The sequence below is a fragment of the Streptomyces sp. NPDC020192 genome, from assembly GCF_044388685.1.
Lineage (GTDB): Bacteria > Actinomycetota > Actinomycetes > Streptomycetales > Streptomycetaceae > Streptomyces.
Genome location: NZ_JBIRXG010000002.1, coordinates 168,439 through 281,504 on the forward strand (window position 1 = coordinate 168,439; position 113,066 = coordinate 281,504).

General features: G+C 72.8%; 102 protein-coding genes, 2 pseudogenes and 1 riboswitch (1 of these 105 running past the window's edge). Of the genes and pseudogenes, 52 read left to right on the forward strand and 52 right to left on the reverse strand.

From position 1 onward, the window contains the following. Both ACH47Z_RS05200 and ACH47Z_RS05205 read right to left on the reverse strand, forming a co-directional pair. Positions 1 to 545, reverse strand: partial view of an amidohydrolase family protein gene (locus ACH47Z_RS05200; protein ID WP_399070663.1) — the 5' end (the start) only. It extends 2,593 nt beyond the left edge of the window; 545 of the gene's 3,138 nt are visible here — the first part of the coding sequence; the start codon lies at positions 543 to 545; the stop codon falls past the left edge of the window. 94 nt (positions 546 to 639) lie between these two features. Beyond that, positions 640 to 1,998, reverse strand: coding sequence for a hypothetical protein (locus ACH47Z_RS05205; protein WP_399070665.1), 1,359 nt, complete (start codon positions 1,996 to 1,998; stop codon positions 640 to 642). Positions 1,999 to 2,111: 113 nt separating this feature from the next. Between ACH47Z_RS05205 and ACH47Z_RS05210 the strand changes: the two genes are divergently transcribed. Beyond that, complete coding sequence (locus ACH47Z_RS05210) at positions 2,112 to 3,344, forward strand: molybdopterin-dependent oxidoreductase (RefSeq protein ID WP_399070667.1); 1,233 nt, start codon at positions 2,112 to 2,114, stop codon at positions 3,342 to 3,344. A 328-nt stretch (positions 3,345 to 3,672) separates the two neighbouring features. On the opposite strand, the gene ACH47Z_RS05215 is transcribed toward ACH47Z_RS05210, so the two are convergent. The 3 genes from ACH47Z_RS05215 to ACH47Z_RS05225 are packed head-to-tail and all read right to left on the reverse strand — an operon-like array spanning position 3,673 to position 5,773. Then, positions 3,673 to 4,470, reverse strand: a complete 798-nt coding sequence (locus ACH47Z_RS05215; protein ID WP_399070669.1) for a class I SAM-dependent methyltransferase — start codon at positions 4,468 to 4,470, stop codon at positions 3,673 to 3,675. Beyond that, a complete protein-coding gene (locus ACH47Z_RS05220; RefSeq protein ID WP_399070671.1) occupies positions 4,467 to 5,084 on the reverse strand; it encodes a DUF2064 domain-containing protein in 618 nt (205 codons plus the stop codon). Before ACH47Z_RS05220 ends, ACH47Z_RS05215 begins: the two co-directional genes overlap by 4 nt. Further along, positions 5,081 to 5,773, reverse strand: a complete 693-nt coding sequence (locus ACH47Z_RS05225) for a glycosyltransferase family 2 protein (RefSeq protein WP_399070675.1) — start codon at positions 5,771 to 5,773, stop codon at positions 5,081 to 5,083. Before ACH47Z_RS05225 ends, ACH47Z_RS05220 begins: the two co-directional genes overlap by 4 nt. Positions 5,774 to 5,885: 112 nt before the next feature. On the opposite strand from ACH47Z_RS05225, the gene ACH47Z_RS05230 reads away from it, so the two are divergent. The 3 genes from ACH47Z_RS05230 to ACH47Z_RS05240 all read left to right on the forward strand — a co-directional run bounded on the left by ACH47Z_RS05230 (position 5,886) and on the right by ACH47Z_RS05240 (position 9,098). Continuing rightward, positions 5,886 to 6,620 carry a response regulator transcription factor gene (locus ACH47Z_RS05230; RefSeq protein ID WP_399070677.1) on the forward strand — a complete coding sequence of 245 codons (735 nt, stop codon included), beginning with the start codon at positions 5,886 to 5,888 and terminating at the stop codon, positions 6,618 to 6,620. Positions 6,621 to 6,622: 2 nt separating this feature from the next. Continuing rightward, positions 6,623 to 7,735, forward strand: coding sequence for a sensor histidine kinase (locus ACH47Z_RS05235; RefSeq protein WP_399070679.1), 1,113 nt, complete (start codon positions 6,623 to 6,625; stop codon positions 7,733 to 7,735). 115 nt (positions 7,736 to 7,850) lie between these two features. Next, positions 7,851 to 9,098, forward strand: coding sequence for an MFS transporter (locus ACH47Z_RS05240; RefSeq protein ID WP_399070681.1), 1,248 nt, complete (start codon positions 7,851 to 7,853; stop codon positions 9,096 to 9,098). Between the two features lie 30 nt (positions 9,099 to 9,128). Here ACH47Z_RS05240 and ACH47Z_RS05245 read toward each other — a convergent pair whose 3' ends face one another. Both ACH47Z_RS05245 and ACH47Z_RS05250 read right to left on the reverse strand, forming a co-directional pair. Next, positions 9,129 to 10,130 (reverse strand): NAD-dependent epimerase/dehydratase family protein, encoded by a 1,002-nt coding sequence (locus ACH47Z_RS05245; RefSeq protein ID WP_399070683.1) that lies wholly within the window; start codon positions 10,128 to 10,130, stop codon positions 9,129 to 9,131. 90 nt (positions 10,131 to 10,220) lie between these two features. Next, the gene (locus ACH47Z_RS05250) at positions 10,221 to 12,044 is read right to left on the reverse strand and encodes an AAA family ATPase (RefSeq protein ID WP_399070686.1); all 1,824 of its coding nucleotides are present in this window, start codon (positions 12,042 to 12,044) and stop codon (positions 10,221 to 10,223) included. 187 nt (positions 12,045 to 12,231) lie between these two features. On the opposite strand from ACH47Z_RS05250, the gene ACH47Z_RS05255 reads away from it, so the two are divergent. Further along, a complete protein-coding gene (locus ACH47Z_RS05255; protein WP_399070688.1) occupies positions 12,232 to 13,104 on the forward strand; it encodes an SGNH/GDSL hydrolase family protein in 873 nt (290 codons plus the stop codon). Between the two features lie 17 nt (positions 13,105 to 13,121). Here ACH47Z_RS05255 and ACH47Z_RS05260 read toward each other — a convergent pair whose 3' ends face one another. Further along, complete coding sequence (locus ACH47Z_RS05260) at positions 13,122 to 13,910, reverse strand: SDR family NAD(P)-dependent oxidoreductase (RefSeq protein ID WP_399070690.1); 789 nt, start codon at positions 13,908 to 13,910, stop codon at positions 13,122 to 13,124. Positions 13,911 to 13,997: 87 nt separating this feature from the next. Here ACH47Z_RS05260 and ACH47Z_RS05265 point away from each other — a divergent pair, with 87 nt between their 5' ends. Continuing rightward, positions 13,998 to 14,849, forward strand: coding sequence for a helix-turn-helix transcriptional regulator (locus ACH47Z_RS05265; protein ID WP_399070692.1), 852 nt, complete (start codon positions 13,998 to 14,000; stop codon positions 14,847 to 14,849). 12 nt (positions 14,850 to 14,861) lie between these two features. Here ACH47Z_RS05265 and ACH47Z_RS05270 read toward each other — a convergent pair whose 3' ends face one another. The 17 genes from ACH47Z_RS05270 to ACH47Z_RS05350 form a co-directional block, all read right to left on the reverse strand. After that, positions 14,862 to 15,974: an NADase-type glycan-binding domain-containing protein gene (locus ACH47Z_RS05270; RefSeq protein ID WP_399070694.1), complete on the reverse strand. Its 1,113-nt coding sequence runs from the start codon at positions 15,972 to 15,974 to the stop codon at positions 14,862 to 14,864. A gap of 4 nt (positions 15,975 to 15,978) precedes the next feature. Beyond that, the gene (locus ACH47Z_RS05275; protein ID WP_399070696.1) at positions 15,979 to 16,542 is read right to left on the reverse strand and encodes a phage tail protein; all 564 of its coding nucleotides are present in this window, start codon (positions 16,540 to 16,542) and stop codon (positions 15,979 to 15,981) included. Continuing rightward, entirely contained in the window at positions 16,539 to 18,497 is a 1,959-nt protein-coding gene (locus ACH47Z_RS05280) for a putative baseplate assembly protein (protein WP_399070698.1), read from the reverse strand. Before ACH47Z_RS05280 ends, ACH47Z_RS05275 begins: the two co-directional genes overlap by 4 nt. Beyond that, complete coding sequence (locus tag ACH47Z_RS05285) at positions 18,497 to 18,919, reverse strand: GPW/gp25 family protein (RefSeq protein ID WP_399070700.1); 423 nt, start codon at positions 18,917 to 18,919, stop codon at positions 18,497 to 18,499. The genes ACH47Z_RS05280 and ACH47Z_RS05285 overlap by 1 nt, the downstream gene beginning before the upstream one ends. Continuing rightward, positions 18,919 to 19,236, reverse strand: coding sequence for a PAAR domain-containing protein (locus ACH47Z_RS05290; protein WP_399071370.1), 318 nt, complete (start codon positions 19,234 to 19,236; stop codon positions 18,919 to 18,921). The genes ACH47Z_RS05285 and ACH47Z_RS05290 overlap by 1 nt, the downstream gene beginning before the upstream one ends. Before the next feature lie 49 nt (positions 19,237 to 19,285). Beyond that, positions 19,286 to 21,112, reverse strand: a complete 1,827-nt coding sequence (locus tag ACH47Z_RS05295) for a VgrG-related protein (protein WP_399070702.1) — start codon at positions 21,110 to 21,112, stop codon at positions 19,286 to 19,288. Beyond that, positions 21,109 to 21,828, reverse strand: a complete 720-nt coding sequence (locus tag ACH47Z_RS05300) for a LysM peptidoglycan-binding domain-containing protein (RefSeq protein ID WP_399070703.1) — start codon at positions 21,826 to 21,828, stop codon at positions 21,109 to 21,111. Before ACH47Z_RS05300 ends, ACH47Z_RS05295 begins: the two co-directional genes overlap by 4 nt. Next, positions 21,828 to 22,253 (reverse strand): phage tail protein, encoded by a 426-nt coding sequence (locus ACH47Z_RS05305; protein ID WP_399070704.1) that lies wholly within the window; start codon positions 22,251 to 22,253, stop codon positions 21,828 to 21,830. Before ACH47Z_RS05305 ends, ACH47Z_RS05300 begins: the two co-directional genes overlap by 1 nt. A 28-nt stretch (positions 22,254 to 22,281) precedes the next feature. Then, positions 22,282 to 24,819, reverse strand: a complete 2,538-nt coding sequence (locus ACH47Z_RS05310; RefSeq protein WP_399070705.1) for a hypothetical protein — start codon at positions 24,817 to 24,819, stop codon at positions 22,282 to 22,284. A 4-nt stretch (positions 24,820 to 24,823) separates the two neighbouring features. Then, the gene (locus ACH47Z_RS05315; protein ID WP_399070707.1) at positions 24,824 to 24,982 is read right to left on the reverse strand and encodes a DUF6760 family protein; all 159 of its coding nucleotides are present in this window, start codon (positions 24,980 to 24,982) and stop codon (positions 24,824 to 24,826) included. Continuing rightward, on the reverse strand, positions 24,979 to 25,479 hold the full coding sequence (locus ACH47Z_RS05320) for a hypothetical protein (RefSeq protein WP_399070709.1): 501 nt from the start codon (positions 25,477 to 25,479) through the stop codon (positions 24,979 to 24,981). Before ACH47Z_RS05320 ends, ACH47Z_RS05315 begins: the two co-directional genes overlap by 4 nt. Continuing rightward, the gene (locus ACH47Z_RS05325; RefSeq protein ID WP_399070711.1) at positions 25,476 to 25,919 is read right to left on the reverse strand and encodes a phage tail protein; all 444 of its coding nucleotides are present in this window, start codon (positions 25,917 to 25,919) and stop codon (positions 25,476 to 25,478) included. Before ACH47Z_RS05325 ends, ACH47Z_RS05320 begins: the two co-directional genes overlap by 4 nt. A gap of 35 nt (positions 25,920 to 25,954) precedes the next feature. Then, positions 25,955 to 27,502 (reverse strand): phage tail sheath family protein, encoded by a 1,548-nt coding sequence (locus ACH47Z_RS05330; RefSeq protein ID WP_399070713.1) that lies wholly within the window; start codon positions 27,500 to 27,502, stop codon positions 25,955 to 25,957. Between the two features lie 113 nt (positions 27,503 to 27,615). Then, entirely contained in the window at positions 27,616 to 29,991 is a 2,376-nt protein-coding gene (locus ACH47Z_RS05335) for an AAA family ATPase (protein WP_399070715.1), read from the reverse strand. Beyond that, entirely contained in the window at positions 29,988 to 30,695 is a 708-nt protein-coding gene (locus ACH47Z_RS05340) for a DUF4255 domain-containing protein (RefSeq protein WP_399070717.1), read from the reverse strand. Before ACH47Z_RS05340 ends, ACH47Z_RS05335 begins: the two co-directional genes overlap by 4 nt. Beyond that, entirely contained in the window at positions 30,692 to 33,862 is a 3,171-nt protein-coding gene (locus ACH47Z_RS05345) for a hypothetical protein (protein ID WP_399070719.1), read from the reverse strand. The genes ACH47Z_RS05340 and ACH47Z_RS05345 overlap by 4 nt, the downstream gene beginning before the upstream one ends. 315 nt (positions 33,863 to 34,177) lie before the next feature. Next, the gene (locus ACH47Z_RS05350; RefSeq protein WP_399070721.1) at positions 34,178 to 34,900 is read right to left on the reverse strand and encodes a response regulator transcription factor; all 723 of its coding nucleotides are present in this window, start codon (positions 34,898 to 34,900) and stop codon (positions 34,178 to 34,180) included. A 293-nt stretch (positions 34,901 to 35,193) separates the two neighbouring features. On the opposite strand from ACH47Z_RS05350, the gene ACH47Z_RS05355 reads away from it, so the two are divergent. Beyond that, positions 35,194 to 36,471: a hydrolytic protein gene (locus ACH47Z_RS05355; protein WP_399071372.1), complete on the forward strand. Its 1,278-nt coding sequence runs from the start codon at positions 35,194 to 35,196 to the stop codon at positions 36,469 to 36,471. 194 nt (positions 36,472 to 36,665) lie between these two features. On the opposite strand, the gene ACH47Z_RS05360 is transcribed toward ACH47Z_RS05355, so the two are convergent. Continuing rightward, positions 36,666 to 37,313, reverse strand: a complete 648-nt coding sequence (locus tag ACH47Z_RS05360; protein WP_399070723.1) for a TetR/AcrR family transcriptional regulator — start codon at positions 37,311 to 37,313, stop codon at positions 36,666 to 36,668. A 160-nt stretch (positions 37,314 to 37,473) separates the two neighbouring features. Between ACH47Z_RS05360 and ACH47Z_RS05365 the strand changes: the two genes are divergently transcribed. Further along, complete coding sequence (locus ACH47Z_RS05365; protein WP_399070725.1) at positions 37,474 to 39,690, forward strand: MMPL family transporter; 2,217 nt, start codon at positions 37,474 to 37,476, stop codon at positions 39,688 to 39,690. Between the two features lie 174 nt (positions 39,691 to 39,864). On the opposite strand, the gene ACH47Z_RS05370 is transcribed toward ACH47Z_RS05365, so the two are convergent. Further along, positions 39,865 to 40,248: a nuclear transport factor 2 family protein gene (locus ACH47Z_RS05370; RefSeq protein ID WP_399070727.1), complete on the reverse strand. Its 384-nt coding sequence runs from the start codon at positions 40,246 to 40,248 to the stop codon at positions 39,865 to 39,867. Between the two features lie 106 nt (positions 40,249 to 40,354). Between ACH47Z_RS05370 and ACH47Z_RS05375 the strand changes: the two genes are divergently transcribed. The 5 genes from ACH47Z_RS05375 (at position 40,355) to ACH47Z_RS05395 (ending at position 45,102) form a co-directional block, all read left to right on the forward strand. Further along, a complete protein-coding gene (locus tag ACH47Z_RS05375; protein ID WP_399070729.1) occupies positions 40,355 to 40,918 on the forward strand; it encodes a TetR/AcrR family transcriptional regulator in 564 nt (187 codons plus the stop codon). A 117-nt stretch (positions 40,919 to 41,035) separates the two neighbouring features. Then, a complete protein-coding gene (locus tag ACH47Z_RS05380) occupies positions 41,036 to 41,398 on the forward strand; it encodes a 5-carboxymethyl-2-hydroxymuconate Delta-isomerase (RefSeq protein WP_399070731.1) in 363 nt (120 codons plus the stop codon). A gap of 52 nt (positions 41,399 to 41,450) precedes the next feature. After that, positions 41,451 to 42,104 carry a maleylpyruvate isomerase N-terminal domain-containing protein gene (locus tag ACH47Z_RS05385; RefSeq protein WP_399070733.1) on the forward strand — a complete coding sequence of 218 codons (654 nt, stop codon included), beginning with the start codon at positions 41,451 to 41,453 and terminating at the stop codon, positions 42,102 to 42,104. Positions 42,105 to 42,297: 193 nt separating this feature from the next. Beyond that, a complete protein-coding gene (locus tag ACH47Z_RS05390) occupies positions 42,298 to 44,478 on the forward strand; it encodes an MMPL family transporter (RefSeq protein ID WP_399070735.1) in 2,181 nt (726 codons plus the stop codon). Positions 44,479 to 44,703: 225 nt separating this feature from the next. Then, positions 44,704 to 45,102 carry a GNAT family N-acetyltransferase gene (locus ACH47Z_RS05395; protein ID WP_399070737.1) on the forward strand — a complete coding sequence of 133 codons (399 nt, stop codon included), beginning with the start codon at positions 44,704 to 44,706 and terminating at the stop codon, positions 45,100 to 45,102. Positions 45,103 to 45,121: 19 nt separating this feature from the next. On the opposite strand, the gene ACH47Z_RS05400 is transcribed toward ACH47Z_RS05395, so the two are convergent. Beyond that, a complete protein-coding gene (locus ACH47Z_RS05400; protein WP_399070739.1) occupies positions 45,122 to 46,009 on the reverse strand; it encodes an MBL fold metallo-hydrolase in 888 nt (295 codons plus the stop codon). 284 nt (positions 46,010 to 46,293) lie between these two features. On the opposite strand from ACH47Z_RS05400, the gene ACH47Z_RS05405 reads away from it, so the two are divergent. From ACH47Z_RS05405 to ACH47Z_RS05420, 4 genes and pseudogenes are all read left to right on the forward strand, one after another. Further along, entirely contained in the window at positions 46,294 to 47,472 is a 1,179-nt protein-coding gene (locus ACH47Z_RS05405; RefSeq protein WP_399071374.1) for an MFS transporter, read from the forward strand. A gap of 64 nt (positions 47,473 to 47,536) precedes the next feature. Beyond that, positions 47,537 to 49,927: pseudogene (locus ACH47Z_RS05410) on the forward strand (beta-galactosidase). A 125-nt stretch (positions 49,928 to 50,052) separates the two neighbouring features. Beyond that, positions 50,053 to 51,117 carry a LacI family DNA-binding transcriptional regulator gene (locus ACH47Z_RS05415; RefSeq protein WP_399070741.1) on the forward strand — a complete coding sequence of 355 codons (1,065 nt, stop codon included), beginning with the start codon at positions 50,053 to 50,055 and terminating at the stop codon, positions 51,115 to 51,117. Between the two features lie 101 nt (positions 51,118 to 51,218). After that, a complete protein-coding gene (locus tag ACH47Z_RS05420; RefSeq protein WP_399070743.1) occupies positions 51,219 to 52,505 on the forward strand; it encodes a phosphodiester glycosidase family protein in 1,287 nt (428 codons plus the stop codon). Here ACH47Z_RS05420 and ACH47Z_RS05425 read toward each other — a convergent pair. After that, positions 52,489 to 52,764: a hypothetical protein gene (locus ACH47Z_RS05425; protein WP_399070745.1), complete on the reverse strand. Its 276-nt coding sequence runs from the start codon at positions 52,762 to 52,764 to the stop codon at positions 52,489 to 52,491. The two genes, ACH47Z_RS05420 and ACH47Z_RS05425, sit on opposite strands and share 17 nt — an antisense overlap. A gap of 779 nt (positions 52,765 to 53,543) precedes the next feature. Between ACH47Z_RS05425 and ACH47Z_RS05430 the strand changes: the two genes are divergently transcribed. From ACH47Z_RS05430 to ACH47Z_RS05445, 4 genes are all read left to right on the forward strand, one after another. After that, positions 53,544 to 54,491: an ATP-binding cassette domain-containing protein gene (locus ACH47Z_RS05430; RefSeq protein WP_399070747.1), complete on the forward strand. Its 948-nt coding sequence runs from the start codon at positions 53,544 to 53,546 to the stop codon at positions 54,489 to 54,491. Further along, on the forward strand, positions 54,488 to 55,336 hold the full coding sequence (locus ACH47Z_RS05435) for an ABC transporter permease (protein WP_399070749.1): 849 nt from the start codon (positions 54,488 to 54,490) through the stop codon (positions 55,334 to 55,336). Before ACH47Z_RS05430 ends, ACH47Z_RS05435 begins: the two co-directional genes overlap by 4 nt. A 65-nt stretch (positions 55,337 to 55,401) precedes the next feature. Next, entirely contained in the window at positions 55,402 to 56,664 is a 1,263-nt protein-coding gene (locus ACH47Z_RS05440) for a sensor histidine kinase (protein WP_399071376.1), read from the forward strand. After that, entirely contained in the window at positions 56,661 to 57,329 is a 669-nt protein-coding gene (locus ACH47Z_RS05445) for a response regulator (protein WP_399070751.1), read from the forward strand. The genes ACH47Z_RS05440 and ACH47Z_RS05445 overlap by 4 nt, the downstream gene beginning before the upstream one ends. Before the next feature lie 126 nt (positions 57,330 to 57,455). Here the strand turns inward: ACH47Z_RS05445 and ACH47Z_RS05450 are convergent, their stop codons facing one another. Further along, positions 57,456 to 57,656, reverse strand: a complete 201-nt coding sequence (locus tag ACH47Z_RS05450) for a hypothetical protein (RefSeq protein WP_399070754.1) — start codon at positions 57,654 to 57,656, stop codon at positions 57,456 to 57,458. 123 nt (positions 57,657 to 57,779) lie between these two features. Here ACH47Z_RS05450 and ACH47Z_RS05455 point away from each other — a divergent pair, with 123 nt between their 5' ends. From ACH47Z_RS05455 to ACH47Z_RS05480, 6 genes are all read left to right on the forward strand, one after another. Beyond that, the gene (locus ACH47Z_RS05455; RefSeq protein ID WP_399070755.1) at positions 57,780 to 58,874 is read left to right on the forward strand and encodes a hypothetical protein; all 1,095 of its coding nucleotides are present in this window, start codon (positions 57,780 to 57,782) and stop codon (positions 58,872 to 58,874) included. 230 nt (positions 58,875 to 59,104) lie between these two features. Beyond that, positions 59,105 to 59,800 (forward strand): lytic transglycosylase domain-containing protein, encoded by a 696-nt coding sequence (locus ACH47Z_RS05460; protein WP_399070757.1) that lies wholly within the window; start codon positions 59,105 to 59,107, stop codon positions 59,798 to 59,800. Between the two features lie 65 nt (positions 59,801 to 59,865). Beyond that, positions 59,866 to 60,156, forward strand: coding sequence for a Sec-independent protein translocase subunit TatA (gene tatA, locus ACH47Z_RS05465; RefSeq protein ID WP_399070759.1), 291 nt, complete (start codon positions 59,866 to 59,868; stop codon positions 60,154 to 60,156). Positions 60,157 to 60,257: 101 nt separating this feature from the next. Beyond that, entirely contained in the window at positions 60,258 to 60,833 is a 576-nt protein-coding gene (locus ACH47Z_RS05470) for a TerD family protein (protein WP_399070761.1), read from the forward strand. Positions 60,834 to 60,941: 108 nt separating this feature from the next. Continuing rightward, positions 60,942 to 64,046, forward strand: a complete 3,105-nt coding sequence (locus ACH47Z_RS05475; protein WP_399070763.1) for a hypothetical protein — start codon at positions 60,942 to 60,944, stop codon at positions 64,044 to 64,046. A 96-nt stretch (positions 64,047 to 64,142) separates the two neighbouring features. After that, entirely contained in the window at positions 64,143 to 65,414 is a 1,272-nt protein-coding gene (locus ACH47Z_RS05480) for a P-loop NTPase fold protein (RefSeq protein ID WP_399070765.1), read from the forward strand. Positions 65,415 to 65,430: 16 nt separating this feature from the next. Here ACH47Z_RS05480 and ACH47Z_RS05485 read toward each other — a convergent pair whose 3' ends face one another. From ACH47Z_RS05485 to ACH47Z_RS05515, 7 genes are all read right to left on the reverse strand, one after another. Next, positions 65,431 to 66,807, reverse strand: coding sequence for a sensor histidine kinase (locus tag ACH47Z_RS05485; RefSeq protein WP_399070767.1), 1,377 nt, complete (start codon positions 66,805 to 66,807; stop codon positions 65,431 to 65,433). Between the two features lie 3 nt (positions 66,808 to 66,810). Further along, a complete protein-coding gene (locus ACH47Z_RS05490; protein WP_399070768.1) occupies positions 66,811 to 67,488 on the reverse strand; it encodes a response regulator transcription factor in 678 nt (225 codons plus the stop codon). A 56-nt stretch (positions 67,489 to 67,544) separates the two neighbouring features. Next, on the reverse strand, positions 67,545 to 68,729 hold the full coding sequence (locus tag ACH47Z_RS05495) for a glycosyltransferase family 39 protein (protein WP_399070770.1): 1,185 nt from the start codon (positions 68,727 to 68,729) through the stop codon (positions 67,545 to 67,547). 83 nt (positions 68,730 to 68,812) lie between these two features. Beyond that, positions 68,813 to 69,529, reverse strand: coding sequence for a polysaccharide deacetylase family protein (locus tag ACH47Z_RS05500; protein ID WP_399070773.1), 717 nt, complete (start codon positions 69,527 to 69,529; stop codon positions 68,813 to 68,815). Between the two features lie 112 nt (positions 69,530 to 69,641). Further along, positions 69,642 to 70,310, reverse strand: a complete 669-nt coding sequence (locus ACH47Z_RS05505) for a DedA family protein (RefSeq protein ID WP_399070775.1) — start codon at positions 70,308 to 70,310, stop codon at positions 69,642 to 69,644. Positions 70,311 to 70,398: 88 nt separating this feature from the next. Continuing rightward, positions 70,399 to 71,196 (reverse strand): polysaccharide deacetylase family protein, encoded by a 798-nt coding sequence (locus ACH47Z_RS05510; protein WP_399070777.1) that lies wholly within the window; start codon positions 71,194 to 71,196, stop codon positions 70,399 to 70,401. Next, on the reverse strand, positions 71,193 to 72,575 hold the full coding sequence (locus tag ACH47Z_RS05515) for a glycosyltransferase (protein WP_399070779.1): 1,383 nt from the start codon (positions 72,573 to 72,575) through the stop codon (positions 71,193 to 71,195). Before ACH47Z_RS05515 ends, ACH47Z_RS05510 begins: the two co-directional genes overlap by 4 nt. Positions 72,576 to 72,716: 141 nt before the next feature. Here ACH47Z_RS05515 and ACH47Z_RS05520 point away from each other — a divergent pair, with 141 nt between their 5' ends. Together ACH47Z_RS05520 and ACH47Z_RS05525 are read left to right on the forward strand one after the other, a co-directional pair. Beyond that, complete coding sequence (locus ACH47Z_RS05520) at positions 72,717 to 73,127, forward strand: BlaI/MecI/CopY family transcriptional regulator (protein ID WP_399070781.1); 411 nt, start codon at positions 72,717 to 72,719, stop codon at positions 73,125 to 73,127. Between the two features lie 19 nt (positions 73,128 to 73,146). Then, positions 73,147 to 74,133, forward strand: a complete 987-nt coding sequence (locus ACH47Z_RS05525; RefSeq protein WP_399070783.1) for a M56 family metallopeptidase — start codon at positions 73,147 to 73,149, stop codon at positions 74,131 to 74,133. Between the two features lie 14 nt (positions 74,134 to 74,147). Here ACH47Z_RS05525 and ACH47Z_RS05530 read toward each other — a convergent pair whose 3' ends face one another. The 4 genes from ACH47Z_RS05530 to ACH47Z_RS05545 form a co-directional block, all read right to left on the reverse strand. Next, a complete protein-coding gene (locus ACH47Z_RS05530; protein WP_399070786.1) occupies positions 74,148 to 75,434 on the reverse strand; it encodes an FAD-dependent oxidoreductase in 1,287 nt (428 codons plus the stop codon). Positions 75,435 to 75,633: 199 nt separating this feature from the next. Beyond that, complete coding sequence (locus ACH47Z_RS05535; protein ID WP_399070788.1) at positions 75,634 to 76,221, reverse strand: rhodanese-like domain-containing protein; 588 nt, start codon at positions 76,219 to 76,221, stop codon at positions 75,634 to 75,636. Positions 76,222 to 76,314: 93 nt separating this feature from the next. Beyond that, complete coding sequence (locus ACH47Z_RS05540) at positions 76,315 to 76,716, reverse strand: rhodanese-like domain-containing protein (protein WP_399070790.1); 402 nt, start codon at positions 76,714 to 76,716, stop codon at positions 76,315 to 76,317. Further along, positions 76,713 to 77,981: a rhodanese-like domain-containing protein gene (locus ACH47Z_RS05545; RefSeq protein WP_399071378.1), complete on the reverse strand. Its 1,269-nt coding sequence runs from the start codon at positions 77,979 to 77,981 to the stop codon at positions 76,713 to 76,715. The genes ACH47Z_RS05540 and ACH47Z_RS05545 overlap by 4 nt, the downstream gene beginning before the upstream one ends. A 280-nt stretch (positions 77,982 to 78,261) precedes the next feature. Here ACH47Z_RS05545 and ACH47Z_RS05550 point away from each other — a divergent pair, with 280 nt between their 5' ends. Then, positions 78,262 to 79,455: an acyl-CoA dehydrogenase family protein gene (locus tag ACH47Z_RS05550; RefSeq protein ID WP_399070792.1), complete on the forward strand. Its 1,194-nt coding sequence runs from the start codon at positions 78,262 to 78,264 to the stop codon at positions 79,453 to 79,455. 61 nt (positions 79,456 to 79,516) lie between these two features. On the opposite strand, the gene ACH47Z_RS05555 is transcribed toward ACH47Z_RS05550, so the two are convergent. Both ACH47Z_RS05555 and ACH47Z_RS05560 read right to left on the reverse strand, forming a co-directional pair. After that, the gene (locus tag ACH47Z_RS05555; protein ID WP_399070794.1) at positions 79,517 to 80,338 is read right to left on the reverse strand and encodes an LLM class flavin-dependent oxidoreductase; all 822 of its coding nucleotides are present in this window, start codon (positions 80,336 to 80,338) and stop codon (positions 79,517 to 79,519) included. A 55-nt stretch (positions 80,339 to 80,393) separates the two neighbouring features. Further along, complete coding sequence (locus tag ACH47Z_RS05560) at positions 80,394 to 80,543, reverse strand: hypothetical protein (RefSeq protein ID WP_399070796.1); 150 nt, start codon at positions 80,541 to 80,543, stop codon at positions 80,394 to 80,396. Between the two features lie 104 nt (positions 80,544 to 80,647). Here ACH47Z_RS05560 and ACH47Z_RS05565 point away from each other — a divergent pair, with 104 nt between their 5' ends. From ACH47Z_RS05565 to ACH47Z_RS05575, 3 genes are all read left to right on the forward strand, one after another. Beyond that, entirely contained in the window at positions 80,648 to 81,403 is a 756-nt protein-coding gene (locus ACH47Z_RS05565) for a GntR family transcriptional regulator (protein WP_399070798.1), read from the forward strand. Between the two features lie 29 nt (positions 81,404 to 81,432). Further along, positions 81,433 to 82,650, forward strand: a complete 1,218-nt coding sequence (locus ACH47Z_RS05570) for an MFS transporter (protein ID WP_399070800.1) — start codon at positions 81,433 to 81,435, stop codon at positions 82,648 to 82,650. A gap of 145 nt (positions 82,651 to 82,795) precedes the next feature. Then, positions 82,796 to 83,416: a phosphatase PAP2 family protein gene (locus tag ACH47Z_RS05575; RefSeq protein ID WP_399070802.1), complete on the forward strand. Its 621-nt coding sequence runs from the start codon at positions 82,796 to 82,798 to the stop codon at positions 83,414 to 83,416. 37 nt (positions 83,417 to 83,453) lie between these two features. Here ACH47Z_RS05575 and pcp read toward each other — a convergent pair whose 3' ends face one another. The 3 genes from pcp to ACH47Z_RS05590 are packed head-to-tail and all read right to left on the reverse strand — an operon-like array spanning position 83,454 to position 85,835. Next, the gene (gene pcp, locus ACH47Z_RS05580; protein ID WP_399070804.1) at positions 83,454 to 84,104 is read right to left on the reverse strand and encodes a pyroglutamyl-peptidase I; all 651 of its coding nucleotides are present in this window, start codon (positions 84,102 to 84,104) and stop codon (positions 83,454 to 83,456) included. 40 nt (positions 84,105 to 84,144) lie between these two features. Beyond that, a complete protein-coding gene (locus ACH47Z_RS05585) occupies positions 84,145 to 85,119 on the reverse strand; it encodes a DUF979 domain-containing protein (RefSeq protein ID WP_399070807.1) in 975 nt (324 codons plus the stop codon). Further along, positions 85,116 to 85,835, reverse strand: coding sequence for a DUF969 domain-containing protein (locus ACH47Z_RS05590; RefSeq protein WP_399070809.1), 720 nt, complete (start codon positions 85,833 to 85,835; stop codon positions 85,116 to 85,118). The genes ACH47Z_RS05585 and ACH47Z_RS05590 overlap by 4 nt, the downstream gene beginning before the upstream one ends. Positions 85,836 to 85,960: 125 nt before the next feature. On the opposite strand from ACH47Z_RS05590, the gene ACH47Z_RS05595 reads away from it, so the two are divergent. The 5 genes from ACH47Z_RS05595 (at position 85,961) to ACH47Z_RS05615 (ending at position 92,507) form a co-directional block, all read left to right on the forward strand. Next, positions 85,961 to 86,713: a LamB/YcsF family protein gene (locus ACH47Z_RS05595; protein ID WP_399070810.1), complete on the forward strand. Its 753-nt coding sequence runs from the start codon at positions 85,961 to 85,963 to the stop codon at positions 86,711 to 86,713. Next, entirely contained in the window at positions 86,710 to 87,369 is a 660-nt protein-coding gene (locus ACH47Z_RS05600) for an allophanate hydrolase subunit 1 (protein WP_399070812.1), read from the forward strand. Before ACH47Z_RS05595 ends, ACH47Z_RS05600 begins: the two co-directional genes overlap by 4 nt. Continuing rightward, positions 87,366 to 88,223 carry a biotin-dependent carboxyltransferase family protein gene (locus tag ACH47Z_RS05605; RefSeq protein ID WP_399070814.1) on the forward strand — a complete coding sequence of 286 codons (858 nt, stop codon included), beginning with the start codon at positions 87,366 to 87,368 and terminating at the stop codon, positions 88,221 to 88,223. The genes ACH47Z_RS05600 and ACH47Z_RS05605 overlap by 4 nt, the downstream gene beginning before the upstream one ends. A 27-nt stretch (positions 88,224 to 88,250) precedes the next feature. Beyond that, positions 88,251 to 91,871: a hydantoinase B/oxoprolinase family protein gene (locus ACH47Z_RS05610; protein ID WP_399070817.1), complete on the forward strand. Its 3,621-nt coding sequence runs from the start codon at positions 88,251 to 88,253 to the stop codon at positions 91,869 to 91,871. 72 nt (positions 91,872 to 91,943) lie between these two features. Then, positions 91,944 to 92,507: a hypothetical protein gene (locus ACH47Z_RS05615; RefSeq protein WP_399070818.1), complete on the forward strand. Its 564-nt coding sequence runs from the start codon at positions 91,944 to 91,946 to the stop codon at positions 92,505 to 92,507. 48 nt (positions 92,508 to 92,555) lie between these two features. Here ACH47Z_RS05615 and ACH47Z_RS05620 read toward each other — a convergent pair whose 3' ends face one another. Continuing rightward, positions 92,556 to 93,467, reverse strand: coding sequence for a hypothetical protein (locus tag ACH47Z_RS05620; RefSeq protein ID WP_399070820.1), 912 nt, complete (start codon positions 93,465 to 93,467; stop codon positions 92,556 to 92,558). 128 nt (positions 93,468 to 93,595) lie between these two features. On the opposite strand from ACH47Z_RS05620, the gene ACH47Z_RS05625 reads away from it, so the two are divergent. From ACH47Z_RS05625 to ACH47Z_RS05640, 4 genes are all read left to right on the forward strand, one after another. Beyond that, positions 93,596 to 94,612, forward strand: coding sequence for an alpha/beta hydrolase (locus ACH47Z_RS05625; RefSeq protein WP_399070822.1), 1,017 nt, complete (start codon positions 93,596 to 93,598; stop codon positions 94,610 to 94,612). 72 nt (positions 94,613 to 94,684) lie between these two features. Next, positions 94,685 to 95,515: a M55 family metallopeptidase gene (locus tag ACH47Z_RS05630; protein ID WP_399070824.1), complete on the forward strand. Its 831-nt coding sequence runs from the start codon at positions 94,685 to 94,687 to the stop codon at positions 95,513 to 95,515. A gap of 66 nt (positions 95,516 to 95,581) precedes the next feature. Next, positions 95,582 to 97,279 carry a DUF885 domain-containing protein gene (locus ACH47Z_RS05635; RefSeq protein ID WP_399070827.1) on the forward strand — a complete coding sequence of 566 codons (1,698 nt, stop codon included), beginning with the start codon at positions 95,582 to 95,584 and terminating at the stop codon, positions 97,277 to 97,279. A gap of 137 nt (positions 97,280 to 97,416) precedes the next feature. Further along, complete coding sequence (locus tag ACH47Z_RS05640) at positions 97,417 to 98,952, forward strand: carboxylesterase/lipase family protein (protein ID WP_399070830.1); 1,536 nt, start codon at positions 97,417 to 97,419, stop codon at positions 98,950 to 98,952. A 6-nt stretch (positions 98,953 to 98,958) separates the two neighbouring features. Here the strand turns inward: ACH47Z_RS05640 and ACH47Z_RS05645 are convergent, their stop codons facing one another. Continuing rightward, on the reverse strand, positions 98,959 to 99,438 hold the full coding sequence (locus tag ACH47Z_RS05645; protein WP_399070833.1) for an HIT family protein: 480 nt from the start codon (positions 99,436 to 99,438) through the stop codon (positions 98,959 to 98,961). 404 nt (positions 99,439 to 99,842) lie between these two features. Here ACH47Z_RS05645 and ACH47Z_RS05650 point away from each other — a divergent pair, with 404 nt between their 5' ends. The 5 genes and pseudogenes from ACH47Z_RS05650 to ACH47Z_RS05670 all read left to right on the forward strand — a co-directional run bounded on the left by ACH47Z_RS05650 (position 99,843) and on the right by ACH47Z_RS05670 (position 103,269). Continuing rightward, positions 99,843 to 100,712, forward strand: coding sequence for a helix-turn-helix transcriptional regulator (locus ACH47Z_RS05650; protein WP_399070835.1), 870 nt, complete (start codon positions 99,843 to 99,845; stop codon positions 100,710 to 100,712). A 76-nt stretch (positions 100,713 to 100,788) separates the two neighbouring features. After that, positions 100,789 to 100,896: pseudogene (locus tag ACH47Z_RS05655) on the forward strand (acyl-CoA dehydrogenase family protein); the annotation flags it as partial. Next, the gene (locus tag ACH47Z_RS05660) at positions 100,893 to 101,996 is read left to right on the forward strand and encodes an enoyl-CoA hydratase/isomerase family protein (RefSeq protein ID WP_399070838.1); all 1,104 of its coding nucleotides are present in this window, start codon (positions 100,893 to 100,895) and stop codon (positions 101,994 to 101,996) included. The pseudogene ACH47Z_RS05655 and the gene ACH47Z_RS05660, both read left to right, overlap by 4 nt. Before the next feature lie 98 nt (positions 101,997 to 102,094). Next, positions 102,095 to 102,237: riboswitch (cobalamin riboswitch) on the forward strand. 36 nt (positions 102,238 to 102,273) lie between these two features. After that, entirely contained in the window at positions 102,274 to 102,495 is a 222-nt protein-coding gene (locus ACH47Z_RS05665; RefSeq protein WP_399070841.1) for a CbtB-domain containing protein, read from the forward strand. A 21-nt stretch (positions 102,496 to 102,516) separates the two neighbouring features. Continuing rightward, entirely contained in the window at positions 102,517 to 103,269 is a 753-nt protein-coding gene (locus ACH47Z_RS05670) for a CbtA family protein (RefSeq protein ID WP_399070843.1), read from the forward strand. A 132-nt stretch (positions 103,270 to 103,401) separates the two neighbouring features. On the opposite strand, the gene ACH47Z_RS05675 is transcribed toward ACH47Z_RS05670, so the two are convergent. Beyond that, positions 103,402 to 103,971: a histidine phosphatase family protein gene (locus ACH47Z_RS05675; RefSeq protein WP_399070845.1), complete on the reverse strand. Its 570-nt coding sequence runs from the start codon at positions 103,969 to 103,971 to the stop codon at positions 103,402 to 103,404. 245 nt (positions 103,972 to 104,216) lie between these two features. Between ACH47Z_RS05675 and ACH47Z_RS05680 the strand changes: the two genes are divergently transcribed. Then, on the forward strand, positions 104,217 to 104,492 hold the full coding sequence (locus ACH47Z_RS05680) for a hypothetical protein (protein WP_399070848.1): 276 nt from the start codon (positions 104,217 to 104,219) through the stop codon (positions 104,490 to 104,492). A gap of 49 nt (positions 104,493 to 104,541) precedes the next feature. Here the strand turns inward: ACH47Z_RS05680 and ACH47Z_RS05685 are convergent, their stop codons facing one another. Further along, the gene (locus tag ACH47Z_RS05685; RefSeq protein ID WP_399070849.1) at positions 104,542 to 104,733 is read right to left on the reverse strand and encodes a hypothetical protein; all 192 of its coding nucleotides are present in this window, start codon (positions 104,731 to 104,733) and stop codon (positions 104,542 to 104,544) included. Between the two features lie 174 nt (positions 104,734 to 104,907). On the opposite strand from ACH47Z_RS05685, the gene ACH47Z_RS05690 reads away from it, so the two are divergent. From ACH47Z_RS05690 to ACH47Z_RS05705, 4 genes are all read left to right on the forward strand, one after another. Then, the gene (locus ACH47Z_RS05690) at positions 104,908 to 105,696 is read left to right on the forward strand and encodes a hypothetical protein (protein WP_399070851.1); all 789 of its coding nucleotides are present in this window, start codon (positions 104,908 to 104,910) and stop codon (positions 105,694 to 105,696) included. 146 nt (positions 105,697 to 105,842) lie between these two features. Then, positions 105,843 to 106,772 (forward strand): ABC transporter ATP-binding protein, encoded by a 930-nt coding sequence (locus ACH47Z_RS05695; protein WP_399070853.1) that lies wholly within the window; start codon positions 105,843 to 105,845, stop codon positions 106,770 to 106,772. Further along, positions 106,769 to 108,133, forward strand: a complete 1,365-nt coding sequence (locus ACH47Z_RS05700; RefSeq protein ID WP_399070855.1) for an ABC transporter permease — start codon at positions 106,769 to 106,771, stop codon at positions 108,131 to 108,133. The genes ACH47Z_RS05695 and ACH47Z_RS05700 overlap by 4 nt, the downstream gene beginning before the upstream one ends. Before the next feature lie 4 nt (positions 108,134 to 108,137). Beyond that, positions 108,138 to 110,888, forward strand: coding sequence for an alkaline phosphatase family protein (locus ACH47Z_RS05705; RefSeq protein ID WP_399070857.1), 2,751 nt, complete (start codon positions 108,138 to 108,140; stop codon positions 110,886 to 110,888). A gap of 85 nt (positions 110,889 to 110,973) precedes the next feature. Here the strand turns inward: ACH47Z_RS05705 and ACH47Z_RS05710 are convergent, their stop codons facing one another. Both ACH47Z_RS05710 and ACH47Z_RS05715 read right to left on the reverse strand, forming a co-directional pair. After that, entirely contained in the window at positions 110,974 to 112,413 is a 1,440-nt protein-coding gene (locus ACH47Z_RS05710; protein WP_399070859.1) for a DUF4157 domain-containing protein, read from the reverse strand. Between the two features lie 149 nt (positions 112,414 to 112,562). Next, positions 112,563 to 113,039, reverse strand: coding sequence for a 4-oxalocrotonate tautomerase family protein (locus ACH47Z_RS05715; protein WP_399070861.1), 477 nt, complete (start codon positions 113,037 to 113,039; stop codon positions 112,563 to 112,565). Positions 113,040 to 113,066: the final 27 nt, after the last annotated feature.

Here is a 113,066-nt window from a genome sequence, read left to right on the forward strand (position 1 = left end):
AGCCGGCGCGGCCGGCCGTCGACCACGTCCAGGACCCACAGCCCGTAGGAGCCGCCGGCCGTGGCGTCGCCGCCGCGTTCGGAGGAGAAGGCCAGCCGGGTGCCGTCCGGCGACCAGGCCACCCCGCGGTCGTCCCAGGGCCCGTCGGTCAGCTGCCGCAGCCCGCCGCCGTCCGGCCGCAGCGTCCACAGATGGAAGCCGCCCCCGCGGTAGGCGCACACGGCCAGGGTCCCGCCGTCCGGGGCCAGGGCGGGGCGCGTCGCCTCCAGCGTCCAGTCCGACACCTGTACGGCCGCTCCGCCGTCGCGCGGAATCCGCCACAGCACTCCCTGCACCTCGGCGATCAGCGCGCCGCCCGCCCGGTCGGCGGTGACCGAACCCCCGGTCAGCCCGGTGTAGGTGACGACCAGTTCCGCCGGCCCGGTGTGGACACCGGACTCGTCCGCCGGTCCCGCTGCCGTCGCCGTCCCCGAGGACACGGCGGTGACCAGCCCGGCCGCCGCCGTCCCGAGGAACCCACGCCGATCGAACCCGCCGAAGTCCATCCCCTGTCCTTCCCACCGTTTCCTCACGCCCAGGCCAACGCCCAGCACGTACGACGGTCACGCGGAGTCACCCCACGATTCTACTGACGTGACGTCACCAACCCGTGAAAAGAAGGTGGTTGAGGAGCAGGGCGAGTACGGCCTGAGCGGTGAGCCAGGCGCGGGGGCGGGGGAGCAGGGCACAGGCCGGGAGCAGCCACAGGGCGAACGGCAGCCAGATGCGCTCCGTCTCCGCCTTGCTCATGCCGGACAGGTCGGCGATCAGCAGGGCGAGCAGGGCGGCCGTGACGAGGAGCGCGAGGCAGGTGTGTGCGCGATCTCGGGGGCTACGGCGGTGGAGCAGCACGGCGGTCGTACGGCGCAGGCCCGCCGCCGTGGCCGGGCCGGTGCTGATCGCCGTACAGGCGAGGTTGGCCCACACCCAGTAGCCGTACGGGCGGGTGCCGCCCACGCCCTGGTAGTAGCGCGTGACGAGCAGGTGATAGCCCTCCCACCAGTTGAACCCGGCGAGCGCGAACACCACCGGGAACACGGCCAGTCCGGCGAGCAGCGGCACCACCAGCAGGGGGCGTGCCCGCAGGCCGGCCCGGCCGAGCACCAGCACCGCCGCGCCGATCAGTGCGAAGAGCGTGAGGCCGTAGGAGAGGTAGCAGGTGAGGCCGAACAGCAGGCCCGAGGCAGTCGAGCACCACAGGGAGCGGCGCGTCACGGCGAGCGCGAGCAGCGCCACGGACCAGGCGGCGACGGCCGCGAAGTAGCCGTCGGCGGAGACGCCCTGCCACACCGCGGCCGGAGCCAGCACCAGGAACGGCGCGGCCCGGCGTGCGAGTGTCTCGTCGGCCAGCGCCCGCAGCGCGATCAGCACGGCGGCACACCCCGTCGCGCCTACGACGATGACCCACATCCCGGCCCAGCCGCCCCCGTGCAGCCCGATCCGGTCCAGCAGGACGAAGGTGAGCGTCGCGGCCGGCGGGTGGCCGGCGATGTGCGCGGGCCAGGGGGCGGGGGTGCCGTCGACGATGTGGTGGGTGAAGTCGCGCAGGGTGGCCGGGATGTCGTGGAAGCGGCCGATGACCCGCAGGTACTCGTTGGTCGTGGTCAGCCGGCCCGCGATGCCCCGCTGCCAGCCGTCGACCAGCGCGAGCGAGAGGATCCAGGCCAGCGCACTCGCCCAGGACGCCGCGAGCAGCGCCCGCCAGGGCAGCCGGGCGGCGAGGGCGGGTCCGTACGCCACGGTGGCCGCCGCCACCGCCAGGGCCGCCGGAGTGCCGGGGCCGAGGTGCGGGTCCCAGTCGGCGAACAGCGGCGGCCAGTGCACGAACAGGGTGTGGCGGGTGTCCTGGATGTGCCGGCCGACCAGGACGGCCGCCGTGACGAGCAGGGCGGCGGCGAGGACGGCGTACAGATCGCGGCGCCGGGAAGGGGGCACATCGCGGTGGAGGAAGCGGATCACACCGGAACGCTAGGCCGGGGGAGCGGCGCGTGGCCGCCGTCCGGGCCAGACGTCAGCGTTTCGTCATGGGTCGCGCACCCTTTTCCGGCCGGTCTCCGGCCTACGGTCGGGACATGCGCGACCATCCCCGGCTCCCCACCTCCCCAGGTTTCTGGCGCAGCCCGCTGCGCGGCACCTGGTTCACCTCCGTGCTCGGCCTCGTGCTCCTGGCCGGCGTCACCGTGCTGTTCGTGACCGGCCTGGTGTCGTACGCCGCCTACAACCCGGGCCTGTCCCGGGTGAACGACATGACACCGGACAAGGGCGTCCTGGGCTTCTACCTCTTCGCCTGGCCCACCGGCCCGGTGTGGCTGTACCGGTTCACCCAGGGCCTGCACGTCACGCTCGGCATCACCCTGGTCCCGGTGCTGCTGGCCAAGCTGTGGTCGGTGGTGCCGAGGCTGTTCGCGCTGCCGCCGGCCCGCTCCCTCGCGCACGCGCTGGAGCGGATCTCGTTGCTGCTGCTGGTCGGCGGCGGGCTGTTCGAGTTCACCACCGGGGTGCTCAACGTCCAGCTGGACTACGTCTTCCCCGGCTCCTTCTACCCGCTGCACTTCTACGGCGCCTGGGTCTTCTTCGCGGCCTTCGTGGCCCACGCCGTGCTGAAGACCCCGACCGCCCTGCGCGCCGTACGGCACCGCCTGCGCGAGGAGAGCGACCTGGTCTCCCCGCGTCCCGACGTGCCCACCGTGTCCCGGCGCGGTGCGCTCGGGCTGGTCGGCGGCGGCTCGCTGCTGCTGTTCCTGACCACGGTCGGGCAGAGCCTCGGCGGCCCCTTCCGCCGTACGGCCCTGCTCGCGCCGCACGGCACGGCCGATCCCGGCGGCGGCCCGAACGGCTTCCAGATCAACAAGACCGCCGCCTACGCCGGGATCACCGCGGCCGACACCCACGAGGACAACTGGCGCCTCGTCGTCACCGGCCGCACCGGCACCGTCCGCCTCAGCCGCGCTCAATTGCTCCAACTGCCCCAGCACAGCGCCTCGTTGCCCATCGCCTGCGTCGAGGGCTGGTCGACCGCGGACCAGTGGTGGCGCGGGGTGCGGCTGCGCGACCTCGCGGCGCTGGTCGGATACGACGGCGATCCGCCGGACGTGCTCGTGGAGTCGCTGCAACGCCACGGCGCGTTCCGCCGCGCGGCCCTGCGCGCCAACCAGGTGGCCGACGGGCGCTCCCTGCTCGCCCTGTTCGTCAACGGCGAGGAACTGTCCCCCGACCACGGCCACCCGGCGCGGATCATCGTGCCCGCGGCCCCCGGTGTGCTCAACACCAAGTGGGTGGCCCGGCTGACCTTCGGAGACCTGTGATGCCGCGACCTGTGATGCCTCGCCGCGTTCCGCTCGGCAGTCCGTTCCAAGTGCTGCTGCTCGCCTGCTCGTTCGCGCTCGCCGCGTACGCCGGTCTCCGGCTGTTCGCCGGTGACTGGCTCGGGGTCGCCCTGTGGATCGTCGGCGCCGCCCTGCTGCACGACCTCGTGCTGGTGCCGCTGTACGGGCTGGCGGACCGGGTGGTCGTGCGCGGGCTCGGTGCGGCCGGGCGGCGCGGCTGGACGTCGTACGTACGGGTCCCGGCCGCGCTGTCCCTGCTGCTCCTGCTCGTCTGGTTCCCGCTGATCAGCGGGATGACGGCCCAGGGCTACCGGCTGGCGACCGGGCTCTCCCCGGACGGCTTCCTGACCCGCTGGCTGCTGATCACGGCCGTCCTGTTCGGGGGTTCGGCGCTGCTGCTGGCGCTGCGGGTGCCGCGGGTGCGCAGGGCGGCGAAGCAGCGGCCGCCGGTCTCCCACTGAGCCAAGGGTCGCCAGCCGTCGCGGCGGGCGTACCGGAGCAGGGCCGGGGTGCCGAGGCGGGCCCAGGGAAAGGCGGAGCCGCCGGCCGTGGCGCGGACGGTGCCGACCACCTCGACCCGGGCGCGTTCGTCGACGTGTCCCGGTACGGTCTCGGCGATCAGCAGACCGCCCGGGCGCAGCAGCCCGGCCACCCGCCGCAGCAGGGCGGCCGGGTCGCCGCCGATGCCGATGTTGCCGTCCATGAGCAGCACGGTGTCCCAGCGGCCCTCGCCGGGCAGCGGCTCGAAGACCGAGCGGCGCAGCGCCGTCCCGCCGAGCCGTCCGGTGTGCTCGACAGCGGCCTCGCTGACGTCGACGCCGAGCACGGTACGGCCCCGGGCGGCGAGCTCCGCCACCAGCCGGCCCGGCCCGCAGCCGACGTCGAGGACCGCGCCCTCGCAGCGGTCCAGCACCTCCAGATCGACCGGATCGGCCCGGCCGCACCAGCGCTCCACCTCCAGCGGCAGCAGCCAGCCGTCGGCGCGACGCAGGAACAGCGGGCCCCGGCCGGTGCGCAGGGCGGTGGCGTAGGGATCGGCGGCGGCCCAGGCGATGGAGCCGGGGGAGCCGCTCATCGCCGGGTGACCGGCACGCGGGGCGCTCATCGCGGAGTGACCGGTGTGCAGCGGGCCAGCCGGGCGGCGAACCTGCCGTGCGGGGCCAGCGCGGCGACGGCGCGGGCGTCGGCGGCGGTGTCGACGTCCCGCAGCCGGGGCAGGTCGCGCACCCGCAGCCCGGCGGCCAGCAGCCGCTCCCGCTGCACGGCCCCGGTCGCCGGCGTCGACATGGGCACGCCCCGCAGTAGCGCGGGATCGGGCACAGCCAGGCCGAGAGCCCAGAAGCCACCGTCCTCCGCCGGGCCGAACCAGGCGTCGCAGCCCGCGAAGTCCACGGTGAGCAGCTCTGGCGTCACCTGCGGGGTGTCCATGCCGATCAGCAGCGCCGGGCCGCGGCAGTGCGCGAAGGCGTCCGCCAGCCGCTCGTCCAGGCCGCCCGCGCACTGCGGCCGCACCTCGAAGCCGGGCGGCAGCCAGTCGCCCGGCGCGCCGTCCAGGACGAGGACCCGCCGGGTCGCCGGAGTGGCGGCGACGGCGCGCAGGGTGTCGGCGAGGGCCGCCTCCGCGAGGCGGGCCGCCTGTTCAGGTGTGAACGGCGGGGTCAGCCGGGTCTTGACCCGCCCCGGGAGCGGTTCCTTGGCGATGACGAGCAGCGTGGTCACCGTACGAGCCCCTTCTCGGCCGGGGCCTCGGCCAGCACGCGGCTCATGTCCCGCACCGCCTGCCAGGTGCCGCGCCAGGTGCCGGTCACCTTGGAGGCGCCGGTGCGCGGCCGGTAGGGCACATCGCGCTCGGTGATCCGCCAGCCGGCGTCGGCCGCGCGGACGACCATCTGCAGCGGGTAGCCGCTGCGCCGGTCGGTGAGGTCCAGCGCGAGCAGTGCTTCACGGCGCGCCGCACGCAGCGGGCCCAGGTCGTGCAGGCGCAGCCCGGTGCGCCGGCGGAGCATCCGGGCGAGGGCGAGGTTGCCCGCCCGGGCGTGCGCGGGCCAGGCGCCCCGCCCCTCGGGCCGGCGCCGGCCGAGGACCAGGTCGGCTGCGCCCTCCTGCACCTCCCGGACGAAGGGTTCGAGCAGCGTGGGATCGAGGGAGGCGTCGCAGTCGCAGAAGCACACGATGTCGCCGGTGGCCGCGGTCAGTCCGGCGTGGCAGGCGGCACCGAAGCCGCGCCGCGGCTCGTGCACCACCGTCGCGCCGAGCGCGCGGGCGATGTCGGGGGAGCCGTCGGTGGAACCGTTGTCGACGACGAGGGCGCGCCAGCCGGCCGGGATCCGGCCGAGCACCCAGGGCAGGGCCTCGGCCTCGTCCAGACAGGGCAGCACCACGTCGACGTCCGTGGAAGTGGTCGTCACGGTCTCACCCTACGAACGCCAATCGGGCATTTCAGACTTCGGGACCTTACGAAACGCGGACGCCGGACCCCGCGCCCGGACGGCGCCGACCCGGCGGTGCGAGGCTGGAGCCATGCACTCCCTGTACGAGCCCCACGGGACCGAGGCCGCTGGCGGGGCGGCCCGGATCCTGGTCGTGGACGACGATCCGACCGTCGCCGAGGTCGTCACCGGATACCTGCACCGCGCCGGCTTCGACGTCGACCGCGCCGACGACGGCCCCACGGCCCTGACCCGCGCCGCCGCACACCGCCCCGACCTCGTGGTGCTCGACCTGATGCTGCCCGGCATGGACGGCCTGGAGGTGTGCCGGCGGATGCGGGACGACGGCCCCGTGCCGGTCATCATGCTCACCGCCCGCGGCGACGAGGACGACCGGATCCTGGGCCTGGAGGTCGGCGCCGACGACTACGTCACCAAGCCCTTCAGCCCCCGCGAACTCGTCTTGCGCGTGGAGTCGGTCCTGCGCCGCAGCCGCCCGGCCGGCACCGCACAGCACCGGCTGGCCGCGGCCGGACTCACCGTCGATCCGGACGCCCGCAGGGCCACCAAGAACGGCACCGAACTCGCCCTCACCCTGCGGGAGTTCGACCTGCTGGCCTTCTTCCTGCGGCACCCCGGCCGGGCCTACAGCCGGGAGGACCTGATGCGTGAGGTGTGGGGCTGGGACTTCGGCGACCTGTCGACCGTCACGGTCCACGTCCGCCGGCTGCGCGGCAAGGTCGAGGACGACCCGGCCCGCCCCCGCCTGATCGAGACGGTCTGGGGCGTGGGCTATCGCTTCGAGCCGGGCGAGGCGGTGTCCTGACCATGCGCGACACCCTCCTCATCGTCCTCTACGCCTTCGCCGGCGCCGCGGCCGCGGGGGTGACGGGAGCGGGCGCGCTGCGCCTGATCCGGCGCCGCTCGCTCACCGCCTCCCTCGCCGTGGTCGCGGCGGTCGGTGTCGTCGCGATGCTCGCCGGCACGCTGGCCGTGGCCTGGGCGATGTTCCTGTCCCCGCACGACCTCAAGGTGGTCACGACCGTCGTCGCGATGGCCGCCGTGGTGTCGTTCGCCACCGCGCTGCTCCTGGGCCGCTGGGTCGTCGCCCGCAGCCGCGAACTCGCCGACGCCGCCCGCTCGTTCGGCGACGCCGGCGCCTTCGCGGCCCCGCACGGCCCGGCCACCGCCGAACTGGACGCGCTCAGCCGCGAGTTGGCCGCGACAAGCGCGCGCCTCGCCGAATCCCGCGAGCGGGAGCGGGCGTTGGAGAAGTCACGGCGCGAACTGGTCGCCTGGATCTCTCACGACCTGCGCACCCCGCTGGCCGGTCTGCGCGCCATGTCGGAGGCGCTGGAGGACGGCGTGGCGACGGACCCCGACCGCTACCTCAAACAGATCCGCACCGAGGTCGAACGCCTCAACGACATGGTCGGCGACCTCTTCGAACTCTCCCGCATCCACGCGGGCACCCTCCCCCTCAGCCCCAGCCGCATCTCCCTGTACGACCTCGTCGGCGACGCTCTGGCCGGCGCCGACCCGCTCGCCCGGGAACACGGCGTACGCCTGGTCGGCGACGGCGTCGAGCCGGTCCCGGTGGAGGTGGACGCCAAGGAGATGACCCGCGTCCTCGGCAACCTCCTGGTCAACGCCATCCGCCGCACCCCACCGGACGGCACGGTCGCGATCGCCGCTGAGCGAACGGACGAAGGCGTGGTGCTGTCGGTCACCGACAGCTGCGGAGGCATCCCCGAGGAGGACCTCCCCCGCGTCTTCGACACCGGCTGGCGCGGCACCGACGCCCGCACACCCCCGGCGGGCGCGGGTCTCGGGCTGGCGATCGTCCGGGGCATCGTGGAGGCTCACCAGGGCCGGGCGAGTGTCCGCAACATTCCCGGAGGGTGCCGTTTCGAGGTGACTCTGCCCATTCCAACGGCGTAAGCCGGAGGAATCGTTCCCGATGTCACTGTGACTCTTCCCCCGCAGGTCAGACCTGTTCCGACCCCTCCTGACCGCCGCATACTCCCTCGGCGATCAGAAAAGGGATGGGGGATTGATGTCAGTCGGACACCGGAGCTCTCGGCTCGTCACGCGCGGCATTCTTCTGGAGCCGGGGCCCAGGCGGACACTCGCGACCGCCAGCTTCGTCAACATGCTCGGCAGTGGTGTCTTCACCTTGACCGCCGCTGTCTTCTTCACCCGTTCCGTCGGGCTCTCCGTGGCACACGTCGGCCTCGGCATGGGCGTGGGCGCCGTGGTGGGTCTGCTGTCCGGGGTTCCCGTCGGGCGGATCGCCGACCGGCGCGGGCCTCGTGAGGTCTACATGGTCACCCTGACCGTTCAGGCCATCGCCATGGCGATGCTCGTCCTGGTCCACTCCTTCTGGCTGTTCACGGCGGTGATCTGCCTCACCGAACTCGCCGGCTCCGCCAGTCAGGCGGCCCGTGGGCCCATCGTGCGCGGTCTCGCTGGCGCTCAACCCGCCCGGTTCCGCGCCTACTTGCGCGCCACCGTCAACCTGGCCTACAGCATCGGCGCGCTGCTGGCCGCGCTCGTCGTCCAGCTGGACACCCGCGCCGGATACCTCTGCCTCGTCCTCGGCAACGCCCTCAGCTTCGTCGCGACCGCCGTCATCGTCACCCGGCTGCCGTCGCTGCCACCCGTCCCGGCTCCACGAGCCGGCGGACGCCGGTCGGCGCTGAAGGATCACCGCTACATGGTGATCACCGCGCTCGACGGCATCATGTCGATGCACGGCTCCGTCCTGATGTTCGCCCTGCCGCTGTGGATCGTCGGACACACCCACGCCCCGCGCTGGTTCATCGGGACGAGCGTCCTGGTCAACACCGTCATGGTGATCTTCCTCCAGGTCAGGGCCAGTCGCGGCATCGACACCGACACCACCGCCGCACGCGCCTGGCGCCGGGCGGGCTGGGCCTTTCTCGTCGGGATGGCCCTCATCGGCCTCGCCTCCGGGATGCCCGCATGGGGTGCCGTCCTGCTGGTCCTGCTCGGAGTGGGCGTGCACACGCTGGGCGAACTCCTGCACGCGGCGGGCTCGTTCGAGCTGCGCTACAGCCTCGCTCCCGCCCACGCGCAGGGCGAGTACTCGGGCGTCTTCCGCTTCGGCAGCGGTCTGTCGGGCGTCGTGGCACCCTCGGTCCTGGCGTTGCTCTGCCTGAACGGCGGCACGCTCGGCTGGCTGCTGATGGGCGGGGTCTTCCTGAGCGTGGGGTGTGTGGCGCCGGCGGCGGTCCGGTGGGCGGGGCAGCCCCACCCGCACGAGGCAGCCACACCCGCCTGACATCCCAAGTGGCCGCATTTCCGGCCCGGTTCACCCCTCGCGCAGTTCCGCCCGCGCGAACTCCCGCATTCCCTCCGCGAACCCGACCCGCGGCTTCCAGTCCAGTGCGGCGCGCAGCCGGGAGGAGTCCGCGGTGATGTGCCGTACGTCGCCCAGGCGGTACTCCCCGGTGATCACGGGCCGGGGACCGCCGTGCGCGTCGGCCAGCGCCCGGGCCATCTCGCCGACGGTACGGGGTTCCCCGCTGCCGGTGTTGTAGGCCGTGAGGACGCCCGGGGCGGCCTCCGCCTCCAGCGCCGCCACGTTCGCCTCCGCCACGTCCCGTACATGGACGAAGTCCCGCCGTTGCCGCCCGTCCTCGAACACCCGCGGCGCCTCGCCGCGGGCGAGCGCCGAGCGGAAGAAGGAGGCGACCCCGGCGTACGGGGTGTCGCGCGGCATCCGGGGGCCGTACACGTTGTGGTAGCGCAGGGACACGGCCGACCCGCCCGTGCTGCGGGCCCACGCGGCGGCCAGGTGCTCCTGGGCCAGCTTGGTCGCCGCGTACACGTTCCGGGGGTCGGCGGGGGCGTCCTCGCCGACCAGCCCCGGGCTCAGCTCCGCCCCGCAGCGCGGGCACAGGGGCTCGAACCGGCCCGCGTCGAGGTCGGCCGCGGCCCGGGGGCCGGGGCGTACGACCCCGTGCCGCGGGCACGCGTAACGGCCCTCGCCGTAGACCACCATGGACCCGGCGAGCACCAGCCGCCGTACCCCGGCCTCCGCCATGGCCGCGACCAGGACGGCGGTGCCCAGGTCGTTGCGCGAGACGTACTCCGCCGCGTCGGCGACACCGTTGCCGAGCCCGACCATCGCCGCCTGGTGGCAGACGGCGTCCACTCCGGCGAGGGCCCGGGCGACCGCCGCCGGATTGCGCACGTCTGCGCCGGGATCCCGCCGGACGTCGTACACGAGCGGCTCGTGCCCGCCGGCCCGCAGCGCCTCGACGACATGGGACCCGATGAACCCGGCACCGCCGGTGACCAGTACACGCATACGGTCACGCTAGCCGTGGACGGTCCGACGAGCCGGTGGCGCGACCGGCACGTCATGACTCCGTAAGAGGTGGACCCGCCGTGCCGGCAGTCAGGCTCGCTTGCGCAGTGCCTGCCGGCGCTGGTCCCACTTCCGCCGTCGCTCCTTCTTCGCCTCGGCCCGCTCGAGCTGCTGGTACTTGCCGGCCAGGACGGCGAAGGAACGCGGCAGCAGCTCGGGATCGGTGACCCGTGCCAGGCCGTACACATCGCTGTTGGTGAAGGTGGTGCGGATCTCGGGCTCCAGCTTCCGCAGGCCCTCGGCGATCCAGGGATCCACCCGCTCGGGATGCGTGAGCGTCAGGGCGGCGCGCAGGGCACCGTAGCCGTGCCCCGGCGGGGACGCCGCGACGAATCGCCGCAGGTTCTCTCCCGCCTCGGGGAAGTCCTCGCAGGACCGGCACAGCAGGGCCGCCGCATGCTCGGACCGGCGTGCGTTCAGCCCCGACTGGAGGCGGTCGAACAGCTCCGGCTCGGCACGCAGCCGTGTGGTGAGGAACCAGTTGGTGAACCGCTCCGGTCCGATCCAGGGCTCCGCCATGCGTGCGGCCGCCCGCGTGTCGCCGTGCAGCGCGAGGGCCCAGCGCACCCACGCGTACGTCTCGGTCCGGGCCCGGTCCCGGTCCAGCCCCTCGAATCCAGGGAGCCGTTCGACGACGTGCGTGGCGGCGACGTACTCCCGATGGCTGGTCAGCAGCATGGCCAGCATGACGCGTTCGGGCAGCTCGGGGTGGTGGGACAGCCGGGGCAGCGCGGCGAATCCGGGGGCGGTGAAGGACGCGGCGCCACGCCGCCAGCGGTCCAGCTCCCGCTCGAACAGGACGCCGGCGATGTCCTCGAAGGCGCGGGGTGCGGGTCCGTCGGTCAGTGCGGTGACCAGGGCCTGGGCGTGCAGGTCCAGAGGGGTCTGGCAGGCAGGCGCGGGGGCCGTGCCGCGCCCGGCATCGGCGGGGGCGTCCCCGCGTACGGCGGTGAAGGCGGCGAGGGCCTCCGCGTGCCGCTCGGCCAGGGCGGCGCGGTCGAGCACGGGCGGCGCCAGATCGAGCCAGGGAGCCTCGTCGATGAGGTACCGGGCGTCGTGGCCGCGATGGCCCAGTTCCTCGGAGACCACCGCGCGGAACCGCTCCGCGTGCCGCACGACGAACAGCAACCGCACCGGCGGCCCGCCCTGGGGGCGCCCGTGAAACGCGTCGAGCAGCGGGACCACATCCGCGCGCACCCGGGAGTGCATATGGCTGTCGAGGTCGGAGCAGATGTCGGCGTCGTCCACGACGACCAGCGCGGGCCTGCCACGCTCGCGCAGGGCCGGAAACACCGTGTGCGTGTGCGCGGACAGCAACCGCCCGGCGGTCCAGTCCTCGCCGAGCGCCCGCGCGAGCTCCAGCGCCAGCCGGGACTTGCCGACCCCGCCGTCACCGGCGAGCAGCAGCACCGGGTGCGGGTCCGCCTCGCCCTCGCACCAGGCCCGCAGCCGGGCCAGCTCGTCCTCGCGGTCGCGGAAGGGCACGGGGCTGTGCAGCGGCGACAACAGGCTGAACACACTGGGGTCTTCGCCCGGGTTCACGCTCGTACGGCCCGGGTTCTCCAGCATCGTCCGGTACGCGAGGAAGCGCTCGATCCGCCGGACGTACCTCTCGATCCCGTCACTGGCCCCCACTCCCGCGAGCCCTAAGGCGACCAGCCCGCCGATCTGCCACCACGATCCGTGCCACACCCGGGTCTCCCGTACGAAGAACCCGGCGACACCGGCGAGGACACATACCAAGCCGCCCCACGCGGCCACTTCCGCCGCGATCCGCAGCCCCTTGCCCACCCCCGGGTCGTCCCAGCCACCCCGTCCCGCACCCCGGCGCCCCACTCCGCCCACTCCGCCCACGGCACCCCTCCCGTCCTCGCCCGATCTCCCACGAAGAATCTCCGTCAACAACGTTGACTCCAGGGTGCACCACCCTCACATTACTTATCGGTAGAACCCTGTAGTAACTCCCCAGTTCCGGCACTCCCCTTGCTCCGAGCCGCCGCTTTCTCGCGCACCCCCACCCCGAGAAGAGGGAGCACCTGCCATGCCCAAGCCTGCCCTGCGCCGTGTCATCGCCGCGGCCTCCGCACTCGCCGGGGCGCTGACCCTCGGCCTCACCGCCGCGCCCGCCCAGGCCGCCACACCCCTGAACTACGCCGCCCTCGGCGACAGTTACAGCGCCGCCTCGGGCGTCCTCCCCGTCGACCTGAGCAATCTGCTGTGTCTGCGCTCCACGGCCAACTACCCGCACGTCATCGCCGCCCGCACCGGGGCCCGGCTCACGGACGTCACCTGCGGGGCCGCCCAGACCAAGGACTTCACCTCGTCCCAGTACCCCGGGCTCGCCCCGCAGGCGGACGCCGTCACCGCGGACACCGACCTGGTGACCATGACCATCGGCGGCAACGACAACGGCACCTTCATCAACGCCATCCTGGACTGCGGCACCGCGGGAATATTCAGCGGAGGCAAGGGCAGCCCCTGCAAGGACACGTACGGCACGTCCTTCGACGACCAGATCGACACGAACACCTACCCCGCCCTGAAGAGCGCGCTCAGCGCCGTGCGGGCCAAGGCACCCAACGCCCGGGTGGCGGTGCTCGGTTACCCGTGGATCACGCCCGCCACGGCCGACCCCTCCTGCTTCGCCCAGCTGCCGATCGCCTCCGGCGACGTGCCGTACGTACACGCCCTGCAGGCCCACCTCAACAGCGTCGTCCAGCGTGCCGCGCAGGAGACCGGGGCGACGTACGTGGACTTCTCCCGGGCGTCCGCGGGGCACGACGCGTGCCAGCCTCTCGGCACCCGGTGGATCGAACCGCTCCTCTTCGGGACGAACATCGTCCCCGTCCACCCCAACGCGCTCGGCGAGCAGCGCATGGCCGAGCACACGATGAGCGTCCTCGGCCTCGGCTGACCGGACCCCGGCGGCGGTCAGGCCCGTGCGCCACCGTCGACCCGCAACACCGTGCCGGTCACGAAGGAGGCACGGTCGCTCAGCAGCCACGCGGCGGCCTCGGCGATCTCCCCGGGGTCGGCCGCGCGACGCAGCGGGGTCAGGGCCGTGAGCCGGTCCTGCAGCCCGGGCGCCCGCTCCTCCCAGGTCCGGATCATCTCCGTCAGCGTGTTGCCGGGCGCGATGGCGTTGACCCGGATCCCCTCGGGGCCGTACGTCACGGCGGCCGACTCCGTCAGGCTGTTCACCGCCCGCTTCATCGCACCGTACGCGGGCAGTTCGGGATTGCCGCGCAGGCTGCCGATGGACGAGTTGTTGACGATGGCGCCCGTCCCGGCGGTCGCCCGGATGGCGGCGACCTCGGCGACCATGGCCAGCCAGACGCCCTTGAGGTTCACCGCGTAGACGTGGTCGAACTCGGCCTCCGGCAGCTGATCCATGGGGCCGGGGGGCTGGATCGTCGCACCGTTGTTGAAGGCGACGTCGAGGCGGCCGTAGAGCTCGACGGTACGGTCCACCGCGGCCCGCACGCTCTGGGCGTCGGCCAGGTCGCACACCACGTGGTCCGCGGTGCCGCCCGCCGCCCGGATCTGCTCGGTCACCGCCTTCAACTGGGACTCCGTACGAGCCGCGAGCAGCACCCGGGCCCCTTCCCGGGCGAAGAGCCGGGCCGCGGCGGCGCCGATCCCGCGCCCGGCGCCGGTCACGAAGGCGACCTTGCCGGTCAGGAGGCCCAGAGAGGTGTCGGTGGTCTGTGTGTTCTCCATGGCAGCGAGCCTGTGCCGGTGCGGAGGGCGTATCCAGGCACCGGCAGTACCTGGATCGGCCTCCCGGCGCCCGCGCACACTGGGGGTGTGGACAGAGCAGAACTGGCGGCCTTCCTGCGCAGCCGGCGCGAGCGGATCAGCCCCGCCGACGTGGGCCTGCCCGCCGGGCCGCGCCGCCGCACACCGGGGCTGCGTCGCGAGGAGGTGGCGCAGCTGGCCTACATCTCGACCGAGTACTACACCCGGCTGGAGCAGGCCCGCGGCCCCCGACCGTCGCGCGAGGTGCTGACCGGGCTGACCCGCGCCCTCAGGCTGACGGACGCCGAACGCGACCACCTCCACCTCCTGGCCGGCGCCCCGGTGGGACCGCCGCCCGGGCCCTCGCGCGAGGTACGGCAGAGCATCCTCGACCTGGTGCACCGGCTGCCCCGGTCCGCTGCCTTCGTGACCTCCGCCATGCTGGAGGTCCTCGCCTGGAACGACCTGGCTGCCGCCCTCATGGAGGACTTCTCGGCCCTGCCCCGGCGCGACCGCAACCTCGCGCGCCGGGCCTTCCTCGGGCCGCGACCCGGGGGACGCCTGCTGTACGGCGTGTCCGACACCGACGCGTTCGCCCGCCACGCCGCCCGGCGCCTGCGCACCGCCGCCGCCCGCTACCCGGACGATCCCGAGGTGAGCACCCTGATCCGCGAACTCCTCACCGGCAGCGCGGAGTTCGCCCGACTGTGGGCCTCCCACGACGTGGATGTGGAACCCACCCTGCGCAAGACCTTCCAGCACCCACTGGTCGGGCCGGTCACCGTCAACTGCGACGCCCTCGACCTCACCGACCGGGACCAGCAGGTCGTGATCTACACCGCCGTCCCCGGCTCGCCCTCCGAGGAGGCGCTCCGGCTGCTGTCGGTCATCGGCACCCAGCGCATGGACGCGCCCCGCTGACCCCGTCGTACGTCAGCTCCGCTGGAAGAACTCCACCTCGGCGAGGGCGACGTGACGCTGTGCCGTGAGGCCGGTGACCGCCCCCAGCACCAGCCGTACCTTCACCACGTCGTCGACCCCGGTCGCGATGGTCTGCGTTCCCGGCTTGTCGCTGAGGTCGATCTCCTTGGGGTGCACCGTGCCGTCCGCCGAGGTGACCTCCATCTTCATGCGGAGCGCCCGCGCCTCGCGGGCGTACTCCTCCGGATCCGTCGACGCGCCGTTCGTGATGATGAGGTCGACCAGCCGGAACGGCTTGCCGAAGGTGTACGTGATCGAGGCCCCGGCACCGGGCGCGCCCCAGTAGCGGTTGCTGAGCCCGTCGGTGGTGTCCTTCGCCGGATGCCCGGCCGCCTCGGCACTCGCGTGGACCTCCACCGGGGTGACGGCCTTGGCACCGCCGAGCTTGTCCCGGGTGTCCTCGAACAGGGCGCGCCCGGCGGGCAGCAGGAAGAATCCGCCCACGCACAGCGCCAGGATCACGGCCAGGACGACCAGCAGCCGGATCCACCGCCCGGACCCGGCCCGCACCTGACGCCGGAACGGCCAGATCGTCCGCCACCAGGGCAGCGGATCCCGGTCCGCCGCCGGGGTGAGCGGACTGGCACAGCGGCGGCAGAACCGGCGGCCCGGCGGATTGGGCGTCCCGCACACCGGGCACGGCACCCCGGACACCTCCTCCGGCCCGGCCACCGCCCGGACGACCGGACGCGGCGCGACCGGCTTCGCGGGCTGCACGGGCCCGACGGCCTCGGTCTGCGGCGGGGCCGGCGTCGGCACCGGACGCTCGGGGCGGACCGGTGGGGCCGGCGCGGGCGGGGTGTTGCTGGTGGTGGCGGGGGTGCGGGACGTGGTGGGACCATGCTCTTCCGTACGGTGTTCTTCACCGTCGGTTCCAGCTGCGGACTCTGAACTACCGTGCGTGGTATGGCTGTTGGCAGCTGCTGTCGGTCCATGCGCGGCCGGTGGTGCCGGCGCGGACGTACCCCGCGAGCCCTCCTCGGACCAGCCCAGATACGACCCGCAGTTGCCGCAGAAGTCGTCGGTGGGGTCGTTGGACGCCCCGCACACGGGACAGGCGCGCATGGCGTCACCTCCCTTCGTCGGAGGGCGGGCCGGGCAGGAACTCCACCCGGCACGGGACATGCACCGGACACAGGGACCGGACGACCTCGCGGACCCGGTGCTCGTCCACCGCGGGGTCGCGGCCCGGCCACACCCGGACCAGCACCGCGCCGGACGGCGCCGGCGGCAGGTCGGCGCCCGGGGTACGGGACCACGCCGCCCCGCCGTCGCCACTGACGTCGGCGTTCACCCCGAGCGTGAGCCGCAGTCGCTCGACCAGGCCGCGCCGGGTGCCGCGCCGGCGGTGCAGCTCCACCGCGCGCACCACCGCCTCGCGGCGCAGGTCCGCCGACCACTCGGGGTCGTCGTCGGAGCCCACCCAGGACGCCAGCCAGGCGACGAAGTCGAGCGGCGCCACGCGCGGGTCGAGATAGGCGGGCAGGTTGTCCAGCGCCGCGAACACCGGGGCGAGGACGGTGTCCAGACCGCCGGTGAACCGCTGGGCGAAGTCGTCGTCGGCGTAGAGCGCGGGCAGCAGCCCGCCGATGGGGTGCCGGCTCGGCAGGCCGGGTACGGCGGCGCGGCTCATGCCCGGCCTCCCGGCTCCAGGGGCTGTACGACGACCTGGTGCTGGTACGAGAACACCAGCGCGCCCGCGGCCACGTCGACCCGGTCCGCCGGAGCGCCCCGCCGGCCCGTGACGGGGTCGGCGGGGAACAGCCGGATCTCCTCCACGAGCGCGTTGCCGGTGGCGCGTTGCAGCAGGCCGAAGATCTCGCCGTACTGCACGGGCCGCCCGAACGGCCACCCGGTGCCGTCCGGTCCGCCGTGCAGCGGATTGAGGTACCGGAACAGCGCGGCGAGGGCCGCGTCCCGCACCCGGTCGGTGTCCCCGGGGGCCGCCGCGAGCCGGGCGACGACCGTGACGCCCTGGTAGACCGGCGGCTCCACCACCAACCGGGTCCCGATCAGCCGCCGTTCGTCCAGGCTCCCGGTGATGGCGGCGAGCACCTGGTCCGACGGAATGAGTTGCTCGAAGCGGAGCCGGTCGCCCTCGTCGGCCACCGCGTCCGGCACCACCAGCACCCGCACCGCGCCCGCACCCTCCGCCGCGGGCAGACAGCGCACCCGGCGCACCGACGGCGCCGCCTGCCGGGCGATGATCTCGTGGTCCTCGGCGGTCACCGCCCGCTCCTGCATCCGCAGCGCGTCCGGCGCCCGCAGCTTGGCGTTGGCGACGCTCTCCCCGTCCACCCCGCCGAGCGCCGCCTCCCGGTTGGTGACCCGCGCGATGTACGGCACCGAGCTGCGCAGCACCGAGATCGCGCCCCGGGCCACATTGCCGGCCGGGCCGCCGCCGGTGCGATAGCGGGACACCCGGATCTGCGCGCCCTTCTCCGGTACCGCGCCGCACAGCCGCAGTGTCCCGTCCGGCTCGCGCAGCGCGGGCGGGAAGGTGAACTCGCCGGTGGTGGCGTCGACTTGGACGTGCCGGTCGGCCGGCCCCGAGCGGCCGAAGTGCTCGACCACCTCCCAGCGCTGCCAGCCGTCGGCCGAGGAGACCTCCACCACCGGTGGCTCGCCGTCCAGCAGTACCGGGGGACGGCCGAGCCGGAACGTCTGGCCCGGCACCCCCTCCGACGCGCCGAGCGGTACGTCCGTGACCGTCTCCGCGTGTTCGGCCGTGCTGGTGCCGCCGACCGTGAACACCGTCGCCTCGCGCACGGTCGGGGACTCCGAGTAGAACGGCTGACCCGGCTCCGCCTCGGTCACCCGGCAGCGCAGCCAGCCCGCCCGGGTCCCGCCGATCACCGACGCGGTGTGTCCGGCCGGCACGTACACGATCACCTCGCCGGGCCGGTTCAGACCGCCGGTGGTGTCCGACCCGGTCTCGGCAACCTGCCAGCGGCCGCCGTCCCACACCTCCCACACCAGCGGCGGCTGCCGCGGGTCCACGCCGACACCCTCCACCCGGCTGTCCAGCCGTACGGCGACGATGCACCGCGGCACCGCCGTGGGCAGCCCGAACAGCACCGCGTCCCCCGGCTCGGGCGCGGCCTGGAAGCACCGCACGTCCCGGCCCTCGGCCAGCTCACGCGTGCGGTCGGTCTGCTCGCCGGTGCGGGGAGTGGTCACCAGCCGGACCAACTCGCTGGGTACGACGCGCAGTTCGTCCGTGGTCGCGAACACCACGGGCTCCTCCGCGTCGCCGCCCGCCGTGGTCACCTCGGTGCCGGCGGGCAGCGTCACGGTGTCGGGCTGCGGCGCCGACAGCCAGAAGTCGACCTCGGCCGAGGCCGCCGCCGGCGGGAACAACCGGATCCCCAACAGGTCCAGGAAGGCCGTGTAGTTCTTGTCCGGCACCCGGTTCAGCCGGTACAGCAGCTGGTCCACGAGATAGGCGAACGTCTCGATCAGGGTGACGCCCGGATCGGAGACGTTGTGGTCGGTCCACTCCGGGGCACGCCGCTGTACGTACCGCTTCGCCTCGTCGACGAGTTGCTGGAACCGCCGGTCGTCCAGGTTGGGGGAGGGCAGGGCCATCAGTCCGCGACCGCTTCCTCGGCCCCCTCCTCGGAGGGGATCGTGTAGAAGGGAAACACCAGATTGCGCCGGTCGTTGGTGGAGCGCACCGTGTAGCGCACATCGATGTACAGGGTTCCGTCGTCCACCGCGTCGAAGGCCACCGCCACGTCGTCCACGGTGATCCGTGGCTCCCACCGCTCCAGCGCCTCACGCACCGCCCCCGCGATCCGCCCCGCGGTGGCGCCGTCGCCCGGAGCGAAGACGAAGTCGTGGATCCCGCAGCCGAACTCCGGCCGCATCGGGCGCTCGCCGGGCGCGGTGCCCAGCACCAGCCGGATCGCCTCCTCGATCTCCCGCTCCCGCTCCACCATGGCGATCCCGCCGGTCGGCCCGACCCGCAGGGGGAACGCCCAGCCGCGCCCGATGAACCGCTCGCTCATCACACACCCCCGATCCGCACGTTCGGCGCGCCGATCTGAACGGTCGCGCCGCACGCGGTGGTGTCGCCCGCCCGAGCGGCCGGCAACCCGCCGATGAGGACCTCGCCCGAGACGAGCGCGGTCGGATCGGGCAGAATCACGTTGGCCGGGCCGAGGGCCGCGTGCGGGGGCATCACACAGGTGTGCAGACTGCCCACGACGGCGGCGGGACGGCCGCCGATCAGTACACGCGCCACCGCGGCGGCGGCGCCGGGCGGAGGGGTGGCGATCACCCCACCGTGGCTGGTGGGATCGCCGGTACGGGCTGCGGCGGGCATGCCGGGCTCCTCGAAGTCCATGGTCAACGGGTAAGCAATTGATGGGCAGTCAGTTGATGCGCACGAGATCCGCCTTCAGCACGCCCAGCAGGCCGCCGTCGAGGGTGACGTCGGTCTGCCCGGTGACGCTCACCGAGCGGCCGCCGACCCGGACCGCCGTGGTGCCGTCGATCTCCACGGTCCCGCCCTTCACGCTGACCTTCCCGGTCGTCGCGTCGAGCGTGATGCCGTGCTCGTCCAGCCGTACCGAGGACAGCGCCCGCCGGCCGCCGGCCGCGTACACCGTCAACTCGATCCGGTCGTGCCGGTCGTCCAGCAGCACCTCAAGCCGCTCGTCCGCGGTGCGCAGCCGTACCCCGGACGGTCCCGGTGCCGGGGCGTCCAGCAGCTCCAGCCGATGCCCCGAACGCGACACCAGGGAACGGCGGTTGACCTTGCCGCTGGTCCCGTCCACCAGCGGCACGTCGTGCGGCGAGGGCCGGTCCACGCCGTTGTACAGACCGCCGATCACGTACGGGCTGTCCAGCAGCCCCTGTTCGAAGCCGACCAGCACCTCGTCGTTGACCTCGGGACTCACCACACCCCCGCCGCCCTTGCCACCCCACTGCACCGTCCGCACCCAGTCGGTGACGTACGTGTCGTCCAGCCAGGGGAACGTGAGCCGGACCCCGCCGCTCTGCGCGCCGCCCGGCTCGCGCACGTCCGTCACCACGCCGATCGCCAGACCCGGCATGCGCGGCCCGCGCCCGGGGGCGTTCGCACCGGTCACCAGGCCCGCCAGGGAACGGTCCGGGCTGGCGCTCACCCACACCGTGGTCCGGTACCCGCCGTGCGGATCCAGACTGTGCCGCACGGCCGTGGCCGTGTACCGGCCGGAGAACGCGGGTCCCACATTGCCGAGCGCGACCGGCCGCCCCGCCCGCAACCGCGGATTGCCCTCGGCCACCGCCTCCAACTCACCGAAACCGGCACTGACCTGCGCGGCCACGGCATCCGCGACCGCTGTGGTCTCGGCCTGCGTCCGGTACGGCGTGTCCGTCACCGTCAGCTTCGCCGACTTGCCGAACCGGGCGCCGAACTCCGGGGCCAGTCCGGGCAGTACGGTGTCGCCGGTCACCGACTGCTGCCGGGCCACCAGCGACTTCTTGGTGGTGACGTCCCAGCCGCGCACCTCGACCTGGGACGCACCGTCCGCCCCCGACAGCGCGGCCCGCAGCGCCAGCAGATTCCGCCCGTACTCCAGCACCATCGGACTCTGCGTGGCCGGCGTCGTCGGCGCGGGCGCACCGGAGGCCTTCTCCGGCTTGGTGAACTGCAGCACCCCCTGGTCGTCGACCCGCACCAGCGCGCCGCTCTCGCCCGCCAGGTACTGCAGGAAGTCCCAGTCGGAGACGTTGGCCTGCGACACCTGCTTGTAGGTGACCGGCGCCGCCTCCACCTTCCCGCACGGCAGCCCCGCACCGGCGGCCACCTTGTGGACGATGGCGGCGGCCGTCATGTTCCGGTACGCCACCACCTTCCGGCCGCGCTGGAGCCGATGGGCGACGGAGTAGGCACGGACGACGGTGAACGACCCGGTGGAGTCCCGGTCGATCTCCACCGCCGTGACCTCGCCGTTGAACAGCCGCTCACGCGCCTGCCCGGCGACCGTCACCACCGACACCCGCAGCGGGGTGCCGAGGGTGATGCCGGTCGATTTCAGGAACTCGTGGTCGGGATCGCGGTACGTCAGCACGGCGGTGTCCGGCAGACCCACGTTCTCGTCCACCACACAGCTCACCAGCTGCGCCGCCCAGACCGGCGGCAGCTCACCGGGCGCCTCCACGACGGGGTCCGCCGCGAACGACCGTCCGCCGCGCGCCTCGGGTGTGGTCACCGCTCCTCCTCACCGCCCGTGTCCCCGAGCGCCGGCACCACCAGTTCGGTACCGGGCACCAGGGCCATCGGGTCGTCGATCCCGTTCGCCTCCGCGATGACCCGCCAGGCCGTCGCGTCGCCGTACTCCCGCCACGCCAGCAGCGCGAGGCTGTCCCCGGCCACCACGGTGTGCGTGCTGCGGGCCGTACGCGCACCGGAGGTCGGGTTCTGCCCCGGCGGGTCGACGCTCGCCTCCTCCACCGACAGCGCACAGGTCGCCCGCAGCGGCTTGCCGTCCACGTCGAACAGCGTGTACGTCACCGACAGGCTCGACAGCACCCCGTCGAACGACGTCGTCCGCGCCGTACCCCACTCGAACCGCACCCACGGACTGGCCGGCTTCTTCCGCGCGAGGCTCGCCGGTGTCGGCACGCAGGCCTTCATCAGCTTCTCCACGGCCTGCTCGACCGAGTTGTCATGGGTCGAGGTCGCGTCCAGGAAGACCTCCAGACTCAGCTCCCGCGGCCCGCTGCCCACGAACTCCGGCAACGCCGACTGCCCGGCCATCCGCGACGGGCTGCGCCGCCACTCGGTGGTCTTGCGCAGCTGGAGGGTGTTCGGATTGAACTGCAGATCCAGCCGCGCGATCATCCCCCCGGGCTTCGCGCCCACCGCCGCCGGAGGTTCCTTCAGGGTCAACTGGGCCCGGGCCCGGCTGGTACGAACAGCGGCCATCAGGAAGGCCTCAGTCCCTCGTGGGCGATCTCCAGCGTCTCCACGGCGGCTTGCGAGGTCGAGGGATCGAACGACGGCCCCTGCCAGCGCACCGGCACGATGCCCAGCACCTGCCAGCTGATGATCCGGCTCAGATCCGGCCGCAGCGCCACGATCTCGCCGTCCTTCGGCTCCACCCGGCGCAGCGTCTCGTCGAGCCAGCGTCCGATCTTCGCCGTGTCGGCGGTGACCGGCCGGGTGAGCGTGATGTTCGACCAGGTCACCCGGCCGGGCAACTGCCAGGTGAAGCCGTTGTTGCCGCCCTCGGCGTACGTCTCCATCTCCACCTCCGCCCCCATGCCGGAGCAGGTGTGGAAGGCGCCCAGGTCATTGCCGCCGATCGCGAGCCGGAAGAACACGCTCGTCGCGAAGATGTTGTCCGTCATCCGTTGGCCATCCGTTCCCTGTCCGTCCTCAGCGGCGTCCGTCGTAGGGACGGCCCGCCCGTTCCCGACCGCGCCGCAGATCGGCCCGGAGCAACCGCGCCATCGGCTCCAGCAGCCGCCGCGCCAACTCGTCCAGGTCGACCCCGGGGTCCTGCGGGTGCCCCGGGGACCGGACCGTGCCCTTGTCCGGGGGTTTCCGGGGCGCCGGTGCCGGGGCAGGTGTGCGCTGCACCGTTCGTGTGCCGCCGGTCGCGTCCTGCTGCGCAACGGGTGCCGTCGGGCCGGGGGTGCGGTGCGGCGTTCCCGCCGTCGTACGGGTGGCGCGGACCACGGGTACGGGCGGACTGGGCTGCGCCGGCGCGGGCGGTCGGCCCTGGATCGGGGGCGCCTGCGGGTCGGTCACCGGGAGCGTGGGCAGGTGTCCGGCAGTGGCACGCTGGACCGGCGGACTCGGGCGTACGACGGGGACGGCGCGGCGGGGACGCGCGGAACCCCCGTCGGCCGAGGGCGTGTTGTACGACGACGGTGCCGGCATCGGCGCCCGGGTGGAGACGGTCCGCTGCACCTGGGGCGCTCCGGGGGGAGACGGTGCCGGTTCCTGCGACGGGCTCGGTTCGCGCCGCCAGGAGGCGGTGACGACGGGACGCTCGGTGATGTGAGCGGCGGCAGGGGGTGTAACGCCTTCAGGGACACGGGTGTTGAGGGTGAGGGTGCGGGCGGAGAGGAGGGAAAGGCTGCGGGGTGTCGGCAGTCGCTGTGCTGTGCCGGGGTGGAGGGCACGGTTGTCGGTGGCGTCCGGGGTTCGGCCGGGGGCGGGGACGGTGAGGGGGCGGGCGACGACGAGCGGAGGGGCTCCACCGGCTCCTGTAAGGGCCGGCGTCGTTGCCCTGCTCGCGGAGGAAGGCGTGGCCGCCGCTCCCGTGCCGGCTGGTGCGAGCACGCGCTGTACCGGCGCGGACCGAGGGGTGCCCGGAGTGAGCAGGGGTGGGGCGGGAGCCGATGCGGTGCCCGGCGTCGAGGGTGAATGTCCCTGAACGGCAGGAGAGTGGGGGGAAGTGCTACGCCGTTCGGTGTCCGTCGTGCCCAGCAGGGGAGCGGTGCCTGCAGGGGGCTCGGGGGCAGCGCGCTGGACGGTCGCGGTGGCCGGGTCGGGCGGGGTGTGTGGCCGACCACCAGGGCGCGGCGAGCGCTGTACGTCCGCGGTCGGCGGCAGCGCCGGCAGCGGTGCCCCCAGGCCGCTTCGGGCTCGGGCGCCGGACGGCTGGGGAGACGGTTCGGGTACGGCCTGTGTGACGGTCGGCTTCCCCTCGCTCCTTGGCGTCGCCGGACCACGGCCGTACGCGTCCGACGTGGAAGCAGCGGAAGCGGAGACGTCCATCTGGCGCTGCGCCACTGGCAGTGTCGGTCCGGGTGCCGGGCGTGGGTTGTCCGGGGCGTTGGTGGACAACGGCTGGGCGGTGGGGGGAAGTTCGGTCATGGGTGCGCCCAGTGGTGGCCGGGTGCCGGGGCGTGCGGGGGTGGTGGCGCGCGGTGCGGTGGGCGCGGGCTGCGCGTCCTCGCCGACAACGGGGGGAGCGGCTGCTTCGGTGTGCCGGACAGCGGGCCGTAGCGCGGTGATCCGTCGTACCGGCGCGGCGATGCGCCGGGCGACCGTCGGCGAGGGGCCGACAGCCCTCGGGCGCACGGGGTTGTTCACCGACTGCTCTCGCCGGGCGGTGCGTCCGGCCTTCGCCGCCGTACGCGGGCCGGACGGAGTCCCGGGCGCCGCGGAGTCACCCGAGGTGTTCGGCACCACGGCGATGCGCCGTACCACCGGAATCTCCGGTCCCGGCGCCGGGCGGCCGGGGTCGTCGGGCCGGACCACACCGGCGGTCCCGCCCCCCGTCTGGGCCCGCTGAACGGGCGTGTCCGGCGCGGCCACCGAACGCTGGACGGCCGGCGTGTCCGCCGCGGGGGTCGGCCCCGACCGGCCCGGGGACGGCAGCGAAGTCCTCGTACCCTCCGCCTTGTTGCCCACATGGTTCTCCATGGAGCCAGGTGCCGGGAGATCGTTGACGATCGGCGTCTCACCCGGAACCGCCGATTCACCGGCGCCCCGGCGCGCGGATCCCGAGCCCCCACGCCCACCGGTACGGCGGGCAACCGCCGGATGCGAGGCAGCCGCGGCACCGGACTCGACAGCCCCCTCGTCCCCCTCGACATCCGCTCGCAGTACCCGCAGCAGCAACGGCCCACCGTCGGCGTAGGTCCCACCCGGTACGGCAGGCCGCGTGACACCCTGGACCAGGCCCATCGGCGCGGACGGCAGCAGCGCATGCCCGAGGCCGGCGTCGAAGGACGGGTTCTGCCAGGAGGCGAGGCCCGCGCGGAAGGTGAGGCCGTCGCTCACCCCGAGCGGGGCGCGGGCCACGGTCAGCGTCGGCGGAGCGGTACGACGCCACCCGCCGTCCCAGTCACCCGGCACCGACGGACCGACCGCCGTACCGGAGGCGGACGTACCCGCGGAAGACCCCGGCCCGGCAGCCCGCGCCGCGGCCCGGCGGCGGAAGCGGTCCCGCCATGCCATGTGCTCAACCACCTTCGTTCACACGGGTGTTGATACGGGCGATCTCGGTCACCCACTGGCGGCGCTCGGCGTGGGTGAGGTCGAGGATCTCCTCGCGCTGCCAGTGGAAGTGGTAGGCGACGTACGCGATCTCCTCCCGCAGCCGGGGGAGTGCGTACGTCACGATTCCCCCAGGCGCCCACCCGAGAGGTCGACCTCGAAGGCGCCCTCGCAGTGCGGGCAGGTCACCGCCGCGCGGGTGTGACCCTCGCTGTTGACGCGGCGGTAGAAGTCCTGGAGGAACGCGACGTCCGTGGCGTACATCCGCTCCACGACGCCCGCGTGGACGTCGGTGATGGTGCCGAGCCGGGTGATCACCTGGCTCAGCAGCACCACACTCAGATAGGCGGGGTTCTCCTTGACCCGCAGATCGATCTGGGGCCGCAGTTCGTCCCGGGCGGTGGCCAGGCGCATCGCGCCGTGCCGGTGCAGGGTGCCCGCCTCGTCCACGTAGCCGCGCGGCAGCTCGAACTCGAACTCCGTGCGCAGCCCGTGACCTTGAGACGGTGCGGGGCGGGCGGCCGGGGCCGGGGCCTGGGGCTGGTCGGCCGCCTGGGCGGCCGGTGCCGTGGCCTCCAGTATCTCCTCCAGGCTGCCCGCCGTGACGGTACGGCGCCTCATTCGACGTGGATCTCCTCGAACACGATCGTGACGGACTCGGTGGCCGGGGAGGACTCACCGGCCTTGAGTGACGGGCCCTCCCACTTGGAGGCCCAGCCGTTCATCAGCTGGATGCGGCGGACCGTCTCACCCTTGGAGTCCATGATCTCGATGGTCAGGTTCTGCCGGGCGGTGTCGATGGCACCGTTGTTGAGGGTCTCCTTGATCCACTTGGTGAACTCGCTGCTCTTGTCGAGCCCCCGGGTGATCGTGATCTCGCCGGCCTCCCGTGCGCCGGGCTGCTTGCGGATGATCTGCTTGCCCCTGGAGCTGACCTGCTTGACCTCGACCACCCCTTCCTCGACCATCAGCCCGCTGATCTCCTGGATCGACTCGACCATGTACCCGCCGAGCTGCACGCCGAAGACGTGGGTGGAAAGAGCATCTCCCTCTTGAGGCATGACTGTGTGTCACCTTTCCTTGACCGACCCGCGGGTCACTCGTCGATGAGGCTGGTGCTGTCGGAGAACTGGGCCAGCCGGAACACCACGAACTCGGCGGGCTTCACGGGGGCGACACCGATCTCGCAGACGACCCGGCCCTGGTCGATGGACGTCTGCGGGTTGTTGTCGCGGTCGCACTTGACGTAGAACGCCTCCTCGGCGGTGCGGCCGAAGAGCGCGCCCCGGCGCCATTCCTCGGTGAGGAACGCGGTGACGTTGCGCCGGATGCTCGACCACAGCCGGTCGTCGTTCGGCTCGAAGACCACCCACTGGGTGCCCAACAGGATGGATTCCTCAAGGTAGTTGAAGAGGCGGCGCACGTTCAGATAGCGCCAGGCCGGGTCGGAGGACAGGGTGCGGGCGCCCCAGATCCGGATGCCACGGCCGGGGAAGGCACGCACGCAGTTCACACCGATTGGGTTGAGCAGGTCCTGCTCGCCCTTGCTGAGCCGGATCTCCAGGTCCACGGCGCCCCGGATCACCTCGTTGGCGGGCGCCTTGTGCACCCCGCGCTCGGCGTCGCTGCGCGCCCACACACCCGCGATGTGACCGCTCGGCGGGACCGTGGTGTTGCGCCCGGCCGCCGGGTCGAAGACCCGCACCCAGGGGTAGTACACGGTCGCGTACCGGGAGTCGTAACCCGCTTCGTCGTTACGCCAGTTGCGCACCTGCTGGGCGGTGAGCCCGGGCGGGGTGTCCAGGACCGCGACCCGGTCGCCCATCTGCTCGCAGTGCGAGATGACAGCGAGCTGGACGGTGCGCACGCCCTCGGCGTCGATGTCGCCGCGCTGGTAGGCGCCCATCAGGTCGGGGACCGCGACCATGGTGATCTCGTCGATGGCCTCCAGCCCGGCGAACCCGGTGCGGGCGGCGGCGTCGCCGACGTACTCGGCCGGGTCGAGCCGGGACACCGCACCCGAGCCGGGTACTGCTGGCGCGGCCGGCGCGTCGGGAACGGCCACCGTCTGGCTCGCGGGGCGGGTCTGGGTGGCGTCGCGCTGCTCGGTGACCTCGATCAGCTTCGAGGCGCGCAGCTGGCTGACCACATAACCCTTGACGTTCTTGCGGGTGGAGACGTCGTATGTCTCGGCCACCTGCTCGCCCTGGCGGACCAGCAGCTTGAAACGGTCCTCGGGCGGGTTCTCGCCGTCCGTGTCGGTGACTTCCACCGACACCCCGGAGACGCCGGGCCGGGCCGTGATTCGGAACCCGCCGAGCGTGATCGGCTCGGCCGCCCGGACCTGGGCCTCCCGGGAACCCCCGCCGCCGTCGTCGTTCGAGCCGCCGACGCGCACCACGTAGGCCGCGCCGCCGCCGTTGGAGAAGTAGCCGTAGACGGCGTGCGCGAGGTAGGTGCCCTCGGTGAAGCCGCCGAACAGCTGGGTGTACTGGTCCCAGTTGGTGACCAGGGTCGGTTCGTGGAAGGGCCCGCTCCGGGCGAATCCGACGAACGCGGCGACGGCGGTGCCGACCCCCTCGATGGGGCGGGCACCGGACTGCACCTCCTCCACGTACACGCCCGGGGTGAGGTACGTCGGCATGCTCGCTCCTTCACGTTCCATCGGGTCACCTGCGTCGATGCCGAGTCTCCGAGGCGGGTGAGGCCCGCGGACAGGTGCGTGGGTACCTTGCCGGGGGCAACCACGCTGCCTTTTCAGGCGTCGACGACGTCCGCCAGATACGGCCCGAACTCGCTCTCCAGGACCAGCCGGCCGAGCTTGCGGTACTCCTGCACCACCGCCGACACCAACTGCCGCATGGTGAGCGGCCCTTCGGCCTCCGCCGCGAGATAGGCGGCCGTCACGGCACACGCCCGGATCGAGCCGCCGGCCAGTTCGAAGCGGTCCGCGCAGAAGCCGAGGTCGAGGTCGGCGGCGCGCGGCAGCCGGTCGCCCAGGCACCGCTCCCACAGGGCGAGACGCTGGGCCGCGTCGGGCATGGGGAACTCCGCCACCACGTCGATCCTGCGGGTGAACGCCTCGTCCAGGTTGGCCCGCAGGTTGGTGGTCAGCACGGCGATCCCGTCGAAGGACTCCATGCGCTGGAGCAGATACGCCGACTCGATGTTGGCATGCCGGTCGTGGGCGTCCTTGACCTCCGAGCGCCTTCCGAAGATCGCGTCGGCCTCGTCGAAGAGCAGCACCGCGTTGACGGCGGACGCCTCGGTGAAGATCCGTTCCAGGTTCTTCTCGGTCTCCCCCACGTACTTGTCGACGACGGTGGACAGATCGACCACGTACAGGTCCATGCCGAGGTCGGCGGCGACCACCTCGGCGGACATGGTCTTGCCGGTGCCCGACTCGCCCGCGAACAGCGCGATCACCCCGCGCCCCCGGCCACCGCCCGGCCGCATCCGCCACTGCCCGAGCACCTGCTCGCGATGGCGCGCGCGTACGGCGAGTTCGCGCAGCCTGCGCCGGGTCGGCGCAGGCAGCACCAGATCCTCCCAGCCGACGTCCGGCTCCACCCTGCGGGCCAGCCGGGCGAGCCCCGCGCCGTTCTGCGCCCGTACGGCCGCGCGCAGATCACCGGGGGAGACAGGACGGCCCGCGAGACCTGCCGTGCGCACGGCGGCACTCGCGGCGCGGCGCAACTGCCCACCGTCGAGCCGGTGCGCGGCGACCGCCCGGGCGAGCGTGTCGACGTCGCTGTCCCCGCGGGCACCGGCCAGGGGGAGCACGGTGCCGTCCGCGGAGCCGCCGGCCAAGGCGCGCGCGTCGGCGTCGGCGTCGAGAGAGACACTGGCCAGGGGGTGCGTGGTTTCGGCGGCGGAGGCGGCGGCCAAGGTGTGCGCGTCAGCGTCAGGAGAGATACCGGCCAAGGCGTGTGCGGTGTCGGCTGCGGAGGCGGTGGCGAGGGGGTGCGCGTTGTCGGCCACGGAGGCGGCGGTCAGGGGGAGCGCGGTGCCGCCCATGGACGCGTCGGTCAAGGCGTGCGTGGCGCCGTTCACGGAAGCACCGGCCAGTGCGAGGGCGTGCCGCCAGCGCGCGGCCTGCCGGTCCGGGGAAGGCGGGGTCACCGGCAGCACGACCGGGGTGTCCGCCGCCCATGCCGGGTCCCAGCCGTCCGTGCCGTGGACGAACAAGGGGATGCCGCGCAGCGCCGCGCACAACTCCCTTGCGCTGCCAGCCCGTTCGGTGGGTGCGGCGGGCAGCTCCTCCAGCGGGCCGAGGACGACACCCGCGCCGGTGAGCCGGGCCTCCAGCGCCGCGACCCGGGCGAGCGCGGGCAGGTCGGCGGCGCGCCGGGTGAGTGCCGCCGCATCCAGGACCAGCGTGCCCAGTCCGGCCGCGCGCAGGGCCGCGGCGGCGAGACCGGGCGCGTCTCCGCCCCGGTCCAGCAGATGCACCAGGCCCGGTCCGGACCGCGCCGCACCGGCTGCCCGCCGTACCTCGTCCGGCTCCGCCGTCGGATCCTCCGTTGCCGTACCGAGGACTCCGGCGAGCCGGGCGTCGGGTGTGCTGTCGCCCAGCAGATGCGCGGTGACCCGGTCCGGGACCACCAACACCCGTGACAGCGGCGGACGTTCAGGCTCGACTACCTCCAGCAGCCCGCCCGTGACCAGCGGTGCCCCGGCCGCGAGCCGGAACCGGGCCCCCGACGCCGGCGCGTGCCCGGCAAGCTCCAGGGCCAGTCCGACCGTCGGCCGACGGCGGGTCAGATCGTCGTTGAGATAGCCGTAGAGCCGCTCGAAGCGGGCGTCCAGGTCCGGGGCCAGCGCGATCAGCAGCAGATCGATGTCGAGCGGAGACAGCCCGAACCGCTCGGCCAGTGTGCCGAGTACGGATCCGGGCGGCGGGGGCTGCGGGTCGTAACCCGGTACATCCGGTACGCCGAGGCCGCCCGGCCCGTCCAGGATCCGCTGGGCCGCCTCCGGGGTGAGGTACTGCCCCCGGTACGGGTCGTCGGGGTCGGGATCGACGGCGCGGCGGGCGGCCACCGCGTACCGGACCCGCTCCTCGACCAGGCGCAGCCGCGCCCACAGCGGGTCCGAGCCGGCGTCCCTGACGGTTTCCTCAAGGTATGTCACGGCTGGCGCCCTCCCCGGCGGCGGCGCGCGGGGGCCGGACGCCGCTCGCGCGGACCGGCGAACCCCTCCTCCGGCCCCGGGTCGCTCACGCCCTCGTACCGCAGCCGGCGGCCCGGTACCGACTCCCCGTCCTCCTGCCGGTGCGCGGAACGCACCACGAGCCCCTCGGTGACCGGCGGCGCGGCGGCCCTGCTCGCTCCGGCCAGCGGCGCGCGCACCCTAACGCCGAGGGACGCCTTCAGCTCGCCGCCGAGCGCAGACCACACGTCGGAGGCGGCCGGCGTGTCGAGCGTGGCGCCGGCGGTGTCCAGGGACACGGTGAGGCCCAACTCGGCGAGCGAACCCGTCAGATGCCGCTCGGGCAGCGCGTCGGCGGCCGCCAGGGTGGCCAGCACCTGGGACAGCAGCCGGTGTTCGTCCTGCGGGCGGCTCGCCCACGCCGTCACCAGGTACGTCAGCTCGTACCAGCGTGGCGGGGTGCGCCGCGCCACCACATAGCCGTCCGCGTCGTACACCTCCCCGGCGCCGCTGCCGCGCCGGGTCGCGTCCTCCCGGATGTCGTACAGGAACACACAGACGGTGGGCGCGGTGCGGCGGGCCGCCCAGTCGCGGGTCGGCGCGTCGAAGACGATCTCGACCCCGGACGTCTCCAGCCCGGCCTCGCCGAGCAGCCCGCGCAGCGCCTCGTCGACCTCGTGGATCACCGGCGGGTCACCTCGTCGGGCGGCTGCACACTGCCGTTGACCACCAGGAAGTCGGTCTTCACCGGGGAGAAGCCGGGGCCGCTCGCGGTGATGGTGCGCGGACCCGTCTGGTCCTTGGCGAGGATCAGCAGCTGGCCGATGAAGGTGCCGTCCGGCTCGGGCACGGTCGGCGCGGCGGCCGCGGTGATCCCCGGCTTCCAGGTGAACCGCACCGGCACGCCCGGCGGGAAGTCCTTGCCGCGCACCGAGGTGACGAAGCCGGGCTTGCCGATCGGCGGCACGGCGACGATCTTCGGCTGGAGGATCCGCAGCGTGGTGTGCGTCCGGTTGTCGTTCGGGTCGGCGTCGGTCCCGGTGGTGGTCAGCACGCCGGTGGCGCGGCCGGTCGTGGCGTGGTCGGGGGAGAGGACCACCCGTACGACCGTGCTGTCGCCGGGTGCCAGGTCCGGGAGCGCACACACCCAGCCGCTGTCGCATCCCGACGGCGGCCCGCCGTCGGGGATCCCGGCGGGCAGCCCGATCCGCAGCCGCAGTCCGGTGGCCAGTGCGTTACGGCCGTTGCGCACGGTGTACGACACCACGACCCGGCCGCCGACATAGCCCGGGTCCGGCTGGGCGGTGACCCGGACCCCGGGACCGGCCTTCGGTGCGGGCGGCGTCGGGGGTGGTGTGGGCGCGGGCGGGGTCGGGGACGGGCTGGGGGTCGGCGGGGCGGCCTTGCGTACCGGTACGACGGTCCGGGCGTTGTTGTCGCCGGGTTCCGGGTCGACGACGCTGCCGGTGACGGACCAGTCGACGGGCTGCTCGCCGACGGTGCGCCCGGTCACCGTGACGGTCACCGGCACGGTCGTGGCCGGCGGCACCACCCCGATGTCGCACTGGAGGGAGGCGGCGTCGCAGGTGCCGCCCGGGCGGCGGATCCGGGTGACGGAGACACCGGCCGGAGGCGCGATGGTCAGCCGGGTGCCGGGGGAGGCCGCCGGGCCGTTGTTGACGACGTCGACGCGGATGTCCGTGGAGTGGCCGACGGTGACCGCGGGCACCGTACCCGGCGCGCGCACGGCCAGGTTCACCGACTGCTGGACGCCGGGCTCCTTCTGACGCCCCGGCAGTTCCAGGGTGAGCGGGGTCAGATGACCGGATGTGACGTTCAACAGATGTAGTTTTTCGGGGCAGTTGGCCGGGGTGTCGGTGCGCGAGCTGAAGACGATGTCGTTGCCGTCCGCCGTCCAGGCCGCGTCGCGCGGCTGGTGCGGGCCGGTGACCGAGGTATCGGGCAGCTCCTGGTGGCAGGCGTCGGCGGTGGAGCGGGCCGACTCGGGCAGCAGCGCCCGGCAGCTGTGGCCGGACACCGAGGTCAGCAGCAGGCCGTTGCGCTCGTTGATCCGGCCGCCGCCGTCCTTCCGGTTGAAGGCGATGAGCCGCCCGTCCGGAGAGAACGCGGGACTGTCGTCGATGACCGTGCAGTCGCCCGGGCAGATCCGCGCGCTCAGATCGCGCTGCTGGTCCAGGGCGTTGACCGGCACGGTCCAGATGTGCTTGTTGCCGCCGCCCCCGCCGATCGTCATGTTCCGGGTGAAGGCGAGCGTCGTGCCGTCGGAGGACCAGGTGGGCTGGGCGTCGCCGCCCGTCTGCTGACCGGCCGGCGGCACGATCTCGTGCAGGATCGTCCCGCTCGTCGCGTCGGCGACGAGGATACGGCCCGGGCCCGAGGCGGAGCCGACGCCGCCCGGCGAAGTCCGCGTGAAGGCAAGGTACTTGCCGTCAGGCGAGAACGTCGGGTCGGTGTCCCAGTCCTTCGGCCCGCGCCCGGCCAGTGGCATCGGCGCCGGGTGGGAGCCGTCGGCGTCCACCGTCCAGATCCGCTCGATCCGGTTGTCCGGACCGCCCTCGAACCGGGTCAACACGATGCGGCGGCCGTCCGGGGTGTAGTTCTGCCGCTCGGTCCACGGGTCGTATCCGGCCGCCGGGTTGAACAGCGGATCCTTGGCCGGATCGGTGTTGGTGTCCGCCGCCGGGTCCTCGTTGAGGATGGTCAGTCCGAGGTCGCGCGGGTCGGCGCCGTCCCTCCGGACGTCCTGGAGGGTCACCACGTGCTCACCGTGCGGGCCCTGCGGCGTGTTGCTTCCCTTCGCCGAGGTGCGGTCCACCACGACGTAACCGCCGTTCAGCGGTCCGACCCAGGTCGGCGTGCCGACCGAGCGGTCCTCGCTGAGCACCAACTCCGGTCCCGTCGCGGGGTTCTGAACCCGGTACACATGGTCCCAGTCGCCCTGGCAGCCACAGGTGCGGTCGGGGCTGAGGAACACCACCCCCTCCCCATCGGGCAGCCAGGCTGCCCCATGGGTCCGCCAGCCGTCCGGTGTGCCGGTGAGCAGCGGCTGGTCCCCGGCCGGGCCGCCGGTCACCCGCAGCCGCGGTCCTGCCGAGGAATCGGCGGTGTAGGTGTACACGATGAGGTCCCGGTGCGCCGGGTCGTCCACCGGGTTCCACACGGGCTCCGTCGCCTTGCCGCCGAGCGCGCCGGTCACCCGGGTCGCGGTGCCTCCGGTCAGCGGACGCACGTAGATTTGCGACCCGAGCGACGCGTCGCTGTTGCCGGAGTACGACAGGCGCCGGCCGTCCGGCGACACGGTCGGGCTCTCCTCGTCGGCCGGCGTGTCGGTCAGCCGGGTCAGACCGGTGCCGTCGGTGCGCACCAGCCACAGGTCGCGCTGCTTCCTGCCGTTCGGGCCGCCCGGCTCCGCCGAGTCGAACACCACCGCCTTGCCGTCCGGGGTCAGCCGCGGATGTGCCGCGTCCCGGCCGCTGGTCAGCTTGCGCACCGACCCGTCGGGGGCGCGCAGATAGATCTGCGGGTTCTTCGCGTCACGGCGGCTCGCGAACACCATCGTGTCGCCGAGTGCCGACGGCTGGACGTCGTAGTGCGCCGGGCCCGCGCCGAACAGCGGCTCGCTGGACCTGGTGTCGACCACCTTGCCGAGACTGCGGTGCCCGGTGCCGGCGTAGGCGATCCGGGTGGCGGAGGCGGCGGTCGCCCGCGGCCGGGCCTCGGCGCTGTCCGGCCCGGAGGCCGCCGCCACCGCGAGCAGCGGGACCAGCAGGAGCAACGACGCGCCGAATCTCCCCAGCCGGCGCTGCCCGCCGGGGCCAGCGGTGCCGTTCACGGTTCCACCTCGCAGTCTCGGAACGCCGGGTGTGCCCTGCCACCGTGCCCCCATGCGCGTGTCGTACGGCAGGGCGGCGGGGCCGTGCCCGGGGGAAGCGAGAACTGCGCTTTCGGGCACCCACCGGACGCCGGGGCGCGCTGCGGACGACTCCGGATGGGGGGGCACCCCGGCCGGGTGGGCTGCGATGGGCTCGGGGGCGTTGGGCGGTCACCGGTTGTCGGGCGTGCTGCTCCGAACCCCGGGGTCACCGGCTGCTGGGAGCGCTGCGGGCGGGCGGCTGCCCGCAGCACGCCCGGAGGCCGAACCGGTGGGTCAGATCAGCCCGTTGCGCAGCGCGTAGCCCACCGCGTGTGCCCGGTTGCGCAGTTGCAGCCGGGTGGTGATCTCGTGCAGCACGTTCTTGACGGTCCGCTCGGAGTAGGCGGTCTTCTGGGCTATCTCGGCGGTGTCGAAGCCCTCCGCCACCAGGCGCAGCATGTCCGCCTCGCGCGCGGTCAGCGTGGACAGGGCCAGGCCGTGCGGATCGAGCACCGAACGCTGCAGACCGCCCACATGGGTCAGTAACCTGCCGAGCAGGTCGCCCGGGAGCACACCCTCACCCTTGGCCATCGCGAGCACCAGATGCAGTAACCGGTCCTGGTCCGCCTCGGCGCGCCGCAGTACCGCGGCGACACCGCACTCGATGACCCGCTGCAGCGCCGCCGACTCGAACGTGCCGACCACCAGCCCGGTGCGGGTGCCGGCGTTGCGCTGCAGCCGTTGCAGCAGGGCTATGACGTCGTCGTCCACGGCGTCGACGACCACGAGCGAGGTCCGCGCCCGGTCCGCCTCGGCCTCGTCGACCAGCTCCACCTCGGGGCGCTGGCGCAGCTGGTGCACGACACCGATGCGCAGCACCAGGTCCTGGGCGTAGACCGCGACGGACACCCGGCGCGGCCGGTCCTCCTGGGCGGAGCGATGCGTGGTCACAGGGGGATGGGTCGCACGGGGCGTGCGGGCGGTCATGAGCGGGTTCTCCTTCACGGAGCCGGACATACTGAGTACCTGTTTCATGACGAGAAGAACGGAGAGAGACGTACGGGGCCAAGGAGGCGCGCGGAACGGGGGGACACTGCCGGCCGGCGGAGCACGCGCCGCGCGGGGTCGCCTCAACTGGCGTGCCGTTCCGTCGAGTTGACGTTGACCGCTGGGGGCATGTCCGCTGCCCGGGTGTTGCCCTCGCACCTCTCGTGACGTCCCGGACCCGGTTCTACGGTCGTGGCGTGACGCCAACTGCAGCCTCTTCCGGACCCGGGGCGCCCGGCCTCGACATCCCCGCCGTGACGGTGATGCCGGGCGGTACCGCCGCCACGAGCCTGACCGTCCGCAACGACAGCGACATCGTCGAGGCGTACACCCTGGAGGTCGTGGGTGACTGCGCGGCCTGGACCACCGTGGAACCCGCACGGGTCTCGCTCTACCCCGGTACCTCCGAGACGGTGACGATCCGGCTGGCCCCGCCGCGCTCCCCTCAGGTGCGGGCGGGTGATGTGCCGCTGGGCGTACGGGTGTTGCCGACCGAGCACCCCGAGTCGGTGACGGTGCCCGAGACCACGGTGCACATCGAGGCGTTCCACGAGCTGCGCACCGAGCTGCTTCCGCGCCGTCGCCGTGGCTGGCTGCGCGGCCGCTACCGGCTGGCGGTGCGCAACGAGGGCAACACTCCGGCCCGGGTGGGGTTCACCCCGGAACAGCGGGGCGAGGAACTGAAGTTCGGGTTCACCCCCGCCGAACTGACCCTGGAGCCCGGGGAGTCGGCGGAGACCCGGCTGCGGGTACGCACCGGCAAACCGGTCTGGTTCGGCAAGCCGGTGGTCTGGCCATTCACCGTGCGCGCCGACGACAGTGCCGAGGCCGAGGAAGAGGGCGAGCGGCCCGGAGCCGTCGTACGGCCGCCGCTGGAGGCGGAGTTCGTCCAGATCCCGGTCTTCCCGAAGTGGCTGCTGGCGCTGCTCGCGGCGCTGATCGCGCTGATCGTGGCCTGGTTCGCACTGGTCCGTCCGGCGGTGCGCAGCGCCGCCAAGCAGGCGGCCGACGAGGTGGTCCAGCCCCGCCCGACCCCCGGCGGGAGCCAGAACGGGCAGTCCCCGAGGACGGGGTCCGGCACCGGGAAGGGCACCGGCACCGGCTCCCGGCCGGGCGGTCAGGGCGCGAACACGGCGCCGGGCGCCGGGGGTGACGGCACCGACGGCACGGTGGCCGGAACCGGGCAGCAGAGTTCGGCCACGATCGACGTACAGACCTCGGGCGGGGCGAACAAGACCGGCACCTATGTGGTCCCGAAGGGCAAGGTCTTCGGTATCACCGATATCGTCGTCGCCAATTTCCAGGGCGACGAGGGGGTCATGACCATCACGTTCGGCGACCGGAAGATCACCACGATCGCGCTGGAGACCTTCCGCAACCAGGACTACCACTGGGTCACTCCCATCAAGATCCCCGAGGACGCCACCGTCACCATGAACGTGACCTGCGCCAAGCCGGGAACGCCGGCCACCGGCCGGCAGGCGACGCAGTGTCATGAGGTCCTGAACGTCAGCGGTGTGCTCAGCGACGTCACACGGTGACGTAGTGCCACCGCACATCGTTCGCTTCGTGTGGGGTAAGGGGAAGGGGTGGCTCCTACTCCGGCCGAAAACCGCCACGGGACTGCATGCAACGTGCATGTTTCGCGTGCGGCCACACATCCCGGAATCCCGGCGCCCGTGCGAGTGCGGTCCTCTGAGGTGAAGTCCCGAGCGCCGTAAGGGAATTGGCCGGTTTACACGCCGCCGTCCGGCGCGCACAGCACGGCGAACGCCTCCTCCAGCAGCCTGCCGAAGTCGTCCACTGCGAGTGATCCGGACTCGGTGTCGCCGCGGGTGTGCATGAGAAGCGCGCCGCGTACGGCGGCCACCGAGGCCCGCGCCAGGACCGAGGCGCGCAGCGCCCGTGGGCGGGGCGGCTCTTCGGGATCGAGGCCGGCGAAACGCTCGGCGAGGGCCGCGGCGATGCCGTCCTCGAAGTCGGTCAGGACATGGGTGCGCCGGGTCTGGCCGGCGAGCGCGCGGGGTGGTGCGCCGACGACGAGGATGGCGAGCCCGCCGTCGAGTCCGGCCGCGGCCGCGTGGAGGCTGTTGAGTACGGCCCTGAGCGGCGGCTCGCCGGCCGGCCGCCGCAGGATCTCCTGCTGGACCAGGGGGACGAAGTCCAGGATCTCGGCGAAGACGAGGTCCTCCTTCGAGGGGAAATAGCGGAAGAACGTGCGCTCGGTGACACCGGCGGCGGCCGCGATGTCCTTGACCGTCGTCTCCTGGTAGCCGCGCTCGGCGAACATCCGGGTCGCCGTCTGGAGCAGAGTGCGGCGTGTTGCGGCCTTCTTCCGGTCCCGCCGTCCCGGCTCGGTCTCCCCTGTCACCTGCTCGCTCACCTGCTCATCCTGCCATGGCCCGGCCACGCCGAGGTTTTGACGTGAGCATGGAAAGTGTCATTCCTGACAGTTTAGGTATCGTGTCAGTCCTGACACTTTTTGGCGGTCGGCCCTCCCGTGGGTTCGAAGCCGCCAGGAGTCCCCACAAGGAGCACCCTTCATGGCTTCCCTGCTCTACCGGATCGGCCGCGGTGCCGTGCGGCGCCGCCGGGCGGTGCTGGCCGCCTGGCTGCTGGTGCTGACCGCCGTGGTCACCTGCGTGATCACCTTCGGTGGCACGACCGACGACGAGTTCACCGTCCCGGGCTCACCCGGCCAGACCGCGATGGACACCCTCAAGCGAGAGCTGCCCTCGGCGGCCGGCACCAGCGCCCAGATCGTCTTCGTCGCGCCCCACGGCCACACCGTCACCGAGCCGCGGTACGCGCAGGCGATCAGCGCCACGATGGCCGATGCCGGTAAGGCCCCGCAGGTCACCGTCGTCACGGACCCGGTGCGCGGCAAGCTCATATCGCCGGACCGCACGACCGCGCTCGGCCAGGTCCGCTACCAGGTCGACCGGGCCGGACTGCACGACGACAGCCTGACCGCGCTGGAGCGGTCCACACGGACCGCGAAGGACGCGGGGCTCACGGTCGAGGTCGGCGGATCCGCCTACGGCAGCACCAGGAGCACCGGGCACACCAAGGAACTCATGGGCGTGGCCGTCGCCCTCGCCGTCCTCATGATCACCTTCGGCTCGCTGTTCGCCGCGGGCATGCCCCTGCTGACGGCGATCAGTGGGGTGGCCGTCACCCTGCTGGGTCTGTCGGCGCTGACCGGGGTGCTGACCATCTCCAGCACCGCGCCCTCCCTGGCCTCGATGCTGGGTCTCGCGGTCGGCATCGACTACGCGCTGTTCATCCTCTCCCGCCACCGCTCCCAGCTCGCCACCGGCATGGACACCGAGGAGTCGGCGGCCCGGGCCACGGCGACCGCGGGCAGCGCGGTGGTCTTCGCCGGCCTGACCGTGATCATCGCGCTGTGCGGCCTGGCCGTCGTCCGCATCCCCTTCCTGACCGTCATGGGTGTGGCCGGCGCTGCCGCCGTACTCGTCGCGGTCGCCGTCTCCACCACCCTCCTGCCGGCGCTGATGGGCTTCGCGGGAGAACGGCTGCGCCCGAAGCCGGGCTCGCGCGCGTCCCGCCGCGAACAGCCGTCCCTCGACGCCGGGCACGGCAGGCGCGAGGCGATGGGTGAGCGCTGGGGCAGGATCGCCATCCGCCGCCCCCTGCTCACCCTCGCGGCCGTACTGATCGGCCTGCTCGCCCTCGCGATCCCCGCCCGCGACCTCCAACTGGCCCTGCCCGACAACGGATCCGCCCCGGCGGGCAGCGGTCAGCGGCAGACGTACGACATCGTCGCCGAGAAGTTCGGCCCCGGCTTCAACGGCCCGCTCCTGGTGCTCGCCGACACCTCGCACGCCGGCAGCCCGCAACAGGCCACGGCCACCCTCGTGCACGACCTGGGGGCCACCGACGGCGTCGCCACGGTCGGCAAGCCGCAGCTCGTGGAGCACGGGGGCGCGGCCGTCATCCAGGTGGTGCCGAAGAGCGGCCCCTCCGACGAGCGCACGAAGAACCTCGTCGAGCACCTCCGCGACGAGGCGCCCGCCTGGCGCGCACAGACCGGGGCCGAGGTGTCGGTCACGGGGACGACGGCCGTGAACATCGACGTCTCCGACCGGCTGGCAAGCTCGCTCGTCCCGTTCGCCCTCGTCGTGGTCGGCCTGTCGCTGCTGCTGTTGCTGCTCGTCTTCCGTTCCGTGGTCGTGCCGTTGAAGGCCGGCCTCGGCTTCCTGCTGTCGGTGGCCGCCACGTTCGGCGTGGTCGTGGCCGTGTTCCAGTGGGGATGGCTCGCGAGCGCGCTCGGCGTCGCGGAGACCGGGCCGGTCGTCAGCATCCTGCCCATCCTGGTGATGGCCGTACTGTTCGGACTCGCCATGGACTATGAGGTGTTCATGGTCAGCCGCATGCGCGAGGCGTACGTCCATGGCGCCGCACCCCGCGATGCCGTCCTGGCCGGCTCCCGCCACGCCTCCCGGGTGGTCACCGCCGCCGCGCTCATCATGTTCGCGGTGTTCGCCAGCTTCGTGCCCGGCGGCAGCACGATGCTCAAGCCGATCGCCTTCGCCCTCGCGGTCGGTGTCCTCGTCGACGCCTTCGTGGTCCGCATGACCCTGGTCCCGGCGGTCCTCGCCCTCGTCGGCCGCGCCGGCTGGTGGCTGCCGAAGTGGCTCGACCGCCTGCTGCCGGACCTCGACATCGAGGGCGACCGACTCGCCGAACACCCGCGACCCACCACCCCGGTCACCCCCGTGCCCACCGCGGCACCCTGACCGTCAGTGCCCGCCTGTGCCGCACGGCGCGCACGCCGCCGTGCGGCACATCGGCTCCGCCGTGGTCAGCGGTGTTCGAGCGGGCCGGCCAGGGTGAGCTGGGGCCAGTCACCGGCCGGCTCCCCGGACCCCGCACGGGATCCGTCGTCCCGCATGTGCACGGGCGGCCGGCTCTCAGTCGGTGGCCAAGGGGACTTCGCCGCCCGTCTTGCCGTAGCCCAGGGCCTCCACGATCCGGCCGTCCTCGACGCGCATGAGGTTCACGCCGCGTACGGAGTCCTGGGGGCCGTCGCCGAAGTGGTAGCGCCAGCGGATCGTCGCCCGGTCGCCGGCGACGGTGACGTCCTCGGGCGCGAACCGGGTGGTGCGGTCGGCCGCGAGCGTCCGCCAGAAGGTGAGGCACGCCTCCCGGCCCTCGTAGCGTTCGCCGTCCGGCGCCGGCTGGATCGCCTCCATCACGCACCCCTCGCCGACGAGGTCGTCGAGCAGATCGGGCTCGTGGTGGACGAAGGCGTGGTTGAACAGATCGATGACGGCCGCGGTCGTGCGAGGTGACATGGTCGCTCCTCGGGGAAGAAACAGCCCGCTGTGGATAGAACGGTCGGTCTACTTGAACCATATAGACCGGTTGATCTACCGGTCAACGGGTGGCAGGCTGGCGCCCATGAAGTCAGGACCGGGACCGCGCGAGCGCCTGCTGGAGGCGGCACAGGAGCTGACCTACCGTCATGGCGTCGGAGTGGGCGTGGACACGCTGCTCAAGAGCGCGAACGTGGCCCGCCGGTCGCTGTACGAGCACTTCGGCGGCAAGGACGGCCTGATCGCGCAGGTGTTGCGGCGCAGCGCCGCCGAGGATGAGGCGTCCTATGAGCGGACCATGCGTGCCGCGGGGGACGATCCGCGCGAGCGCCTGCTGGCCGTCTTCGACGAACTCGGCGCCGTCATCACCGGACCGGACTTCCGGGGCTGCCGCTACCTCGCCGCCGACCTGGCCCTGGCCGACCCCGACCACCCCGCCCACGCCGTCACCCGCCACTACCGCGAACGCGTGACCCGGCTCCTCGCGGCCGAACTGGTCCGGCTCGGCCATCCCCGGCCGGCCCGCGCCGCCGATCAGCTCCTGCTCCTCATCGACGGGGTCATGGCGGCCGGCGCCACCCGCCCCGGCACCGAGCCGGCCGCGTCCGCCCGCGAACTCGCGGAGCGGATCCTTGCGGAGCGGGAGTGACCCCCGGTTCCGAGCGAGTGTGACCCTCGGCTCCGAGGGGGTGCGGTGAGGTCCCTGAACCGCATGAGGGAAACTAGTTGCCTAGTGAAACCACCAGGATCATGGGAAAGGTCCTCCATGCCGTACCTCACCATCGACTACTCCTCCCATCTGGCCGGGTCCTTCGACCGGGCGGCTCTGGTGAAGGAGCTGCACCCGTTCGTGGTCGAGGAGTCCGGTACGACGGGGGTGTGCAAGACGGTGTTCCGGCCGGCCGAGACATACGTCGGGGACCGGCCGAGCGAGGAGACGGCCTTCGTGCACGTCGAAGTGGGGCTCATGCCCGGCCGTCCCGAGGTGCTGAAGGCGCGGATGTCCGAGGGCGTGCTGGCGCTGCTGGACAAACACCTGCGGGTCGAAGGTGTGCCACGGGACGCCGTTTTCTCGGTGGAGATACGAGACCTCTCCGGCTCCTACCGGCTCTCGCCGTCCACGCGCTGACGGACCGTGAATTCGCTTGAGCCCCCTTCCGGTCCCGCACTACGTTGCCCCGGTGGATCTTTTCTCACGTTCCTGGACGGCGTTGCGCGGGGCTGTTGCCGCACTCGCGGACGAGGACTTCGAGCGGCCCTCCGGCTGTACCGGCTGGCTGGTGCGGGACCTGGTCTGCCATCTGGTCATCGACGCCCAGGACGTGCTGATCACCCTGGCCACGCCCGCGACCGGCGAACCGACCGTGGACGCGGTCACCTACTGGAAGCTCGTCGAACCCCCGACCGGTGAGGATCCGCTCGACGCGCTGATCCCCCGGCTGGCCGCCGCCTACGGCGAGCCGAGGTTGCTGACGTTCCACCTGGACGACGTCGGCTCCGCCGCGGGCCGCGCCGCCGGACTCGCCGATCCGTCCGCGCGCGTCAGCACCCAGGACGAGGTACTGACCGTCGGTGACTACCTGTCCGCGTACGTCGTCGAATGGACCCTGCATCACCTCGATCTGATCGCGCATCTGCCGTCGGCCCCCGAACCGCCCGACGAGACCCTCGCGGCGGCACGGGCGTCGCTGGAGCAGATCGCGGGATCCGCGTTCCCCGCCTCGCTCTCCGACAAGGACGTGCTGCTGATCGGCACGGGCCGGCGCGCACCGACCGACGCGGAGCAGAACGCGCTGGGCGATGCCGCCGCGAAGCTCCCCTTCGTTCTCGGCTGAACTCTCCCTCGTCTCCCCGGACTTGGGCGTCCCCGCGCCCGAACACCGGAGATGACTTTCGCACCGGGTCACTACCATGTGGCCACGACACAACCAATCGACCGGAACGCACGGTGCGTTCCGGTCGGGGTCGCCAATGCCAGGGACCGCTCCCCGGGCTGTGGTGATCTTCCTGCCCAGGAGGACCTTCCGCATGTTCCGACGTATTGGCACCACGGTCGTCCGACATCCTGTCTGGACGATCGTGGCGTGGTTGATAGCCGCGGTGGCGATCGTGGCCACCGCCCCGAGTCTGCCCTCGAACAGCGACGAGAGCAGCTTCCTGCCCAAGAGTTACGAATCCATCAAAGCGGCGGATCTCCAGGAAAGGGCGTTCCCCAGCGCCTTCACCCCGTCCGCGATCGCGCTGTACCAGCGCACGGACGGCGGGAAGCTGACCGCCGCCGACAACAAGGACATCGCCCGGATCACCACCGAACTGGGCGGCAAGCACATCGACCAGGTGCAGAAGGTCGTCCCCGGCCCGCCGTCCAAGGACGGCAGGTACTCCATGACCCTGGTCCAGATGGACAGCAAGAACGCCGGCCAGCCCAAACAGGCCGACGCCGCCAAGGTGTTGCGCGACGACGTCAAGCAACTCGCCAAGGGCACACACCTCGACGTCAAGCTCGGCGGCTCCGCCGCGCAGACCCTCGACCAACAGGACTCGTCCAAGCGCGGCCAGGCGCTGATCGGCATCGGCACGTTCGTGATCATCCTGGTGACCCTGCTGATCATCTTCCGGGCGCCGATCCTGGCCGTCCTGCCGATCGTCGTCATCGGCCTGGTGGCGGCCATCGCCAACGGGCTGATCGCGTACGCCACCAAGCTGTTCGACCTGCAGGCCAACAGCTCGATCTCGGCGATCCTGATCGTCGTGCTGTTCGGCGTGGGCACGGACTACTTCCTGTTCCTGATGTTCCGTTACCGCGAGCGCCTGCGCGCCGGTGACGAACCCAAGCTGGCCATGGTCAACGCCGTCGACCGGGTCGGCGAGGCCATCGCCTCGGCCGCCGGGGCCGTCATCATCGCCTTCCTGGCGCTGGTGCTGTCCACGCTGGGCTTCCTCAAGCAGATGGGCCCGGCGCTCGCCATCGCGGTCGGCGCCACCCTGATCGCCGGTCTCACCCTGATGCCGGCCGTGGTCTCGCTCATCGGGCCGAAGGTCTTCTGGCCGTCGAAGTCCTGGCAGCGGGAGCCGGACAACGCCCGGTTCGCCGCCCTCGGCCGGGGCGTGCGGCGCCGCCCGGCGCTGACCGCCGCGGTCTCTGGGATCGTCCTGGTCGTGCTGTCGCTCGGCACCCTCGGCTACAAGGCCACGTTCGACCTGGCGGCGGGCTCCATGCCGAAGACCAAGGAGTCCATGGTCGTCCAGGACCAGATGCAGAAGGCGTACTCGGCGGGCGCCGCGGCACCCACCGACGTCTATCTGTCCAGCACCGACGGCAAGCCGCTGGACAAGACCGCCTTCGCCGCGTACGCGCGGAAGCTCGGGGCCGTGGACGGGGTCGCCAGCGCCCGGATGACCCAGGTCAACCGGGACGGCACCACCGCCGACTTCACCGTCACGCTCAAGTACGAGGCGTCGACGGACAAGGCGATCGACACGGTGGGCCGGGTGCGCGACGTCGCCCACGCCGACGCCCCGGACGGGACCAGGGCCGTCGTCGGCGGCATGTCCTCGATCTACAAGGACTTCAACGCCGCCGTCAACCACGACTACAGGACCGTCTTCCCGGTCGCCGCCGTCCTCATCATGGTCATCCTGGGCCTGCTGCTGCGCAGCGTGGTCGCGCCCTGGTTCCTGATGGCCTCGGTGGGCCTCGGCTTCGGCGCCACGCTGGGCGCCACCGTGTGGATCTTCCAGAAGGGGCAGGGCCACTCGGGCCTGATGGCCATGCTCCCGGTGATCATGTATCTGTTCGTGGTCGCCATCGGCACCGACTACAACATCCTCATGATCGCCCGGCTCCGGGAGGAGGCCCGCGAGGGCCGGGAGCCGCGCGAGGCGGCCGGCATGGCGCTCCGGCACGCCGGACCGACCGTCGCGGCGGCCGGTTTCATCCTGGCGGCGACCTTCGCCACGATGATGCTGGCGGGCAACTCGCTGCTCACGGAGATGGGTTTCGCGGTCTCCTTCGGCATCATCGTCGCGGCCTTCGTCATGGCGATGTTCTTCACCCCGAGCCTCACCGCCCTGATCGGCCACGCGGCATGGTGGCCGGGCCACGGCGACCGGGTCGAGGAGACGACGCCCGGCACGGGCAGCGCGGCCCACGAGTCCGCCCCGACCGCCGGCCCCGACCGCGACTCCGTCGCGGGGCGCCGCACCTAGCGTCGGCCTGAAAGCGGGGGAGTCCTGCCGGTCCGGCGCGCTTCCGGTCCGGCAGGACTCCCGCTCGTGCCGTGCGAAGCCGGGAGCATCCTGGGCGCGAACCAGGACTGAGCGGGCGCCGGTCTGCGCGAACTGGCCCGCAGAGCCCGGCTGTTGAACGCCACCGAGCAGCGCCCCCGCACCGCCATCGAGGTCCGACCGGTCGGGCACCCGTAGCATCGACGCATGGCGATCACCTACGAATGGCGGGGCGACTTCGACAACGCGGCCCTCGACGCCCTGCACGCCGAAGGCTTCGGGTATCCGGCCGCCGGTCGGGCCGACTGGCGTGCGCGGGTGGAGCGGTACAGCCTCGGCTGGGTCTGTGCCCACGAGGACGGCGGCCTGGTCGGATTCGTCAACGTGGCCTGGGACGGCGGGGCACACGCCTTCGTGCTGGACACGGTGGTCGCCCGGGACCGCCGTGGCCGAGGGGTGGGCGCCGGGCTCGTCGCGGCCGCCGCCGAAGGGGCCCGCGTGGCCCGGTGCGCCTGGCTGCACGTCGACTTCGAGGAGGACCTCCGCCCGTTCTACCTCGACGCCTGCGGCTTCAAGGAGACGGCGGCCGGGCTGCTCGCACTGTGATGCCGTACGCGTGATGCCGTCACCAGCGCACCGCCGTGAAGTCGACGGGGCGGGGCCGCAGTTCGCGGGTGCGTACCGCCAGTCGCCGCATCCGCTCGGCCATGTCGTCGGCGGGCAGATGCCGTCGGTCGCCGTGGCCCGGCAGCAGCCACTCGAAGCGCAGCCGGGCGGCGGTCCGGGCCAGCGAGGCGGCCAGCTCGCGGATGGAGTACCAGGTGACACTCTCGGCCACCTCGATGTCCCCCGTGCCGCGTGACCAGTAGAAGCTGTCGCCGCTGAAGCAGTACCGCTCGTCCGCGACGAACAGCACACTGCCCTTCGTGTGCCCGGGCAGTGGGTGAGCGATCACTCCGTCGGCGATCTCCGCCGGATCGGTCCCGCGAAGCACCCGGTCGGCGTCCGGAGCGGCGTCGAGGTCACCCTCGTGGATCCACAGCCGGGCACCGAGCCGGTCGGCGTACCCGCGGCCGTGGGCGGCGTGGTCGCGGTGGGTGAGCAGGACGTCGGTGACGGGACCCAGCGCCGCGTAGCGCGCCGCCAGTGCGGTGCTCCAGCGCGGGGTGTCCACCAGCATCGCGGTGCCGTCCGGGCGGCGCAGCAGATAGGAGTTGGCGCCCGCGTTGTGCGGGGAGTTGTGCCCGCACAGGGACACGGCGTCGTCCAGGGCCAGCGGGAAGGGGTCCTGGGCCGTGTCCAGCCGCCCGGCCGCAGGGCGGATGGCGCGGGTGTGGCAGGCGTGCGCGGCGGCGTGGATCTGCCGGAGCTCGGTCTCGCCGCTCGGCCGGCGCAGGACGGCCGAGCGGCCGCCGACCTCGCCGATCAGACCGGGGGCCAGTTGCCGGGCGACGTCGCAGTTCGTGCACCGCTCGTTCACGTACCACCCGTCCTGCAACCGCACGTCACCCATGGTCCGTTCCTCTCCGTACCGCGCTCGCCGACCGTCGGCTCCCCTCCAGGGGTATCCCGCGCCGGGCGGAAACCGGAAGGGGGTCCGGATCTTGTGCTTACGACTGCCCGCTGCTCTTGAAGGTGACCTTGACGGGCTGAATGTTACCGGTAACATCATTTCCTGTCGGAGCCGAGGCGTTCCGGTGAACCGCGCACCACCAGTTCATTCCCACTCCGTGTTCCCCACGCGAAAGGTGTGCTGTGCCGCGGAAGACACGAGGCTTCGACGACCGGCGCCCGGTACTGAGCTCGGCCGGCACCTCCACCACCTCCGACAGGCCCGTCTTCAGTCCGGCGGCCGTGGCCGCCTCGTGCGTCGGCTTCGTTCTGATCGGCGCGCTCCAGGCGCTGTACGGGCCGTCGATCCCGGCCTTCCGCCGGGAGTTCGGGCTCAGCCCCTCGGCGGCCGGCCTGGGGCTGAGCGCCCACTTCGTCGGTGGCGTGGCGGGCGTGCTGCTCTTCGACCGGCTGTACGGGCGGCTCGGCAACCGGCAGATCCTCGGTGCCTCCTACCTGCTGATGGCCGTCGGCGCGGCGGGCTTCGCCTGGGCGCCGAACTGGCCCGTGGCGCTGGCCACCGCGCTGCTCGCCGGGCTGGGCTTCGGCGGCATTGACTACGGCCTCAACCAGCTCTTCGCGGTCGGCTTCGGCCATCGCTCGACGGCCATGCTGAACATCCTCAACGCGCACTTCGGCATCGGGGCGATCCTGGGCCCCGCCCTGGTCGGCGCGGCCGGTGCCGAGCACTACCCGGCGATCTTCCTCGGCTTCGCCCTGGCCAACCTGCCGTTGCTGCTGTGCCTGAAGGGCGTACGGGACCGTGCTCCGCAGCCGTCGGACTCCGCCGGGGACGCGGGCGGCGGTCGGGCGCTCGGCCGCAGCCTGGCCTCGGTGCTCGCGGTGTTCGTCGCCGTGTACGTCCTGCACGTCGGCATCGAGGCGGGCGTCGGCGGCTGGGAGCCCACCCACCTGGAGGCCGTCGGCTACGGCGCCGGTACCGCGGCGACGGCCACCTCCGTGTACTGGCTGATGATGACCGTCGGCCGGTTCCTCGTCGCCCCGATCGCGCTGCGCTTCAGCCCGCAGGCCATCATCACCGTCTCCTGCGCGGGCATGACCTGCTGTCTGCTGCTGGCCCCCGTGGCCGGGCTCGCCCCCTACGCGTACGCCGGGGTCGGTCTGTTCATTGCGCCGATCTTCCCCACCGGACTGCCCTGGCTGCACCGCGCGGCACCCCGGGCCCGCCGGGCGGGCGCGCTGGTCATCGCCGCGTCCATGGTGGGCGGTGTCGCGGCCGGCCCGGCGCTCGGCAAGGCCATCGAGTGGTCCGGGGTCCGTGCCGTACCGCTCCTGCTGGGCGCGACCTCCACCCTGTGCCTGGCCGCCACCCTCTGGCTGATCCGCGCCACCCGCCCGCGCTGAACCTCCACCGGTCCGCCCCCGACGGCACCCTCGCCCTGCCGCGCCACCCGACGGAGAACCCCTGATGCCCCTCCCGCACACCCTGCGCGTCCCGCGCCCCGCCGCGGCACCGCTCACCGGCCGTCTGCCGTTCGCGGACGCACCCGGCGTGCCCGACCCCATCGAGGTCACCAGCCGGTGTCTCACCCGCGGCGGCCGCCCCTGGTTCCCGGTCTCCGGTGAGTTCCACTACTCCCGTTACCCGGCGGGGGAGTGGGAGGAGGAGCTGCTGAAGATGAAGGCGGCCGGGGTGACGGCCGTCGCCTCCTACGTCATCTGGATCCACCACGAGGAGACCGAGGGCCGTGTCCGCTTCGACGGAGACCGCGACCTGCGCCGGTTCGCGCAGCTCGCCGCCCGGCACGGCCTGGACTTCGTCCCCCGCATCGGACCCTGGTCGCACGCCGAGGTGCGGAACGGCGGACTGCCCGACTGGGTGCTGGCCCGCGACTGCGCCCCGCGCACCGACGACCCCGCCTATCTCGAACCCGTCCGCACCTGGTTCGCGGCCCTCGCCGAGCAGCTGCGCGGCCTCGACCGCGCGCACGGCGGCCCGATCGTCGCGATCCAGATCGAGAACGAGCTGTACGACCGGCCCGGCCATCTGCTGACCCTGAAGCGGATGGCGCAGGAGGCCGGACTGAGCGCGCCGCTGTGGACGTCGACGGCCTGGGGCGGTGTCCAGCTCCCCGGCGAGGAACTGCTGCCGCTGTACGGCGGTTACCCGGAGGCCTTCTGGACCGAGGCCGACGGCGGCTGGCCCGACACCTGCCGCAAGCACTTCTTCTTCACCCACCAGCGTGACGACGAGGGCATCGGCGCCGACCTGCGCCCCACCGCCGTGCGTGGCGGCGACCCGGAGGCCCACGCGGACCGCTTTCCGTGGGCCACCTGCGAGCTGGGCGGGGGCATGGCCGTGGCCTACCACCGCCGGCCGCGCGTGGACGCCGCCGACATCGGCGCGCTGGGCCTGACGAAGATCGGCTGCGGTTCGGTGTGGCAGGGCTACTACATGTTCCACGGCGGCACCAACCCGGCGGGTGAACGGACCTCCCTCCAGGAGTCGCACGCCACCGGCTACCCCAACGACCTGCCCCTGCTGACGTACGACTTCCAGGCCCCCTCGGCGAATACGGCCAGGTCCGGCCCTCGTACCACGAACTGCGGCTCCAGCACCTGCTGTTGGCCGACTTCGGGGAGCGGATCGCGCCCATGCGGTCCGTACTGCCCGAGCGGCGGCCGGCCGGGCAGCACGACCGGGACACCCTGCGCTGGGCCGTGCGGGCCGACGGCACCTCGGGCTTCCTCTTCGTCACCAACCACCAGCCCCACGAACCGCTCCCGCCGCACACGGAGACGTCCTTTCACCGTGGAGTTCCCCGACGCCCCCGCGCTGACCCTGCCGAGCACACCCGTCACCGTCCCCACGGGCGCCTACTTCTGCTGGCCGCTGCGCCTCGACATCGCGGGCCTGCTCCTGGACTGGGCCACCGCCCAGCCGGTGTGCACGGTCGAGGAGCACGGACGTACGGTCCTGGTGCTGGCCGCGACGGACGGCATCGCACCCGAACTCGCCCTGCGTGCCGACACGTTGAGGTCGGTGAGCAGCCCGAGCGGGGAGACCGTCACGGCCGGGGACCGCGTGCTCGTCACCGGTCTGCGACCCGGTACCGACGCCCTGGTCGAGGCGGAGACGGCGGACGGTACCCGGGTCGGCCTGCTGGTGCTCGACGCGGCGGCCGCGCGCACCGTCTACACGGGCACCGCCTGGGGCGCCGAGCGACTGCTGCTCAGCGCCGACCCCGTCGTCTTCGACCACGACGAGGTCCGCGTGCACGGCGCCGCAGCCCAGCCGGCCTTCGCGGTGCTGCCCGCTCCGGACAAGCCCCTTGTGGTGGCCGGCGCCACGGTGAAGGAGGCGGCGGACGGCGTCCTCACCCGCTACACGCTCGTCACGCCCGAGCCCGCAACCGAGTTCCCGGTGACGGCCACACCGGTGCGGGCCGCCGGAGCGGCACCCGTGACCGTGACCGGTGTGCAGGGCCGGGCGAGCGTGCCCGACGACACGCACTTCGACACCGTCGCCGCCGAGTACCGCATCGACCTGCCGGAGACCGTCCTGGCCGGGGCGGACCGCACGCTGCTGCGCCTGACCTGGACCGGGGACGTGGCCCGCGCCTACGTCGGGGACCGGCTCGTCGCCGACCAGTTCCACTCCGGGCGGCCCTGGGACATCGCCCTCGACCGGCTCCCCGCCGAAGCCCTGCGAGGCGAGGGGCTGCGCGTGCGGGTCCTGCCGCTCGCCGTCGACGCCCCGGTGTATGTGCCCGCCGCCGCGGACACCGACCGGGGTACGGCCGTGATCCACCGGGCCGAGCTGCGGACCACCCGGGTCCGGGCGGTCCGCGCCGGCTGAGCCGGCTGGTCATGACACGGGCCCGCACGGCCGCCTCTCCCGCCCGGCCTATCCTGGAAACCGCCGGGCGGGAGAGGACCGCCGTATCGGGGCCGCCGTATCGAGGCCGGAGGACACACACCCGTATGACCGCATCCACCGCCGAGGGCACGGGTCCCCAGCGGCGCAGCCGGCGCAACTTCGCGGGAAGCCGTCCCGTGATGGACGACGTGGCGAAGCTGGCCGGCGTGTCCAAACAGACCGTCTCCCGGGTGCTCAACGACCACCCGGCCGTCCGCGCGGAGACCCGCGAGGCGGTGCTGGAGGCGATGCGGACGCTCGGGTACCGACCCAGCCGCAGCGCGCGGTCGCTGGCCAGCGGCCGCTCCGGGATGCTCGGGGTGATCTCCTTCGACGCGGCGCGGTTCGGGCCCGCGTCGATCCTGACCGCGATCAACAGGGCTGCCCAGGACGCCGGTTACCTGGTCAGCTCCATCGCCCTCGACACCGCCTCGCGTGAGACGGTGGTACGGGCCCTGGACCGGCTCTCGGCCGAGGGCGCCGAGGGCGTCATCGCCATCGCCCCGCAGCGCCCGGTCGGCAAGGCGCTGGCCGAGGCGCCGCTCGACACGCCCATGGTGGTGCTGGAGAACGACCTCGGGGAGGGCACCCCGCTCGTCACCGCGGACTCCACGGCCGGTGCGCGCGCCGCCACGGAGCATCTGCTGAGCCTCGGCCACACCACCGTCTGGCACATCGCGGGCCCGCACGGCTGGACCTCCGCCGAGCTGCGCGCGGCGAGCTGGCGGGCCACCCTGGAAGCGGCCGGCGCGCGGGTCCCCGAACCCATCTTCGGTGACTGGAGCGCCGACTCCGGCTACGCGCTGGGCCGCCGGCTGGCCGAACGCCCCGAGGTCACGGCCGTGTTCGTGTCCAACGACCAGATGGCCCTCGGCGTGCTGCGTGCCTTCCACGAGGCCGGGCGCGGCGTCCCGGACGAGGTCAGCGTGGTGGGCTACGACGACATTCCCGAGGCCGCGCACTTCCTGCCGCCGCTGACCACCGTGCGCACGGACTTCGCCGAGATCGGCACCCGTTCCCTGCGGCTCCTGCTGGACCGCATCGACGCAGAGAGCACGGTGCGGGCGGCCCCCGTCGTCCCCGTGGAGCTCGTCGTCCGCCGCAGCACCGGCCCCGCCCCGGCCCGCTGACCGGCCAACCCCACCTGTGTCAACAGCAGTTCATCCAACCGGGGCCGACGGATCAACCGCCGCACGGGTAACCGTCCCGCGCGCCGAGCACGCTCCCGTACATGACCTTCACCTCGTACGGATCCGCCCTGAAGCGCGCGACGGCCCTCACCGCGGCCGCCCTGGTCCTGCTGCTCGCCCCGCCGGCCGGCCGTGCCTCCGCCGCCCAGCCGACGCTCCCGCTCGGCGATCCCGGCCTGGCGGAGACCCGCACGACACGGACCCTCGCCGACGGTGTCACCCTCACCCACATCGTCCGGGGCACCGAACCCGCCCCGCCCGACCAGATCAACACGACCACCCGTGGCCCCTGGGTGGTCAACGTGCTCACCATCGACCCGCGCAGGGCACGCGGACACCTCCGGGCGACCTACGGCCCCGACCTCGCCCACACCGAGAAGACGACCGAACTGGTCCGCCACGCCAAGGCGTTGGTCGGCGTCAACGCCTCCTTCTTCACCTTCACCGCCAGCGCCGAGTACCCCGGCGACCCGGTGGGCCTCGGTCTCTACGACGGGCGGCTGCTCAGCGAGCCCACGGGCGACAGCGCGGAGGCCGACCTCGTCGTGGACGCCCGCGACAACCGGGTCCTGACCGGCCGGCTCAGCTGGTCCGGCAGCCTGCACAACCGGCGCACCGGCGCCACGCTCCCCCTGAAGTACGTCAACCATCCGCCCGTCGTCCCCGCGGCCTGCGCCGACCTGCCCGACCAGACCCGCTGCCCGGTCCCCGGCGACGTCGTCCGCTTCACCCCCGAGTTCGCCGCCGCCACCCCCTCCGGCGCGGGCGTCGAGGTGATCCTCGACCGGCACGGCTGTGTCGTACGCACCCTGACGTCCAGGGGTACGGCACTGACCCGCGGCCAGACCTCCGTCCAGGCCACCGGCGCCGACGCGGCCGCCCTGCTGCACACCGCGGCCCGGGGCTGCCTGCGCACCGACTCCGTGCTCACCGACGAGCACGGCAGCCGACTGGCCGTCCACCCGGGGCTGTTCGGCGTGAACGGCCGCTACCGCCTTACCGCGCACGGCCGGATCGTCGTCCCCGGCGGCTCGGGGAGCTTCTTCGACCGCAACCCGCGCACCCTCGCCGGTACGACCCGCGACGGAAAGATCGTGCTGGCGACCATCGACGGCCGCATGACCACCAGCGTCGGCACCACGATGCACGAGACCGCGGCCGTCGCCCACGCCCTCGGCCTCACCGACGCGGTCAACCTCGACGGCGGCGGCTCCACCACCATGTCCGTCGAGGGCACCCTGGTCAACCGGCCCAGCGGCCCCACGGAACGGGCCGTCGGCGACGCCCTCGTCTTCGTACCCGGCGCTCCCGTCACGGAATCTCGGTGAGGAAGACGTCGGCTTCGAAGTCCTCGTAAGGGCGAGTGCGGGAACGCGCGGCGACGGTCTGGGGGGTGTGTGTCCCCAAGGCCGACTCCAGCGTGTACAACGTCTGCTCCTCGAAACGTGCGGCCTCGGGGGCGCGCATGAAGCGCAGGTCGGCCGCGTGGGCGACCCGGGCGGACAGGGTGAGGGGGTGGGTGGGGCCGAGGCTTCTCGGTGGCGCGGACGACGGTGACCTGGCTGAGCGCGGCCGCGGCCTCGACATCGCCGACGAGGTGGCGCAGGCCGGAGGCGTTGACGGCACAGCCGAGGGTGTAAGGGTGTACCGCTCCGACGGCCCTGGTCAGCTCGTCCAGGGCCCGCTCGATCAGCGCGTGCGCGGCCTCCCGCTCACCGACGGCGCTCAGGATCAGCGCGTGGTTGGAGCGGGTGCGCCGACGTCCCCCGACCACCGCGCGACTCCTCAACTCTCTTGCGGACAACGGGCGCTTGTCCGTACTTGTCCAGCCCGGCGGCCGGACAAGTGGACCGGTCCGTCACAGCAGTTGGAGCGTGGTCGGTGCACCCGGCGCCGCGCCGCGATTCCGTGGCGAGCGGCGTGCCACCCCTTGGCCCGGCCCACGGACGGAGACCTTGCCGATGCCCGACTTCCTGCACCACGCCCTCGATCTCCTGGTTCACGGACTGCTGACCGAAGTGCCCGCCCAGCTCGTCACCGCGGCCGTCGTCGCCGGCACGGCGGGGGCCCTGCGCGCCTGGCGCCGGCACCGCGCCCGCTGCCGCCCACGGTCCCGGCCGACGAGGACCGCACCGGCGCCGGCTGGTCCCACGAGTGAGGCCTGGCGCCGCGATCCGTCGGTCCGGAGACACGGTTTCTCCGTCCGGCCCTGTGATCCGTCGACCTGCGCGCGTAGTACCGCGGTACCACGAGACCGGTCCGTTTCAGTCCCCGGTACGACCGGATCCGGGACCGGCCGAACCTAGGTTGGCCGGTGAGGCGCCAGGGGCTATCGGCGGGCGCCGCGGCCGACAGAGAGAACGCGAATGATCGAGGCACAGCAGCTGACCAAGAGGTACGGCGAGAAGACCGCCGTGGACGGGCTGGACTTCACCGTCAAGCCCGGCACCGTGACCGGCTTCCTGGGCCCCAACGGCGCCGGGAAGTCCACGACCATGCGCATGATCGTCGGGCTCGACGCCCCGACCAGCGGCTCCGTCAGGGTCAACGGCCACCCCTACGCCCGGCACCGGGCGCCCCTTCAGGAGGTCGGGGCGCTCCTGGAGGCCAAGTCGATCCACCCGGGCCGCTCCGCCTACCACCATCTGCGCGCGCTCGCGCTGACCCACGGGATCCCCCGGCGCCGGGTCGACGAGGTCATCGACCTCGCGGGTCTCGGCAGCGTGGCGAAGAAGCGCGCCGGAGCCTTCTCCCTGGGCATGGGCCAGCGGCTCGGCATCGCGGCCGCGCTGCTCGGCGACCCCCAGACGGTGATGCTGGACGAGCCGGTCAACGGGCTGGACCCGGAGGGTGTGCTCTGGATCCGCAACCTGCTCAAAGCGCTCGCCGACGAGGGCCGTACCGTCTTCGTCTCCTCCCACCTGATGAGCGAGATGGCCCTGGTCGCCGACCACCTCATCATCGTGGGGCGCGGCCGGCTGCTGGCCGACACCACCGTGCCGGACCTCATCCGTGAGGCGGGCGGCGACACCGTGAAGGTGGTCACGCAGGACCCGGCGCGGCTGCGGGACGTACTGGCCGGCCCCGGTGTCGACATCACCGGACGCATCGGCTCCGAGGAACTCCAGGTCACCGGCCTGACCGCGCGGGAGATCGGGCTGGCGGCGGCCGAGCACGGCATCGCGCTGTTCGAGCTGAGCCCGCGCACGGTCTCGCTGGAGGAGGCCTTCATGAACCTGACCAGGGACGCCGTCGAGTACCACGGCTCCACGACCGCCACCGAGACCCTGGAAGCCGCCGGGAGGCCCGCATGAGCGTCCTGACCACCACCGACACGGCCGAGGCACCCTCGACCGCCCCGGCCCGCCCCGCCTACCGGGTCACCGGACGGCGCGTGCTCTCCTCGGAGTGGGCCAAGCTGTGGACGCTGCGCTCGACGTGGATCACCCTCGGGCTGGCCCTGCTGTTCCTGATCCTGTTCGGGCTGATCGCCGCCTCCCGGTACAAGTCCAACATCGACTCCGGGCATCACATGGACGGGGACTTCGCCCACTCCACCGCCGTCAGCCTGTCCCTCTTCGGTACGCACTTCGCCCAGCTGGCGCTCGGCGTCCTCGGCGTGCTCGTCACCGCGGGGGAGTACTCGACCGGCATGATCAGGTCCACGCTCGCCGCCGTCCCGCGCCGGCTGCCCGTGCTGTGGTCCAAGGCGGCCGTCTACGGACTGGTCGCGCTGGTGGTCGCGACCCTCGGCGCGGTCGTCACGTTCGGGATCGGCAGCCAGATCGTCTCCGGCACGCCCGCCGCCATGGGCTTCGGCCACGCCGGCGTCGTACGCAGCCTGCTGGGCGCCGGGCTCTACCTCGGCCTGGTCGGCGTGATCGGCACCGCCCTCGGCGCGCTGCTGCGCTCGGTCGCCGGAGGCATCTCGGTCCTGGTCGCCACCCTGATGCTCATCCCCGGCCTGATCTCGCTCCTGCCCAGCTCCTGGCAGGACAACATCAGCCCCTACCTGCCGAGCAACGCCGGCGAGTCGATCTTCGCGCTGACCCACGACTCCACCACCCTCTCGCCCGCCGCCGGACTGCTGGTCTTCCTCGGCTGGACCGCACTCGCCCTGGCCGGAGCGGCGTACCGGCTGGTGCGCAGCGACGTCTGACCGCCCTGCACCATGGTCAGGTGACACCCTTGACGACGAGCACCATCACCGACGACGTCAGCGGCATGGGACCGCTGGTCGCCCGGCTGTCCCGGGGCGGCCAGCGGCTGCGCCAGGCCGACCGCGCCCACCCCTGGGTGCTGGACACGGCGGTGGTGGTCGTCGTCTTCCTGATGTTCTGCCTGCCCGACCTGCTGCACGGGTACGGCGGCGACAACGACGCTCCCCGCCGCCTCCGGCTCGCCTTCACCCGGCTTCACCCGGCGGGCATGTTCGCCTTCCAGGCGGGACTCGTCCTGCCTCTGCTGTGGCGGCGGCGCAGACCCATGGCGGCCTTCGCCGTCATCGCGGCCGTGTTCGTCCTCCAGTGGTCCCTGGGTGCCGTGCTGCGCGCGGACGTCGCCCTGTTCATCGCCCTGTACAGCCTGGCCCTGCACGGCACGCTGCGGCAGCTGCCGTGGGCCTGCGGGGTCATGGCGGCCGCGCTGGTCCTGGTCGCCGTACGGGCCTCGGTGACGGTGTCCGTCTGGGACGCCCTGTTCTTCCTGCTGAGCACGGCGATCGCGGCCCTGGCGCTCGGCCTGGTGGTCCGCATCCGCCGGGCCCAGCTCGCCGGGCTGCGGGACCGCGCGGCCCGCCTGGAGATCGAGCGCGACCAGCGCAGCAGGCTCGCGACCGCCGCCGAACGCGCCCGGGTGGCCCGCGAGATGCACGACATCGTCGGACACAACCTGTCCGTCATGATCTCCCTCGCCGACGCCGGGGTGTACGCCACGGACACGGCCCCCGAACGTGGCAAGGAGGCGCTGCGGCTCATCGGCGACACCGGCCGGATGGCCCTCGGTGAGCTGCGGCGCGTGCTCGGCGTGCTCCGCGAGGACCCGGACGGTCCCGCCAAGGCGCCGGAACTCAGTCCGCAGCCCGGCATCGCGGACCTTCAGACGCTGTGCGATGGTGTGCGCACAGCCGGCCTGGAGGTCGTCTACCGGACCGTCGGCGAGGTGGACGCCCTCGACAGCGGGGTGCAGCTGACGGTCTACCGCATCGTCCAGGAGGCCCTCACGAACACCCTGAAGCATGCCGGCGCCGACACCCGGGTGAACCTGTCGGTCGTCGTCGAGGACACCCGGCTGATCATCCGGGTCCGGGACAACGGCAGCGGCCCCGCCGGACACCCGGAACCACGGAACGAGGAAGGACACGGCCTGGTGGGCATGCGAGAAAGAGCGGCGCTCTACGGCGGGCACGTCAGCGCCGGACCCGCCGCCGGCGGGGGCTGGGCCGTGGAGGCCGTCCTCGACCTGACACCCCAGGGCGGTGCCCGGTGACGACCGTGCTCGTCGTGGACGACCAGCCGCTGCAGCGCTTCGCCTTCCGCATGCTCCTCGACGCCGTCCCCGAGACAGAGGTCGTCGGCGAGGCGGCGCACGGCGCCGAGGCCGTCCGCAAGGCCGCCGAGCTGCGCCCCGACGTCGTCCTGATGGACGTCCGCATGCCCGGCATGGACGGCATCGAGGCCACCCGGCGGATCACCGCCGCCGGCGCCCGCTCCCGCGTCCTCGTGCTGACCACCTTCGACCTGGACGAGTACGTGCACGCCGCGCTGCGGGCCGGGGCCAGCGGCTTCCTCCTGAAGGACGCGCGCCCCGAGGAACTCCTCGCCGGGATCCGCGCCGTCGCCGCCGGCGACGCCGTCATCGCCCCGTCCCTGACCCGCCGCCTCCTCGACGAGTACGCCCGCTACGGCCCCGTACGCGGCGGCGACGACGCCGACGACGCGCGGCTGCGCTCCCTCACCGACCGCGAGCGCGAGATCCTCGTCGCCGTCGGCAAGGGCTGGACCAACGGCGAGATAGCCGCCCACTTCGTCCTGTCCGAGTCCACGGTCAAGACCCACGTCGGCCGCGTCCTGGCCAAGATCGGCGCCCGCGACCGCATCCAGGCCGTGATCTTCGCCTACGACCACGGGCTCGCCCGCCCGAACGCCGGGTGAAGCTCTTTCACCGGTCACTCCGGCGCCGTGACGGTGGTGCGGAAGCGGGCGCGGTACGTCGTGGGCGCGCCCCCCAGAGCGCCTGGGCGGCCGCGGTGCGCACGGCCTCGACGTACTGCCCCGGTGTCATCCCGGTCCGGCCGAGATGCCGGGCGAGCACTGCGACTGGCCTCCGGGCCGGCCCATGAAGACGACCAGCTGCCGGGCAACCCCGCGGGCCGCACCGGCGACCGAGGCCGTACGCCGGGCCCGCGCGGAGAGCTCCAGGATCGTGTCCACGAAATCGCCGCGTTCGAAACCGGGCACGAAGCGTTCCAGCACGTCCACCTTGACGTCCTCCAGCTTTGTCGCCGGGGCCGACGGGGGCCACGGCGATATCGACCTATGTCCCACGGATCCCGCCACGCCGTGAGCCGGGGAGTGTCGGTGGTGCCCGGTACCGTCGATTCCATGGCGATCACTGCACACCTGTGCGGCTCGGTCCGGATGCCGGGCGGAGACGCGCTGTTCGACGGCTTCGGGTTCGAGAGCCGCGGGGCCGCATCATGCCGGGCGCTGCTCCGGAACGGGCATGAGCTGGAGGTCTACGAGCTGGACGAGGTGTTCGCGGGCGAGCGCGCGCCGAGTGCCGTCTTCCCGCTGCCCTGGCCGGGCTGGGGTCACGGCGTCCACTCGGTGAGTCCCGACGGCACGTTCGCCGTGTTCTCGGGACAGCGCGCGGTGCGGGCCGTCGGCGCGGGCGGAGAGACGCTGTGGGAGTACCGGCACGCCTGCTGGGGGCCCGAGATCGGTCACCCGCACTCGGGGGACGAGCAGGAGGTGTGCCGGGGCTCGGAGCACGGATCGTGCCGGATCTCCGACGACGGCCGGCTCGTCTGGGCGCACATCGTGACCGAGCCGGACGACGGCGACTGGGAGGAGCGCTGGGTCGTCCTGGACGCCCGGGACGGACGTGAACTGGCCTCGCTGCGGCTGGACAGCGCCGCCGCCGGTTCGCATCACCTCTCCCACCCCGACGGCGTGCACATGGGCCTGTGCATCGGCATGGGCCAGGACGGCATCCTGCTGCACTGGGCGCGCCGGGACGGCACGACGCTGACCGGCTGGGACCTGAACGAGAGCATGGAACGCATCCTGATGGACGTCCATCCGGGCCACCCGGGCTTCCTGACGGCCCAGCACTACGGCGCGGACCTGCGCCTGCACGCCCTGGACGGCACCGTCCTCGCCGAGCGACCGGCCGAGCGGGCCGACAGCGACACCCCGCACCAGTGGTCCTACTACTCCGGTTTCGTCGACGCCGACACCGTCATCGCCTCGACGGTCGAACCCACCGAGGACGGGAAGCGGATCTGCCACTGGCTCCTCGACGCCCGCACACTGGAGATACGCGGCACGGTCACGTATCCCACGGGCCCTGTCGGCCCCGATGTCCGCCCGCTCGGCGACGGGACCTGGCTCACCTACGACACACACGCCGAGACACTGCACCGCTGGACCCTGACGGCGCCTTCCGCTCCGGCAGTTGACGTCCGCCCGCACTGACCGGCACCGCTGCGCGCCCGCGTCGTGCCTTCCGGGACGGTCCGGTGGGGCACGGCGTCCCCAGTGAGAGGGCTGGCCGGCTGCTCGGCCGTGAACCCGTCACGATGGACACGGTGCTGCGCGACCGGCTCACGGGACCCGTTGCCTAAACTGATCCGGCGCGCGTGCGCCGGGTCATCCGCCCGGCGGGCCTCATCGGCGCGCGCGGCCGACTCCCAGAGGGGACGGGCATGCCGGATTCCGTGCGGCCGAGGCGCCGCCGCCTGCTCGCCGTGGCGGTCTTCGCCCTGGCGCTGTACGTCGTCCTGCGTGCCGCGGGCCTCTTCGGCGGTGAGGACGACAACGGCGACACCCCGCCGCCGGCGAAGGCGTCGGCCTCCACGCCGACCCCGTCGGCCCGTGCGTCCGGTCCCTCACCCGCGGCGGCGGCCACCTCGTCGTACGACCCCGCCCGGTACGCCGCACAGGTCCGGGCCCGGGCCCGGCAGACGGGCGTCAGCGCCCAGTTGCTGATGGCGATCCTCTACAACGAGGCGTACAAACCGCACGACGCGGCCTTCGAGCGGGCCTGGCAGAAGTACAAGCCCGACGCCGCCTTCGGTATCGCCGACATGCATCGCGCCACCTTCGACGAGGTCAAGCAGGGCCGGGACTTCGCCGGTCGCAGCTGGGGCGAGCTGCCGGACGACCGCGACCTCGCGATCGAGGCGGAGGCCTGGTACCTGCACGACCTGGCCGCCCAGTTGCCTGCTCGTCGGCCCGCCTCGTACGCGACGAACGACCTGCTGGCGCTCGGTTACAACACCGGCGCCGGCAACATGCTCGCCTTCGCCCGCGGTGCCACCCCCGGCAGCCAGGCCCGCTCGTATCTGGACCGGCTGCACGCGAACTGGACCAAGGCGGGCGAGGCCGTCGGCACGGACTGAGGCGGCGACGGCCAGGCTCGGTTGTACAGTTGCGCAAAGAGGCAATCCAAGGAGGGGTGGGCGCGATGTTCCGCAACGGACTGGAGCCCTGGCACCTGCTCATCGTGGCGATCGTCATCATCCTGGTGTTCGGTTCGAAGAGACTGCCGGAGGCCGCTCGTGGGCTGGGCAAGTCCCTGCGCATCCTCAGGAGCGAGGCCAAGGCCATGAAGGGGGACGACGGCGCCACCCCGTCCGCCACCGCTCCCGAGGAACACACGACCGCCACCAGCGCGTCGGCACCCCGGCTCGCCCCGGTCGCGTCCGAGGCCACGGAGACCGCCGCACCGGCCACGGAGAACCACGCGGCCCACTGACGCCCACAGTTCAACCTTTGCGCACATCGTGGAACCGCGACGGCGGGGACGACGTTCAACGGAGTGAACGGACAGGTGAACCGCAGTCGGGAGGAAGTGTCGTGGGAGTTTCCCTGGGCAAGGGCGGCAACGTATCGCTGAGCAAGCAGGCGCCGGGACTGAGCGCCGTGGTGGTCGGACTGGGCTGGGACGTGCGGACCACGACCGGCGCGGACTACGACCTGGACGCCTCCGCCCTGCTCTGCGACGCCACGGGGAAGGTGGTCTCCGACCAGCACTTCGTCTTCTACAACAACCTCAACAGCCCCGACGGATCGGTGGAGCACACCGGCGACAACCTCACCGGTGAGGGCGAGGGCGACGACGAGTCGATCAAGGTGAACCTGGTCGCCGTACCGGCCGAGATCGCCAAGATCGTGTTCCCGGTCTCCATCCACGACGCCGATGTGCGCGGCCAGAGCTTCGGCCAGGTGCGCAACGCGTTCATCCGCGTCGTGAACCAGGCGAACGGCCAGGAGATCGCCCGCTACGACCTCTCCGAGGACGCCTCGACCGAGACCGCGATGGTCTTCGGCGAGCTGTACCGGCACGCCGGCGAGTGGAAGTTCCGCGCGGTGGGCCAGGGCTACGCCTCCGGACTCCGGGGCATCGCCCAGGACTTCGGCGTCAACGTCTGACACGGCCGGCCGCCACGCCGGCGCCCACAGCGCTCCGGGAAACGGGTTTGTACGATGTCCCGCACCCGATGACGGTGTCCCCGGACCGAGCGCTACGGAGATCATCAGGTGGTCGATGACGGCGACTTCGCACACGAACAGCGTGGGGTGGGCAAGCCGCTGCATGTGTACGAGACCGACCCGCTGCTGCTCGAAGTGCACCGGGCCATCGACCTGGGCCCCCTCACGGACGGCATGCCGGGTCTGCCGGTCTACGTCCCACGGCCCCACGACCGGGACCTCGCCGATGCCGTAGCGCGGGCGATCGGCGGCAGCAGCGCGCTCGTGACCCTCGTCGGCGGATCGTCCACCGGCAAGACGCGGGCCTGCTGGGAAGCCGTACGGGAACTGGGCCGCGGCTGGAGGTTGTGGCACCCGGTCAGCCCCGGACGGGTCGAGGCTCTGCTGGACGGCATCGACCGGGTCGGCCCCCGCACGGTGATCTGGCTGAACGAGGTCCAGCACTACGTCGGTCCGCCGGGCGCGGGCGAGGAGGCCGCGGCCCGGCTGCGCGGCCTGCTCGCCGACCCGGCACGCGGCCCCGTCCTCGTCCTGGCCACCCTCTGGCCGCGACACTGGCGGCAGCTCACGGCGGATCCGGCCGACGGCGGCGCCGATCCGCACGCCCAGGCCCGCGATCTGCTGGCGGACAGCGCCATCGAAGTCCCGGACGCCTTCGGCCCGAGCGCCCTGCTCGCCCTGCGGCGCGCCGCCGCCGAGGACCCTCGCCTCGCCTGGGCCGCCGCCGACGCGGACCGTGGCCAGATCACCCAGTACCTGGCGGGGGTTCCCGCCCTCCTCACCGCCTACCGGACCGCCTCGCCCACCGTGAAGGCACTGGTGCACGCGGCCATGGACGCCCGCCGGCTCGGCGCGTTCGAGGAGTGGATTCCCGTGGAGTTCCTCCGCGACGCCGCCCCGGGTTACCTCACGGACCTCCAGTGGCTGGAGGCCGGGGACGGGGACGACTGGCTGCGCGAGGCGCTCGACCAGGCGGCGAGGCCGTGCAAGGGGGTGCTGGGTCCGCTGAGTCCCCGTAAGTCACGGACGACGAAGACGGCCGGCGGGCAGCCGGTTCCCCGACGGCTGGCCGACTACCTGGAGCAGCTCGGCCGGTCGGAACGCGTGGCCGCACTGCCGCCCGAGTCGTTCTGGGAAGCCGCCGTGGCCCACGCGGACACCGGCCGTCTGGCCGCGCTTGCCGGGGAGGCGCAGCGGCGTGGCCTGTACCGGCTGAGCGCCCGGATGCTGAGGACCGCGTTGTCGGCCGGTGCCGCCTCGGGAGCGGGCCGTCTGGCGGCGGTTGTTGCCTCAGCGAGTGCTCGAACCGCCGGTGAGGCCATGGCGTGGATCGTCCGGAACGCAAACGTCTCCGACTCCTCCGAAGTAGCGCGCTTGATTCGATTCCTCCAAGAGGAACGAGCCGACGAGTTGATCCGGGAACTCATCAAGAGGACGGTGGCCGAGACCTCGTTCTGCGACGTTTCGGCGCTGGACGTTCTGCTGGACGTTCTGACCGAGTTTGGCGACGACGAGGATGTCAGAGTGCTCCTGGCGCGCGATCCGGCGTCGCAGGTGGTTTTGAACGACCTTCCGGACGCTTACCGACTCCTTGCGAAGATGAAGGTGCTCGGGGCTCACGACCAGTTCGAGACACTGGCCGACCGTATGGCCACGTCGGACGTCAGTGAACTGTCGTACCTGGCTCTCGTCTTCCTGCACGAGGCCCGTGCCGAGCGGCAGTTGGCCAAGGCCACCGATCGCGCGTGCGCTCAGCTCGACGGGTTGGACCCCCCGGAGGCCGTCATGCTCCTGAGAGCGTTGATCAGGGTCGGGGACCACCGGCACATCGAGCGTGTCCTGGGGCTCGACCTCGTGAGCGGGGTGCCCCTCGACGACGCTGTCGGCGGACTCAAGGTGTTGTACGACGCGGGAGCCGAACGACACCTCAGCGAGGTGATCGGCCGACTGAACGCGCACGCGCAGACGGCTGATGTGGCGTGGACCGCACGGCTGTACATGATGGCGGAGGAGTTGCAGCTGCATGACGAGCTTGTGGCGCGCCTGCCGTTCAGGCTGCCCGAGGATCGCCTGGATCTCACGGATGCCGATACGGTCGTATGGCTCCTCTCCGCCGCTCGGAGGCTGGGCACGGAGCAACGGCTGGCCGCACTGATCACTCGCAGTGCCGCCAGACCGTACTCCTTCCGCTCGGCGGACGAGCTGGAAGCTCTGAGAGACATTCTGGAGTGGGAGGCGGGTGACCTCGTGGCCGAGGTCACCCGCGCCGTCGCCGAATGGCTGCCCGCGGGGGACGCCGGCATGACGGCCTGGGTACTGCGCACGCTCAGCGAGTACGACATGGACGCTTCCGTCAGGACCCTGCTGGGGCGCTGCCCCGCCGTCGACGTCGGCCTTGATGACCCGGAACATCTCGCCCAACTTCTCGCGCAATTACGTCGGTTGGGAGCACACGGAGAGATCGCCACCTTGCGCGGTCGAGGGATGGGGACGGCGGTTCCACTGGACCGCGCTGAGGGGACGGCCGATCTGCTGTACGAGCTCGCAGAGTGCGGGGAGGGCGAGCTGGTGTCCCAGGTGGCCGCGCGTGCGGTCCGGGAATGCGACGTCACGGACGTCGACGCAGCGGTGCGGCTCATGGATGCCGTGGATGCGCTGTGTCCGCGCGAACAACCGGTAGCCCTGGCCGACCGGGTCGCCGCCGAGGCCGACGTCACGTCACCGGGAGCAGCCTACGTACTGCTGGCGTACTTCATGGACCACGATCTGGCCTCCGCCTTCCGGCGGGTACTGATCGAGATCGAGGCCCAAGTGGCGACGAAGGGTACGGTGTTCACGCGCGCGCACCGCTACGACCTGATGGGGCTCCTGCAACTGCTCAAGGCAGCCAGAGCCTCCAGGGCCATCTCCGCACTGGCCACCCGCCTCGTGGCCGCCGCGGACTTCTCGCGGCCCGGGACCACGGCCGATGTCGCCGCTGCCATGCGGGAGGCGGGGGCCCTGGACCAGGTCGACATGCTGGCCGCCACGGCGGCCGACTCCGGTGAGTTCCTGCTGGCCCTGGACATCGCCCCGGACCTCAGAGAGGCCTACCCCTTCGGCCGCGAACCCGACGGCGCCCCCTCCCGCCCCTGGGGCTGGCACGACTTATAACACCGAACACCGCCCGGACCATCCGTTCTCCTGACACACTGGACAGCCGAACTCGCCCGCAGGGCAAGTGACTTCCGTACGACAGGAGCAGACTCGTTGCGTCCCCTCACCGACAATCCCGTCGTCGCCCCCGAGGACGACTCGTTCCATTTCGGCCCGTACGTCGACGTCCTGCACGCGGCGGTGGAGCAGGCCACGCCGTTGCCGCTGACCGTCGGGGTGTTCGGCTCCTGGGGTGCGGGGAAGTCGAGCTTTCTGCGGCTCTGGGAGGGGCGGTTCAAGGCCGGTCGCACCCGGACGATCTGGTTCAACCCCTGGAAGTACGACCGCAAGGTCGAGGTCTGGGCGGCCCTGCTGCACACCATCCTCGCCGAGATGGAGCAGGAGGAGACGCTCAAGGACAAGGCCGTCAAGCTGGCCAAGGCCGCGACCTGGCTCTCGGTCCGCGCCGGACTGGGCACCGCGGCCGCGCTCGGCACCGGCGGTGTCATCAAGAGCGGGGACGTCGACGCACTGCTGAAGGGCCTGTCCGAGGGTGACGCGGAGCAGTACCGGCAGGTGAACCGTTTCGAGGCCGACTTCGCCGACGCCGTACGGGAGTTCGTCGGTGAGGACGGCCGGCTCGTGGTCTTCGTGGACGACCTCGACCGGTGCAGCCCCGAGTCGGCCATGACGGTGCTGGAGTCGCTGAAGCTCTTCCTGGCCCAGTCGCAGTGCGTCTTCGTCCTCGCCCTGGACGTCGACGTGCTGGCCGCGATCGCCACCAACAAGTTCGGCGCGGCCCTCAAGGGGGCACCGGCCGATGTGGCGTCCGGCATGGCCTACCTCGAAAAGATCGTCCAACTGCCCTTCTTTCTCCCGGACGTGGGGTTCGACACCCTCCGCGAGGCCTACAGGCCCTATGTCCTGGAACTGTCGGACGACCCCGTCTTCTGGGAGCTGCTCCAGCGCGGCCTGGGTGGCAATCCGCGCCGGCTCAAGCGCTACATCAACGTCTTCAACATGGCTCTGGCCGTCTCCCGCGGCCAGTTGCCGCCCGGCGCCATCGACCGGCGGTACCGCCTCCAGCTGGCGATGCTGCTCATCATCCGTACGCTGCACCGCGGCTTCTTCCACGCACTGACCGCCGAGCCCGACTCCTGGCAGACGTTGACCAGGTTCTTCGAGCAGGCCCAGACGCAACCGTCCATCCGTCAGACCGCCACGCTGCAACTCCCGCAGCACCTGCATGACTTCGCAACGAACCTGGTTCTCGAGCGCCTCCTCACCTATTCCGGCGGGGAGCGCCTGGACCCGCCGGGCGGCCCGGTCGTCGTGCAGATGATCAGCACCCTGCGCAGCACCGCCGGCCCGGTCGATCCGGAGTAGATCCGAAGACCCCGGGTCAGGGCTCGTCCGTCGGCAGCAGGACGATCAGCCGGGCGCCGGGTTCGTTGTCCTCGAGCAGTGTGCGGCCATGGTGGGCCGTGACGACCTCGCGGACGATGGCCAGGCCCAGACCGCTGCCGCCGGTGTCCCGGGAGCGGGCGTCGTCCAGCCGGGTGAAGCGGCCGAAGACGCGCTCGCTGTCGGCGTCCGGGACGCCGGGGCCGTCGTCGGCGACGACCAGACGGGCGGTGCCGTCCTCGGTGCGCAGGCTGACCTCCACCCGGCTGTCGGCGTACCGGACGGCGTTGTCGAGGAGATTGCGGACGACACGGGCGAGCGCGTCCGCGTCTCCTGGTACGCGGGCCGCCCCGACGGCGTGCTGGTCGATCGGGACCCGGGCACGCAGCCGGGCCTCGCGCACCTCGGCGAAGACGATCTCGTCCAGGTCGACGGAGTGGGTCCGGAGGAGGGGCTGGTCGTCGAGGCGTGCCAGCCGCAGGAGGTCGTCGACGAGCCGGGTGAGCCGCTCGGACTCCCGCAGCAGGGACCGGGCGAGGGCCTGCGCCTCCGGCGACCGGGCGTGCCGGGCGGCTACGTCGAGCCGGGTGTGCAGGACGCTGAGGGGGCTGCGCAGTTCGTGGGCGGCGTCCGCGATGAACCGGCGCTGGCGGCGGGTCGCGGTGTCCAGACGGGCGAGCAGGTCGTTCAGGGTCCGGGCGAGCCGGGCGAGCGCGTCCGCGGTGGGCGGCACGTCGAGCCGTCGGCCGAGGTCGGACGTGGTGATCTCGGCGGTCTGGGCGCGCATCGCCTCCACGGGGCGCAGCGCCCGCCCGGTCAGCAGCCACACCACCGCCGTGAGCAGGGCGACGACCGCCGGGGTGCCCGCCGCCAGGCCGGCGGTGAGCCGGGCCAGCCCCCGGTCGACGCTCTCGGTGGGCAGGGCCACGTACACCGTCCACGGAGTGCGGGCCGCGCCGGCGGGGACCGCGACGGCCCGCCAGGCGCCGCTCGCGCCCACCGGGATGTCATGGACGGTGTGTGCCCTGGGGGTGCCGGATCCGCTCGCCGGGAAGAAGAACGCCCGGGGCCTGCCGCGCAGGTTCGCCGAGCTGGCGATCACGTCGCCCGCGCGGTCGACGATCTGTACGGCGACCTCCCCGTGGCCGCCCGCGGGAACCTCCGCGTCGATCTGCGTGCTGTCGGCGTCCGCCGCCACGACCTCGGCACGCTGGAGGGCGGCCGTGTCCAGGCCGTGGATCAGGCTGGCGTGCAGCCAGACCACGAGGAGTACGGCGGCCCCGGCCAGACCGGCGGCGATGACCAGGGCCGCGGCGGCCGTCAGCCGCAGCCGCAGCGATCTGCGGGCCCACCAGAACCGGGCGTCGGCCGCCATCGCTCACCCCGCGCCGCCGCGCAGCCGGTATCCGAAGCCGCGGACCGTCTCGATGGTGCGGCGGTCGAACGGTGCGTCGATCTTGCGCCGCAGATAGCCGACGTAGACCTCGACGATGTTGGTGTCACCGTCGAAGTGCTCGTCCCACACATGGGTGAGGATGTCCGTCTTGCTGAGCACCTCGTCGGCATGCCGGACCAGGTACTCCAGCAGGGCGAACTCCCGCGCGGTCAGCTCGATGTCCCGCTCGCCGCGCCGGCAGCGGCGGCGGGCGGGGTCCACGCTCAGGTCGTCGGCCCGCAGCACCGCCGGCCGGGCCGGTGCCCCGCGGCGCAGCAGCGCCCTGAGCCGGGCGACGAGGACGACGTACGAGAAGGGCTTGCTCAGGTAGTCGTCGGCGCCGAGGTCGAGGGCGTCCGCCTCGTCGTACTCGCCGTCCTTCGCGGTGAGCACCAGCACCGGTGTCCAGACCCGGGCGCACCGCAGCCGCTTCAGCACCTCGTAGCCGGACAGGCCGGGCAGCATGATGTCGAGCACGATCACGTCGTACGACTCGTGCAGCGCCCGCCACAGGCCGTCCGTCCCGTCGTGCGCGACCTCGGCGACGAAGCCCTCGGCGGCGAGCCCGTCGGCGATCACCCCGGCCAGCCCGCGCTCGTCCTCGATGATCAGCGTCCGCATGGCAGCCTCGAGTCCACGATAGCCAGCCGCGGGACCGGCGGCAGGAGCAAGCGGTCTCAGAGCGGCTTGGGGGCGAGGGTGGCCAGATAGGCGCCGTAGAGCAGGGACACGGTGGTGAGGGTGCCGTACAGGACACGGGCCCGGTGCCGATGGGTGTGCCAGGTCGTCGTCAGGGCACGGGCCGCCGGGATGAGCAGGGGGAACGCCGGGAGGAGGAAGCGGGGTCTGGACGAGAAGGGGCCGGACATCGCGAGGACCAGCAGGAGCAGGACGCCCGCGAAGACGACCAGCGGCAGCGGGGCGCGCTCGAGACACAGCAGGCAGAAGAGCAGGGTGGCCGCCAGGACGACGAGTACGGCCATCGGGTAGGCAGGGCCGGTGCCGTCCAGGGGCATCGACCGCAGGATGCGCAGGGGCCCGACGCTGAGGTCCAGCTGTGACTTCCAGGCGCTCTGCACCCGGAAGTAGCCGTGCAGCAGGTCACCGGTCTGCCCTCCCACCCACAGCACGTATCCGGTCCAGCCCAGCGGGCCGAGGGCGGCACCGGCCCACAGCCCCCGTGGCACGCGCCCGCGCCGTCGTACGGCCTCGTACAGGGCCGCGCCGGTGACGGCAGCGGCGGCCGCGATGCCGCTCGGCCGGGACAGGCCGGCCAGCAGCGCGAGCGCGCCCGCCGCCGCCCAGCGGCCCTTGAGGACGGCGTACAGGGCCCAGGCCGCGCACGCGGTGAACAGCGGCTCGGTGTAGGCCAGGCCCAGGACGACCGCGTGCGGAAGGACCGCCCACAGGGCGACCAGGGCGGTGGCGACCTCCTGCCCGTACAGGTGGTGCCCGATCGCGTAGATGCCGTACGCGGCGATCAGCGCGCACGTCCAGGCGATCAGCACCCCGGCCTGCCCGGCGGTGAGGTGCACGAGGTCGCTCAGGGCCCGGATGAGCCCCGGATACAGGGGGAAGAACGCCCAGTCGGTCTGGACCGCGCCCGTCGAGGTGATGCGGACCTGGGTTCCGTAACCGTGCTCGGCGATGTGCAGGTACCAGACCGAGTCCCAGGCATGGGCCAGGCTCTTGCCGAACGGGCGGCCGGCGATTGCGTCGACCGCCACCACCACGGCGACCCCGGCCAGCCGGACGACGGCGAAGAGGGCCAGGGCCCGCAGGACACCCGGCGGAGTCTCGACCGCGGGACGTCCGGTCCCGCGGGGACGGTCGGATCGCCTCAACGGGGAGGACGTGCTCACTCTTCGACCATGAGCGGCCCGGCACCCGAGCGCAATCCGGCAAGCGCCCGCCGGGCCGTGCCGGGGGCGGGGGCCGCCGTCGGTCACGGGCCGTGGCGGTAGACCACTCCCGGTCTCAAGGCCGTGGTGGTGGCGAACAGTTGAGGGACGGTGACCAGGTGGTAGCCGCGGGCCTGGAGGGTGCGGACGATGTCGGGGACTGCGGCTGGGGTGGTGGCGTACCGGTCGTGCAGGACGACGATGGCGCCGGGCCGCACCCGGCTCAGTACGCGGTGCTCGATGACGGGCGGATCGTGGTACTTCCAGTCCTTGGCGGTGACGCTCCACATGATCAGCGACATGCCCTCCGCGTCGGCCGCCGCCCGCACCCGCGCGTTCCACGCCCCGAACGGGGGCCGGAAGAGCGTCGGCCGCCGCCCGGTGACGGAGGCGATCTGCCGGGCCGCGGTGCCGATCTCGTACTCGATCCGGGCGAGCGGGAGCCGGGTGAGGCGCGGATGGGTGACGGTGTGGTCCCCGATCGCGTCGCCGGCCCGGTACTCCCGCAGCACGTCCGCGCGGTAGCGCAGCGCGTGCGGTCCGACGAGGAAGAACGTGGCCAGGACATGCCGGCGTTGCAGCGCGTCGAGGATCGGGGCCGTGTACGGGGTCGGCCCGTCGTCGAAGGTCAGCGCGACGCACTTGGCGACCCGGCAGTCGACCGGAGGATCCGGCCCGCCGGCGGCGACCGGGACGGCCGCGCCCCCGGCCAGCAGCGCGAGTGTCGCCAGCGGGACGAGCCCGCGGGGGAGACCGGACATGCCCTGCTCCTTCCACCGGGGACCGGGGCGCCGGCCCCCAGCACATCACCAGCTTCGTCCGGGGGTGCTGAGAGCAGGCTGAGAACGGCAGGGCAGCCCGGAAAAAGGACGGCTAACCGCGTTCTTCCTGTGCACGGGCCGCCCGGCGCGAGCGCAGGACCTCCGCGAGCAGCGGGATCAGGGACACGACGACGATCAGGGCGACCAGCGGCAGCAGATAGCGGTCGACGTTCGGGATCGAGGAACCCAGCGCGTACCCGCCGAGCGTGAGGCCGAGGCTCCACACCAGACCGCCGGTCACCTGCCAGATCGTGAACGTGCGCGCCGGCACGCCCAGGGCGCCCGCCATCGGGTTGAGCACCGTGCGCACCACGGGTACGAAGCGGGCCAGGACGACGGCCTTCGCGTGGCCGTACCGGTCCAGCAGCTCCTCGGCCCGCTGGGCGCCTTCTTGCAGCCGCTTCGAACGGCTGCGGGCGAGCAGCGCCCCGCCCGCCTTCCGGCCGAGCAGGAACCCGAACTGGGCGCCGGCCAGCGCGCCGACGGCCGCCGAGACCAGCAGCGGGCCCAGCGAGAGATGCAGGCTCTGGTCGGCCGAACCCGTGCAGAGCAGGCCGGCGGTGAACAGCAGCGAGTCGCCGGGCAGGAAGAAGCCGACGAGAAGCCCTGTCTCGGCGAACATGACCACGCCGACGCCCAGGACGCCGAACGCGGCCAGCAGCGAGCGTGCGTCCAGGACGTTGACGGCCAGCTGCGTGGCGAGATGCATCGGTGTGGTCATTGGCCCCGGGCCTCCATGAGGGTGACTACAAGCATGTAGACGATCCGTGAATCGTAGACGAGTGGAAGGGGTGATGCGTTCCCGGTGTCTAACGGCCGGAGCGGCCCGGGGCACCGGTACCGGCAGGGTGAACGTCCGGAACCGTATCGGGGCCGGACCACCCGTGGTCGCACAGCCGGCCGACCTGGTAGCCCCGCTCCGCGCAGGTGTCGAGGATGCGGGGGACCGCGCCCAGGGCGGAACGCCAGGCGCCGGGGGCCGAGGTGCGGTCCGAGTCGTGCAGCAGGACCGTGCCGCCGCCGTCCAGGTCCGCGGTGACCGTGCGGTGGACCGACTCGGGCGTGGCCCGCGCCGTCCAGTCCTCGCCCCAGCAGGTCCACAGCACGGGGGTGAGCCCGAGGCGCCGGGCCGCCAGATGGGCGGCGGTGGACATGACGCCGTACGGCGGGCGGAAGAGCGTCGGCCGGGTGCCGGTGATGTCGGCGACCGTGTCGCGGGCGCGGGCGAAGTCCTCGTACGTCGCGCGCGGGCCGCGCAGCAGCAGGGGCCGGTGCCGCCAGCCGTGGACGCCGATCTCGTGGCCGGCCGCCGCGATCTCGCGCACCACGCCGGGGGAACGGCGGGCCTCGCCGCCGAGCAGGAAGAAGGTGGCGCGCACCCCGCGCCGGTCGAGGAGCCGCAGGAAGAAGGGGGTGGACAGCGGGTCGGGTCCGTCGTCGAAGGTGAGGGCGACATGGTCCGGGCGGCCCCGGCCGGACAGGCGGGGCATGGCGCGGTTGCGCAGCGGCCCGAAGGTGGAGACGACGGGGGCGCAGTGGACCGCGGCGAGGGCGGCGGCGGGCAGGGCGGCCAGCGCGGCCGTGCGCAGCGGGCGGGAGGTCGTCACGAGTGGTGTCCCTCCTGGCTGTGGGCGGGCGCGAGGCGGTCCGGGTCGAGGCCGTGGCCCAGGGCGTGGATCAGTGCGGGTCCGTCGTTCGTCGTCGCCACCCCGGTGCCGACGGCGCAGGCCCACACTGCACAGGCCGCGGCGGTGGTGAGCGCGAGCCGCCGGGCGCGGGAGCGGTGCTGCGGGCCGGGGCCCGGCGGCGGGGGCGGCGGGCCCGGCCGGTGGACGACGCGGGCTATCTCGGCCGCGGGGCCGTCACCCGGGGCCCGCGCGAACAGGGCGAGCCCCACCGCGCGCTGCCGCAGTCCCAGCGGGCCGTCGACCAGGTCGCACAGCGCGCTCCTGAGGTCGGCCGGGTCCCGGATCCAGACGGCCACGCCCGCCTCGTCCAGCGCGGCGGCGTTGGCCGGTCCGTGGCCCGGTATGCAGCGGTAGCTCGCCACGGGCAGGCCCGCGGCGAAGGCCTCCAGGGAGGTGAGGCCTCCCGCGTTCTGGACGAGGACGTCCGCCGCGTGCATCAGGCCGGGCATGTCGTCGACCCAGCCGTAGGCGTACTCGACGCCGTCCGCGCGCAACTGCCGGGCCAGGGCCTGGTTGCGGCCGCAGACGACGACCGGGACGGCTGCCCCGCAGTCGCGTAGCTCCCGCGCGACCTGCCGGACCGGGCCGACCCCCCAGGACCCGGCGACCAGCAGCGCGAGCGGGGCGTGCTCCGGCAGCCCGAACCTCGCCCGTGCCCGGGCGCGTTCGACCGGGCCGCCGCCGGGGCGGAAGCGGGGGTCGGTGACCGGCCCGCACACCCGGACGTCCCGGGCCCCGGCCGCCCGCGCCTGGGCGGCGGGCACCGCGTGGGCGGCGAGATGGACGTCCACGCCCTGCGCCACCCACAGCGGATGCACCGAGAAGTCGGTCAGGTAGGTGACGACGGGGGCGGTCAGGCGTCCGCCGAGCCGCAGACCGCCCAGCACACGACTGGCTCCGGGATAGGTGGAGACGACCGCCCCGACGTCCGGGCGCAGCGCCCGCAGCACCCGGTGCTCGGCCGCGCGCAGCAGTGCCCGGGTGGTGGGGCCGCTGCCGCCGGCGCGTTCGGTGCCGGCGTAGATCCGCTGGTAGGCCCAGGGCGCCGCGACGAGCATGCGGTGGTAGCCGTCCCGGACGGCCCGGCCGAGTCCGGCGGGCAGCAGGTCCAGCAGGTCGTACCGGTCGACGGCGAAGCCGTCCGCGCCGAGGCGGCGCTCCAGTTCGGCGGCGGCACCGTCGTGGCCGGCGCCGACGCTCGCCGAGACGATCGCGACCCGGCGCGCGGCCGGCGCCACGACGCGGGACGCCGGCAGGAGCCCCGCGGGCCTCGGCAGCGTACGTCCGGGAATGACCATGGGCTTTCCTCCGCGCAGATGGAAGGACGCGCAACTACAAGTTGTAGTAGTTCGCGGTTCGAAGCCCGGAGCATACCTCCTACAACTAGTAGGAGGTCGCGGGGTAGTCTGTCCTGCGGCAAGGCAACGGAAGGGCGAACGGTGAACGGCTTCAGGGACGGCGGCACACCCGGCAGGCGGGCGCGCGGCGAACTGGAGAGCAACGTGCTCGCCGCCCTCTGGTCCGCGGACGGACCGCTGACGGCACGACAGGTCCTTGAGCGGCTCGCGGGCGATCTGGCCTACACGACGGTCCTGACGATCCTGTCCCGGCTGTACGACAAGGGCATGCTGGTCCGGCACCGCGAGGGCCGCGGCTACGCCTACGAACCGGCCCGCGACGAGGCCTCGCACACCGCGCACCGCATGAAGTCACTGCTGGAGGGCGGTTCCGACCGCGAGGCGGTGCTGGCCCGCTTCGTCTCCGAACTGTCCGAGCAGGACGAGCAGTTGCTCCAGCAGCTGCTGTCCGCGCACGAGGGACCCGACGGCCGCGACAGCGCCGGCCACTGAGACGACGGGAAGTGAGCCGGTGCTGATCAGTGTCTACGTCCCGCTCGTCGTGACGGCCGTGCTGAGCGTCCTCGCGCCGCGCCCGGCCCGCCGGCTCGCCCCGCGCCGTGCCGCCTGGGCGCTGGCCTGCACCGCGCTCGTGACGACCGTCGGCTGGACGGGCTCGCTCGCCCTGCTGGCCTTCAGCGGCGTCGCCCAGATCCCCCAAGTGGCCGCGGAGGGACGCTGGTCGGTGCCCGTCCTGCGGGCCGAGGACCCCGTCCACGTCACCGTCGCGGTCGCCGGCGCCCTCGTCCTGCTCGCGGGGTTCGTCTCCCTGGTCCTCGCCGCCGTACGGCAGACCCGGCACCTCCTGTGGGCCCGGCGCGAGTGCGCCCGCGTGCCCGGCGACGGCGAGCTGGCCGTGGTCGACGCCGACGCACCCCAGGCGTTCGCCCTGCCCGGCGCGCCCGGCCGTATCGTCGTGTCCCGGGGCATGCTGCGCTGCCTCGACGACCAGGAGCGCGAGGCGCTGCTCGCGCACGAACGCGCCCATCTGCGCGGCCGGCACCATCTGTTCCAGGCCCTGTGGCGGCTCACCGCGGCCGTCAATCCGCTGCTGCGGCCCCTGGCCGAGGCGGGCGGTTACGTCCTGGAGCGCTGGGCGGACGAGGAGGCGGCCGCACACGTCGGCAGCCGCAAGGCCGTCGCCCGTGCCGTCGGCCGGGCCGCCCTCGCCGCCTCGGCGCACGCGTCGAGCCCTCCGGCACTCGCCGTCACCGGCGGCGCCGTACCCCAGCGGGTCCGCGCCCTGCTCGCCCCGCCCCCGCCCCGCCGGACCCTCCCCATCGCCGGCGGAGCCTTCCTGCTCGTCCTGTGCTGCGCGGGCCTGGCCAGTGCCGCCTTCGACAGCGACAGGATGGTCGACGACGCGCAGCGGGCCCGGTGTGCCGTGACGGCCGCGCAGTTCGGCGGCGACGCCCACTTCTGCTGTCGGCACCACGGGCCGGGCAAGCGGCACGGGTAGCCGGGGGTGTGTGGTCAGCGGGCGGCGTGGCTCCGGCGCAGCGCGTCCCGGGCGATGCGGGTGGCGGCGAACTCGGTGCCCGCGACGAACCGCATCATCGGCCCGAACACCGGCGCGGCGAGCGACCCGGTGAAGTACAGACCGGGGACGGACGACTCGAAGGTGCCCGTCAGCTCCGGAGCCCTGGCCCCCGGCACACACACCAGTGCCCGCCGCACCCCGGGGGAGAGGAACGGCAGGGCGTCCAGGTCGAGCCGGTAGCCGGTGGCCGCGAGGACGTGGTCGACGGTCAGCTCGGACGTACCGTCAGGCTCGGTGAGGTGCAGGCGCACCGTGGCCCGAGGCGTCACCTCGGCGCGCGTGACGCGGCACGACGTGTGCACCGGTACCACACCCTCGACCCGGTCCCGCAGCCACCAGCCGCCCGACGGGCCCAGCGCGCGCCGGAAGAGCAGGAGCCGGGCGGACGCGGGCAACCGCCGTACGGCGTACGGGGCCTGGCACACCGCGGCCAGGGCCAAGCCGGTGCCCAGGGGCGAGGCCGGCCGGGCGAGGCGCCGGGTCCAGGGGCGGGACAGCACGGGTGTCGTTCCCCATCGCACGCGGCTCTCCCGGACCAGCACGCGCACCTCGGCGCCGGACTCGTGCAGCAGGGCGGCGCTCTCCAGCGCGGACTGGCCGCCGCCCACCACCGCGACCCGCTGCCCGGCGTAGCGCGAGAGGTCGGTGTGGTGGCTGGTGTGCGACACCAGGGCCCCGAGTCCGGGTCCTTCGGGTGCCAGCCGCCTCAATTGGCCGGGTATGTACGCCAGTCCGTTCAGGCCGGTGGCCACGACCGCCGTCCCGGCGGTGAGTTCCCGCCCGTCCGCCAGCCGTACGGCGAATCCCGCGCCGGTGCCGTCCCGGTCGAGGGACACCACCCGGGCGGGGTCCACGTCACCGACGTGACTCTCCTGGAACCACTGCCCGTAGCGCACGAAGACATCGCACGGGATCGGTGTCAGCTCGGTCAGCTCCGGCTCGCCCCGCAGCCGGCGGAAGTCGGCGAGCCGGGCGCCCGGCCCGGGTGCGGACAGATCGGTGGCCGCCGGTGTCGACTTCAGGAACATCCCGGTGGCCATGGCGTGCCGCCAACTGCCCATCACCTCCCCGAAGACGCGCACCGGCACTCCGGCCGCCCGCAGATGCGCGGCCACCGACAGCCCGTACGGACCCGCCCCGACGACGACGACCGGAAGCCCCGCGCGCCCGGTGAACGCCCGCTCAGGTGCGGGGAGTTGATCTGGAAGCGACTGCGTCATGCATCCCCCTGCTGGTCCGCTCGCCGCCTTCCCCCCGGGCGGCGCGACACGTCGGGATGGTGCGACCGCCGCCGCACTCGTCCCCCCTCCGCTGCCGAGTGTGACCTGTCGCCCGTCAGCGGTGTGTGCAATCGGCGCATGTTGCCCGAAAGATGGTCGAATTGTGTGATGTGCATTGCCTTGCCGCGCGCGGTGCGGCTCAGTGGGCACGCAGCGCGGCGAGTGTGGCGGCGAGGTCGGCCGGGCGCGGCCGGTTGTGCGGCAGCCTGGCCAGGACGGCCGCCATGCCGCAGGTGTCGGTCAGCGCCGAGAGGACCAGGCCGCCGGCGATGCCCGCCGACAGGAGCGCGAAGGCCGGGTGGACGAGCAGGGCGAGGAGCAGGCCCAGCAGGACCAGCGCCCCGGCGGTGAGGCGGACCTGCCGCTCCATGGACCAGCCGGCCCCGGTGGCGCGGACCGCGGGCCGCTCCAGTTCGTGTCCGGAGCCGGCCCAGGCGGAGGTGCCGCCGGTGAGCGTGGCCGTGCGGATGCCCTGCTCGGCGAGGAACCGGCAGGCGTTGCCGGAGCTGGCGCCGGAGGCGCACACCATGAGGACGTCGCCGCGTTCGGCCGCGTGCCGTGTCTCGGGCAGCGCGCGCCGGAGCTGGTCCACGGGGATGTTGAGGGCGCCGGGCAGATGGCCGGAGGCGTACTCGCCGGGGCTGCGCACGTCGATGACGGTGAACTCCGCCAGCCGGACGTGGGCCTGCTCGGTGCCGAGGGCGGTGGGGGAGAGGGGGCTGGTCATGGCCGATGACGGCCAGCACACTGCCACCGCCGCCGAGCGCCCCGAGCGTCAGACCGATGACGGCCCCGGCGGCCAGGGCGAGCAGGACCGCGCTCATGCGACGCACCCGTTCCCGCCGGCCGGGCCGACCACCGGCAGCCCCACGTCGGCCCACGCGCGCATGCCGCCCACCACGTCGACGGCCTCGACACCCCTGGCCCGCAGCAGCTCGACGGCCTGCTGCGAGCGGCAGCCGGACCGGCAGATCACGACCACCGGCCGTACCCCTGCCTCCGCGGGCAGCCCGGCACCGGCGGCCAGCGCCTCGAGGGGCAGGTGCACGGCCCCCGGGGCGTGCCCGGCCCGCCACTCGTCGGACCGGCGGACGTCCAGCAGTACGGCGGCCTCGGCGCCCCCGGTGACCTGGCCGTGGCCGGTGCGCGCGGCGGCCCCCGGTGCGGTCACCCGCTCCGGCCCGTCACAGTCCTCGCGCTTTCCTCGGGAGTGACTCGTCATGCGGCGCGCTCCTGCTCGTCCTCCCGGGTACGGACGACGAGCCCGGCCCGCACGGCCGCGTCGAAGGAGTCGTCGACGGCCACGACGTCGCGTCCCCCGGCGTCCAGCAGGGACGCGGCGATGGCGGCCCGCATGCCGCCCGCGCAGTGCACCCACACCTGGCCCGCGGGCACCTCGTCGAGGCGGGGGCGCAGGGTGTGGACGGGGATGTGCACCGAGCCCTCGACAAAGCCGCCCGACCGCTCGGAGGCCCGGCGGACGTCCAGGACGACCACGCCGTCCCGGGGCCGCTCGGCCAGCTCGGCGAACGTGGCCCGGGGGAGGGAGGCCAGGGCGGTGTCCTCCGGCACCCAGTGCGCGGGATCCCCGGTGGCCGCGGCGGCCGGGCGCTCGATCCCGACCCGGACCAGCTCACGCTGGGCGGCGGCGAGCTGCTCGGCGGACTCGGCCAGCAGTGTCACCGGCCTGCCCCAGGGGATCAGCCAGGCCAGGTAGGTGGCGAGCTGTCCGCCGGCCTCGAAGTTGAACGAACCCGCGACATGCCCGGCGGCGAAGGCGACACGGTGGCGCAGGTCCACCACCCATTCCCCGGCGGCGTTGGCCGGGCCCAAGTGGGCGTAGTACGCGGGGACGTCGTCCAGGCCGGCCAGCAGGTCGGCGACGAAGGTGTCGATGTCGCGGACCAGCGCCTCGTTGTTCGCCTTCTCCTTGCCGATCGTCGTGGTCTCGCCGCCGCCCGCCTGGCTCGACGCGCAGAAGCTGCCGAAGCAGTGCGTGGGCAGTACCGCCGTCTCGTCCGGCAGCTCGGCGGCCAGCCGGTGCGCGGAGGCGTGCTGGGCCCGGGCGAGGTCCTCTGTCAGACGCGGTTCGACCAGGTCGGGACGGCCGACGGTGCCGATCAGCAGCGAGCCGCCGGTGAACACCGCGACCGCCGAGCCCTCCCGCTCCAGCGCGTACGACGTGTGGTGCGGGGTGTGCCCGGGAGTCGCCAGCGCACGCAGGACCAGTCCCGTGGCGGCGTCGATCTCGTGGCGGTCACCGTCGTGCACCGGCACGCGCGCGTACGAGACCCGGGCCCCTGCGGGGACCAGGTAGGCGGCGCCCGTGAGCCGGGCCAGTTCCAGACCGCCGGTGACGTAGTCGTTGTGGACGTGTGCCTCCACCACGTGGGATATCCGCACACCGCGCCGCGCCGCCGCCGCGATCACGCCGTCGATGTCCCGCGGCGGATCGACCACCACCGCCGTCCGCTCGCCACCTGCCAGCTAACCGCGGTTGTCGTGCCCCGGCACCTCGATCGTGTCGACGAAGAACATCACGCACTTCTTTCCCGTGCATCCCCGTGTGTCGATTACCCCCCGGGGTATGTGTTCGACAGTAGCGCGGATACCCCCAGGGGTATTTTCGGACCTCGTGATGCCCAGGTCTCCCCGGTGTGCTGTGAAGCCAGTCGAGTGATCGGCGGGCCGATCCCGGGCTTGGGTGCGGTCTGTCGTGGGCTCGGGCGGAGACACTGCCGCCATCCCAGTGGAGGTGGCGAACAGCATGCTCAGCGACAGCACAACGACGATCGTGACCGGGCGGCCGCTCGTGGCGGACGTCGTCGCCGGCGCGCCGCGCGTGGCGGAGATCGCGGCGCGGTGCGCCGAGGAGACGGAGGCCGCCCGGCGGCTCGCGCCCGAGGTGGCCGACGCGGTGCGGGAGGCCGGGTTCGGGCGGCACTTCGTCCCGGCGGCCTTCGGCGGCGCGGAGGGCCGGTTCGTGGACATGACCGCCGCGGTCACCGTGGTCGGCCAGGGCTGCGCCTCAGCGGCCTGGGCCGCCTCGCTGTCCGCGTACGCGGCCCGGTACGGCGCCTTCCTGCCCCTGGGGGGGCAGGCCGAGATCTGGGCCGACGGCCCGAACGCCCTGATGGCCGGCGCGCTGATGCCGGCCGGCAAGGCCGAGCCCGCCTCCGGTGGCTGGCGGCTGACCGGCGAGTGGAAGTACATCAGCGGCGTGCGCTTCGCGGACTGGGTGTTCGCCTGCTCCGCCGTACCGAACGGTCAGGTGGGTCCCGACGGCCGGCCCGAGGTGCGGTTCTTCGCGGTGCCGCGGGCGGACATCGCCGTGAAGGACACCTGGTTCACGATGGGCATGCGCGGGACCGGCAGCGACACCATGGTCCTGGACGACGTCTTCGTGCCCGAGCACCGGACCCTGTCGAGGTTCGACATCAACGCGGGCCGGGCGACCGTGTCCGAGGCCCGCTGCCACACCGTCCCCGTGGACGCCCTGAACGGCCTCCCCCTCGCGGTCCCGGTGCTGGGCGCCGCCCGGGGCGCGCTGCGCGTCGCCGCCGAGCAGACCATGCGCCGGGTCGACCGGCGGGGTGCCCCGGTACGGGAGAAGCCGCCGGTGCAGATCGAGCTGGCCCGTTCGGCCGGCGAGGTGGACGCCGCCGAACTCCTCATGCAACGGGCCGCCCGGGTCGCCGACGGCATCGAGCAGACCCGGGACGGCGAGGCGCCGGTCCGTGGGCCGCGGGACCTCGCGCTGGCCGTGCAGATGCTGGTGTCGGCCGTCGACCGGCTCTTCAGGTCCGGCGGGACCACGGCCCACTTCGAGTCCGACCCCGTCCAGCGGTTCTGGCGGGACGTCAACACCGCCGCGTCCCATGTGATCTTCGACTTCGAGGCCGCCGGGGCCGCCTTCGGCGCCTGGGCGCTCGGGGTCGAGGGCGCGGAGTCCGGGCGCTGAGTCCGGATGTGAGCAAACGTGGTGGCGGCGAGGAGTTGCCGCCACCACCACGCTCGTCTTTTCAGCCCGCCTGGCGCCGGTCCGGTGCGGAGCGGTGCGTGAGGGGTTCGCGCAGGCCGAGGCGGTGCGGTAGACGCCGCGTTCCTGGAGCTTCGGCACCAGCAGGTCCACGATGTCGTCGAGGCCGTCCGGGATCAGGTACGGCGTGACGTTGAAGCCGTCGACCGAGCCGTGCCGCACGAAGTGGGCGAACGTGTCGGCGAGGCCGGACGGGGTGCCGACGTGGCCGCGCTGCGGGCCGAGCGCGATGACGGTCTCGCGCAGCGGCCAGAGGTTCGCCTCCGCCTTCGCGCGCCTCTCGGCCACGACCGCCCGCGGGTCGGCGATGCGCCGGGCGCCGAAGGAACCGTCGTTCTCGGTGACGACCGGGTCCTCCTTGGGCAGCGGCCTGTCGGTGTCCCGGTCGGACAGGTCGATGCCCCACAGCAGCCCGGCGACCCCCAACGCGGTGGCCGGAGTGACCTGTTGGAGCCGGATCCAGCGCTTCTTCTCCAGCGCCTCCTCCTCGGTCGTACCCGGACAGGCGGCGGGCGAGGTCGGCGGGCTCGCTGAAGGTGGAGTTGGAGGTGCTGACCAGGCCGATCCGGCGGGTGACGGCGGCCAGTGCGGCGAGTTGGGTGATGGCGTCGGGCCGTCCGGCCACGTCGAGATCGTGGATCCTGCCGTCGGCCTCGCGCAGCCGGAGGCCCTCGCCGAGGAAGAACGCGTCGAACAGGCCCCGTTCGGCGGTCTGGGCGACCCGGCGGAAGGAGGCGAGGTCGATCTGGGAGCCGCTGTCGGGGGCGGACCAGATGGTCCAGTGGTTGACGCCCTGGAAGAACACCCCGAAGTGGAGCTGTGCGTGCGGCCGGGGGACGTCGAGGGGATCGGTGCGGGTGTCATCGTGCTTCCTCCTGGACGGCCGCGGCGGCGAAGCGGTTGGCGGGGCGCTCCAGCCCCAGGGCCGAGCGCCGGGACGCGCCGGGCAGCGGGCGGGCGGCGAGGCGCAGCTCGGCGAGGGCGGGCAGCACGAGCCGGGGCGGGCGCACGCCGAGCGTAAGGCTGCTCCAGTAGCTTCCGCACGGCCCGGTAGCTTCTCAACTCCGCCTGATATCACCGTCCGACGCACAGCGGACCGACCGGAGAGTCACCCATGCCCCGAGAAGCGCCGTACCTCGCGCTGGCCGACGTGCTGCGTGCCCGTGTTCTCTCGGGGGAGTGGGGCATCGGCGAGCGCCTGCCGTCGCGGGCCCGGCTCGCCGAGGAGTACGGGGTCGGGCGCAACGTCGTCCAGCGGGCCATGGACCGGCTGATCATCGACGGCCTCCTCGAAGGGCGCGCCGGCTCGGGCACCTATGTCCGCACGCCCCGCGAGCGCCTGCGGCTCGTCCGGTCACGGCACCAGGAACGCCGGGGCGGCCCGGCGTTCCTCGCCGGCACGCGGGAGCGGGGCAGAGCCGACGCGTGGGACGCGCACAGCCAGGTGCGCGTCCCCGCTCCGGAGGCGATCGCCGAGCGGCTCGCCATCGGCCCCGGGGACCTCTGCGTCATCACGCACTACGAGTTCCTCGCCGACGGCCGACCCGTCCAGCTCTCCGCCTCCTGGGAGCCGATGGCCCTCACGGGCGGCACACCGATCGTGCTGCCCGAGAGAGGACCCCTGGCGGGGAAGGGGGTGCTGGAGCGCATGCGGTCCATCGGCGTGGTCATCGACACCGTCGTCGAACTGCCCCGCCCGGCTCGCGCCACCCAGGAACAGGCGAACCTGCTGGGGATCGGCGTCGGAGACCTCGTGCTGCGGATCGAGCGGACCATCTACGACACGGACGGCCGCCCGGTGGAAACCGCCGACATCGTCATTCCGGACGTACGCCGGGCCGTGGTCTACGAATTCGGCGTCGAACGGTGACAGCAACGGTGCCACCAAAGGCAACCTCCGTGCGGCTGGGCCTCTTGCGCGATCCGGATTTCAGGCGCCTTTTCGCCGCCACCGCGCTTGGTCAGCTGGGCGATCGCATCATTTTCCTGGCCCTTCCGCTGGTGGCGATCGTGGCCCTGCACGCCGATGAGTTCCAGGTCGGACTGCTGACCGCGGCGACCACGGCGGGCTCGCTCCTGATCGGACTGCCGGCCGGTGCGTGGGTGGACCGGATGCGCAAGCGGCCCGTGATGATCAGTGCCGATCTGCTGCGCGCGCTGATCCTGCTGTCGATTCCGCCGGCGTGGTGGGCGGGTGTGCTGACGCTCTGGTGGCTCTCCACGGTTGCCCTGCTGCACGGGCTGCTGACCGTCTTCTTCGATGTCGCGCACGTCAGCTACCTCCCGCACCTGGTGGGACGGCACAACCTGATCGAGGGGAACGCGAAACTCTCGGCCGTACGCTCGGTGACCAGCATCAGCGGTCCGGCGCTCGCGGGCCCACTGGTCGGCTGGACCGGCGCCCCCGCGGCGCTGCTGGCGAGTTCGCTCGGCATGGCCGCCTCGGGGATCCTCGCGATCGGTATCCGCGGACGGGAGGAGAAACCGTCGGCGGGCTTGAAACGTCACTTTTCACGGGACATCAGGGAAGGATTGAAGTTCGTTCTCGGACAACCCGTCCTGCGCGCAACGATATTCGGGGATGCGCTGTTCAACTTCTTCCTCGTCCTGTACCAGTCCATGCTTCTGGTCTACCTGGACAGGGAAACAGGGCTCGGCTCCTTCGGTATCGGTCTCGTCCTGTCGGGAATGGGGTGCGGCGCGTTGCTGGGCGCCCTGCTGGCGACCGGAGTCGCGCGACGGATCGGGCAGGGCCGGGTCATCTGGCTGGCGCCCCTGGTCACGTGTCCGCCGACCGCCCTGATGCCGTTGGCGCGGCCGGGCTGGAGCGTGTACGTGGCGGCGATCGGGCTCGCGGCTCTCTCCCTGGGCGGAGTCGTCCGCGTGGTGTCCCAGTCGAGCCTCCAGCAGGCCCTCACCCCGGACCGGCTCCTCGGCCGGATGGGCGCGACGGCCCGGTTCGTGTCGTGGGGCGGCATTCCGCTGGGCGGAGTGCTGGGCGGGCTCTCGGGTTCGGTGTGGGGAGCGGCGGTGACGCTGTGGATCGGTGCCGCGGGCATGACGCTGAGCTTTCTCGTCCTTCGTCGGGCAGGCCGGGCGGAACCGATCTTGGTGTGAGTGAACCGATCTCCACCTGATAACGTCTACGCACTTGTAGACGTTCATGTTCCGGACGCCTGCGAGTCATCTGTACGTCCGTTCAGTGCCACCGCGTGTTCCCCGGAGCGCGCCGCACGTGAACCCCGGCCCGGAGATCCGCTTGATGACGACTTCCTCCCCGACCGCCCAGGCACTCGACGGCGCGTCCATAGACGGCGGTCTCTACACCGAGGTCACCGACTTCGCCCGCCACACTCACTGGCTGAACGGCACCGCGGCCGCGTACAGCGCGTACGGCACCGGAATCTTCGCGCTGCTCCTGCTGGTCGCCTGGTGGCGCGCCCGGCGCCAGGGGAGCACCGCGATGGCCGCGGTACTGGCCACACCGTTCGCCGTCGTCCTCGCCTACCTGGTCAACAGCGGGATCAAGACCGTCTTCGAGGAACCCCGGCCGTGCCGGGCGCTGCCCCACGACTTCCTCATCGAGGCGTGCCCCGCCCCCGACGACTACGCCTTCCCCAGCAACCACACCACCGTCGCCTTCGCGTTCGCGGTGGCGCTCCTCCTCGTCAACCGCCGGCTCGGCTCCGTCGCCCTGCTCGCGGCCGTCGCGATGGGCGCCTCGCGCGTCTACGTCGGTGCCCACTACCCCCACGATGTCGCCGTGGGTGCCCTGGTCGGCAGCATCGTCGCCCTCGTCGCGATCCTTGCGGCGCGCCGCTTCGCACCACCCCTGGTGGACCGCCTGCGCGACGGGGCCCTGCGCCCGCTGCTCGTCGCGTAGCCGCACCGGCGCGGGGTCGGCCGAGTCGCGGCCAGGCTCAGTGGGTGGTCCCCCCGGTGACCCTCAGGTCCTGGCCGACGGGGGTGGCGGCCGCCGTGTGGAGCAGGGCGCGCAGGCCGCGGGCGACCGTGGTGGGCTCCAGGGCCGGGGCGGTGCCGTCGGTGACCTGCTCCGGCGCCCAGGGCACGTGCACGAAACCGCCCCGGACATGGGAGAGTTCGGTGGCGATGAGGTGGCCGAGGCCGTACGCGACGTGGTTGCAGACGAACGTACCGGCCGTGTGCGAGACGGCGGCCGGTACACCGGCCGCGCGCACGGCGGCGACGCAGGCCTTCACAGGGAGGGACGAGAAGTACGCGGCGGGGCCGCCCGGGACCACGGCTTCGTCGATGGGCTGACGGCCCTTGTTGTCGGGGATCCGTGCGTCGTCGAGGTTGACGGCGACGCGTTCGACCGTCACACCGGGCCGGCCGCCCGCCTGGCCCAGGCACAGGACCAGATCGGGGGCCGACGCGTGGACGGCCTCGCGCAGCGCCTCGACGGACTCACCGAAGACACACGGCAGTTCTGCGGCGGTGACCGTCAGTCCGGCCGGCGGCTCGGCGGCCACCAGACGGGCCGCCTGCCAGGACGGGTTCACGCTCGCGCCGCCGAAGGGGGCGAAGCCGGTGATGAGCACACGGGTCATGACACGTCCTTCCCTTGCGAGGAGCAGCGGCCGGTAGCGGTCAGAACGCGAAGAGCGCCATGATCACGGTGGAGCAGGCCAGGAGCGGCAGCGCCGTCGGGATCTGGGCCTTGATGGGACCGTACTGGTCCTTCAGTTCGAGCAGCGTCGCCGGGACGATGTTGAAGTTGGCGGCCATCGGCGTGCACAGCGTCCCCGAGAAGCCGGCCAGCATGCCGATCGCGAGGACGGCCGGTGCGTTGCCGTGCATCTGCTCGATGAGGACGGGCCAGCCGACCGCCGCGGTCATCACCGGGAACGCGGCGAAGGCGTTGCCCATGATCAGGGTGAACAGGAACATGCCGAGGCAGTAGGCCGCCACGGCCAGGTACCTGGAGTGGTCCGGCAGGATGTCGTGCACGATCCTGCCGACCTGGGTGCCGACCCCGGCCAGCGCGAAGATCGAGCCGAGTACGGCGAGGAGCTGGGGCAGCAGCAGGGCGGAGCCCATCGCCTCCAGCATGGAGCGGCCGGAGTGCAGCGGTACGGACAGCCTGCGCTCGCCGGTGACCAGCATGCCGACGACGAGGGCGACCAGACAGCCGGCCCCGAGCCCGAGCAGCGTGGCCTTGCCCTTCTCGAACAGGCCGGTGCCGTCCAGGACGGAGGCGCACACGATGGCGACCAGCGGGATGGTCAGAGCCGGGAGGAAGATCCTGCTGCCGAGCCGGGACGCGGAGGCCTCGCGTTCCTCGGCGGTGCTGGTGACGGGCTCGCCCTTGCCGAGGAAGTTGAATCCGGCCAGCACGATCAGGGCGAGGACGGCGACGCCGAGCGGTTCGGCGGGCAGGGTCCAACCTCCGTTGTGCGCGGTGGCGTTGGCGACCCCCGTGCCGTAGGGGAAGGTGAGGCCGAGCAGGCCCCAGAAGGCGGCGGAGGTCCGGCGCCTGGGGTTGGAGCGGTCGGCCGCCATCTGCGCGGCCATGACGACGAAGACGAGGCCCACCAGCCAGTAGAGCCATTCGACCTTGATCACTTGTCGGTTCCCTTCGGCAGCGGCAGGTCGTGCTCGGCATGGGCGAGTGCCATGTCCCGCTGCAGCTGCCGGTCCAGGAGCAGCAGTCGGGCGCCGTGGACGAGGAAGGCGCAGACGGCGAGGGGCACCGCCCACAGGGCCAGCTGGGTCGGTTCCAGATTCTGGTGGTAGGTCGAGTTCACGAAGCCGGTGATCAGCAGGATCGAGCCGATCGCGAGGAAGCAGTCCTCGCCGAAGAAGAGGCCCACGGTGTCGGCCGACGCGGCGTAGGAGCGCACCTTCTCGCGCAGGCGGTCGGGCAGTGCGGCGCCCGTCGAGCGCTCGGCGGCGGCCTCGGCCATGGGCGCGACGAGCGGTCGTACGGTCTGCGCGGGGCCGCAGACGCTGGTGAGGCCGAGGGCCGCGGTGATCTGACGGGTCAGCAGATAGACGGCGAGGAACCGGCCGGTGCTCAGGGCGCCGAGCCGGCCGATGAGCCGGCGGGCCTGTTCGCGCAGGCCGTAGCGCTCCAGCAGGCCGATCACGGGCAGGACGACGGCGAAGACGGTGACCGAGCGGCTGTCGGCGAAGGACCGGCCGAAGGCCGCGAGGACCTCCAGTGGGTTCATTCCGCCGATCAGCCCGGTGAAGACACCGGCGACGCCGACCACGAGGACGGGATTGCGGCGCGTGACGAATCCGAGGATCACCACGACCACGCCGAGGAGAACGATCATGCGGTGGCCTTCTTCCCTGGGGGACGCAGGGACCGTAGGGGATCGTTCAACGATCGAACAAGGGGTGGGACGGAAAAATTGACGTCTTGTCGGATCGTTCAACAATCGACTATGTTCTGCAGATTGTGATCGACCTCAACGCGGACCTCGGTGAAGGCTTCGGGCGGTGGACCCTCACCGACGACGACGCCCTGCTCTCCGTCGTGACCAGCGCCAATGTCGCCTGCAGCTTCCACGCGGGCGACCCTGTCGTGATGCGCCGCGTCTGCGACCTCGCCGCCGAACGCGGCGTACGGATCGGCGCCCAGGTGTCCTACCGTGACCTGGCCGGCTTCGGCCGCCGCGCCATGGACGTACCGCCCGATGAACTGGCGGCCGAGACGGCCTACCAGATCGGGGCCCTGCGGGTCTTCGCGCAAGCCGCCGGGGCCGAGGTGGCCTACGTCAAGCCGCACGGCGCGCTCTACAACCGCACCGTGCACGACGCCGAGCAGGCCGCGGCCGTGGTGGCCGGCGTACAACTGGCGGGCGGGGCGCTGTCGGTGCTCGGCCTGCCGGGATCACTGCTGCTCGCGGCGGCCGAGGAGGCGGGCCTGACCGCCGTGCCCGAGGCGTTCGCGGACCGCGCGTACACCCCCGAGGGCACGCTCGTGCCGCGGCGCGAGACGAACGCCGTGGTGACCGACGAGGACACGGTGGTCCGGCGCGCGCTGGCGTTCGCGGTGGACGGCGCGGTCGAGGCCGTGGACGGTACGACGGTCGAGGTCGCCGCCCGCTCCCTGTGCGTCCACGGCGACACCCCGGGCGCCGCCCGGATCGCGGCGCGGGTGCGCGCGGCCCTCGAGGCGGCCGGGGTCGAGGTCGGGGCGTTCGCATGACGCAGAGCACGCCGGAGAGCCGGTCTGTGCGGGTGCGCCGCGCCGGGCGGTGTGCGCTGCTCGTCGAACTGCCGGACGCCGAGCGGGCCGCGGCCTTCCACGCCGAACTCCTGCGGCGGCGCGCGGCGGGAACCCTGCCGCCGGTCGCGGAGATCGTGCCGGGGGCGCGGACGGTACTCCTGGACGGTGTCACCCACCCCGAACAGCTGGCACGCCGGATGGCCGGCTGGGAGGTGCCGTCCCGCGCCGCCGACGACAGCGGAGTCGTGGAGATCCCCGTGCGCTACGACGGACCGGACCTGCCCCACGTGGCCGCGCGGTGGGGGGTCCGCACGGAGGAGGTCGCCGCACGGCACGCCTCGTACACCTACCGCGTCGCCTTCTGCGGCTTCGCCCCCGGCTTCGGCTACCTCACCGGACTGCCCGCCGAGCTGCACCTGCCGCGCCGCGACACACCACGCACCCGGGTGCCGGCCGGCGCCGTGGCCCTCGCCGGTCCCTACAGTGCGGTGTACCCGCGCGCCACGCCCGGCGGCTGGCAGCTGATCGGCACGATGCCGGACCCGGCCCCGCTGTGGGACCTCACCCGGGACGAACCGGCGCTGCTCACCCCGGGGACGCGGGTGCGGTTCGTGGCCGAGAGCGGTGCGCCATGACCGCCGGGCTGACCGTCGTACGCCCCGGCGCCCTCACCACCGTCCAGGACGCCGGCCGGCCTGGCCACGCCCACCTGGGCGTCCCCCGCTCCGGCGCCCTCGACGCCCCCGCCATGACCCTGGCCAACCGGCTGCTCGGCAACGCCCCCGACGCCGCCGTCCTGGAGACCACCCTGACCGGCTGCGCCCTGCGCCCCGACCACACCGTGACCGTCGTGGTCGGCGGCGCGCCCTGCCCGGTGGCGGTCGACGGCCGGCCGGCCCCCTGGGGTCTGCCCGTACGGGTGCCCGCGGGCGCCGTCCTGGACGTGGGCGCCGTGACCGCGGGCGTACGCTCCTACGTCGCCGTCGCCGGCGGCATCGCCGTCGAGCCCGTCCTGGGCAGCCGCTCGGCGGACCTGCTTTCCGGACTCGGCCCGGCACCCCTGCGCGCCGGAGACGTCCTCCCCTTCGGCACCACCGCCCCGCGGACGGCGCCCGCCGACCTCGCCCCCTGGCCCGCGCCACCCGCCGAACTGACCCTGCCGCTGCGGCTCGGCCCCCGCGCCGACTGGTTCACCCCCGAGGCGCTGCGCACCCTCACCTCCGCGACGTACCGCGTTTCGCAGCACAGCAACCGCATAGGCCTGCGCACCGAAGGGCCACCCCTGGAACGCGCGTCACCGGGCGAACTGCCCAGCGAGGGCATGGTGCTCGGCGCCGTACAGGTGCCCCCCGACGGCCGCCCGGTGGTGTTCCTGCACGACCACCCGACCACCGGGGGCTACCCGGTGATCGGCGTGGTCACGGAACCCGCCCTGGCCGCGGCGGCCCAGGCCGCGGCGGGGACACCGGTCCGTTTCACCCTCGGTTGACCCCGGCCCAGGGCGCACAATGGGTGCATGGCTGGTCGCTGGCAGTTCTGGATCGACCGCGGTGGCACCTTCACCGATGTCGTGGCGGTGACGCCGGACTCCGAAGTGGTCACCCGCAAACTGCTCTCGGAGCGGCCGGAGGCGTACCGGGACGCGGCCGTCGCCGGGATCAGGATGGTGCTGGCCCTGGAGGCGGACGAGCCGATTCCGGCCGACCGGATCGAGGTGGTGAAGATGGGCACCACCGTCGCCACCAACGCGCTGCTGACCCACTCCGGCGAGCCGACCGCCCTCGTCATCACCCGAGGCTTCCGCGACGCCCTGCGCATCGCCTACCAGAACCGCCCGCACATCTTCGACCGCCGCATCCTGATCCCGGAGGCCCTGTACGACCGGGTGATCGAGGTGGAGGAACGGGTGGGCGCGCGCGGCGAACCCGTCCGTCCGCTCGACCTGGACGCCGCACGCGAGGCACTGGCGGCGGCGTACACGGACGGGTTGCGCAGCGCCGCCGTCGTCCTCCTGCACGGGTACCGCCATCCCGCGCACGAGGCCGCCGTCGCCGAGGCGGCCCGCGCGATCGGGTTTTCGCAGGTCAGCTGCTCCCACGAGGTCAGCCCGCTGATCAAGCTGGTACCGCGGGGCGACACGACCGTGGTCGACGCCTACCTCTCACCCATCCTGCGCCGCTACGTCGACCAGGTGGCGGGCGAACTGAGCGGCGTACGGCTGATGTTCATGCAGTCCGGGGGCGGCCTGCGCGAGGCGGGCCACTTCCGGGGCAAGGACGCCGTGCTGTCCGGCCCGGCGGGCGGCGTCGTCGGTATGGCCCGTGCCGCGCGGCGCGCCGGTCACACCCGGGCGATCGGCTTCGACATGGGCGGCACCTCGACCGACGTGTCCCACTACGCGGGCGAGATCGAACGGGTCCTGGGCACCCAGGTGGCCGGGGTGCGGATGCGGACACCGATGACCGACATCCACACCGTCGCCGCGGGCGGCGGTTCGGTCCTGCACTTCGACGGGATGCGCTACCGCGTCGGCCCGGACTCGGCCGGCGCCGACCCCGGCCCGGTCTGCTACCGGCGCGGCGGGCCGCTGACCGTCACCGACGCCAACGTCATGCTCGGCCGCGTCCAACCCGCCTTCTTCCCCCGGGTGTTCGGCAAGAACGGCGACCAGCCCCTGGACGATGCCGCGGTCCATGACCGGTTCACCGAACTAGCCGAGCAGACCGCCGCCGCGACCGGGCGGCGCCGCGGCCCGGAGGAGGTCGCGGCGGGCTTCCTCGACATCGCCGTGCTCAACATCGCGAACGCCGTGAAGCGGATCTCCGTCCAGCGCGGCCGCGACATCACCCGCTACGCGCTCGTCGCCTTCGGCGGCGCGGGCGGCCAGCACGCCTGCGCGGTCGCCGACCGGCTCGGCATCGACACCGTCCTGATCCCGCCGCTCGCCGGGGTGCTGTCCGCGTACGGCATCGGGATGGCGGACGCGGTCGCCCTGCGTGAACGCTCCGTCGAGGCCCCCCTCGACCGGCCGGAGACGGCGGACCGCGTCGAAGCCGTCCGCGCCGAACTGGACGAACAGGCGCGCGCCCAGCTGCACGAGGAAGGCGTGCCGCAGGACACCGTCCGTACGACCGCGCGCGTCCTGCTGCGCTACGAGGGCACCGACTTCTCGCTGCCCGTGCCGCTGGGCCCGGCCGAGGGCATGCGGGCCGACTTCGCCCGCGACCACCGCGACCGCTACGGCTTCACCATGCGCAAGCCGCTGGTCGTGGAGGCCATCGAGGTCGAGGCCACCGGCTCCTCCGGCCCGCGCACCGCCACCACGACCGAACCGCCGCCGCGCACCGGCACGCTGCGACCGGCCGCCACCGTACGGATGTTCGCCGAGGGCCGCCGGCAGCCCACCCGGCTGTACCGGCGCGCGGACATCCGCGCCGGGGACCTGGTCGAGGGCCCGGCGATCATCGCAGAGGCGGACGGAACCACGGTGGTCGACCCCGGCTGGCGCGCCGCGGCCGACGAGCACGGCGACCTCGTCCTCACCCGCTCCCGGCCCCGCCCGTCCCGTACGGCGGTCGGCACCACCGTCGACCCGGTCATGCTGGAGGTCTTCAACAACCTCTTCATGTCCGTCGCCGAGCAGATGGGCGTGCGGCTGGAGAGCACCGCCCACTCGGTCAACATCAAGGAACGCCTCGACTTCTCCTGCGCGCTCTTCGACCCGGACGGCAACCTCATCGCCAACGCGCCCCACATCCCCGTCCACCTCGGCTCGATGGGCGAGTCCATCAAGGAGGTGCTGCGCCGCAACGAGGGCTCGATCCGCCCCGGCGACGTCTACGCCGTCAACGACCCGTACCACGGCGGTACCCACCTGCCCGACATCACCGTCGTCACCCCGGTCTTCGACGAGGCGGGCGAGCGGCTGCTCTTCCTGGTCGCCTCGCGCGGCCACCACGCCGAGATCGGCGGCATCAGCCCCGGATCCATGCCCGCGTTCAGCACCACCATCGACGAGGAGGGTGTGCTCTTCGACAACTGGCCGCTGATGCGCGACGGACACTTCCGCGAGGACGAGACCCGGGAGCTGCTGACCACGGCCCGCCATCCCTCCCGCGACCCGGACACCAACCTCGCCGACCTGCGCGCGCAGATCGCCGCCAACGAGAAGGGCATCCGCGAACTGCGCGGAATCATCGACCAGTTCGGCCTCGACGTCGTCCACGCCTACATGCGCCACGTCCAGGACAACGCCGAGGAGTGCGTCCGCCGCATCATCGCCACCCTCGACGACGGCGAACACCGCTACGAGACCGACAACGGCGCCGTCATCCAGGTCGCCCTGCACGTCGACCGCGAAACCCGCGGCGCCGTCCTGGACTTCACCGGCACCTCACCCCAGCAGTCCGGCAACCTGAACGCGCCCACCTCCGTCGTCATGGCGGCCGTCCTGTACGTCTTCCGCACCCTCGTCGCCGATGACATCCCGCTCAACAGCGGCTGCCTGAAACCCCTCGACGTGCGCATCCCCGCCGGCTCCATGCTCTCCCCCGCCCACCCGGCCGCCACCGTCGCCGGCAACGTGGAGACCTCCCAGGCCGTCACCGGCGCCCTGTACGCCGTCCTGGGCGCCCAGGCCGAGGGCTCCGGCACGATGAACAACGTCTCCTTCGGCAACGACCGCGTCCAGTACTACGAGACCGTCGCCTCCGGCGCCGGCGCGGGCGAGGACTTCGACGGGGCGGACGCCGTGCAGACCCACATGACCAACTCCCGCCTCACCGACCCCGAGATCCTGGAGTGGCGCTACCCGGTGCGCGTGGAGGAGTTCCGTATCCGTGAGGGCAGCGGCGGCGCGGGCCGCAGGCACGGCGGGTGCGGAGTGGAACGCCGGATACGGTTCACCGAGCCGATGACGGTCGCGGTCGTCTCCGGTCACCGCCGCGTCCCGCCCTACGGCATGGCCGGCGGTGAACCCGGCGCCCTCGGCGAGAACCTGGTCGAACGCGCCGACGGCCGCACCGAGCGGCTGCGCGGCTGCGACACGGCGGACGTCACCGAGGACGACGTGCTGGTGATCCGCACACCCGGGGGAGGCGGGTACGGGCCCGCCGACGGCACCTCGTCCGCCCGGTGAGGTGCCTCCCTCGTGGTGGTGCTCCCGGCCGGAGCCTGATAGGGATGGCCTGTGCGATTTGAGAAGGTCCCCATGCCGGCGGCCGTCGAGGCACGTCCCCGGGACGTGCGCGGATATCCCGTGCCGGCGATCACTCCGTGGGAGAACGACGAGCCCCGGTTCGCCCTGACCGACTACGACCGCAGCGCCGAGTGCGCGCGCAAGCGGCTGTGTTCGGTGTGCAACCGGGCCATGCCGCAGGGGCCGGTGTGGCGCGTGGTGGGGCCCGCCGAGAGCGCGGCCATCACGGAGGCGCTGGCCGCCGGACGGCCCTACCGCAATCTCGCGCCGACCCTCGAGGGGCCGGGGCACCGCGCCTGCATGCTGTACGCCTCGATGGTCTGCCCGTATCTGGCCCGGCCCAACGCCCGGCGCGGGATGTCGGCGGCCGAGCCGGACGAGATGACCGCGCATGTGGTGCGCGGTGCCGTCCGCGGCGCGCTGGGCGCGGTGGTGGGCTTCGCGGAGTACGAGTACGCCGTCACGAGCAGCCAGGTGCTCTTCCGGTTCCTCGACCTCGTGGAGTTCCTGCCGCACGACACCGCCGACACGCACCTGGACGAACTGCGGGCCGAGCTGGCCCGGACGGCGAAGTGACCCGCACTCCACCACCCGGGCCCGCCCGGCCCGCTTGATCGGCCGACGTCAGGGGCGGTACGCCGCCAGACCCACCGTCGAGGTGACCTTGACCGGGTGGCCGGTGCCGTTCGCCGGCAGGGTCACCGTGCCGGACGGGGTGCGCACCGCGAGGGTCCTGCCGTCGGGGGACCAGGCCGGCTCGGTGTAGTCGGTGGTCGCGTGCGGCGTGAGGTCCGTGATGCGGTCGTTGTGCATGAAGTCCTCGACGAGGACGTGGTCGTGACCGGCGACCGAGCGCACGAAGACGACCTCCTCCTCGTTCGGGGACAGCGCGGGCTGCGCGCCCTTGGTGAGCTTGCCGCCCTGCTGGCGCAGGTAGTCGTCGCGGACGTAGACGGCGCCGGTGTCGGTGTTGGCGTAGACCGAAGTGCCGTACTTCCCGGCCGCGTTGGGCCAGACGTTGCCGGTCTGCGGGAGGGCCCCGCCCGGACCGGGGTCGCCGAACAGGGACAGCGTCTTCGGCGTGCCGTGGACGGCCTTGGCGGAGATGAACTTCAGGCGTGAGACACCCTTGTCCCGGGCCGCGAAGATCAGGTTGTCCTTGGCGGGGATGCCGTTCCGGGTGTCCTTCGCGGTCACCTGCCAGGTCGGGTGGGACCAGTTCTGGTTGCCGGGGTTCTTGGCGACGACGACGCGGTGGCTGCCGTCGGGACGGGCGATGTCCAGGTTCCCGGAACCGTCGATGAAGGCGGCCTCGGTGCCGTCAGGGGACCAGGCGAGGTCCCGGACGGGCACCCCGAAGTTCACCCGGTGTCCGCCGATCAGCACGTACTTGGTGCCGTTGCTGATGGTCAGGGTTCCGTGCGAGGCGCCGGCGGCGGCCGAGGCGGCACCGGAGGCGCCGAGCAGCGCCGTGCCGGTGACGGCCGCGGCCACGGCGATGGCGGCGACGGTGGTGGTGCGGGTTCGCGTGGTCATGGCGGACAATCCCCCCCTGGAGCGTGGTTCGGTGCGAACCGAGCATGACCGGTTTCGATCTTCGGAACGGTCCGCTCCGTGTCACAGGGGCGTAACACCGTTCCGTGGCGGGTGATTGACTACGTGGTATGGATTTCACTCCCCCCTCGACGACCTGGGAAGCACCGCCACTCGACCCCGAACTGAGCGAGGCCCTGGCGGCGTTGGGGGAGGAGGCGAGGGAGCCCTTCACCCCGGAGAACCTCGCGGCCCGGCAGGCGCGGGACGCCGCGGCCCGGCCCAGGCCGACGGTCCGGGATCTCCAGGCCGGCGGTCGCTTCGAGGTGGAGGAGCTGCGGGTGCCGGGAGCGCCGGGCGCACCGGACGTCACGCTCGTGAGCGCACGCCCCGCCGGGGTCGACGGTCCGCTGCCGCTGCTGTACTACATGCACGGCGGCGGCATGATCACGGGCAACGCCTGGTCCGTCCTCCCGAAGGTGCTCCGCGAATGGGCCCTCCCGCTGGAGCTTGCGGTCATCTCGGTCGCGTACCGGCTGGCGCCGCGGACCCGGTACCCCGGACCGCTGGAGGACTGTTACGCCGGGTTCGTCCGGGCGGTCGAGCAGGCGGCCGCACTCGGCATCGACGCCGGCCGTGTCATCGTCGGCGGGAAGAGCGCCGGCGGCGGACTCGCCGCGGCCCTCGCCCTGCTCACCCGGGACCGCGGCGGCCCGGCCCCGATCGGGCAACTGCTGATCTGCCCCATGCTCGACGACCGCGACGCCACCTGCTCCAGCCATCAGATGGCCGGCGTCGACCTCTGGGACCGCACCTCCAACGCGACCGCGTGGCAAGCCCTGTTGGGCGACCGGTACGGCACCGCGGACCTGCCGCCCTACGCCGCCCCCGCCCGTGCCACGGACCTGTCCCGGCTCCCCCCGGCCTACATCGAGGTCGGCGCGGCCGAGACGTTCAGGGACGAGGACGTCGCCTACGCCCATGCTCTCTGGCAGGCCGGCGGCCAGGCCGAACTGCACGTATGGCCCGGGGCCTGCCACGGCTTCGACACCTTCGCGCCCGAGGCCGCCGTCAGCCGGGACGCCCGCGACGCACGTACCCGCTGGCTGCGGCGCATCCTGGCGCAATCCGGTACGGGCAACAGCTAGCTGACGTTCCGCGGGAACCGAAGGGCGGGCGACCGGCGTCTCCCCAGCGATCAAGGTGGAGGAGTGCACACGGTGCGGATCTACGTCAGTGCGGACATGGAGGGCATCACCGGGCTCGTGGACGCCGACGACGTCCAGCCCGGCGGCCGGGACTACGAGCGTGGCCGGCGGATGATGGCGCAGGACGTCAACGCCGCCGTACGGGGCGCCGTCGCGGCCGGCGCCACCGACATCCTGGTCAACGACGCGCACGGCCCCATGCGCAACCTCCTTCCCGAGGACCTGGACCCGGCGGCCCGCCTCATCCGCGGCAGGCCCAAGCACATGAGCATGCTTGAAGGCCTCACGCCCGAGCACGACGCCATGGTCTGCGTCGGTTACCACACCCGGGCCGGGGCGCTCGGTGTGCTGAGCCACAGCTTCATGGGGCACGAGATCGAGGACATCTGGCTGGACGGCCGGCCGGTCGGCGAGATCGGGCTCGCCCATGCCACCGCGGCCGCCATCGGCGTGCCCGTGGTGGCCCTCACCGGCGACGACCGCGCCTGCGCGGAGATGACCGCATGGGACGCCGGTGTCACCACCGTGCCCGTGAAGTACGCCCGGGACCGCTTCGCGGCCGAACTCCGCCCCGCCGACGAAGCGCACGCGGCCATCGAGAAGGCGGTCGCCGCCGCCCTCCGCGCGCCCCGGCCGACTGCGGCGGCGCAGGCCGACCCCGCCACCCTCACCGTGCGTTGGCAGTCGGCCTCCGTGGCCGCCACCCTGCCGGGCATTCCGGGAGTCACCTCGACGGACTCCCGAACCGTCCAGGCGCGGGGCGATCTGCCGAGCCTCTACCGGCAGTTCGTCGTGTGGATGCGCGTGGCCGCCTCCCTGACCAACCAGCCGCCGTACTGCTGACCGGCCGCGACCGAAAGGGAACACGCCCTGCTGACACGTCCGTGACGGTACGTCAGCATGGGCGCCATGGTCGACACACCCAGCACTCCGCGCCGTATCGCCGACGACCACGTAGCGCAGGTCGCCGCCCTCGACCCCATGACCTCCACCCGGCTCGGCCTGCACCCCGAGGACGACCGGCAGCCGGATCTGTCGCCGGACGGCTTCGGGGCACTGGCCGACGTGGCCCGGCACACGCTGTCCGCACTCGACGCGGCCGAGCGGTACAGCGAGAAGGACGGCACGGTGTTCGAGGACACCGAGCGGAACTGCGCCCGGCTCCTGCGGGAACGGCTGACCGCCGAACTCGCCCAGCACGAGGCGGGCGACCAGTTCCGCGAGCTGCGCAACGTCAACTCGCCCCTGCACAAGGTGCGGAGCATCTTCACCTTGATGCCCACCGAAACCGACGAGAACTGGGCGGCCGTGGCGGGGCGGCTGCGCAACCTGCCCGGTGCCCTGGACGGTTACCGGGCGACCCTGTCCGAGGGCATCTCCCGCGGCCTGCTGTGTGCGCCCCGCCAAGTCCTCGCCGCCGTCAGGCAGTTGACCGCATGGACCGGTCAGGACGCCGGGGGAGCGAGCTGGTTCGCCACGTTCGTGGCCTCCGCGCCCGACCGTCTCGGGCCCGGGCTGGACGCCGCCGCCGAGCGGGCGACGGCCGCCGTGGCCGGGTTCCGGGACTGGCTGCGCACCGTCTATCTGCCCGCCGCGGACCGCACCCCGGACCCCGTCGGCCGCGAACGCTACCTGCGCTCGGCCCGCTGGGCCACCGGCGCCGCCCTGGACCCGGCCGAGGCCTACGCCTGGGCCTGGGAGGAGTTCCACCGCACCCACACCGAGATGCGGGCCGAGGCCACCCGCATCCTCCCGGGCGCCGGCGTCCGCGAGACCATGGACCACCTGAACCGGTACGGCCATGCCGTCACGGGCGAGGAGAACATCCGCGTCTGGCTCCAGCAGATCATGGACGAGGCGATCGACGCCCTCGACGGCACCCATTTCGACATCTCCGGCCCGATCCGCAGGGTCGAGACACGCATCGCGCCCCCGGGCAGCTCGGGCGCCCCCTACTACACCGGCCCCAGCCTCGACTTCAGCCGCCCCGGATACACCTACCTCCCCACCCTGGGCCAACAGACCTTCCCCACCTGGGAGATCGTCAGCACCTGGTACCACGAGGGCGTCCCGGGGCACCACTTGCAGACCGCCCGCTGGACCGCTGCCGCCGACCGCCTGAGCACCTACCAGATCACCCTCGGCGCGGTCAGCGCCGACAAGGAGGGCTGGGCCCTGTACGCCGAGCGGCTGATGGACGAACTGGGCTTCCTCACCGACCCCGCCTGCCGCCTCGGCTACCTGGACAAGCAGATGCTGAGGATCATCCGCGTGATCATCGACATCGGCATGCACCTGGAGCTGGCCATTCCGGCCGACTCCGGCTTCCACCCGGGCGCACGCTGGACCCCGGACCTCGCCACCGCGTTCATGGCCGCCCACCACGGCAGCGACACCGCCCGCCGCACCAGCGAGATCGACCGCTACCTCGGCTGGCCCGGCCAGGCCATCGGCTACAAGCTGGGCGAGCGCGCCTGGCTGGCGGGCCGCGAGACCTCCCGCCGCCGCCTCGGGGCCGGCTTCGACCTGCGGACCTGGCACACCAAGGCACTCGCCCTGGGCTCGCTCGGCCTCGCCGACCTGGCCGACACCCTCGCGGCACTCTGAGGTACGGCGACGGCGACGGCGCGGGCCGGCCGTCCGTAAACGGCTGGCCCGCATCCGGCGGCCGGTGGAATGCTCCACCCAGCACAGGCTCGAGGAAGTCCGCCGACCCCGCCCGACCTGCCCGAGAGGAAGCCGCAGTGGCCGTCACCGCGTCCAGGCCGTCCGAGTCCGAGCCGGAAGTCCGCACGGCGGCCGGCACCCTCCGCGGCCGCCGGGAGGCGGGTCTGGCGGTCTTCCGTGGCATCCCGTTCGCCGAGCCGCCGGTCGGTGCCCTCCGCTTCGCCGCGCCGCGGCCGGTGCGGAGCTGGGACGGGGTACGGCCGGCGGTGTCGTACGGCCCGCCGCCCCCGCAGTCCGGGGCGCTGGGAACGGACGGGACGTCACAGGACACCGCGGGCGACGACTGGCTGACGCTCAACGTCTGGACACCCGAACCGGATCCCGCGGCCGGGCTCCCGGTGCTGGTGTGGATCCCCGGCGGCGGCTATGTGATCGGCACCGCCGGCCTCCCGGAGTACGACGGCGGGCGCCTGGCCGGGGGCGGCGCCGTGGTCGTGACCCTCAACTACCGGCTGGGCATCGAGGGTTTCGCACCCATCGAAGGCGCCCCCGCCAACCGGGGCCTGCTCGACCAGGTCACCGCCCTGGAGTGGGTGCGGGACAACATCCGGATGTTCGGCGGCGACCCGGGCCGGGTCACGGTCCTCGGCCAGTCGGCGGGCGGCGGTTCGGTCGCCGCGCTGCTGGCCATGCCCCGGGCGGCCGGGCTGTTCCGGCGGGCCGTCGCACAGAGCGTGCCGGGTACGTTCTTCTCTCCGGAGCTGGCCGCCGACATCGCCGCCGCCTGCGCCGCCGAGCTGGGGGTACGGCCCACGGTGCCCGACCTGTCGGCCGTACCCCCGTCCCGGCTGCCCGCCGTGGGCGACGCGATCTCCGCGAAGGCGGCCCGGTGGAGGGAGCGCTGGGGGCAGATCACACACCGGCCGATCCCGTTCGCCCCCGTCGTCGACGGCGACGTCCTGCCCGCCACCCCCTGGCAGGCGCTGGCCGACGGCGCCGGCCGTGGCGTCGAACTCCTCGTCGGACACACCCGGGACGAACACCGGTTGTTCAGCCTGATCGACGGCGTGCTCGGCCAGGTGACCCCGGAGCAGACCGAGACCGCCCTGCGCATGCTCGCCCCCGGCCCGGACGGCCCGCGGCGCTACCGGGCGGGCTTCCCGGCCGCATCCGACGAGGAACTGTACGAACTGGTCAACGCGGACTGGCTGTTCCGCATGCCGAGCCTCCATCTCGCCGACGCGCAGACCGCCGGCGGCGGCCGGGCCCACCTCTACGAGCTGACCTGGACCGCCCCGGGCCTGGGCGGCACCCTCGGCGCCTGCCACGGCCTGGACGTGCCGCTCGTCTTCGGCAACCTGAGCAGCGGGCAGCCCGCCCTGCTGATCGGCGACCCGCCCGCCCCGGAGGCGGAGGAACTGTCCGCACGGATCCGCACCGCCTGGACGGCCTTCGCCGCTCACGGCGACCCCGGCTGGCCTCCGTACGACACCGACCAGCGCCGAGCCCAGCTCTTCGGCACGCGATCGACGGTCGCCACCTACCCGGAAGAGACCTCGCGCCTGCTGTGGCAGCACCACACGTTCCCGGCGCTGCCGCTGCTCACCCGGTAGCGGCCGCTAGTCCGTCGACCGCAGCCGGTCCAGTTCGCCGCCGATCGCGGCCCGCAGCTCGTCATGCCCCGGGCCGAGCCCGAACCGCTCGTCCCGCCACCGGTCGGGCGGGTAGAGCCACACGGGCTTGCCCACCAGCTCGGCCGGCTCCCACTCGTACCGCGGCCAGACATGGGCGTGCAGGAACGGGTCGGTGTTGCCGAGGATCTCCAGGTTGACCCGGCGGAAGGCGGGATCGAGGCGGCGGCAGGCCCGCTCGACCGCTTCGCCGAGCAGGTCCATGTCGGCGAGGAATGCCAGCCGCCCGGCCTTCGGCAGGTCGGACAGCCGTTGCACACCGGGTTGGTCCACGAGGAGAACCGAGTAACCCGGCAGGAACTGGACGTCGCCGATCACCGCGAACCCTGCCCCGAGCCGCCGTACCACCGTGGGATTCTCGCCCCGCAGCGCGGCCCCGATCCGATCCGTGCGCCAGTCCTCCGCCATGGCCTCAACCTACACGGAGGCTCAGGTCAACTGGTGGGCAGCGGCGATGGGTTGCTGGGCAGTGCGCAGGGCATCGGGCGGCGCCGGCCCGCCGGGTAGCAGGCGGCGTGGAGCGTGGGACGGCCTCCTGGCAGGCGTACCGGCCGAGCCCCCGGATCCGTGCGGAGTGCCACGGGACGGCACCGAGCCGGCTCCCGGCCGTACCGTCGGCGATGCAACGTCACGAACGTGATCGCCGAGGTGCCGGACTCCGGGGATCCGGCCCGCTACCGGCCGACGCTGCCCGCGAACCCCCACCGGTCCCACCGGCCCGAGGCCGGAACGCTGTAGCCACCGGGTACCGGGTCCGTACAGGTACTGACAGGACCCCCCACCCGCGGATCTCCCGGCTTAGCCTGGATTGCGTGAGTACCGAGAGCGACATCCGTGCCTTCCTGGCCTCCCGCCGCGCCAAGATCAGCCCGCAGCAGGCCGGGCTGCCCGCGTACGGCGGAAACCGGCGTGTGCCGGGCCTGCGCCGGGAAGAGGTCGCCCTGCTCGCCGGCGTCAGCATCGACTACTACGTCCGCCTCGAGCGCGGCCACCTGGCCGGAGCCTCGGAGGAGGTCCTCGGCGCCGTGGCGAACGCCCTCCAGCTCGACGACGCCGAACGCGCGCACCTCCACGACCTGGCCCGTGCCGCCGCCAAGCGCCCGACCCGGCGGGCCAGGCGTGCCCGCGGGCCGCTGCCGGACAGCGTGCTGCGCGTCCTGGGGTCCATGACGGACTCCCCGGCCTTCATCCGCAACGGCCGCCTGGACATCCTGGCCGTCAACCGTCTGGGCCGCGCCCTGTACTCCCCGCTGTTCGCCGACGGCGCCGCCCCGCCCGTCAACATCGCCCGCTTCAAGTTCCTCGACCCCCGCGGGCACGACTTCTTCCCCGACTGGGAGGAGTCCGTGAACACCACGGTGTCCCTGCTGCGCACCGAGGCCGGACGCGCCCCGCACGACACCGGCCTGACCGGGCTGATCGGTGAACTGGTCACCCGCAGCGAGGAGTTCCGCACCGCCTGGGCGAAGCACAACGTGCGGCTGCACCACACCGGGCGCAAGTCCTTCCGCCACCCCGCCGTCGGCGTCCTCACCCTCGACTTCGACGCCATGGAACTCCCCGCCCAGCCCGGCCTCACCCTCACCGCCTACAGCGCCGCACCCCACACCCCCGACCACGACGCCCTCCAGCTCCTCGCCAGCTGGGCGGCCACCCACGACCAGCCCAGCCCCGCCGGCTGACCTGCCGGAGGCCGGCTGCACGGTGTGAGCCGACCGGCGTGACACAGTTCCTCTCCGGCGTGAGCGTCGCGCGTGCGGCATTGAGAAGATCGTCCGCGACCTGCGAGCGCACCGGATTCTGGAAGGAACCAACGAGATCATGCGCGTCATAGCGGCCCATGGCCTGCCGAAGGTGTTCGGATGACCGGCACCGCGGGAGGCGGCCTGCCGCACACCGACGAAACCGTCCTGTTCCGCACCGCCGGACGGGCCGCCCACATCACCCTCAACCGGCCGAAGGCCCTCAACGCCCTCGACCACGAGATGGTCCGCCGCATCGACGCGGCCCTGACCGCCTGGGAGCACGACCCGGCGGTGGAGACCGTCGTGATCACCGGCGCCGGGGAGCGCGGCCTGTGCGCGGGCGGTGACATCCGCGCCGTCCACGACGACGCCCGCGACGGCGACGGCGCCGCCTCGGCGGCGTTCTGGCGCGACGAGTACCACCTCAACGCCCGCATCGCCCGCTACCCCAAGCCGTACGTCGCCCTCATGGACGGCATCGTGATGGGCGGCGGAGTCGGCCTCTCCGCACACGGCAGCGTCCGGATCGTCACCGAACGGTCGCGGGTGGCGATGCCGGAGACCGGCATCGGCTTCGTCCCCGACGTCGGCGGCACCTACCTGCTCGGCCGGGCACCCGGCGAGCTGGGCACCCATCTCGCGCTGACCGGCGCGCAGATCGGCGCCGGTGACGCCCTGCTGTGCGGGCTCGCCGACCACCACATCCCGTCCGCCGCACTCCGGGACTTCGTGGACGCTCTCGCCGTACAGTCCGTGCCCGACGCCCTGGCGCGCCACGTACAGCCGTCGCCGCAGGGTGAGTTGGCCGAGCGCCGGGACTGGATCGACTCCTGCTACAGCGCGGGTACGGTCGAGGAGATTCTCCAGCGGCTGCTCGCCCACGGCGACCCGAACGCCAAGGAGGCGGCCGAGACCCTGCTCGCCAGGTCGCCCACCGCCCTGAAGGTCACCCTGGCCGCGATGCGCCGCGCCCGGCGTCTCGGCTCGCTGGAGCGGGTACTCGACCAGGAGTACCGCGTCTCCTGCGCCGCGCTGGGCACCCACGACCTGGTGGAGGGCATCCGCGCCCAGGTCATCGACAAGGACCGCAGTCCCCGCTGGTCCCCGGCAACCCTGGCCGAGGTCACCGACGCCGACGTGGCCCGCTGCTTCGCCCCGCTCGGCGACCGGGAACTGGGACTCGCCGGGCCCAACTCCGGCCCGCAGGCGGCGGCCTGCTGAGCGCCTGGGCCCCGACGCCGGACGGCGCCGCCGGGCGGGAGCCGAGCCCGTCCGGCGCGAGAGGAAGATCACGCCGGGCCGAGGCGGTCCTGGCCCCGCCCGCGCCACGCGGTACGGTCCGTCCGATATCGACGACGGCGAGACGGAAGCCGGTGGGAACCCGGAACGGTCGCGCCACTGTATGCGAGAGCCCCTAGGGGCGCTTGTGAGTCAGACCCGTGGCCGTCGTCCCCTGCATCACCGAGATGGGACGCGAACTCCCGGAGGAGGTTCTGCCATGGCGCAGACCGTCGCCCAGCCGACAGCCACCACTCCGGCCATCCCCGCCAAGCTGCCGCTGAAGGCGATAGCTCCCTGGGCGGTCTTCTTCGGCATCCTGATGATGATCCTGCTGTACTTCGTCGGCGCCGAGCAGGGCGCCACCTCCGTGTTCAGCGGCACGGGTGTCCACGAGTGGGTGCACGACGCCCGCCACCTGCTCGGTTTCCCCTGCCACTGAGGCGGGGGATGCCGCGCGCCCATGAGTTCCGCAACCGTAAGAAACCTCCTCGTGCGGGGCATGCTCGCCGGCCTGGCAGCCGGCGTGCTCGCCCTGGTGGTGGCGTACGTCCTCGGTGAGCCGAACGTCGACAAGGCGATCAGCTTCGAGGAGGCCCACTCCCACGAGCACGAGATGGTGGTCGTCTCCCGCTCCCTGCAGTCCACCGCCGGTCTCGCCACCGGCGTCCTGGTCTACGGGGTGGCGTTCGGCGGCGTCGCCGCACTCGCGTACTGCTTCGCCCTCGGCCGGGTCGGCCGGTTCGGCCCGCGGGCGACGGCGCTGCTGCTGTCGGGCTGCGCGCTGCTCGCCGTGTACGTCGTACCGTTCCTGAAGTACCCGGCCAATCCGCCGTCGGTCGGCAGCCCCGACACCATCGGCAAGCGGACGACCCTGTACTTCCTGATGATGCTGCTCAGCGTGCTGCTCGCGGTCGCCGCCACCATCCTGGGCAAACGGCTCGCGCCGAGCCTGGGCACCTGGTGGGCGACGGTGGTCGCGGTGGCCGGCTTCGCCGTCGTGATCGGCCTGGCCTACCAGTTCCTGCCGGCGGTCAACGAGGTGCCGACAGGCTTCCCGGCGACCCTGCTGTGGCGGTTCCGGCTCTCCGCGCTCGCCATCCAGACGGTGCTGTGGAGCGGTTTCGGCCTGCTCTTCGGAGAACTGGCCGATCGGCTGCTGAACCCCAAGCCCGTGTCGACCCGCTCCGGGAGGACGGTGCCGGCAGCCGACTGAGCGGATGCGCGACACGAGAGGGCCCCTCGGAACCGGCGAATTCCAGGGGCCCTCTCGCCTGCTCCGGGTGCCGGGACATCCCCAGCCCTGCCTGCGCCGCGACGCGGCTCGAACCTCGGCACGGCCGCCGCCTCAGCCGGCCAGGGGATGCCCGAGCCGCAGATTCCAGCGTCCGGCGCGCCCGCTCAGCTCCGTGACCGTCAGCGGCGGCACGTCCAGCCGCCAGAAGACGGTCGCCGGCAGGCCCAGGGCATGAACGGCCGTGGCCCGTACGACCTCCGGCTCGACCACGGCGAGCGTACGGCCGTCCGCGTCCCGCACGCCGTCCAGCCAGCGCCCGACCCGCTCGCACACGTCCCGCACCGACTCCCCGCCATGCGGCGCACACGCCGGGTCGGTCAGCCAGCGCCCCACCTCGGCGGGCTCGACGGCGCCCACCTCCTCCAGCGTGCGGCCCCGCCAGCGGCCCACGTCCAGCCCCGCCAACTCCTGCGGAGCGGGGCCGTCGAGCCCGAGCGCCGCCGCGGTCTCCCGGCACCGCACACTCGGCGAGACGAGCACACGGGCCGCCGAGGGCAGGGACCCCGCCGCCGAGCGGGCCTGGGCCGCGCCGCTGTCCTCGATCGAGCCGCCGTCGTCGAAGCGGGCCTGCCGCAACGACGCACTCATCGCCGGGGACACGAGGAGAACTCGGCTGGTCACGCTGTCACTCCTGCTGCTGTCGTCACGTGGCAGCGGGCCTCGCCCCGGTTGCGAACCTAGCATCCGCGGAATCCACCTCGCCGAAACGCCGGACGGACAACGCTCCTTGTGGACCACGCGCGCCGCCCCGCCCGTCGTGCCGGATCCCGTGCCCGTCCGGATCGGGAACAAATCCGGCACATCGCGCGCTGCTCAGAGTGACGACGGCAGGGGCCGACGGTGGGCGGTGGAGGAGCGTGAGAAGGATGACGACGGCAGGGAACGACCGGCATGTGGGGCTCGACGGGACTTCTGCGGACGAGCGCCGTCTCGTGACCAGGTGCGGGCGCAGGATCGAGGTACGGCGCCTGCGGTTCGGACGCCCGGACCGGCCCGTCAGCCGGATCGCCCTGGACGTGGGTCAGGACCGGGGCGGTGTGCCGGGCGTCTGGGCGGCACTCACCCCGGAGGAGGCACGCGGGCTGGCCCGCCTTCTCCTCGCACAGGCCGACGCGACCGAACAGCCCGGTCCGTCTTCGTGAGGCCGGCACCGCCCGCCGCTCGTCAGCCGATGTCGGCGGGCGCCGTCGACTAGTCGATGGCGCGCTTGCGGGCCGAGTCGAGCGCCGGCGTGCGGAACAGCTCGTCCCCGGTGCGGAGGTACGCCATCCAGAGGGTTCCCGGCCAGAATCCGCCCACCCAGTCGCCGTTCTGGGAGAAGACCCACTTCCCGAACTTCGTCCCGACCGGGAAGGCGCTCACCCCCGGCGCGACAGCGCTCACGGTTGACCTCCAACTCGGCGGTATGGCAGGGACGTTGAGCGAGTCTGGCGCGGCGGTCATCCGTGCGTACATCCATGTGTGTCATGTCCATGTACGTGAACTCGTGGGCCGTGCCCGTCTCTCTCCCGTAGACTCGCCGACGATCATGAAGGCTGCGACTCGGGGGAGTGTGCGATGGTCGGCGCGCCGCGGAACCGCACGGGAGGCCGGACCGGGAACCGGAACTACCTGAAAGCGCATCATGCCGCCTGGGCGGTGTTCCATCCCGCCTGGATACCCGAGCCCCTCGACCCGTCCGTCGAGCAGCTCAAGCGCATCCGGGTCGCCGCCGGTACCGTGGCCGCCGTCGGCGTCTACACCTTCGTCGAGGGCGGCTTCGCCGTCGACGAGATGCTGCAGAACCTGCTGGTCGCCTCGGTCGTCCTGCTGCTCGTCACCCCGCTCACGGTCGGCATCATGCTCTGGATCTGGCGGCGCGGCGGCAGCCTGCGACCGCTGCGTCCCGCGCTGCTCAGGGCGCTGGGGCTGCTGCTCACCTTCGTCGGCTCCGTCGTCGTGACGGTATGGCTGCTCCAGAACGGCACCGCGCTGCTCGGCGGCGGCCTCCTGATCATCCCGCTGAGCCTCGTGACGCTGTGGCTGGTCTGGTTCGTGGGCGCCGGCGCCCTGCGGGTCACGGGGAACTTCTTCGGAACGGCAGCGGTGCACCGCTGTCTGCCGCCCCTGCTCGCCATCGTCACGACCTGGCTGATGGCCCTGCCCGATCTGTTCACCGGGGATTTGCACGGCCTGGGCCTCAAGCTCGGCATCCTGTTCATCCTCGGCGCGCCGGTGACGGTCACGGCCATCGCGCTGCTCGAAATGTCCCGTCTCAAGCGGGACCACGGCATCCGGCTCGCCGTCCACCCGTCACTGTCCACACCCCTGCCGCCACACCCGTACTACAACAACCCCTACGCATAGGCCAGTTGAGGCACAGGCTCACCCCGGAAGCGCCACCCGGAACGGGGGCCACGGTTGGCTTCCGTTCCCCTAGCGTTCAACTGGCCACCCCTGTCACCGTTGTGTGCCCTCCTTAACCTCCTTGAGGCTTGTGAAGGAAGGGGCACATGGACACACTCCCTGCGGTCCGGGCGCGCGGAATCACCAAGTGTTTCGGTGAGGTCGTCGCCCTCGACGGCATCGATCTGGACGTGGCGCAGGGTCAGATCCACGGCTTGGTCGGGCCCAACGGCGCGGGCAAGACAACGTTGCTCGCGCTGCTGCTCGGCCTGGCCGTCGCCGACGGCGGAAGCCTGGAGATCCTCGGCACGCCGGTCGGGCGGGCGTACGCCGCTCCCGACGGTGTCGCCGGATTCGTGGACGGGCCGGGTCTGTACCCGTCGCTCACCGCACGGCAGAATCTCGCCGCGCTGGCCGCACTCCGCGGCGACGACGCCCGAACGGCGGGCATCGACGACGTACTCGACCAGGTCGGACTCACCGATGTCGCCGACGACAAGACCCGCGGCTTCTCCCTGGGCATGCGTCAGCGGCTCGGACTCGCCGCCGCCCTGCTCACCAGGCCCCGGCTGCTCGTGCTGGACGAGCCGTCCAACGGCCTCGACCCGGCCGGCAAGAGACACGTACACGGTGTGCTCAACCGGCTCGCGGCGCAGGGAACCGGCGTCGTGCTCTCCAGCCACCGTATGGACGACCTCGAGGCGCTGTGCTCCGAGGTCACCATCATCGCCACCGGACGGGTCGTCTTCACCGGCCCGCTGAGCAAACTGGCCGCCGAGAACCGCGAACTCGACTACCGGCTCGTCACCTCCGACCCGCAGGCCGCCCGCCGGCTGGCCACCGAGGTGCCAGGGATCCGGACGGTGGATGGCGTCAGACCCGAATCGCTCGTCGTACGGGCGCTGGTGCCCGACCTCGACACCCTCGTCACACGGCTCGTGCAGGCGGGCATCGCGCTCCGCGAACTCGCCCCCGTGGTCTCCCCACTCGAAGCCGCCTTCCTCGCCCTGACCGAGCAGCAGGAGGCCGACCAGTGACCGCAACCGCCGTCGCCCCCGCCCCCGTTGCCGGCGCCGGCCGCGTCTCCGTGGCCCGCGGCTACCGCTTCGAACTGGTCAAGCTCGTCTCGCAGTGGCGGATCCGGCTGCTGGTGCTCGCCTGCTGGATCGCGCCGGCGCTCTTCGTCGCCGGAGTGAGCCAGCAGAGCACGCTGCCCGCCGACACCCTCTTCGGCCGCTGGATGCTCGCCACCGGCTGGGCCGGACCGCTGGTGATCCTCGGTTTCTCGGGCACATGGGCGCTGCCGTTGCTGACCTCCGTGGTCGCCGGTGACGTGTTCGCCTCCGAGGACCGGCTCGGCACCTGGCGGCATCTGCTGGTGGCCGTCCGTTCGCCGCGGCGGATCTTCGCCGCGAAGGCACTGGCGAGTCTCACCGTGATCCTGCTCCTCGTGGCCGGGCTGGCCGCTTCGAGCACGGTCGGCGGGCTTCTGGCCGTCGGCAACCATCCCCTCGTCGGCCTCGACGGCCACCTGCTCTCCCCGGGGGATGCCGCCGGCAAGGTCCTGCTCGCCTGGGTCTGCGTGCTCGCCCCGACCCTCGCCCTCGCCGGGATCGGACTCCTCGGATCCGTCGCGCTCGGGCGGTCCCCGATGGGGCTGCTGCTGCCCGCGGTGGTCGCGCTGGCGATGCAGGTCGCCCAGATGCTGCCGCTGCCCGTCGCGGTCCGACTCGCCCTGCCCAGCTGGGCGTTCATCACCTGGAACGGCCTGTTCAGCAGCCCGGCCCCGCTCGGCCCGCTCGTCATCGGCATCGTGGTCAGCCTGATGTGGGCGGTGACCGCGACGGCGATCGCTTATCTGCTGTTCCTGCGCCGCGACTTCACCAACTCGACCGTCGACGGATCGGGGCGCCGCGCGCTCACCGCCGGTCTGCTGCCGCTCGCCGGGCTGGTCGGTGTCACGGTCGCGGTCGTCGCCGCGGTGACCGGCGCGACCACCGGCTCCGGGATCCAGCAGGACAAGGTGCAGCGCTCGCTGGCCACGGCGTTCGCCCACCTCTACCGCATGCAGACCACGCAGCTCCACCGGCCCGCCGTCACCGAGGCGCAGCTGAGGTCCACGGCCGCCTGCACCAAGGGCGGCGTCGCGGACGACGCGCAGGGAGCGGGCAACGACTGGCGCTGCGTCGTCTCCTGGCACCTGCCCGGCACTCAGACCACGGGGCAGGCCATCTACCAACTCGACATCACCGCTGACGGGCGGTTCGTGGCCGACGGCGACGGACCGAAGGAAGTCAACGGCTACTTCTTGGTGCGCACGTCGACCGGCGACGCACCGAACCCGCTCTGGCAGTTCGACGGCAGTGTCGACCTGCTCTCCACCTCCCCGAAGGGATGACGTCATGCAGATAACGCGCCGCCGACGGCCGGTCGAGAAGGAATACTTCGACCTGCTGGGCAGACGCGTCGGCCGCCGGGCAGCGCTGCTCACGGCCTGCATCACCACGGTCGCCCTGGCGACCGGCACCGCGGTCGCCTCGACCCACCAGTTCGGCACCGACCAGGTCGGCCAGGTCACCGACAAGGGCCAGGTCATCTCCAGCGACCAGTACATCAACCCGTACGGCAGCCGCCTCGTCATCAACGACGGCAAGATCATGTCGTCGACGGTCAGCCCGGACGGCAGCCACCTCGCCGCCGCGGTCGCCGACGGCGACGCCGCGCTGGTCGTCGTGGACCTCAAGACCGGGCAGGTGAAGCAGAAGGTCGGCACCAACGCGGCGGACGACCTGCGCATCAAGAGCGGCTCCGTCGGCCAGGAAGGCCCGGCGTACTCGCCCGACGGCAAGCAGCTGTGGCTCGGCCAGACCGACGGCTACACCAAGTTCACCGTGAACGCCGACGGCACCCTCGCCAACCCGGTGACCGTCTCGATCCCGGCCGACGGCACCAAGCACGCCCTGGCGAGTGCGGCGGTGTTCTCGGCCGACGGCTCCACCGTGTACTCCGCGGTCAACGGCCAGAACAAGGTGGTCGCCATCGACGCGGCGACCGGCGCCGTCAAGCAGAGCTGGTCCGTGGGCAACGCCCCGCGCGGCATGGTCCAGGCCGGCGGCAAGCTCTACGTCAGCAACGAGGGCGGCCGGCCGGCGAAGCCCGGCGACACCACGATCAACTCCTACGGCACCCAGGTGCCGGCCAACCCCAAGACCGGTGCCGCCACCACCGGCACGGTCAGCGTCATCGACCTCGCGAACCCGTCCGCCGCTGTCGGCACCATCGACGTCGGTCTGCACCCGACCGCCGTGTACGCCAAGGACGGGGCGGTGTTCGTCACCAACACCGCCGACAACAACGTGTCGGTCATCAACACCAAGAACGACAAGGTCGTCCAGACCATCTCCACCCAGCCGTGGCCGGAGGCCTCGGTCGGCTACGAGCCGAACGCGGTGACCCTCACCGACGACGGTCACCTGCTGGTGACGCTCGGCCGTGCCAACGCGGTCGCGGTCTACCGCTACACCTCCCCGCAGGAGCCGGTCTCGTACGTCGGCCTGCTCCCGACGGACTACTTCCCCTCCGAGATCACCACCGTCGGCAAGACCGTGGTCGTCACCAACACCCGTGGTGTCGACGCCCGTCGCCCCGACAGCGCCGGCCACGGCACCCACGACACGACGTCGAGCCTGACGCAGTTCGCGCTGCCCAGCGACCGTGTCATCCGCTCCGAGACCCGCAAGGTGTTCCAGCAGAACGGCTGGACGCAGGGCGCGGTCCAGCTGGCGAACAAGAACAGCAAGGCCAGGGCGGTGCCGGTCCCGGCGCGGCTCGGCGACCCGTCGACGATCAAGCACGTCTTCCTGATCGTCAAGGAGAACCGGACCTACGACCAGGTCTACGGCGACATCGCGAAGGGCAACGGCGACCCGTCGCTGACGCAGTTCGGCGAGAACGTGACGCCCAACCAGCACGCGCTGGCCGAGCAGTTCGGGCTCTACGACAACACCTACGACATCGGCACGAACTCGGCCGAGGGCCACAACTGGCTCATGCAGGCCGACAACCCCGAGTACACCGAGTCCTCCGCCGGTGAGTACCAGCGCAGTTACGACACCGAGGACGACGCCCTCGGCCACCAGAAGACCGGCTTCCTGTGGTCCGGCGCCCAGGCGGCCGGCAAGAGCGTGCGGGACTTCGGCGAGTTCCAGCAGTTCCTGACCAAGCCGTCCGGCGCGACCTGGCAGAACCTGTACTGCGACGCCAAGAACATGGACGCGACCGGGCAGGGCACCGCCTACCCCCTGAACTCGTCCTCGCCGATCCCGTCGCTCAACAGCGTCTCGGTGCCGGGCTTCCCGAAGTTCGACACCAGCGTCCCGGACGTCTACCGCGAGCAGATCTGGAAGCAGGACTTCGAGAAGAACGGTCCGGCGAACCTGAACATGTTCTGGCTCTCCAGCGACCACACCGGTGGTCCGGCGGGCCCCGCCGCCCAGGTCGCGGACAACGACCTCGCGACCGGCAGGATCGTCGACGAGATCTCGCACAGCAAGTACTGGAAGGACTCGGCGATCTTCGTCGTCGAGGACGACTCCCAGGCCGGCCTCGACCACGTCGACGGCCACCGCGCCCCGATCCAGATCATCAGCCCCTGGGCCCAGCACGACACGGTCGACAGCCACTACTACTCGCAGATCACCATGATCCGCACCATCGAGCAGATCCTCGGGATCCGCCCGATGAACCAGAAGGACACCGCGGCCACGCCGATGCGCGGGGTCTTCACCCGGCACCCGGACTTCACGCCGTTCACGGCGCTGCCCAACCGGACCTCGCTGACCGACGGCCTGAGCACCCCGCCGTCCTGCGGCGTGGACACCCCGGCGGCGCAGAACTCCAAGGCGGCTCTCGTCCCGGCGCCGAAGGTGCCCTCGGGCAAGAAGTCGCTCGTGGCCGAGTGGAACGCCTGGAAGTCGAAGCAGCGGCTGACCGGCCCCAACGCCGTGCCCGACTACGCGAACCCCGAGCAGATGAACCACCTCACGTGGTACGAGACCCACAACTGGACCAAGCCGTACCCCGGTGAGAACAAGATCTACGCACCGGCCGACGTGCCCGGCGCGTACATCCCGTCCGCGGAGAACGACGGCTGATCCGGCCTGATCCGCCACAGCGGCCCCCGGTCGGCGGTGACGCCGGCCGGGGGCCGCTGTGTTTCCGGTGGTGCTGGAGACGGGCTCAGGGCAGGGTGAGCGGTTTCGTCTTGTCCTCGGGGTCGACGGCCGGCTTGTCGGGGTGCACCGCGACGAGGCGGGCGCCCTGGGCGTACCTGCTGTCCCGGCCGTGGAACCGGTAGCCCGCGCGCAGCAGTTGGAGGATCTCGTGCCCCAGCATCGCCTGGGGTCCCCCTTCGTCGGCGGTCTTGCCGGTGTCCCAGAGCGCGCTGTTCCCCAGCTTCTCGACCTCGTCCCAGAAGTTGCTCACGTCGAGTGCTCCGCTGATGAGCATGCCTTCGAGCTGAGGCCCCAGGCTGGTGAGGATCTTGAAGACGGCGCGTTCCTCGATGCCGCCGTCCATGAAGGCGTAGTTGACCGGGACGGACCACTTCCCGGTGTTCAGCCGCCTGCCCAGCCGTGCGCCCAGCGGAAGCCGGTCGCCGCCTTCCGCCTTGAGCTTCTGATGCTCCGCCCAGCGGCCCGTGTCGCCGGTGCGGCCGAGGACGAGCTTGTTCTTCGCGTTGCCTGCCGCCGTCCGGGTGTCCGCCATGGTCTGCGCCGAGGTGCTCGTCAGATCGTCCCGGATGCTCGCCTCGAGGGCGTTGCGGAGCTCACCCCTGCTCCGTCCGCCGGGCTCGCCCAGGTGGGCGTCGAGGACCTCGATCATGTCGTTGATGTCGGGATTCCTCATGATCCACTTGTAGTCCCCCGCGCTCCACGTGTCATAGTGCGCGAGGTAGTCGTCCAGTCCGTCCTGGAGTTGGGCGAGTGCCCGCCGGACCTCGTCGTCGATCGTGTCCGGGTGCTCGACACGCTGAACGGCGTGGGAGGACCCGGCGACCGACGCGGTCTGCGCCGGGACGTGTCCCGCCCGCGCGGGGGCACTCAGCACGCGCCGTGCGGTGGCCTCGGCCTCGCGCTCGAACCGGTCCGCCGGGTCGCTGACCCGCAGCCCGTCGCCCCGGTCGGTGCCGGCCACCGGCCCGGAGCGCTGCTGGAGGACATGGGTCAACTCATGGGCGAGGGTGTGCCGGTCGAGGCCGGCGGTACCGGCGACGATGTGGCTGCCGGAGGTGTAGGCGGCCGCGCCGACCTCGGCGGCGGAGGCCTGGGCCGTGGCGTCGGTGTGGACGCGCACATCGGAGAAGTCGGCGCCGAAGCGCGCTTCCATCTCGGTGCGGTCCCGCTCGGCGAGCGGCCGTCCGCCGCCGCGCAGGACGTCGTGCACGGCGGAGCGCTGCACCGACGGCTGCTGCTCCTCGTTCTCCGCGGTGCCGTGCCGGTGCCGGTCGCGGGCCCCTGCATGCCCGGCCTGGCGCACCATCTGGACGACGGCCGCGTTCCCGGCCGAACGCTGGAGGGCGAGCAGGGCCTCGGACGGTACGACCGCCCGCGCCGCGGCCCTCCGGCTCGTCGCGCCGCCGGTTCGGTTCGCTGCTCGGCTGCTTGTGCGGTCGTACAAAGCGGTCACTCCCCGGCGCCGGTGTACCTGCCCTTCCGGTATAGCGGCGCAGCGCGACGTACGGCCAGGTACCGGCGGGCAGAGCGCCGGTCCTGCCGGGCGGTTCCGTGGTCCGTACGGCCGGTGCCGGTTGCCCTCGCCGACCGGTCTCAGGCGTGAACGGCGGCCCGGATCGCCTGGGCCTTCTCCTCGCTGAACACCCCACTGCCGAGGAGGGAGAGGACGGACAGCACACCGCCGCGCGAGCCCCAGCTGCCTTCCTCGATCACGCGGAAGTTCACCCACCAGGCCGGTGACGGCTCCGGCAGACCGGCGGCCTCGGCCAGCGCGGCCAGGACACGCTCGATGACCTCGGCCCGGACCTCCCGGGGCCAGTGGCCGTCCATCACCGCCACGTCGATCACCATCACGTCGAGTCCCGGACCGGCATCCGCCAGCAGACGGCCGCCGATGGCCATCATGTCCGGCTCGCGCTCCACGAAGTGCACCTGGAACCCCATCCGCGCGGCGGGCGCGAACTGCCCGACCTCGGGGACGAGCACCGCGTCCGTCAGGGTTTCGGCCAGCAGGCGGCGCTGCTCGCGATCCAGACGCCCCTTCGAGGTGTTCACGGTGATGACGGTCATGGGCTACCTCCTATAACGCTCGTTATA

What these genes read in the sequence shown, in the direction of transcription:
- ACH47Z_RS05210 (WP_399070667.1), top strand. Translation starts at nt 2,112, where the DNA reads ATGCGCGACCATCCCCGGCTCCCCACCTCCCCAGGTTTCTGGCGCAGC.
- ACH47Z_RS05215 (WP_399070669.1), bottom strand. Translation starts at nt 4,470, where the DNA reads ATGAGCGCCCCGCGTGCCGGTCACCCGGCGATGAGCGGCTCCCCCGGC.
- ACH47Z_RS05230 (WP_399070677.1), top strand. Translation starts at nt 5,886, where the DNA reads ATGCACTCCCTGTACGAGCCCCACGGGACCGAGGCCGCTGGCGGGGCG.
- ACH47Z_RS05235 (WP_399070679.1), top strand. Translation starts at nt 6,623, where the DNA reads ATGCGCGACACCCTCCTCATCGTCCTCTACGCCTTCGCCGGCGCCGCG.
- ACH47Z_RS05240 (WP_399070681.1), top strand. Translation starts at nt 7,851, where the DNA reads ATGTCAGTCGGACACCGGAGCTCTCGGCTCGTCACGCGCGGCATTCTT.
- ACH47Z_RS05245 (WP_399070683.1), bottom strand. Translation starts at nt 10,130, where the DNA reads ATGCGTGTACTGGTCACCGGCGGTGCCGGGTTCATCGGGTCCCATGTC.
- ACH47Z_RS05255 (WP_399070688.1), top strand. Translation starts at nt 12,232, where the DNA reads ATGCCCAAGCCTGCCCTGCGCCGTGTCATCGCCGCGGCCTCCGCACTC.
- ACH47Z_RS05260 (WP_399070690.1), bottom strand. Translation starts at nt 13,910, where the DNA reads ATGGAGAACACACAGACCACCGACACCTCTCTGGGCCTCCTGACCGGC.
- ACH47Z_RS05270 (WP_399070694.1), bottom strand. Translation starts at nt 15,974, where the DNA reads ATGCGCGCCTGTCCCGTGTGCGGGGCGTCCAACGACCCCACCGACGAC.
- ACH47Z_RS05275 (WP_399070696.1), bottom strand. Translation starts at nt 16,542, where the DNA reads ATGAGCCGCGCCGCCGTACCCGGCCTGCCGAGCCGGCACCCCATCGGC.
- ACH47Z_RS05280 (WP_399070698.1), bottom strand. Translation starts at nt 18,497, where the DNA reads ATGGCCCTGCCCTCCCCCAACCTGGACGACCGGCGGTTCCAGCAACTC.
- ACH47Z_RS05285 (WP_399070700.1), bottom strand. Translation starts at nt 18,919, where the DNA reads ATGAGCGAGCGGTTCATCGGGCGCGGCTGGGCGTTCCCCCTGCGGGTC.
- ACH47Z_RS05290 (WP_399071370.1), bottom strand. Translation starts at nt 19,236, where the DNA reads ATGCCCGCCGCAGCCCGTACCGGCGATCCCACCAGCCACGGTGGGGTG.
- ACH47Z_RS05300 (WP_399070703.1), bottom strand. Translation starts at nt 21,828, where the DNA reads ATGGCCGCTGTTCGTACCAGCCGGGCCCGGGCCCAGTTGACCCTGAAG.
- ACH47Z_RS05305 (WP_399070704.1), bottom strand. Translation starts at nt 22,253, where the DNA reads ATGACGGACAACATCTTCGCGACGAGCGTGTTCTTCCGGCTCGCGATC.
- ACH47Z_RS05310 (WP_399070705.1), bottom strand. Translation starts at nt 24,819, where the DNA reads ATGGCATGGCGGGACCGCTTCCGCCGCCGGGCCGCGGCGCGGGCTGCC.
- ACH47Z_RS05320 (WP_399070709.1), bottom strand. Translation starts at nt 25,479, where the DNA reads ATGAGGCGCCGTACCGTCACGGCGGGCAGCCTGGAGGAGATACTGGAG.
- ACH47Z_RS05325 (WP_399070711.1), bottom strand. Translation starts at nt 25,919, where the DNA reads ATGCCTCAAGAGGGAGATGCTCTTTCCACCCACGTCTTCGGCGTGCAG.
- ACH47Z_RS05330 (WP_399070713.1), bottom strand. Translation starts at nt 27,502, where the DNA reads ATGCCGACGTACCTCACCCCGGGCGTGTACGTGGAGGAGGTGCAGTCC.
- ACH47Z_RS05350 (WP_399070721.1), bottom strand. Translation starts at nt 34,900, where the DNA reads ATGTCCGGCTCCGTGAAGGAGAACCCGCTCATGACCGCCCGCACGCCC.
- ACH47Z_RS05355 (WP_399071372.1), top strand. Translation starts at nt 35,194, where the DNA reads ATGCCGGGCGGTACCGCCGCCACGAGCCTGACCGTCCGCAACGACAGC.
- ACH47Z_RS05365 (WP_399070725.1), top strand. Translation starts at nt 37,474, where the DNA reads ATGGCTTCCCTGCTCTACCGGATCGGCCGCGGTGCCGTGCGGCGCCGC.
- ACH47Z_RS05370 (WP_399070727.1), bottom strand. Translation starts at nt 40,248, where the DNA reads ATGTCACCTCGCACGACCGCGGCCGTCATCGATCTGTTCAACCACGCC.
- ACH47Z_RS05375 (WP_399070729.1), top strand. Translation starts at nt 40,355, where the DNA reads ATGAAGTCAGGACCGGGACCGCGCGAGCGCCTGCTGGAGGCGGCACAG.
- ACH47Z_RS05380 (WP_399070731.1), top strand. Translation starts at nt 41,036, where the DNA reads ATGCCGTACCTCACCATCGACTACTCCTCCCATCTGGCCGGGTCCTTC.
- ACH47Z_RS05390 (WP_399070735.1), top strand. Translation starts at nt 42,298, where the DNA reads ATGTTCCGACGTATTGGCACCACGGTCGTCCGACATCCTGTCTGGACG.
- ACH47Z_RS05395 (WP_399070737.1), top strand. Translation starts at nt 44,704, where the DNA reads ATGGCGATCACCTACGAATGGCGGGGCGACTTCGACAACGCGGCCCTC.
- ACH47Z_RS05400 (WP_399070739.1), bottom strand. Translation starts at nt 46,009, where the DNA reads ATGGGTGACGTGCGGTTGCAGGACGGGTGGTACGTGAACGAGCGGTGC.
- ACH47Z_RS05415 (WP_399070741.1), top strand. Translation starts at nt 50,053, where the DNA reads ATGACCGCATCCACCGCCGAGGGCACGGGTCCCCAGCGGCGCAGCCGG.
- ACH47Z_RS05420 (WP_399070743.1), top strand. Translation starts at nt 51,219, where the DNA reads ATGACCTTCACCTCGTACGGATCCGCCCTGAAGCGCGCGACGGCCCTC.
- ACH47Z_RS05425 (WP_399070745.1), bottom strand. Translation starts at nt 52,764, where the DNA reads ATGTCGAGGCCGCGGCCGCGCTCAGCCAGGTCACCGTCGTCCGCGCCA.
- ACH47Z_RS05430 (WP_399070747.1), top strand. Translation starts at nt 53,544, where the DNA reads ATGATCGAGGCACAGCAGCTGACCAAGAGGTACGGCGAGAAGACCGCC.
- ACH47Z_RS05435 (WP_399070749.1), top strand. Translation starts at nt 54,488, where the DNA reads ATGAGCGTCCTGACCACCACCGACACGGCCGAGGCACCCTCGACCGCC.
- ACH47Z_RS05440 (WP_399071376.1), top strand. Translation starts at nt 55,402, where the DNA reads ATGGGACCGCTGGTCGCCCGGCTGTCCCGGGGCGGCCAGCGGCTGCGC.
- ACH47Z_RS05455 (WP_399070755.1), top strand. Translation starts at nt 57,780, where the DNA reads ATGGCGATCACTGCACACCTGTGCGGCTCGGTCCGGATGCCGGGCGGA.
- ACH47Z_RS05460 (WP_399070757.1), top strand. Translation starts at nt 59,105, where the DNA reads ATGCCGGATTCCGTGCGGCCGAGGCGCCGCCGCCTGCTCGCCGTGGCG.
- tatA (WP_399070759.1), top strand. Translation starts at nt 59,866, where the DNA reads ATGTTCCGCAACGGACTGGAGCCCTGGCACCTGCTCATCGTGGCGATC.
- ACH47Z_RS05485 (WP_399070767.1), bottom strand. Translation starts at nt 66,807, where the DNA reads ATGGCGGCCGACGCCCGGTTCTGGTGGGCCCGCAGATCGCTGCGGCTG.
- ACH47Z_RS05490 (WP_399070768.1), bottom strand. Translation starts at nt 67,488, where the DNA reads ATGCGGACGCTGATCATCGAGGACGAGCGCGGGCTGGCCGGGGTGATC.
- ACH47Z_RS05500 (WP_399070773.1), bottom strand. Translation starts at nt 69,529, where the DNA reads ATGTCCGGTCTCCCCCGCGGGCTCGTCCCGCTGGCGACACTCGCGCTG.
- ACH47Z_RS05505 (WP_399070775.1), bottom strand. Translation starts at nt 70,310, where the DNA reads ATGACCACACCGATGCATCTCGCCACGCAGCTGGCCGTCAACGTCCTG.
- ACH47Z_RS05515 (WP_399070779.1), bottom strand. Translation starts at nt 72,575, where the DNA reads ATGGTCATTCCCGGACGTACGCTGCCGAGGCCCGCGGGGCTCCTGCCG.
- ACH47Z_RS05530 (WP_399070786.1), bottom strand. Translation starts at nt 75,434, where the DNA reads ATGACGCAGTCGCTTCCAGATCAACTCCCCGCACCTGAGCGGGCGTTC.
- ACH47Z_RS05535 (WP_399070788.1), bottom strand. Translation starts at nt 76,221, where the DNA reads ATGACCAGCCCCCTCTCCCCCACCGCCCTCGGCACCGAGCAGGCCCAC.
- ACH47Z_RS05540 (WP_399070790.1), bottom strand. Translation starts at nt 76,716, where the DNA reads ATGACGAGTCACTCCCGAGGAAAGCGCGAGGACTGTGACGGGCCGGAG.
- ACH47Z_RS05550 (WP_399070792.1), top strand. Translation starts at nt 78,262, where the DNA reads ATGCTCAGCGACAGCACAACGACGATCGTGACCGGGCGGCCGCTCGTG.
- ACH47Z_RS05565 (WP_399070798.1), top strand. Translation starts at nt 80,648, where the DNA reads ATGCCCCGAGAAGCGCCGTACCTCGCGCTGGCCGACGTGCTGCGTGCC.
- ACH47Z_RS05575 (WP_399070802.1), top strand. Translation starts at nt 82,796, where the DNA reads ATGACGACTTCCTCCCCGACCGCCCAGGCACTCGACGGCGCGTCCATA.
- pcp (WP_399070804.1), bottom strand. Translation starts at nt 84,104, where the DNA reads ATGACCCGTGTGCTCATCACCGGCTTCGCCCCCTTCGGCGGCGCGAGC.
- ACH47Z_RS05590 (WP_399070809.1), bottom strand. Translation starts at nt 85,835, where the DNA reads ATGATCGTTCTCCTCGGCGTGGTCGTGGTGATCCTCGGATTCGTCACG.
- ACH47Z_RS05600 (WP_399070812.1), top strand. Translation starts at nt 86,710, where the DNA reads ATGACGCAGAGCACGCCGGAGAGCCGGTCTGTGCGGGTGCGCCGCGCC.
- ACH47Z_RS05605 (WP_399070814.1), top strand. Translation starts at nt 87,366, where the DNA reads ATGACCGCCGGGCTGACCGTCGTACGCCCCGGCGCCCTCACCACCGTC.
- ACH47Z_RS05610 (WP_399070817.1), top strand. Translation starts at nt 88,251, where the DNA reads ATGGCTGGTCGCTGGCAGTTCTGGATCGACCGCGGTGGCACCTTCACC.
- ACH47Z_RS05615 (WP_399070818.1), top strand. Translation starts at nt 91,944, where the DNA reads ATGCCGGCGGCCGTCGAGGCACGTCCCCGGGACGTGCGCGGATATCCC.
- ACH47Z_RS05620 (WP_399070820.1), bottom strand. Translation starts at nt 93,467, where the DNA reads ATGACCACGCGAACCCGCACCACCACCGTCGCCGCCATCGCCGTGGCC.
- ACH47Z_RS05625 (WP_399070822.1), top strand. Translation starts at nt 93,596, where the DNA reads ATGGATTTCACTCCCCCCTCGACGACCTGGGAAGCACCGCCACTCGAC.
- ACH47Z_RS05635 (WP_399070827.1), top strand. Translation starts at nt 95,582, where the DNA reads ATGGTCGACACACCCAGCACTCCGCGCCGTATCGCCGACGACCACGTA.
- ACH47Z_RS05645 (WP_399070833.1), bottom strand. Translation starts at nt 99,438, where the DNA reads ATGGCGGAGGACTGGCGCACGGATCGGATCGGGGCCGCGCTGCGGGGC.
- ACH47Z_RS05660 (WP_399070838.1), top strand. Translation starts at nt 100,893, where the DNA reads ATGACCGGCACCGCGGGAGGCGGCCTGCCGCACACCGACGAAACCGTC.
- ACH47Z_RS05665 (WP_399070841.1), top strand. Translation starts at nt 102,274, where the DNA reads ATGGCGCAGACCGTCGCCCAGCCGACAGCCACCACTCCGGCCATCCCC.
- ACH47Z_RS05670 (WP_399070843.1), top strand. Translation starts at nt 102,517, where the DNA reads ATGAGTTCCGCAACCGTAAGAAACCTCCTCGTGCGGGGCATGCTCGCC.
- ACH47Z_RS05680 (WP_399070848.1), top strand. Translation starts at nt 104,217, where the DNA reads ATGACGACGGCAGGGAACGACCGGCATGTGGGGCTCGACGGGACTTCT.
- ACH47Z_RS05690 (WP_399070851.1), top strand. Translation starts at nt 104,908, where the DNA reads ATGGTCGGCGCGCCGCGGAACCGCACGGGAGGCCGGACCGGGAACCGG.
- ACH47Z_RS05695 (WP_399070853.1), top strand. Translation starts at nt 105,843, where the DNA reads ATGGACACACTCCCTGCGGTCCGGGCGCGCGGAATCACCAAGTGTTTC.
- ACH47Z_RS05705 (WP_399070857.1), top strand. Translation starts at nt 108,138, where the DNA reads ATGCAGATAACGCGCCGCCGACGGCCGGTCGAGAAGGAATACTTCGAC.
- ACH47Z_RS05715 (WP_399070861.1), bottom strand. Translation starts at nt 113,039, where the DNA reads ATGACCGTCATCACCGTGAACACCTCGAAGGGGCGTCTGGATCGCGAG.